Annotated in this window: 129 protein-coding genes, 10 tRNA genes and 1 pseudogene (2 of these 140 only partly in view); 102 read left to right on the top strand and 38 right to left on the bottom strand. The window is 53.5% G+C overall.

What is annotated here, in order from left to right; translation table 11 throughout:
* From JJB07_RS16825 to JJB07_RS24535, 10 genes are all read left to right on the top strand, one after another.
* Positions 1–570: the 3' portion of a 3-oxoacid CoA-transferase subunit A gene (locus tag JJB07_RS16825; RefSeq protein WP_201637329.1), read on the top strand. 123 nt of this gene lie to the left of the window's left edge; 570 of the gene's 693 nt are visible here — the last part of the coding sequence; its start codon lies beyond the left edge, outside the window; its stop codon occupies positions 568–570.
* 32 nt (positions 571–602) lie between these two features.
* Positions 603–1,262, top strand: coding sequence for a CoA transferase subunit B (locus JJB07_RS16820; RefSeq protein ID WP_201637064.1), 660 nt, complete (start codon positions 603–605; stop codon positions 1,260–1,262).
* 174 nt (positions 1,263–1,436) lie between these two features.
* A tRNA-Lys gene (locus tag JJB07_RS16815) sits at positions 1,437–1,512 on the top strand.
* A gap of 15 nt (positions 1,513–1,527) precedes the next feature.
* Positions 1,528–1,602: transfer RNA gene (locus JJB07_RS16810), tRNA-Gly, on the top strand.
* A gap of 9 nt (positions 1,603–1,611) precedes the next feature.
* Positions 1,612–1,696, top strand: a tRNA-Leu gene (locus JJB07_RS16805).
* A gap of 46 nt (positions 1,697–1,742) precedes the next feature.
* A tRNA-Ser gene (locus JJB07_RS16800) sits at positions 1,743–1,831 on the top strand.
* 146 nt (positions 1,832–1,977) lie between these two features.
* Complete coding sequence (locus JJB07_RS16795) at positions 1,978–2,988, top strand: restriction endonuclease (RefSeq protein ID WP_201637062.1); 1,011 nt, start codon at positions 1,978–1,980, stop codon at positions 2,986–2,988.
* Between the two features lie 189 nt (positions 2,989–3,177).
* Positions 3,178–3,843 carry a hypothetical protein gene (locus JJB07_RS16790; RefSeq protein ID WP_201637060.1) on the top strand — a complete coding sequence of 222 codons (666 nt, stop codon included), beginning with the start codon at positions 3,178–3,180 and terminating at the stop codon, positions 3,841–3,843.
* 170 nt (positions 3,844–4,013) lie between these two features.
* Positions 4,014–4,102, top strand: a tRNA-Ser gene (locus JJB07_RS16785).
* 297 nt (positions 4,103–4,399) lie between these two features.
* On the top strand, positions 4,400–4,522 hold the full coding sequence (locus JJB07_RS24535) for an FDLD family class I lanthipeptide (protein WP_430727230.1): 123 nt from the start codon (positions 4,400–4,402) through the stop codon (positions 4,520–4,522).
* A 160-nt stretch (positions 4,523–4,682) separates the two neighbouring features.
* Here JJB07_RS24535 and JJB07_RS16775 read toward each other — a convergent pair whose 3' ends face one another.
* Positions 4,683–4,937, bottom strand: a complete 255-nt coding sequence (locus tag JJB07_RS16775; RefSeq protein WP_201637056.1) for a hypothetical protein — start codon at positions 4,935–4,937, stop codon at positions 4,683–4,685.
* Positions 4,938–5,134: 197 nt separating this feature from the next.
* On the opposite strand from JJB07_RS16775, the gene JJB07_RS16770 reads away from it, so the two are divergent.
* The 4 genes from JJB07_RS16770 to JJB07_RS16755 all read left to right on the top strand — a co-directional run bounded on the left by JJB07_RS16770 (position 5,135) and on the right by JJB07_RS16755 (position 8,208).
* Positions 5,135–5,728 (top strand): YdeI/OmpD-associated family protein, encoded by a 594-nt coding sequence (locus JJB07_RS16770; RefSeq protein WP_201637054.1) that lies wholly within the window; start codon positions 5,135–5,137, stop codon positions 5,726–5,728.
* A 206-nt stretch (positions 5,729–5,934) separates the two neighbouring features.
* Positions 5,935–6,465, top strand: coding sequence for a hypothetical protein (locus JJB07_RS16765; RefSeq protein ID WP_201637052.1), 531 nt, complete (start codon positions 5,935–5,937; stop codon positions 6,463–6,465).
* A gap of 12 nt (positions 6,466–6,477) precedes the next feature.
* On the top strand, positions 6,478–7,422 hold the full coding sequence (locus tag JJB07_RS16760) for a hypothetical protein (protein WP_201637050.1): 945 nt from the start codon (positions 6,478–6,480) through the stop codon (positions 7,420–7,422).
* 147 nt (positions 7,423–7,569) lie between these two features.
* Positions 7,570–8,208 carry an aquaporin gene (locus JJB07_RS16755; RefSeq protein ID WP_201637047.1) on the top strand — a complete coding sequence of 213 codons (639 nt, stop codon included), beginning with the start codon at positions 7,570–7,572 and terminating at the stop codon, positions 8,206–8,208.
* A 29-nt stretch (positions 8,209–8,237) separates the two neighbouring features.
* On the opposite strand, the gene JJB07_RS16750 is transcribed toward JJB07_RS16755, so the two are convergent.
* The 3 genes from JJB07_RS16750 to JJB07_RS16740 form a co-directional block, all read right to left on the bottom strand.
* Entirely contained in the window at positions 8,238–8,918 is a 681-nt protein-coding gene (locus tag JJB07_RS16750; RefSeq protein ID WP_201637045.1) for a DUF2642 domain-containing protein, read from the bottom strand.
* Positions 8,919–8,932: 14 nt separating this feature from the next.
* Positions 8,933–10,258, bottom strand: coding sequence for an arsenic transporter (locus JJB07_RS16745; RefSeq protein ID WP_201637043.1), 1,326 nt, complete (start codon positions 10,256–10,258; stop codon positions 8,933–8,935).
* Positions 10,259–10,458: 200 nt separating this feature from the next.
* A complete protein-coding gene (locus JJB07_RS16740) occupies positions 10,459–11,550 on the bottom strand; it encodes a CotH kinase family protein (RefSeq protein ID WP_201637041.1) in 1,092 nt (363 codons plus the stop codon).
* 258 nt (positions 11,551–11,808) lie between these two features.
* On the opposite strand from JJB07_RS16740, the gene JJB07_RS16735 reads away from it, so the two are divergent.
* Entirely contained in the window at positions 11,809–12,426 is a 618-nt protein-coding gene (locus JJB07_RS16735; protein WP_236588144.1) for a hypothetical protein, read from the top strand.
* A gap of 306 nt (positions 12,427–12,732) precedes the next feature.
* Positions 12,733–13,125, top strand: coding sequence for a hypothetical protein (locus JJB07_RS16730; protein ID WP_201637038.1), 393 nt, complete (start codon positions 12,733–12,735; stop codon positions 13,123–13,125).
* Between the two features lie 50 nt (positions 13,126–13,175).
* Here JJB07_RS16730 and JJB07_RS16725 read toward each other — a convergent pair whose 3' ends face one another.
* On the bottom strand, positions 13,176–13,886 hold the full coding sequence (locus JJB07_RS16725; protein WP_201637036.1) for an RraA family protein: 711 nt from the start codon (positions 13,884–13,886) through the stop codon (positions 13,176–13,178).
* 108 nt (positions 13,887–13,994) lie between these two features.
* Here JJB07_RS16725 and JJB07_RS16720 point away from each other — a divergent pair, with 108 nt between their 5' ends.
* From JJB07_RS16720 to aspD, 15 genes are all read left to right on the top strand, one after another.
* Positions 13,995–14,561 (top strand): GNAT family N-acetyltransferase, encoded by a 567-nt coding sequence (locus JJB07_RS16720; protein ID WP_201637035.1) that lies wholly within the window; start codon positions 13,995–13,997, stop codon positions 14,559–14,561.
* Between the two features lie 242 nt (positions 14,562–14,803).
* Entirely contained in the window at positions 14,804–16,201 is a 1,398-nt protein-coding gene (locus tag JJB07_RS16715) for a radical SAM/SPASM domain-containing protein (RefSeq protein WP_201637034.1), read from the top strand.
* A gap of 101 nt (positions 16,202–16,302) precedes the next feature.
* Positions 16,303–16,425 carry a hypothetical protein gene (locus JJB07_RS24285; RefSeq protein ID WP_283809140.1) on the top strand — a complete coding sequence of 41 codons (123 nt, stop codon included), beginning with the start codon at positions 16,303–16,305 and terminating at the stop codon, positions 16,423–16,425.
* 85 nt (positions 16,426–16,510) lie between these two features.
* The gene (locus JJB07_RS16710) at positions 16,511–17,902 is read left to right on the top strand and encodes a radical SAM/SPASM domain-containing protein (RefSeq protein ID WP_201637033.1); all 1,392 of its coding nucleotides are present in this window, start codon (positions 16,511–16,513) and stop codon (positions 17,900–17,902) included.
* An 11-nt stretch (positions 17,903–17,913) separates the two neighbouring features.
* Positions 17,914–19,548, top strand: coding sequence for a tetratricopeptide repeat protein (locus JJB07_RS16705; RefSeq protein ID WP_201637032.1), 1,635 nt, complete (start codon positions 17,914–17,916; stop codon positions 19,546–19,548).
* Positions 19,505–21,541: a B12-binding domain-containing radical SAM protein gene (locus tag JJB07_RS16700; RefSeq protein ID WP_236588173.1), complete on the top strand. Its 2,037-nt coding sequence runs from the start codon at positions 19,505–19,507 to the stop codon at positions 21,539–21,541. Before JJB07_RS16705 ends, JJB07_RS16700 begins: the two co-directional genes overlap by 44 nt.
* A gap of 6 nt (positions 21,542–21,547) precedes the next feature.
* Complete coding sequence (locus JJB07_RS16695) at positions 21,548–22,255, top strand: CPBP family intramembrane glutamic endopeptidase (RefSeq protein ID WP_201637029.1); 708 nt, start codon at positions 21,548–21,550, stop codon at positions 22,253–22,255.
* 17 nt (positions 22,256–22,272) lie between these two features.
* On the top strand, positions 22,273–23,550 hold the full coding sequence (locus tag JJB07_RS16690; protein WP_201637027.1) for an MFS transporter: 1,278 nt from the start codon (positions 22,273–22,275) through the stop codon (positions 23,548–23,550).
* 129 nt (positions 23,551–23,679) lie between these two features.
* Positions 23,680–24,324, top strand: coding sequence for a matrixin family metalloprotease (locus JJB07_RS16685; protein WP_201637025.1), 645 nt, complete (start codon positions 23,680–23,682; stop codon positions 24,322–24,324).
* Between the two features lie 11 nt (positions 24,325–24,335).
* Positions 24,336–25,052 (top strand): hypothetical protein, encoded by a 717-nt coding sequence (locus JJB07_RS16680; RefSeq protein ID WP_201637023.1) that lies wholly within the window; start codon positions 24,336–24,338, stop codon positions 25,050–25,052.
* 168 nt (positions 25,053–25,220) lie between these two features.
* Positions 25,221–26,078, top strand: coding sequence for a hypothetical protein (locus JJB07_RS16675; RefSeq protein WP_201637021.1), 858 nt, complete (start codon positions 25,221–25,223; stop codon positions 26,076–26,078).
* Positions 26,079–27,033: 955 nt separating this feature from the next.
* Complete coding sequence (locus JJB07_RS16670; RefSeq protein ID WP_201637019.1) at positions 27,034–27,420, top strand: YkvA family protein; 387 nt, start codon at positions 27,034–27,036, stop codon at positions 27,418–27,420.
* 111 nt (positions 27,421–27,531) lie between these two features.
* The gene (locus tag JJB07_RS16665; RefSeq protein WP_201637017.1) at positions 27,532–27,756 is read left to right on the top strand and encodes a hypothetical protein; all 225 of its coding nucleotides are present in this window, start codon (positions 27,532–27,534) and stop codon (positions 27,754–27,756) included.
* 183 nt (positions 27,757–27,939) lie between these two features.
* Entirely contained in the window at positions 27,940–29,616 is a 1,677-nt protein-coding gene (asnB, locus tag JJB07_RS16660) for an asparagine synthase (glutamine-hydrolyzing) (RefSeq protein ID WP_201637015.1), read from the top strand.
* A gap of 127 nt (positions 29,617–29,743) precedes the next feature.
* Complete coding sequence (gene aspD / locus JJB07_RS16655; RefSeq protein ID WP_201637013.1) at positions 29,744–31,372, top strand: aspartate 4-decarboxylase; 1,629 nt, start codon at positions 29,744–29,746, stop codon at positions 31,370–31,372.
* Here aspD and JJB07_RS16650 read toward each other — a convergent pair.
* Complete coding sequence (locus JJB07_RS16650) at positions 31,369–31,893, bottom strand: hypothetical protein (RefSeq protein ID WP_201637011.1); 525 nt, start codon at positions 31,891–31,893, stop codon at positions 31,369–31,371. The two genes, aspD and JJB07_RS16650, sit on opposite strands and share 4 nt — an antisense overlap.
* Entirely contained in the window at positions 31,890–32,375 is a 486-nt protein-coding gene (locus JJB07_RS16645; RefSeq protein ID WP_201637009.1) for a hypothetical protein, read from the bottom strand. The genes JJB07_RS16650 and JJB07_RS16645 overlap by 4 nt, the downstream gene beginning before the upstream one ends.
* Before the next feature lie 305 nt (positions 32,376–32,680).
* Between JJB07_RS16645 and JJB07_RS24280 the strand changes: the two genes are divergently transcribed.
* From JJB07_RS24280 to JJB07_RS16615, 7 genes are all read left to right on the top strand, one after another.
* The gene (locus JJB07_RS24280; protein WP_283809155.1) at positions 32,681–32,809 is read left to right on the top strand and encodes a hypothetical protein; all 129 of its coding nucleotides are present in this window, start codon (positions 32,681–32,683) and stop codon (positions 32,807–32,809) included.
* Between the two features lie 126 nt (positions 32,810–32,935).
* A complete protein-coding gene (locus JJB07_RS16640; protein ID WP_201637007.1) occupies positions 32,936–33,562 on the top strand; it encodes a TetR/AcrR family transcriptional regulator in 627 nt (208 codons plus the stop codon).
* On the top strand, positions 33,559–34,224 hold the full coding sequence (locus JJB07_RS16635; RefSeq protein ID WP_201637006.1) for an MBL fold metallo-hydrolase: 666 nt from the start codon (positions 33,559–33,561) through the stop codon (positions 34,222–34,224). The genes JJB07_RS16640 and JJB07_RS16635 overlap by 4 nt, the downstream gene beginning before the upstream one ends.
* A gap of 265 nt (positions 34,225–34,489) precedes the next feature.
* Positions 34,490–34,690: a cold-shock protein gene (locus JJB07_RS16630; RefSeq protein ID WP_201637005.1), complete on the top strand. Its 201-nt coding sequence runs from the start codon at positions 34,490–34,492 to the stop codon at positions 34,688–34,690.
* Between the two features lie 75 nt (positions 34,691–34,765).
* Positions 34,766–35,011 carry a cold-shock protein gene (locus JJB07_RS16625; RefSeq protein WP_201637004.1) on the top strand — a complete coding sequence of 82 codons (246 nt, stop codon included), beginning with the start codon at positions 34,766–34,768 and terminating at the stop codon, positions 35,009–35,011.
* Between the two features lie 67 nt (positions 35,012–35,078).
* Positions 35,079–35,435, top strand: coding sequence for an MmcQ/YjbR family DNA-binding protein (locus JJB07_RS16620; protein ID WP_201637003.1), 357 nt, complete (start codon positions 35,079–35,081; stop codon positions 35,433–35,435).
* 135 nt (positions 35,436–35,570) lie between these two features.
* Positions 35,571–35,882: a hypothetical protein gene (locus JJB07_RS16615; RefSeq protein WP_201637002.1), complete on the top strand. Its 312-nt coding sequence runs from the start codon at positions 35,571–35,573 to the stop codon at positions 35,880–35,882.
* Between the two features lie 71 nt (positions 35,883–35,953).
* Here JJB07_RS16615 and JJB07_RS16610 read toward each other — a convergent pair whose 3' ends face one another.
* The 4 genes from JJB07_RS16610 to JJB07_RS16595 all read right to left on the bottom strand — a co-directional run bounded on the left by JJB07_RS16610 (position 35,954) and on the right by JJB07_RS16595 (position 40,679).
* Positions 35,954–37,474, bottom strand: coding sequence for an ABC transporter permease (locus JJB07_RS16610; protein WP_201637001.1), 1,521 nt, complete (start codon positions 37,472–37,474; stop codon positions 35,954–35,956).
* Positions 37,475–38,554: an ABC transporter permease subunit gene (locus JJB07_RS16605; RefSeq protein ID WP_201637000.1), complete on the bottom strand. Its 1,080-nt coding sequence runs from the start codon at positions 38,552–38,554 to the stop codon at positions 37,475–37,477.
* Positions 38,555–38,605: 51 nt separating this feature from the next.
* Entirely contained in the window at positions 38,606–39,271 is a 666-nt protein-coding gene (locus tag JJB07_RS16600; RefSeq protein ID WP_201636999.1) for a tetratricopeptide repeat protein, read from the bottom strand.
* 109 nt (positions 39,272–39,380) lie between these two features.
* A complete protein-coding gene (locus JJB07_RS16595) occupies positions 39,381–40,679 on the bottom strand; it encodes an amino acid permease (protein ID WP_201636997.1) in 1,299 nt (432 codons plus the stop codon).
* A 132-nt stretch (positions 40,680–40,811) separates the two neighbouring features.
* Here JJB07_RS16595 and JJB07_RS16590 point away from each other — a divergent pair, with 132 nt between their 5' ends.
* On the top strand, positions 40,812–41,486 hold the full coding sequence (locus JJB07_RS16590; RefSeq protein ID WP_201636995.1) for an MgtC/SapB family protein: 675 nt from the start codon (positions 40,812–40,814) through the stop codon (positions 41,484–41,486).
* Between the two features lie 52 nt (positions 41,487–41,538).
* On the opposite strand, the gene JJB07_RS16585 is transcribed toward JJB07_RS16590, so the two are convergent.
* Positions 41,539–41,703, bottom strand: a complete 165-nt coding sequence (locus tag JJB07_RS16585; RefSeq protein ID WP_201636994.1) for an ATP-binding protein — start codon at positions 41,701–41,703, stop codon at positions 41,539–41,541.
* 66 nt (positions 41,704–41,769) lie between these two features.
* On the opposite strand from JJB07_RS16585, the gene JJB07_RS16580 reads away from it, so the two are divergent.
* The 9 genes from JJB07_RS16580 (at position 41,770) to JJB07_RS16540 (ending at position 49,126) form a co-directional block, all read left to right on the top strand.
* Entirely contained in the window at positions 41,770–42,666 is an 897-nt protein-coding gene (locus JJB07_RS16580) for a DMT family transporter (protein WP_201636993.1), read from the top strand.
* Positions 42,663–43,043, top strand: a complete 381-nt coding sequence (locus tag JJB07_RS16575; protein WP_201636992.1) for a hypothetical protein — start codon at positions 42,663–42,665, stop codon at positions 43,041–43,043. Before JJB07_RS16580 ends, JJB07_RS16575 begins: the two co-directional genes overlap by 4 nt.
* A gap of 344 nt (positions 43,044–43,387) precedes the next feature.
* Positions 43,388–44,683 (top strand): helix-turn-helix domain-containing protein, encoded by a 1,296-nt coding sequence (locus tag JJB07_RS16570; RefSeq protein ID WP_201636991.1) that lies wholly within the window; start codon positions 43,388–43,390, stop codon positions 44,681–44,683.
* Positions 44,680–44,850: a hypothetical protein gene (locus JJB07_RS16565; protein ID WP_201636990.1), complete on the top strand. Its 171-nt coding sequence runs from the start codon at positions 44,680–44,682 to the stop codon at positions 44,848–44,850. The genes JJB07_RS16570 and JJB07_RS16565 overlap by 4 nt, the downstream gene beginning before the upstream one ends.
* A 164-nt stretch (positions 44,851–45,014) precedes the next feature.
* Positions 45,015–46,184 (top strand): tetratricopeptide repeat protein, encoded by a 1,170-nt coding sequence (locus JJB07_RS16560; RefSeq protein ID WP_201636989.1) that lies wholly within the window; start codon positions 45,015–45,017, stop codon positions 46,182–46,184.
* Between the two features lie 108 nt (positions 46,185–46,292).
* On the top strand, positions 46,293–46,496 hold the full coding sequence (locus JJB07_RS16555) for a hypothetical protein (protein WP_201636988.1): 204 nt from the start codon (positions 46,293–46,295) through the stop codon (positions 46,494–46,496).
* Between the two features lie 87 nt (positions 46,497–46,583).
* A complete protein-coding gene (locus JJB07_RS16550) occupies positions 46,584–47,885 on the top strand; it encodes a hypothetical protein (RefSeq protein ID WP_201636986.1) in 1,302 nt (433 codons plus the stop codon).
* Between the two features lie 106 nt (positions 47,886–47,991).
* Positions 47,992–48,336 (top strand): hypothetical protein, encoded by a 345-nt coding sequence (locus JJB07_RS16545; protein ID WP_201636984.1) that lies wholly within the window; start codon positions 47,992–47,994, stop codon positions 48,334–48,336.
* A gap of 7 nt (positions 48,337–48,343) precedes the next feature.
* Complete coding sequence (locus JJB07_RS16540) at positions 48,344–49,126, top strand: hypothetical protein (RefSeq protein WP_201636982.1); 783 nt, start codon at positions 48,344–48,346, stop codon at positions 49,124–49,126.
* A 45-nt stretch (positions 49,127–49,171) separates the two neighbouring features.
* Here the strand turns inward: JJB07_RS16540 and JJB07_RS16535 are convergent, their stop codons facing one another.
* Positions 49,172–49,492, bottom strand: a complete 321-nt coding sequence (locus tag JJB07_RS16535) for a hypothetical protein (protein WP_201636980.1) — start codon at positions 49,490–49,492, stop codon at positions 49,172–49,174.
* Between the two features lie 80 nt (positions 49,493–49,572).
* Complete coding sequence (locus tag JJB07_RS16530) at positions 49,573–51,129, bottom strand: alpha-amylase family glycosyl hydrolase (RefSeq protein WP_201636978.1); 1,557 nt, start codon at positions 51,127–51,129, stop codon at positions 49,573–49,575.
* A gap of 139 nt (positions 51,130–51,268) precedes the next feature.
* Here JJB07_RS16530 and wsfD point away from each other — a divergent pair, with 139 nt between their 5' ends.
* From wsfD to JJB07_RS16515, 3 genes are read left to right on the top strand one after another with little or no spacing between them, the layout of a single operon-like run.
* Entirely contained in the window at positions 51,269–52,663 is a 1,395-nt protein-coding gene (wsfD, locus tag JJB07_RS16525; RefSeq protein ID WP_201636976.1) for a glycan biosynthesis hexose transferase WsfD, read from the top strand.
* Positions 52,650–53,681, top strand: a complete 1,032-nt coding sequence (locus tag JJB07_RS16520) for a glycosyltransferase family 2 protein (RefSeq protein WP_201636974.1) — start codon at positions 52,650–52,652, stop codon at positions 53,679–53,681. The genes wsfD and JJB07_RS16520 overlap by 14 nt, the downstream gene beginning before the upstream one ends.
* A gap of 15 nt (positions 53,682–53,696) precedes the next feature.
* Positions 53,697–54,137, top strand: a complete 441-nt coding sequence (locus JJB07_RS16515) for a GtrA family protein (RefSeq protein WP_201636973.1) — start codon at positions 53,697–53,699, stop codon at positions 54,135–54,137.
* A gap of 28 nt (positions 54,138–54,165) precedes the next feature.
* Here JJB07_RS16515 and JJB07_RS16510 read toward each other — a convergent pair whose 3' ends face one another.
* Genes JJB07_RS16510 through JJB07_RS16500 form a run of 3 tightly spaced genes read right to left on the bottom strand, consistent with a single transcriptional unit; the run spans position 54,166 to position 56,656 of the window.
* Positions 54,166–54,465, bottom strand: a complete 300-nt coding sequence (locus JJB07_RS16510) for a hypothetical protein (RefSeq protein WP_201636971.1) — start codon at positions 54,463–54,465, stop codon at positions 54,166–54,168.
* Positions 54,466–55,896 (bottom strand): radical SAM protein, encoded by a 1,431-nt coding sequence (locus JJB07_RS16505; RefSeq protein ID WP_201636969.1) that lies wholly within the window; start codon positions 55,894–55,896, stop codon positions 54,466–54,468.
* Positions 55,889–56,656: a prolipoprotein diacylglyceryl transferase gene (locus JJB07_RS16500; protein ID WP_201636967.1), complete on the bottom strand. Its 768-nt coding sequence runs from the start codon at positions 56,654–56,656 to the stop codon at positions 55,889–55,891. Before JJB07_RS16500 ends, JJB07_RS16505 begins: the two co-directional genes overlap by 8 nt.
* Positions 56,657–56,819: 163 nt before the next feature.
* Here JJB07_RS16500 and JJB07_RS16495 point away from each other — a divergent pair, with 163 nt between their 5' ends.
* Positions 56,820–57,371 carry a GNAT family N-acetyltransferase gene (locus JJB07_RS16495; RefSeq protein ID WP_201636965.1) on the top strand — a complete coding sequence of 184 codons (552 nt, stop codon included), beginning with the start codon at positions 56,820–56,822 and terminating at the stop codon, positions 57,369–57,371.
* A 71-nt stretch (positions 57,372–57,442) separates the two neighbouring features.
* The gene (locus JJB07_RS16490) at positions 57,443–57,946 is read left to right on the top strand and encodes a DUF4188 domain-containing protein (protein ID WP_201636963.1); all 504 of its coding nucleotides are present in this window, start codon (positions 57,443–57,445) and stop codon (positions 57,944–57,946) included.
* Positions 57,947–57,984: 38 nt separating this feature from the next.
* Here JJB07_RS16490 and JJB07_RS16485 read toward each other — a convergent pair whose 3' ends face one another.
* Together JJB07_RS16485 and JJB07_RS16480 are read right to left on the bottom strand one after the other, a co-directional pair.
* On the bottom strand, positions 57,985–58,509 hold the full coding sequence (locus JJB07_RS16485; RefSeq protein WP_201636961.1) for an NAD(P)H-dependent oxidoreductase: 525 nt from the start codon (positions 58,507–58,509) through the stop codon (positions 57,985–57,987).
* 116 nt (positions 58,510–58,625) lie between these two features.
* Positions 58,626–58,871, bottom strand: coding sequence for a hypothetical protein (locus JJB07_RS16480; protein WP_201636959.1), 246 nt, complete (start codon positions 58,869–58,871; stop codon positions 58,626–58,628).
* Between the two features lie 175 nt (positions 58,872–59,046).
* Between JJB07_RS16480 and JJB07_RS16475 the strand changes: the two genes are divergently transcribed.
* From JJB07_RS16475 to JJB07_RS16450, 7 genes are all read left to right on the top strand, one after another.
* On the top strand, positions 59,047–59,439 hold the full coding sequence (locus JJB07_RS16475) for a FixH family protein (protein ID WP_201636957.1): 393 nt from the start codon (positions 59,047–59,049) through the stop codon (positions 59,437–59,439).
* A gap of 18 nt (positions 59,440–59,457) precedes the next feature.
* Positions 59,458–60,072, top strand: a complete 615-nt coding sequence (locus tag JJB07_RS16470) for an SCO family protein (protein WP_201636955.1) — start codon at positions 59,458–59,460, stop codon at positions 60,070–60,072.
* A 15-nt stretch (positions 60,073–60,087) separates the two neighbouring features.
* On the top strand, positions 60,088–60,420 hold the full coding sequence (locus JJB07_RS16465) for a c-type cytochrome (RefSeq protein ID WP_201636953.1): 333 nt from the start codon (positions 60,088–60,090) through the stop codon (positions 60,418–60,420).
* A 34-nt stretch (positions 60,421–60,454) separates the two neighbouring features.
* Entirely contained in the window at positions 60,455–60,823 is a 369-nt protein-coding gene (gene folB, locus JJB07_RS16460) for a dihydroneopterin aldolase (RefSeq protein ID WP_201636951.1), read from the top strand.
* An 80-nt stretch (positions 60,824–60,903) separates the two neighbouring features.
* A complete protein-coding gene (locus JJB07_RS24275; RefSeq protein WP_283809139.1) occupies positions 60,904–61,029 on the top strand; it encodes a hypothetical protein in 126 nt (41 codons plus the stop codon).
* A 4-nt stretch (positions 61,030–61,033) separates the two neighbouring features.
* The gene (locus tag JJB07_RS16455) at positions 61,034–61,279 is read left to right on the top strand and encodes a hypothetical protein (RefSeq protein WP_201636949.1); all 246 of its coding nucleotides are present in this window, start codon (positions 61,034–61,036) and stop codon (positions 61,277–61,279) included.
* A gap of 163 nt (positions 61,280–61,442) precedes the next feature.
* Positions 61,443–62,009, top strand: coding sequence for a DUF502 domain-containing protein (locus JJB07_RS16450; protein WP_201636947.1), 567 nt, complete (start codon positions 61,443–61,445; stop codon positions 62,007–62,009).
* Between the two features lie 40 nt (positions 62,010–62,049).
* On the opposite strand, the gene JJB07_RS16445 is transcribed toward JJB07_RS16450, so the two are convergent.
* Together JJB07_RS16445 and JJB07_RS16440 are read right to left on the bottom strand one after the other, a co-directional pair.
* Positions 62,050–62,871 carry a stalk domain-containing protein gene (locus JJB07_RS16445; protein WP_201636945.1) on the bottom strand — a complete coding sequence of 274 codons (822 nt, stop codon included), beginning with the start codon at positions 62,869–62,871 and terminating at the stop codon, positions 62,050–62,052.
* 66 nt (positions 62,872–62,937) lie between these two features.
* Complete coding sequence (locus tag JJB07_RS16440; protein ID WP_201636943.1) at positions 62,938–64,638, bottom strand: methyl-accepting chemotaxis protein; 1,701 nt, start codon at positions 64,636–64,638, stop codon at positions 62,938–62,940.
* A gap of 150 nt (positions 64,639–64,788) precedes the next feature.
* On the opposite strand from JJB07_RS16440, the gene JJB07_RS16435 reads away from it, so the two are divergent.
* Positions 64,789–65,283 (top strand): CcdC family protein, encoded by a 495-nt coding sequence (locus JJB07_RS16435; protein WP_201636941.1) that lies wholly within the window; start codon positions 64,789–64,791, stop codon positions 65,281–65,283.
* Between the two features lie 64 nt (positions 65,284–65,347).
* On the opposite strand, the gene JJB07_RS16430 is transcribed toward JJB07_RS16435, so the two are convergent.
* Together JJB07_RS16430 and JJB07_RS16425 are read right to left on the bottom strand one after the other, a co-directional pair.
* Complete coding sequence (locus JJB07_RS16430) at positions 65,348–66,040, bottom strand: M50 family metallopeptidase (RefSeq protein WP_201636939.1); 693 nt, start codon at positions 66,038–66,040, stop codon at positions 65,348–65,350.
* Between the two features lie 193 nt (positions 66,041–66,233).
* The gene (locus JJB07_RS16425; protein ID WP_201636937.1) at positions 66,234–68,408 is read right to left on the bottom strand and encodes an S-layer homology domain-containing protein; all 2,175 of its coding nucleotides are present in this window, start codon (positions 68,406–68,408) and stop codon (positions 66,234–66,236) included.
* Between the two features lie 121 nt (positions 68,409–68,529).
* Here JJB07_RS16425 and JJB07_RS16420 point away from each other — a divergent pair, with 121 nt between their 5' ends.
* The 12 genes from JJB07_RS16420 (at position 68,530) to JJB07_RS16365 (ending at position 76,961) form a co-directional block, all read left to right on the top strand.
* Positions 68,530–69,303 (top strand): alpha/beta hydrolase, encoded by a 774-nt coding sequence (locus JJB07_RS16420; protein ID WP_201636935.1) that lies wholly within the window; start codon positions 68,530–68,532, stop codon positions 69,301–69,303.
* 53 nt (positions 69,304–69,356) lie between these two features.
* Positions 69,357–69,433, top strand: a tRNA-Arg gene (locus tag JJB07_RS16415).
* 118 nt (positions 69,434–69,551) lie between these two features.
* Positions 69,552–70,007, top strand: a complete 456-nt coding sequence (locus JJB07_RS16410) for a L,D-transpeptidase (RefSeq protein WP_201636933.1) — start codon at positions 69,552–69,554, stop codon at positions 70,005–70,007.
* 143 nt (positions 70,008–70,150) lie between these two features.
* A complete protein-coding gene (locus JJB07_RS16405; protein WP_201636931.1) occupies positions 70,151–71,719 on the top strand; it encodes an LCP family protein in 1,569 nt (522 codons plus the stop codon).
* Positions 71,720–71,819: 100 nt separating this feature from the next.
* On the top strand, positions 71,820–72,224 hold the full coding sequence (locus tag JJB07_RS16400; RefSeq protein ID WP_201636929.1) for a hypothetical protein: 405 nt from the start codon (positions 71,820–71,822) through the stop codon (positions 72,222–72,224).
* An 86-nt stretch (positions 72,225–72,310) separates the two neighbouring features.
* Positions 72,311–73,699 (top strand): MurT ligase domain-containing protein, encoded by a 1,389-nt coding sequence (locus tag JJB07_RS16395; protein WP_201636927.1) that lies wholly within the window; start codon positions 72,311–72,313, stop codon positions 73,697–73,699.
* The gene (locus JJB07_RS16390; protein ID WP_236588143.1) at positions 73,668–74,402 is read left to right on the top strand and encodes a type 1 glutamine amidotransferase; all 735 of its coding nucleotides are present in this window, start codon (positions 73,668–73,670) and stop codon (positions 74,400–74,402) included. The genes JJB07_RS16395 and JJB07_RS16390 overlap by 32 nt, the downstream gene beginning before the upstream one ends.
* A gap of 161 nt (positions 74,403–74,563) precedes the next feature.
* Positions 74,564–74,640: transfer RNA gene (locus JJB07_RS16385), tRNA-Met, on the top strand.
* 20 nt (positions 74,641–74,660) lie between these two features.
* A tRNA-Tyr gene (locus tag JJB07_RS16380) sits at positions 74,661–74,744 on the top strand.
* Between the two features lie 3 nt (positions 74,745–74,747).
* Positions 74,748–74,823 (top strand) — tRNA-Thr (locus JJB07_RS16375).
* Positions 74,824–74,843: 20 nt separating this feature from the next.
* Positions 74,844–74,934: transfer RNA gene (locus tag JJB07_RS16370), tRNA-Ser, on the top strand.
* Positions 74,935–75,053: 119 nt separating this feature from the next.
* Positions 75,054–76,961 (top strand): ABC transporter substrate-binding protein, encoded by a 1,908-nt coding sequence (locus JJB07_RS16365; RefSeq protein ID WP_201636925.1) that lies wholly within the window; start codon positions 75,054–75,056, stop codon positions 76,959–76,961.
* A 63-nt stretch (positions 76,962–77,024) separates the two neighbouring features.
* Here JJB07_RS16365 and JJB07_RS16360 read toward each other — a convergent pair whose 3' ends face one another.
* The 5 genes from JJB07_RS16360 to JJB07_RS16340 all read right to left on the bottom strand — a co-directional run bounded on the left by JJB07_RS16360 (position 77,025) and on the right by JJB07_RS16340 (position 79,759).
* Positions 77,025–78,293 (bottom strand): BaiN/RdsA family NAD(P)/FAD-dependent oxidoreductase, encoded by a 1,269-nt coding sequence (locus JJB07_RS16360; protein ID WP_201636923.1) that lies wholly within the window; start codon positions 78,291–78,293, stop codon positions 77,025–77,027.
* Between the two features lie 71 nt (positions 78,294–78,364).
* A complete protein-coding gene (locus JJB07_RS16355) occupies positions 78,365–78,661 on the bottom strand; it encodes a DUF1292 domain-containing protein (protein ID WP_201636921.1) in 297 nt (98 codons plus the stop codon).
* Between the two features lie 116 nt (positions 78,662–78,777).
* A complete protein-coding gene (locus JJB07_RS16350) occupies positions 78,778–79,137 on the bottom strand; it encodes a YlbF/YmcA family competence regulator (RefSeq protein ID WP_201636919.1) in 360 nt (119 codons plus the stop codon).
* Positions 79,138–79,212: 75 nt separating this feature from the next.
* Entirely contained in the window at positions 79,213–79,410 is a 198-nt protein-coding gene (locus JJB07_RS16345; protein WP_201636917.1) for a hypothetical protein, read from the bottom strand.
* A 73-nt stretch (positions 79,411–79,483) separates the two neighbouring features.
* Positions 79,484–79,759, bottom strand: coding sequence for a hypothetical protein (locus JJB07_RS16340; RefSeq protein ID WP_201636915.1), 276 nt, complete (start codon positions 79,757–79,759; stop codon positions 79,484–79,486).
* Positions 79,760–80,080: 321 nt separating this feature from the next.
* On the opposite strand from JJB07_RS16340, the gene JJB07_RS16335 reads away from it, so the two are divergent.
* Positions 80,081–80,533: a DUF1292 domain-containing protein gene (locus JJB07_RS16335; RefSeq protein WP_201636913.1), complete on the top strand. Its 453-nt coding sequence runs from the start codon at positions 80,081–80,083 to the stop codon at positions 80,531–80,533.
* A 49-nt stretch (positions 80,534–80,582) separates the two neighbouring features.
* On the opposite strand, the gene JJB07_RS16330 is transcribed toward JJB07_RS16335, so the two are convergent.
* Positions 80,583–80,849, bottom strand: coding sequence for a DUF3055 domain-containing protein (locus JJB07_RS16330; protein WP_201636911.1), 267 nt, complete (start codon positions 80,847–80,849; stop codon positions 80,583–80,585).
* 79 nt (positions 80,850–80,928) lie between these two features.
* Here JJB07_RS16330 and JJB07_RS16325 point away from each other — a divergent pair, with 79 nt between their 5' ends.
* The 7 genes from JJB07_RS16325 (at position 80,929) to JJB07_RS16295 (ending at position 85,103) form a co-directional block, all read left to right on the top strand.
* A complete protein-coding gene (locus tag JJB07_RS16325) occupies positions 80,929–81,570 on the top strand; it encodes an LON peptidase substrate-binding domain-containing protein (protein ID WP_201636909.1) in 642 nt (213 codons plus the stop codon).
* A 63-nt stretch (positions 81,571–81,633) separates the two neighbouring features.
* A complete protein-coding gene (locus JJB07_RS16320; protein ID WP_201636907.1) occupies positions 81,634–81,894 on the top strand; it encodes a hypothetical protein in 261 nt (86 codons plus the stop codon).
* Between the two features lie 93 nt (positions 81,895–81,987).
* Complete coding sequence (locus JJB07_RS16315) at positions 81,988–82,452, top strand: cysteine hydrolase family protein (RefSeq protein WP_201636905.1); 465 nt, start codon at positions 81,988–81,990, stop codon at positions 82,450–82,452.
* 129 nt (positions 82,453–82,581) lie between these two features.
* Positions 82,582–82,752 carry a hypothetical protein gene (locus JJB07_RS16310; RefSeq protein WP_162835164.1) on the top strand — a complete coding sequence of 57 codons (171 nt, stop codon included), beginning with the start codon at positions 82,582–82,584 and terminating at the stop codon, positions 82,750–82,752.
* A gap of 126 nt (positions 82,753–82,878) precedes the next feature.
* Positions 82,879–83,148, top strand: a complete 270-nt coding sequence (locus JJB07_RS16305; protein WP_201636903.1) for a rhodanese-like domain-containing protein — start codon at positions 82,879–82,881, stop codon at positions 83,146–83,148.
* 127 nt (positions 83,149–83,275) lie between these two features.
* The gene (gene clpP / locus JJB07_RS16300) at positions 83,276–83,869 is read left to right on the top strand and encodes an ATP-dependent Clp endopeptidase proteolytic subunit ClpP (RefSeq protein ID WP_201636901.1); all 594 of its coding nucleotides are present in this window, start codon (positions 83,276–83,278) and stop codon (positions 83,867–83,869) included.
* Positions 83,870–83,942: 73 nt separating this feature from the next.
* Positions 83,943–85,103, top strand: a complete 1,161-nt coding sequence (locus JJB07_RS16295; protein WP_201636900.1) for an SAM-dependent methyltransferase — start codon at positions 83,943–83,945, stop codon at positions 85,101–85,103.
* 167 nt (positions 85,104–85,270) lie between these two features.
* On the opposite strand, the gene JJB07_RS16290 is transcribed toward JJB07_RS16295, so the two are convergent.
* Positions 85,271–86,119 (bottom strand): DegV family protein, encoded by an 849-nt coding sequence (locus tag JJB07_RS16290; protein ID WP_201636898.1) that lies wholly within the window; start codon positions 86,117–86,119, stop codon positions 85,271–85,273.
* A 197-nt stretch (positions 86,120–86,316) separates the two neighbouring features.
* Between JJB07_RS16290 and JJB07_RS16285 the strand changes: the two genes are divergently transcribed.
* The 6 genes from JJB07_RS16285 (at position 86,317) to JJB07_RS16260 (ending at position 92,148) form a co-directional block, all read left to right on the top strand.
* Positions 86,317–87,339: a glyceraldehyde-3-phosphate dehydrogenase gene (locus tag JJB07_RS16285; protein ID WP_201636896.1), complete on the top strand. Its 1,023-nt coding sequence runs from the start codon at positions 86,317–86,319 to the stop codon at positions 87,337–87,339.
* Positions 87,340–87,537: 198 nt separating this feature from the next.
* On the top strand, positions 87,538–88,734 hold the full coding sequence (locus JJB07_RS16280) for an MFS transporter (protein ID WP_201636894.1): 1,197 nt from the start codon (positions 87,538–87,540) through the stop codon (positions 88,732–88,734).
* A gap of 100 nt (positions 88,735–88,834) precedes the next feature.
* Positions 88,835–90,001: a cysteine desulfurase family protein gene (locus JJB07_RS16275; RefSeq protein WP_201636892.1), complete on the top strand. Its 1,167-nt coding sequence runs from the start codon at positions 88,835–88,837 to the stop codon at positions 89,999–90,001.
* A 6-nt stretch (positions 90,002–90,007) separates the two neighbouring features.
* Positions 90,008–91,192 carry a tRNA uracil 4-sulfurtransferase ThiI gene (gene thiI, locus JJB07_RS16270; RefSeq protein ID WP_201636890.1) on the top strand — a complete coding sequence of 395 codons (1,185 nt, stop codon included), beginning with the start codon at positions 90,008–90,010 and terminating at the stop codon, positions 91,190–91,192.
* 81 nt (positions 91,193–91,273) lie between these two features.
* The gene (locus JJB07_RS16265; RefSeq protein WP_201636888.1) at positions 91,274–91,417 is read left to right on the top strand and encodes a hypothetical protein; all 144 of its coding nucleotides are present in this window, start codon (positions 91,274–91,276) and stop codon (positions 91,415–91,417) included.
* Between the two features lie 113 nt (positions 91,418–91,530).
* A complete protein-coding gene (locus JJB07_RS16260; protein WP_201636886.1) occupies positions 91,531–92,148 on the top strand; it encodes an RsfA family transcriptional regulator in 618 nt (205 codons plus the stop codon).
* Positions 92,149–92,193: 45 nt separating this feature from the next.
* On the opposite strand, the gene JJB07_RS16255 is transcribed toward JJB07_RS16260, so the two are convergent.
* From JJB07_RS16255 to JJB07_RS16245, 3 genes are all read right to left on the bottom strand, one after another.
* Positions 92,194–92,388, bottom strand: coding sequence for a DUF896 domain-containing protein (locus tag JJB07_RS16255; RefSeq protein WP_201636884.1), 195 nt, complete (start codon positions 92,386–92,388; stop codon positions 92,194–92,196).
* Between the two features lie 107 nt (positions 92,389–92,495).
* Positions 92,496–92,954, bottom strand: a complete 459-nt coding sequence (locus JJB07_RS16250; protein WP_201636882.1) for an N-acetyltransferase — start codon at positions 92,952–92,954, stop codon at positions 92,496–92,498.
* 123 nt (positions 92,955–93,077) lie between these two features.
* Positions 93,078–93,503, bottom strand: coding sequence for an alpha/beta fold hydrolase (locus JJB07_RS16245; protein WP_201636880.1), 426 nt, complete (start codon positions 93,501–93,503; stop codon positions 93,078–93,080).
* Positions 93,504–93,640: 137 nt separating this feature from the next.
* On the opposite strand from JJB07_RS16245, the gene JJB07_RS16240 reads away from it, so the two are divergent.
* On the top strand, positions 93,641–94,369 hold the full coding sequence (locus JJB07_RS16240; protein WP_201636878.1) for an HAD family hydrolase: 729 nt from the start codon (positions 93,641–93,643) through the stop codon (positions 94,367–94,369).
* On the top strand, positions 94,359–95,720 hold the full coding sequence (gene purB / locus JJB07_RS16235; protein ID WP_201636876.1) for an adenylosuccinate lyase: 1,362 nt from the start codon (positions 94,359–94,361) through the stop codon (positions 95,718–95,720). Before JJB07_RS16240 ends, purB begins: the two co-directional genes overlap by 11 nt.
* 64 nt (positions 95,721–95,784) lie before the next feature.
* On the opposite strand, the gene JJB07_RS16230 is transcribed toward purB, so the two are convergent.
* Entirely contained in the window at positions 95,785–96,576 is a 792-nt protein-coding gene (locus tag JJB07_RS16230) for a L,D-transpeptidase (protein ID WP_236588141.1), read from the bottom strand.
* A gap of 106 nt (positions 96,577–96,682) precedes the next feature.
* The gene (locus JJB07_RS16225) at positions 96,683–96,982 is read right to left on the bottom strand and encodes a hypothetical protein (protein ID WP_201636874.1); all 300 of its coding nucleotides are present in this window, start codon (positions 96,980–96,982) and stop codon (positions 96,683–96,685) included.
* Positions 96,983–97,193: 211 nt separating this feature from the next.
* Here JJB07_RS16225 and JJB07_RS16220 point away from each other — a divergent pair, with 211 nt between their 5' ends.
* Positions 97,194–98,756 (top strand): PASTA domain-containing protein, encoded by a 1,563-nt coding sequence (locus JJB07_RS16220; protein ID WP_201636872.1) that lies wholly within the window; start codon positions 97,194–97,196, stop codon positions 98,754–98,756.
* Positions 98,757–98,815: 59 nt separating this feature from the next.
* Here JJB07_RS16220 and JJB07_RS24270 read toward each other — a convergent pair.
* Positions 98,816–99,010 (bottom strand): annotated as a pseudogene (locus JJB07_RS24270) (SelT/SelW/SelH family protein); the annotation flags it as partial.
* A 203-nt stretch (positions 99,011–99,213) separates the two neighbouring features.
* On the opposite strand from JJB07_RS24270, the gene JJB07_RS16210 reads away from it, so the two are divergent.
* Entirely contained in the window at positions 99,214–99,594 is a 381-nt protein-coding gene (locus JJB07_RS16210) for a hypothetical protein (RefSeq protein ID WP_201636868.1), read from the top strand.
* Between the two features lie 5 nt (positions 99,595–99,599).
* The gene (mutT, locus tag JJB07_RS16205; protein WP_201636866.1) at positions 99,600–99,986 is read left to right on the top strand and encodes an 8-oxo-dGTP diphosphatase MutT; all 387 of its coding nucleotides are present in this window, start codon (positions 99,600–99,602) and stop codon (positions 99,984–99,986) included.
* Between the two features lie 49 nt (positions 99,987–100,035).
* Here mutT and JJB07_RS16200 read toward each other — a convergent pair whose 3' ends face one another.
* Complete coding sequence (locus JJB07_RS16200) at positions 100,036–100,341, bottom strand: hypothetical protein (RefSeq protein WP_201636864.1); 306 nt, start codon at positions 100,339–100,341, stop codon at positions 100,036–100,038.
* A 194-nt stretch (positions 100,342–100,535) separates the two neighbouring features.
* Here JJB07_RS16200 and JJB07_RS16195 point away from each other — a divergent pair, with 194 nt between their 5' ends.
* From JJB07_RS16195 to JJB07_RS16155, 9 genes are all read left to right on the top strand, one after another.
* Positions 100,536–100,907, top strand: coding sequence for a helix-turn-helix domain-containing protein (locus JJB07_RS16195; RefSeq protein WP_201636862.1), 372 nt, complete (start codon positions 100,536–100,538; stop codon positions 100,905–100,907).
* The gene (locus JJB07_RS16190; protein WP_201636860.1) at positions 100,904–101,140 is read left to right on the top strand and encodes a hypothetical protein; all 237 of its coding nucleotides are present in this window, start codon (positions 100,904–100,906) and stop codon (positions 101,138–101,140) included. The genes JJB07_RS16195 and JJB07_RS16190 overlap by 4 nt, the downstream gene beginning before the upstream one ends.
* An 84-nt stretch (positions 101,141–101,224) precedes the next feature.
* Complete coding sequence (locus tag JJB07_RS16185) at positions 101,225–101,962, top strand: methyltransferase domain-containing protein (protein ID WP_201636858.1); 738 nt, start codon at positions 101,225–101,227, stop codon at positions 101,960–101,962.
* Between the two features lie 86 nt (positions 101,963–102,048).
* Positions 102,049–102,777 (top strand): iron-containing redox enzyme family protein, encoded by a 729-nt coding sequence (locus JJB07_RS16180; protein WP_236588140.1) that lies wholly within the window; start codon positions 102,049–102,051, stop codon positions 102,775–102,777.
* Positions 102,778–102,886: 109 nt separating this feature from the next.
* The gene (locus tag JJB07_RS16175) at positions 102,887–103,150 is read left to right on the top strand and encodes a hypothetical protein (RefSeq protein WP_201636856.1); all 264 of its coding nucleotides are present in this window, start codon (positions 102,887–102,889) and stop codon (positions 103,148–103,150) included.
* 94 nt (positions 103,151–103,244) lie between these two features.
* Positions 103,245–103,991, top strand: coding sequence for an HAD family hydrolase (locus JJB07_RS16170; protein WP_201636854.1), 747 nt, complete (start codon positions 103,245–103,247; stop codon positions 103,989–103,991).
* Positions 103,988–104,434, top strand: a complete 447-nt coding sequence (locus JJB07_RS16165) for a YaiI/YqxD family protein (protein ID WP_201636852.1) — start codon at positions 103,988–103,990, stop codon at positions 104,432–104,434. Before JJB07_RS16170 ends, JJB07_RS16165 begins: the two co-directional genes overlap by 4 nt.
* Positions 104,435–104,608: 174 nt before the next feature.
* Entirely contained in the window at positions 104,609–106,948 is a 2,340-nt protein-coding gene (locus JJB07_RS16160) for a diguanylate cyclase (RefSeq protein ID WP_201636850.1), read from the top strand.
* 124 nt (positions 106,949–107,072) lie between these two features.
* Positions 107,073–107,216, top strand: a complete 144-nt coding sequence (locus JJB07_RS16155; protein WP_201636848.1) for a hypothetical protein — start codon at positions 107,073–107,075, stop codon at positions 107,214–107,216.
* Between the two features lie 94 nt (positions 107,217–107,310).
* Here JJB07_RS16155 and JJB07_RS16150 read toward each other — a convergent pair whose 3' ends face one another.
* Positions 107,311–109,230, bottom strand: a complete 1,920-nt coding sequence (locus JJB07_RS16150) for an ABC-F family ATP-binding cassette domain-containing protein (RefSeq protein ID WP_201636846.1) — start codon at positions 109,228–109,230, stop codon at positions 107,311–107,313.
* A 77-nt stretch (positions 109,231–109,307) separates the two neighbouring features.
* Between JJB07_RS16150 and JJB07_RS16145 the strand changes: the two genes are divergently transcribed.
* Positions 109,308–109,309 carry a 2-nt sliver of a DUF2334 domain-containing protein gene (locus JJB07_RS16145; RefSeq protein ID WP_201636844.1) on the top strand. The gene runs 1,873 nt beyond the window's last position, so just 2 of its 1,875 coding nucleotides fall inside the window; its start codon straddles the right edge of the window (only 2 of its three bases are visible, at positions 109,308–109,309); the stop codon falls past the right edge of the window.

Below are 109,309 nucleotides of genomic sequence, written 5' to 3'. Positions count from 1 at the left end.
AAGGGAGTCAAAGACCTCACCGTCATCTCCAACAACTGCGGCGTCGACGATTGGGGACTCGGTCTGCTCTTGCAAAACCGTCAAATCAAAAAAATGATCTCCTCCTACGTGGGCGAGAACAAAGAATTCGAACGTCAATTCCTCTCCGGCGAACTGGAAGTCGAATTGGTTCCGCAAGGCACCCTGGCGGAGCGTTGCCGTGCAGGAGGCGCAGGCATTCCGGCGTTCTTCACCCCGGCGGGCGTTGGCACTCCGGTTGCAGAAGGCAAGGAAACCCGTGTCATCGACGGCAAGGAATACATCCTCGAAATGGCTCTGAAAGCCGATTTCTCGCTGGTCAAAGCGTTCCGTGCCGACGAGATGGGGAACCTCATCTACCGCAAGACCACCCAGAACTTCAACCCGATGATGGCGACAGCGGGTGCGATCACGATCGCAGAAGTCGAAGAGATCGTGCCGGTGGGCACGCTCGACCCGGACTTCATCCACACGCCGAGCGTGTACGTACAGCGCGTGGTTCAAGGTGCGTTTGAGAAGCGCATCGAGCGCCGCACCGTGCGTCAGGCGTAAGAATCGGAGAGAAGAAAGGGGAACTGGACGACATGGCATTGACTCGTGACCAAATCGTGCAACGAGCTGCACAAGAAATTCAAGACGGCTTCTACGTCAACCTTGGCATCGGGATTCCGACCTTGGTGGCGAACCATATTCCGGAGGGCCTCGACGTTGTCCTCCAATCGGAGAACGGACTTCTCGGCATCGGGCCGTACCCGACTGCCGAAGAGCTGGACGCTGACCTGATCAACGCAGGCAAAGAAACGGTCACCGCGATTCCGGGTTCGGTGTACTTCTCCTCGGCGGAATCGTTTGGCATGATCCGCGGCGGGCACATCGACATCGCGATCTTGGGTGCGATGGAAGTGTCGGAGCAAGGCGACCTCGCGAACTGGATGATTCCGGGCAAGATGGTCAAAGGCATGGGCGGCGCGATGGACCTCGTACACGGGGCGAAACGCCTGATCGTGACGATGGAACATACGAACAAGCACGGCGAAGCGAAGATCTTGAACCAGTGCGCGCTGCCGCTGACCGGCAAGAAAGTCGTACACCGCATCATCACCGACTTGGCGGTCCTCGACGTAACCGACGAAGGTCTCGTGCTGCGCGAAGTGGCACCGGGGCATACGGCGGAAGAAATTCAATCCAAGACGGAACCGAAGCTGATCATCCCGGCGGAGGGCGTCAAGGAGATTGCCGTTTAAGATTGGGTTGGAAAAGAGTCCCTGGCCGCGTGGCGGTGCAGGGACTTTTTTTGCAAAAAAGGGTTGCACACTTCGTGCCTTGATGATATATTAGTACATGTCGCCGCGAGATACACGCGGTAGACAGCGGTTAAGTTTCTTTCTCATAGAGCAGTTTCTCATGAAGAGTAGTACGAGCCATTAGCTCAGTTGGTAGAGCACCTGACTTTTAATCAGGGTGTCGAAGGTTCAAGTCCTTCATGGCTCACCAGTTTTATCTTGTTTTGCGGAAGTGGCTCAGGGGTAGAGCATCGCCTTGCCAAGGCGAGGGTCGCGGGTTCGAATCCCGTCTTCCGCTCCATTGTAACATGCGGTCGTGGCGGAATGGCAGACGCGCACGCTTGAGGGGCGTGTGGGGTTTCCCCGTGGAAGTTCGAGTCTTCTCGACCGCACCAACCAAAGACTTGAGCAGCACCAGCCGCTCGAGTCTTTTTTACAAACGGAGAGGTACCGAAGTGGTCATAACGGGGCGGTCTTGAAAACCGTTGGAGTGCAAGCTCACGCAGGTTCGAATCCTGTCCTCTCCGCCAAACAAAAGTACTAGATTAAAAGGAACACCAATTGGTGTTCCTTTTGTTTTTGGAGAAAATTCGCTACAAATTCATGAATTTAATGAACAATTTTTCTTGGGTGAGTTATAATGAATGAGGTGGTTTAAATGTTTGGAGGTTGAGTTATGTCACGAGTAGAATCCACTATTTGGGGAATTCATGCTGGAAGGGCAGCGGATGCAGAGAGCCTTTTTCTAAATAAAAGTGTGATTGCAATTGGTTGGCCACATGTTGGAGACCTGAGTCCTTTAAGCCCTGATCGTGAATCTTTCAAAGAAAAGATCGTTCAAAGTTATCCAGGTATGAAAGCAGGTGCTGTGCCAACCAACGCAGGACAGTTGTACCGATTTGTACATGAGATCAAAATTGGTGACTATGTCGTATATCCATCGAAACGTAGCAGGACAATACATATTGGCCGAATCGTTGGTGAATATCACTATAGCCAATCAAACGAACCGGAATATCCCAACAGACGCAAGGTGGAGTGGCTTGAAAATGTTCCTCGCACTCAATTTAGTCAAGGGGCTTTGTATGAGATCGGTTCGGCCATGAGTTTATTCCAAATAAGGAATTACGCCGACGAGTTTCGCAATGCACTTGAAGGGGAAAGCACCGATCGGGAAGTCGAGAACGACGAAACGGTTGCTGTGATTGCGAAGGAAATTGAAGAAACAACTCGTGATTTTGTGATCAAGAGATTGGCTCAAGAGCTCAAAGGCCATCCATTTGAGGATTTTGTTGCCCATCTGTTGCAATGTATGGGCTATCGTACGCGGGTTGCACCTGAAGGACCGGATGGCGGGGTTGACATTATAGCCCACAAGGACGAGCTGGGGTTTGAACCGCCGATCATTAAGGTTCAAGTCAAAAGTACTCTCGGAAATATCGGAAACGGTGATGTATCCGCACTTTATGGACATGTGGCTCACCAAGAATACGGATTGCTCGTGACTCTAGGTTCGTTCACAGCACAAGCCCGTAACTTTGCAAAAAATAGAACCAACCTTCGATTAATTGATGGAAAAGAAGTAGTCGATCTGATATTTACACATTACCAACAGTTTGACGCAAGTTATAAAGGCCTTATTCCTTTGCGCAGAGTCTACGTGCCTGAAGCTTTAGAAATAGATTAGGTCTCCAGTTGCGGTCTCGAACGTCATCGACAAGTCGGTGGCGTTTTTGTCTCATGGCAATTTTGATTGACTCCTCCGTCACATTGAATCAAATAATCAAATATAGGGGTAGTATTGAGGTGGTTCTCAATTCTAGAGGAGCCAGAGGCGCAATTTCCTTCAGGTTATTAAGACGGGGGGGACAAGTGAATGGAATGGTACGGAAAGGTTGAGGATGTGCCCAATCCGACTGGAATCGTAGGCTCCAAAGACAAGGTGATAACACACCAATTTGTCACGTCGGAGTTTGAACCACAACTTTCGACTGAGGCGCAATTTATCTTGGCAGGACACGTGCTTCAAGGTCCGCGAATGGTTACGAGCTTGCCGATACGTGACGCAGACTCGTTGTCACTGGTAAAGGAGAAGATTGTGCCGCACTTTGAACGGTGCATATTGTTCTACGAGGATGGTGTTCCCGTAAGTTTCACGATCAGCAACATCAAGGATTTGTCCAAGCGACGGTTTGAGGAATATTACAATACAAGGGCATTGCATCCGCTGATTCTTGATCTCTACGGAAAGACGGTCCCGCCGTTAGACCTTTCTGTTTTCAGGGAGAAACCCGTGATTTACGAACTCAATCGTGACTTTTTGACAGGTGAGAGCGTGGAGGAGGATACCTTCGCGTCGTTTCTTCAACAGTCGTGTCTAGCAGCGGAGGGTGACCTGGTAACCGTGCCTATAGGTTGGACTTTCGGTGAACACTTGCAAGGCTCCGTGTACCTCAAATTCCTAAGCTCTTTTTGTAACAAGGTCTACTTGTATGTCTGGTCAAGTGACGGAACAGTTGTCGGTGTGGGAGGGCGCAAGTAAATTCAGCGAAGGAGGGCGACCCCGATTTCGGGATACCTCTTGCCTAGACCGTATGACCGCTGTATATTTTACGGTGGAGTCCGTTGGAGCCCAACACATCCAATTAAGACTTTGAGAATCGCATTCAGCTACAAAGCCAATAACGGCGGGTCCTCGCATCCTTTCCTGACGGAGAGGTACCGAAGTGGTCATAACGGGGCGGTCTTGAAAACCGTTGGAGTGCAAACTCACGCAGGTTCGAATCCTGTCCTCTCCGCCAAAAGTTTCATAAGGTTATCGGGACGTCATAACGGGTGCTATGACGTTTTTTTGCATGAGGGCATTGGGGGCTCTTCCTGATCCACAAGTAGTGTACTGCTGGTTCTGTCTATTCCTCTTTCAAGCAATGATGTTTACCAATTTCAATAAAATACACTTATTTATATTCTTGTATTGAAAAAATAAAGTTAATCATGTTATAGTTTATTTGTGAGGTTCGATTTATCGAATACTCTTGCCAAACGTCACTCACATGACTCCTTAGACATACTTCCTAGTACATTCTAGTGAAAGGAGGATGATTCTAATGGAAAACATGTTCGATCTCGACATTCAAGTGGAAACCGATAAGACTGTTTCTATGGTTGATGTGAGCTTTACTCATACTGTTTATGACTGCCCTACAAAGTTCGACTGCTAAACTTGAATCAGAAAAAGCCATCACCAATTCGATTCAGAATTGATGATGGCTTTTCTTTTTGATGTTTCCTGATTCTTAAAACGTGAAGTCAGAAAAAACGAAACAACCTCAGTCCGGTTGAATCCCGAACCAAGGTTGTGGAGTAACGGTATGGTGTTTTTCAATTGAAATTGCTGTAGTACGTGCCTTCCCACAAACCGCCGGAGACCGTACGCACATTGATAAGGTAGCCGTAGAAGCCGCTGTCATCGCTGTACGTGCTCGGCGGATAATGATCGAAGTAGACCACCAGTACCGTTCCTTCAGGGGAATTGGGTACGACCGTGGAGTGCGTGGTTGCTTGTGCGGGTGTTGCATAAGCGGTTGCGCCAAAAACAGTCAAGGCAGCCATCAGAGCCAAAGCGAGCTTTTTCATAGAAGTTCAACTCCTTCTTGGTTGATGTGTCAATTTTATATTATGTTGTAATTTTTATCAATCAAATAATTTTTCACGAAAGGGGAAGGTGGCAACCCCACGCAGGTTCGAATCCTGTTCTCTCCGCCAAACGAGTATATGTTATGCTTTTGTCAGCAACGGGCAGTATCTCGACAATCGATGAGGGGTGTTCCTTGATGGCAAATGCTCAATTGAATCCTAAGGTTGATGAATTTTTAGCGAAAGCCAAGACGTGGAAGGCAGAATATGAGAAGTTGAGAAGTATCGTTCTGGACTGTGGGCTGGCGGAAGACTTTAAGTGGATGCACCCTTGTTACACAGTTGACAAGAAAAACGTAGTTTTGATACATGGATTCAAAGAATATTGCGCGCTTCTGTTTCACAAAGGGGCCCTGTTACAAGACCCCAATGGAATCCTAATCCAACAAACGGAGAACGTACAGGCGGCGCGCCAGATTCGGTTCACCGATGTTCAAGAGATCGTGGAAATGGAAACCATCTTGAAAGCGTATATTTTGGAAGCCATCGAAGTTGAAAAATCAGGTTTGGAAGTGGAATATAAAAAGAATACAGAATACAGTATTCCTGAAGAGCTTCAAAATAAGTTCGATGCCCTCCCTGCCTTGAAAACGGCATTCGAAGCATTGACACCGGGACGACAAAGAGCGTACCTGCTCCATTTTTCCGAACCCAAACAATCCAAAACCCGAGAGTCAAGGGTTGAAAAGTATATGCAGAAAATTTTCGATGGAAAAGGGTTACATGATTAGGAGACTCGTAGTTCGGTAGAGCACACCATCAGCTGATGCTGATGGTGTTTTTCCTTTTTGAAGCCGATAACCCTCCAAATTTAGACAAACGCCCAACACTGTGCCAACCCCCCGTGACATATGGTGTAGTACTTTCCGCGGACATTCGTCTGAGGAGATCATCCGACGAGTATTTACTTCTACCATACACGGGAGGGATTTTTTTCATGGAATTCGGGTTCTTGAACGACTCGGTAGGCAAACTGATTCAAATCGAACGCGGTGGTCCTGACAAGATCGCGGGTAAGCTGCTCTGCTTGCAAAAAGACCACCTGATTCTGCATACCCAAGAAGGGGCCGTCGTGTACGTGAACACCGGCCACGTCAAAACGATCTCCGAACCGATTATGACGGAAGCGGAAGAAGCGGTCGACCCGAATGCTGTGCAAGTGCCGGCTCCGACGTTCCTCGAAGCAGGAGACTTCCCTAGCCTGATCAACGCCCTGCAGCACAAACTGGTCAAGATCAACCAAAACGGACCGAACTCCCTCGAAGGCGTCCTGCTCACCGTGCGCGATGATTCCGTCACCCTCGTGCACAAAATGAAGGAATACGTCCACTTCCCGCTCTATCACATCAAGACCATTACCTGGATCCAAAACGCGCCGAAACAACAAGAGCAAAAGAAAGATGACAAAAAGGACGGAGAAAACAAAAAAGACGGGGAGAACAAAAAAGAAAACGAAAACAAAAAGTAATGGGGTGAAATCGTGCGAACCCTCCTGCAAGAATGGCTAGGTCACACGGTTCAAATAGACCAGACGGGTGACAAGGAGACGGCCGGATTGCTCGTCAATGTGCAGTCCGACTACGCCACTTTGTTCACGGAGGGCATGCAACTGGTACACTATCCTTTCAAGCTGATGAAGTCGATCAAGACCAATATCGCCGAACTTGCCACGAGCGTGCCCGCGATGGGAGAGCAATACCCCGGAACGTTTCAAGAACTGCTCGAAAACGCCTTGCTCCATCGCATGGTCAAGGTCGAAAACGGCAAGAAATCGTGTATGGGTTTGCTCGCCAGCGTCACTGAAACGCATGCCCAGATCATCATCTCCCATCAAAAAATGATCTACTACCCGATTGAGCAAATCAAGAACATCTCGCCTGTCACCCTGCTCAAGAAGGAAGTGAAGCCGGAAGAAGTTCCGGAAGGCACGCAAGAAACTGCTTCGAACGAGGCGGATCATGCAGTGGAAACGACACCGAACCAGACGATCGCAGTTGCCGCAGAAGCGGTGATCGAAGAAACGGAGGCAGAATCGGCCGAGGACTCCATGAACGAGTCGGAGTCGGCTGAATCTGACGAACCGAACGAAACGGAGTCCACCACTGAGTCCTTCGCTGTTGCAGAGGAGACCCTCGTCGACGAAGTGCACACCTCAAGTGATGTGGAAACTTCTTGGAGTGGCGATGGACCAATCGTAAGCGATGAAACTGATGCAGGGGTCGAAGTTGACGATGTCATGGATGTCGATCGTGAAGACAAAGACGACAAAGATGACAGCTCTGTATTGGCCACTCATAAAAATCCGATCAACATAAGCACGGCAGACTTTACTCCTGACCACTTGTACTCGCAAAATTTCCCGTCGCTGTATCTCTTCAAAAAACGGGAGAAAAAGAAACGCCGCTTCTATCACGTCGATGAGTGACAACCACTGCTTTTCCCTGACTGCCCCTCGCGCACGGCCAACCTCTTCGGTTTGGTCCGTGCGTTTTTTTATGCGCATAGGTGCCCCCTGCATCGAATAGCTTGTAAAGGCATGGCCAATTTTAGGAAAATGTGAGGTTGCCCGCCCATGCGCGACAAACTGTTAGCCGAATTTCTCGGCACCTATTTCCTCGTCTTCGCCTGTACGGGTGCAATCGTCATCGAAACGATCACCCACGCCCTCACATCCCTTGGCACTGCTCTCGTTGCAGGCTTGGTGGTGATGGCGTTGATCTACTCCTTCCATCACATCTCGGGCGCACACTTCAACCCGGCCGTGACTGTGTCTTTTTGGTTGCTGGGCCTGATTTCTGCTCCATCCGCGTTTCTGTATATCGCCTCTCAGATCTTGGGTGCCCTGGCCGCAAGCGGTACGGTGTTGTTTCTCTTCGGTGATGTGGCGCATTTGGGGGCGACACTGCCTGTTTTTTCGTGGCATCAGACATTTTGGTTTGAATTCCTGCTCACCTTTTGGTTGATGATGGTGATTTTCTGGTCCTCCGTACATGAAAAGGCGGCAAAGTCATTTGCCGGATTGGCCGTCGGAGGGATGGTCGCGTTGGCCGCTCTGATCGGCGGCCCGGTGTCCGGTGCTTCGATGAACCCGGCTCGCTCGTTGGCACCGGCGCTTTTATCCGGCGATCTGGATTCGCTGTGGGTCTACTTGGCGGCGACTACGCTCGGCACTGTAGCGGCGACCGCACTGTTCCGCAAATTAAATCCATAAAAAAACAGACAGGCATCTCTACCTGTCTGTCAAGGCAAATGAACCGACTTCAAATGGCGTAGATTCCAATGACACACGTCGCCGCTGGCTGTGACCAGCTCTGCCAAGTTGTTGTCAACGGACCGCAACAGCCCGACCTTCTCTTCTTTGTCACCGAAATCGAAAACGACGAGGTGGCCGGCCAGTTTTTTGACTTGCTCGTCGAAGCCGCGCGAGAGGGGCAGCGTGGTCGGATTCACCGGCAACAGCGACTGGTTCAGCGAGTAGGGCGTCATGTTCGTCGGGTAGGGAATCAGCCATTTCAGATGCTCCAGCGAGATATAAACCGACTTGTAGATCGGCGAGTAAAAGACAAAATAATTGTTCATCACGCTGGTCAGATAGCCATGAATGGAGTCGCGGCCGGACACATACAGCTCTACGAATTGCCCGCGCACATGCAGCAACAGGTTGCGGTACGAAATCTGATCGGCATCGATCTGTACGGGGGACGGGATCTGGTTGGCAAGTGCACTTCCACCGCCATCATCCATCTTCGCCGTTACTTCCTCGATGCTTTGCACATGTACAAAAGGGATGTACATAAACCGTTCGTTCACCGACATCACAAGCAGATCGGACCCGAGGTCCGCCAGAGTGCCAACGACCGTTTTGCCGCCTGACACCTTGATCTCAATCGACTTCCCCAGGTAGGACTTCAGTTTGTTCAACGACACCAACCTCCTTACGAAACGAATAACCACTCCACCCAAACATGCAATCCGAACAGCATGAACAGCACCGTGGGCGGGATGATGAGCAGTGACACCTTCATGTAGTCAACCCAGGACAATTTGATCCGCGCCTGTTTTAACAAATGCATCCAGATCAGGCTTGCCAGCGTCCCGATCGGCAGGAGCAACGAACCGACATCAGAACCGATCACGCTGGCGAGGTAGAGGATCTGCTCCGTAATAGGGTCGAGTGACATGTTCGTCAGCACCAGCGTGCCGATCATCAAGCCGGGATGGTTGTTGAACAGGCTGGACAACGCGGTCACCAAGCCGCCTATGATCAGCGTCGCGTCGAGATGCCCTCGCTGAACGATCGGTTCAACGAAATGGATCAAACCCGCCGTAAACCCAATGTTGTGCAAGGCGAAAATCTGCACATACATTCCGAAGGCAAAAACAAAGATGTGCCATGGCGTTTTTCGAAAAAGATCGGTCGGCGGAATCTTCATTTTCCACCAACGCCAGCCGAGCAACACCAACGAGCCGAACACCGCCATCACGGACACCGGCACCCCGAAAAACGAGCCGATAAACAAGCTCAACCGAACGCCTAACACGAACAAAAACACGTTGTACATCAAGCGTGAGCGCGATTGCTGTTGCTGCGAGGTATTCCGCATGCTGAGATGGGGCGGCACGGAACGCAATTTTTTCGGCAGGTCTTTGTAGAAGACGAGGAACAAGAGCAGAACCATCAGCAACAGGCCGAGCGCCGTCGGAACGAACATCATCGCCGTTTGCTTGTAGAGATCAAGCCCCACGATCTGCAAGGAGATCAGGTTGACGATGTTGCTCACTCCAATCGGTGCAGACGAGGCCGTTGCCACGAGCGCGCCGCTCATCAGGTACGGAATCTGTTGGCGCGCTTTCAACCCGAACTGCTTCAGCAGAATCAGCAGAATCGGTGTTGTGATCAGGATCGAGCCGTCATTGTTGAAAAACAGAGTCATCAGGAAGCAGAGCAGGTTGACGTACCAGAACAATCGATAGCCTGATCCTTTGGCCCATACCATTATTTTCTGGGCGATCCAATTGAAGAACCCGAGACTTTCCAACACATTTGCCATCACGATCGTGGCGATGATCGTCACGGCAGCCCCGCTCACCGTATTTAGGATATGCCCCAGATCTGACAACGGCACCGCGCCGTAGAGCAGCACCAGAACGGCGCCGATGATGGCGGGTACGGCTTCGTTCAGTCTGTTGGGACGCCAGAAAATGAGCAGGGTCATCAACAGAAACGTAAACCAAGTGAGAACCACAACTGAGGTGGACATTCCGACTGACAACTCCTTTTGACCCCTGCGCTCTTGTCCACGGTGGACAGAATGCCAGGAGTTACAACTGTCCCTCCATATGATTTGTACTACAGGGTACGCATGTTCTTAGGGAGATGGACTAGACCAAAGTTTGATTTCAAAAAGAATAAACAGCCGTCCCGATGGGGGACGGCTGTTTGCGCGGCTTCCGTGCAGTTTCAATTGAGGTCAACCAAATGGTCGAAGAGATAGCGGCTGCGTTCGTTGATAAATTTCAAGATCACTTCAAATTCACCGTCAAATCGGCTGATGAACTCCTTGCGGTGGGGATCATCCAACAAGGCAGGGCGCACCGTTTGCAACAAGTTCTCGATCAAAGGGGTCAACCGGTCGGCAGTAAATTCCGTCTCCAACACTTCTTCCATCCTGCGTTTGTACCGAACTCGGAACTTCGGCACCGCCAGCAGTCTTGCGGTCAGTGAATTATATCCGGTGATCGGGATGTAGTCGGCTCGCAAACGTTCGCCTCGCAGATTGCGGCCCCAAGTGCCGTCATAATCCCACGGAATCGGTTGAAAACGCCCCGTGTCACCATTGCGGTAGAGAGCGTAATTTTGGATGAATCCGTCGAAGTTGTGGGTGCAAACCACGCCGGCCAGCCAGTTGAAATACTGCTCGATGTCAACAAGTTGGTCGATCGCGTTGGGGAAGTCGGCTTGTGGAGTCGTGTTGATCACATAGAGCAATTCGCGCAAACTCTCCCAGTCCGCTTCCGTGGAGACTTTTCCTTCGTAGCCTTCTTCCAGTTCATCTTTCAACCGGTTGGAGTTGGAGCGGAGCAGAGAGAAATTGGCGTCGTCGTTGATGGCGTAGAAGATCGCGCCCGGGGGCAAGTTGCGTTTTTTTAGATACAGGTCGTCGACCGATTCCAATTGCAGATACAGGCCGGCCGATCCCCCGTTGAGGAGCAATTTTACAAAGTGCGCATGAGGTGCAAGTGCGCCGATGCGCTGGAAGAAGTCGAACGACAACTTGTTGCGGATCATCGAAGGGTCTGCGTATTCGGCGTTCAAGTGCAATTCTCGTGCTGCTTGAAAGGAGTTTGGGGAGAGGAATTGCACGGAAAAAGACTTTTTCGGGTAGCGGCGGATGTAGGCACCGCGCAAGGCGATCATGATGCGGTACGCTTGCCGTCCGACTTTCAATCTTCCCTGGAACGCCTCCTCCTGCTCGGGGTCGCGGAGCATCCCGCGCAGATCGTTCGGGTGTACAAACAGCGAGTACACAGGCAATTCCGAGTGGTCGCCCATTGCCATCCCCCTCTGTAACGTCACTTCGCATACATATCCTATGCCGACTAAAAATAAGTTGTTCGTCTACAGCAAACGACGAGATTTGACCATAGGATGAGATCATGACGATATCCTATGAGGTGATGGCGTTGAGAAAACTGTACAAAATGGAAATGTCCGATATTTTGCTCGCCGCTTCTGAACTCGACGGAAACGAACGCTTTTTGCAAAACAACCCGATCGACCATGACATCGTACTCGCGTCCCAAGAAGTGAATGGATCAGGATCAAAAGGCAACGGCTCGAAAGGCAACGGCTCGAAAGGCCAAGGATCAAAAGGGCACGGCTCAAAAGGCCAAGGCTCAAAAGGCCAAGGCTCGAAAGGGCAAGGCTCAAAAGGCCAAGGCTCGAAAGGGCAAGGCTCAAAAGGCCAAGGCTCGAAAGGACACGGCTCAAAAGGCCACGGCTCAAAAGGCCACGGCTCAAAAGGCCAAGGTTCGAATGGCCAAGGCTCAAAAGGACACGGCTCGAAAGGGCAAGGCTCAAAAGGGCACGGCTCAAAAGGCCAAGGCTCAAAAGGCCAAGGCTCAAAAGGCCAAGGTTCGAAAGGCCACGGCTCGAAAGGTCACGGCTCAAAAGGGCACGGCTCAAAAGGCCAAGGCTCAAAAGGCCACGGCTCGAAAGGCCACGGCTCGAAAGGCCACGGCTCAAAAGGAAAAGGGCCGAAAGGGCAAGGTTCGAAAGGAAAAGGACCGAAAGGAAAGGGACCAAAAGGAAAAGGACCTAAAGGCTCTGAAAAAAATGGCAATGCTTCCGATGGCAAAAGCTCTAATGACAGCGGTAAGAAATCGGACGACTAACTCATCGCTTGCAACTGCCAGCCGGTTTTCTTAGGCGCCGCCGCTCTCCAGCTTTGCGGGGCGATGATGACGGTGGGCAGTTGCTGGACAAAGACAAACGAAGTTCGAACAAGAAAAGGCTACCCTCCTAAAGTAAAGGAGGGTAGCCTTTTCTCTTTTTTCGTACCCTCGGAGTTTGAGTAAAAGCATGAAAACAATATAATCAATCTAATTTCTGTCCGTGACTAAAGTATTATTCACGAGATAGTTTTAAAGGTAGATTGTACTGTTTACGAACTAGAAAAATCTAGCTATATTGGATACAGAAGTAATACATTTACTAGAAGGGTAGGTTTTTATAATGAAAAAAGGTTTGTTGTCTGCTCTGACCCTCGCTGCAGCGTTCGCACTGGTTGCGGCACCGGCTACCATCGTTCCGACCTCTGCGTATGCAGCTGACGGCACTTGGAACCAGATTCCTACCAGTTCCTCTTACATCACCACTTCCTACACCACCTACAGAGCGTTTGTAACCGACGGCGGCGACGTCAAAGTTTCGCTGGTCTCGAACAGCACGGGCGGCAGCGTCTACGCTCGCCTCGTGAACCAAAGCGGCACGGTCATCGGCGGTGCAGCTCCGATCAGCGGCGCTTCCTCCATGGTATGGACCGGCATGAAGGCAGGCTCCACCGTCATCGTGGAATTGAAAACGACGGGCTCCGCCGGCTACGTCCTCGCAAATATCTGGGACTAAACTGAACTGCAATGAAAAACACCCACTAGAACTCGCTAGTGGGTGTTTTTTCATTCCTCAATCGAACCGCCAATACTCTGAAGATGCGCTCGGAACGAATACTCCGGATCTCCAGCCCGCTTTTCCAAATACTCCGTAAAACGAAGCTGTTCCCGCAAGGTCTTGCCGGAACGGATCAAGTCCGCCTGTTTGCGTTCGTTCCGGGAGATCGTTTGTGCAATCTGCAAAAGCTGCTCCAGATCGACCTGACCGGAAAGAAACAGCACCCCGTCGTCATCGGCAAACACCAGATCCTCAGAAGTCAGCGTAGAGGAGCCAAAACACGCGCTCTCCAACGCAGCAGCTTCTCTCACATCCAACCTCTGCGGACCGCTCGGACTCGATCCATAGCTAAACACAGGGAACCCAATCTCCCGCAATTCGGACGTATCACGATGCAGTCCCCAAACGACCATCCCCGCCAAACCGCTGGCTTGCGCTTCCAAGACGGTCAAATCCCCGATGCACGCTTCATCCGTTCGACCTTGGTTGTCAATCACCAACACATCCCCGGCTTCTGCCTCATGCATCGCTTCCAAAAAAATATCCACACTCCCATAATGCCGCACCGGACAAACACGACCCGCCAAACGAGTGCCTTCCACAACCGGGCGAATACCGGCAGGAGCTACTCGGTAGGGAACTTTCATCCGCAAGCAGGCATCAGCAAGCAACGGAGTAGAGAGTGTTTGAAACGCATTTTGCAACTGATTAAGATTCAAATTCTTCAACCTCCATCTCGTTTTACTGCTTTCAATATCATACCATTCGCAACAGGAACTTGACGACCGGGGTCGAAGAAAGGCTACAAAGAGAAACGAGGTGCAGCTATGGGAAACATAACAATTGAAGTTGTGAAGGATGGAAACATCGAGCAGTGCCGAGAGTTGTGCAACGAACTCATGGCCTTTCAAAAATCTATGGCCACGCTCTCACCCGAGACATTCGACACCATGAACTTTGACACACGAATGAAAAAAAGCTATGAAAACGCCTTAGCAAGTCAAGTGATCGTGGTGAAGGACAACGGGGTTCCCGTCGGATACGTTTTTTCTACCGTGGACAACATTGCAAACAGCAAGAACTCGATTCCGGATTGGGCACCCGTCGTAGATCCAGAAAACAACAAGGGTTTTTATCCGGATTGGGATCATCTCCCCGACAAGATTGGGTGCCTGAACAACTTATACATACGTGATGGATATCGCGACATGAAACTCGGTTCCAAATTGTTTACCCTGTCGATGGAGTGGCTGGAGAGCTTTCCGGATGTGGAGGTCGTCTTTATTTTCGTATCGAATGGCAACGAGGCAGCGCTCAATTTTTACCTCAGTCGTGGGTTCACGTATAGTCACGATGTATTCGGCGGATTTATCAAGGCTGTCTATAAGTCATAGTTTGAGCAGGATACACCATCGGTTTTTGCTGATGGTGTATTTTTTTTGAAGGCACTTGGATACTTTGAATTAAAAAAAAAATCTCCGGTCAATATCAATTTTTTAATATTAGAAATTCTTGTTGACGAATTGTTATCACGTGATTTATAGTTAAAACACAAGAAGTTTTCGAATAGTCAGACGATGCTTCTTGTTGAAAAATCGGTAGGAGCCAAGAGGGTGAGAAAGGGAGGGCAAGTCGGATGTTGTATGCCACGCAATACATCTATGACTACAAGTTGGAAGATGAAACGCATGTAATCCTCAACACGCTGACCGGTGCGCTCGATGTCGTGTCGGAGCGGACGACCAAGCTTTTGAAAAGCAAGGGACCGCTCGATCCGGCGTTGTTTGACGCGGACGAATTGGAGGTCTTGACGGAGCGAGGGTATCTGTTGCCTCACGATGAAGAACGGGCACAGGTAGCCACTTGGTTCTCCGACTACGCCGAGAGGATGAAAGCTTTTCACTTCATCGTCTGCCCGACCTTCACATGCAACTTGCGCTGTCCTTACTGTTTTGAAGACTTGGAGATTCGTCAATCGAAAACACGCATGTCTGACGAACAAGTCGAGAAGATGTACGAAGCGATGGACCGCTTGATTGAAATGCGTGGTGCGGAATATGCGCACCTCCAACTCTACGGAGGCGAACCGTTCCTGCGAGCGAACCGCGATCTCGTCTCTTCGATCATTGAACGCGCGGTCTCCAAAGGATGGGGCGTTTCGGGGATCACCAACGGCACGCAAATCGACGCCTACTTCGATCTCTTCGAACGACTCCCGGCGGGAACGATCGAACAGATCCAGATCACGATGGACGGCCCGGAAGAGATGCACAACCAACTGCGCATCTACGCCGACGGTCGAGGGAGCTACGAGGAGATTAAACGCAATGTCACCCGTTTGCTGGAGTTGGAAGTCCCCGTCCTGTTGCGGGTTAACACCGGCATCGACAATGTGTCGGAACTCCCGCGCTTGGTCCAAAGCTTTGAGGACAACGGCTGGACGCAGCATCCGCACTTCCAATGCCAAATCGCCCCGATCACCGACCATGGATGCACCGGTTGCGTCCCGAACTACCAGCCGGAGTTCAAGTTGATGCGCCAGTTGCACGAGTTGTTTGAAAACTGGGAAGAGGCGCGGGAACGCTACCACCTCATGCTCGGTTACGATCTGGAGCGTCGCACGAGCTTGTTGCGCCGAGCGCTGTACGGTACCTCGTCGGAACTCGCAGAAGCGATCGACCTCTCAGGTTGCAGCGCTTCGAGACAGCACTATGTGGTGTTCGGAGCAGAAGGACTTCTGTATGCGTGCCCGGAGACGGTCGGCATGACGGAGATCGCCATCGGTCGTTATGCGCCCGAGTATGAACTCGACACGAAGTCGTGGAACAAATGGGCGGTGAACATTTCGAACACTTCGAAATGTGCGAGCTGTAACATCGCACCTGTCTGCGGCGGCGCTTGTCCGTTACAAGGTTTTAACTCCAGTAGCTTCGATGCGTATGAGCCGCACTGCAACTTTGCGCAGCAGAGCATCAAATCCTATCTGGATCTTAATAAATCGCGTGTGCTCGAATTGCTGGAAATGGTGCCGTAAGTACACCCACTTCGTTTTCAACTTTCCACCGACATTTGTTCATACATATGCTTGGTGGAGAAACATACAGATTTTTAAAACCCAAAAGGAGAGTGAATGTAATGAAATCTTTGAACAACACGAAATCCCTGTGGAGCAACCTGTCTGTGAAGGAACTGTCCAACACGAACTTCGTAGCAGCTTGCTGCGCGAACGTTAAGATCGACGCTCAAGCTAAGAAGTAAGAAATGCGGATGCCTGACAGCACACGCTGTCAGGCACCCTTTCTATTTAGGCAGGTAGAAGCTCAGGAGAAGAGGGGATAGCAGGATGGTGGTCACTCGTTTTGTCTACATTCATCCCATTCAGGATGCGAAATATGTCTTGGTGAACTCTCTATCTGGTGCGGTGGACTTGGTGGAAAAGGACGTCGTTGATGCCTTCCACGCCATTCGAAGCGGTGAGGACCCCGCAATGTCTCTCGAAATGGAGAGCGATCTGCGCGAACGCGGTTATCTGTTCGATTCGCGAGCGGCGGAAGATGAAGTGGTGGAGCGTCTCGTAGCCCATGGGCAAAAGGAGCGCGCAGCCACACACCCGCTTGCGTTTATGATGATCCCGACGATGTCGTGCAATTTGCGATGCCCGTACTGTTTTGAACCGCACAAACTGCATGAGACCTCGCAGGTTATGTCGGTGGAGCAGGTGGAACTTGCGTTTAAAGCAATCGATGAAATTCGCGACATGCGAACCGACATGCCGTTGGCAAGCGTACATCTCTTTGGCGGTGAACCGTTGCTTCCGATCACGGAGAGCGTGGTGGAGTTGATCTTGCAACGAACGGCGGAACGCGACTTGGATATGACGATCACGACCAACGGCACGCATACGGCGCGCTTTTTGGACATGATGCGTCCGCATCGCGAGCGGTTGTTTTTCCAGATCACGATGGACGGTATCAAAGAGATTCACGATACGCGTCGCATCACCGCCGGAGGTACAGGCACGTTTGACCAGATCACCAAAAACATCGGGTTGCTCGTCCGTGAAGGGTTCACGGTGGAAGTTCGGATGAACCTCAACGAGGACAACGTCGATGCAGTCCCGGAATTCTTGGAATTCGTGAAGTCGGAGAACTGGCACAACTATGACAACTTCCAAATGGGTTTGTCGCCGGTCACGAACTACACGGGTCTTGGCGGAGACGGGTTGCTCGCTCCTTATCAAGTGGAAGAGCGTGTTCGAAATGTCGTGCCGGAGCCGCTCTTCAAAGAAGTGCGGGTCGCGTTGAACGGGGACTTCTCCCGCTTGAACAAACCGGTCGCCGATGTGCTCGGAGAAAGTTTGATCGAAGGTCGGTTCATTCCGAGCCTGTACTATTGTGAAGCAGCAGGTGCCTTGTTCTATTGCTTCACGCCGGACGGGTTGGTGTACCCGTGCAACCAAATCCTCGGGGATTCCAAATGGGCGATCGGCTCATACGACCCGGAGTTGAAGCTCGACCCGGAGATGGTGGAACTGTGGCAAGGACGCAATGTGACGAACATGACAGGTTGCATGGAATGCTCCATCGCCTTCTTGTGCTCAGGCGGTTGCCCGGTGCGCGCGTCGATCACGTCCGGTTCTCCGATGGATTCGTACTGCGGCACTTCGAAAAAAGAATTGACCGAGTACTTGGATTCGGTCGCACCGAAATTGATTCAAATGGAAGAGATGGCGTAGGAGGCGAGCCAATGAGCAACGAAGCGATGGCTTCCGCATTCGTGGTGTACGCAAAACCGCGCGACTCGCTCTGGTTGCCAACACCTGTGCTGCATCGCGTCGTCGACGCGGTGCTGCGGGCTTGTTCTCCAACCGTGCGCGCCGCGTTGCCATTTGACTCGTATATGATGCCGCTCCTGCCGGCATGGGTACGACGCGAGGTCTGGTGTGAGGAGCCGTTGCAATTGCGCGGGGAGAATACCAACCAACCTGATGCTTCGTATGGAGATGCTGTGTTGATGGGCCTGGCGGAGTTGGTGCTCACGGCACTTCGAGCCCAAGAGTGGCGACTCGTGGTGGAGGTGCCGACTCCGCTGTTCATCGGGCAAGGCGACCGACGCTTTTTGCATCTGCTCAGCACTTCAAAAGCAGGGCAAGAAATCGGCGTGGAAGTGCGGCGGGTTCCCGTCACCGACCAGTCAGCCGTGGGGAGAAGCAAAAGTCGTGTTCCACTGACGTTGCGCGCCCTGCGTCGAAACTGCGCCCAACGGGTGTTGGTGGCCGCTTTACGCGGAATCGACCATGCCTTGCTGGCCGGGCTGTATCGAGAAGCGGCTGTCAAATTGGTGTTTGCATCACGACTGTTTCGAGACCATGAGACGATTCGTCGTGTGTTTGTGGATCGGATGAGTTTTGCTTATACGATGCTTGGACAACATGAACGGTCGCTGGCTTGTCGCAAATGGCAGGTAGCTCATGGGGATCAGCAGGCGGACGTGTGCTCTGCGTACATCGATTCGGCGATACAGCGGTTGCTTGCGGGCGTCACCGAAGAATCGATGCGCGAGAGTCGCCGTGAATTCGCTCAAGCGTTGGCGTTGCGACCCGTTGTGGAAGCCGCGCAAGACCGCACATTGATTGCCTCCATGTGGTGCAATTCATTTGCTTTGTGGCTGTATCGTGCGGGGAATTTACAAGCAGCAAGCCGTGCATGTGCACGAGCGTACCAGGCGTTGGAGGAGCAGGAACTTTTGCAGACGCATCTGGGACAACTCGGCATCATCTGCACCAATGCGGTGCGTGTGGCATTGGCTCGAGGTCAGCAAGAACACGCTTCCCTCTGGGCCGACCGGTTGGCAGCTGTGGCGACCGACCATCCACAAGTGTTGGAACAATGCGGAAAACTCTATGCGCGACTCGGTCATTATGAAGCGGCAGCCGCGTGGACAGAGCGAGCCGTGCACGCGGGACCTCCCATGCCTCGTCTGCTGAAAAATCTCGCACTCTACCGCTATCATACGGGCGAGTATGCGGCGGCACTGTCTGCCATCGAGTGGGTGTTGAGCTGGCAGGAGGGAGAGACACAGGCGTTTATGTTGCACGGCGCAATCCTTGAAGCGCTGGAAGATGTCGTACAGGCGGAAAAAGCCTATCGCCAAGCACTCGAAAAATCACCTGAGCAGGCCACCGTGTGGGCTGACTTGGGACGTGTGCTCTGGGAGCAGAATCGTTTCGATGAAGCGTTGCAGGCGTTGGAGCAAGGCGTCCGGTGTGCGCCGGAACGCGCCGATTTACAGGAGTTGTTGACGATGTTGACACAGGAGCGAAATGCGCTTGATTCTCATGGAGGTGAGTCCCCTGATCCACTTAATCCGTCCTCCCTATAGTACCGATTCCATCTGTCCACCGATCAATTTGCTGGCCTTGGCCGCGTACGTCGAACCGTATCATCCCGTATCGATCTCCGATTTTGTCATCTCTTACGTGCGCAAGGAACTGACGATGGATGCGGCCGGCATGGAGCAGGCAGCGAGACAGATTCTCCAGCATGACGCACAGGTGTTGGCCTTCACGTCGATGTGCAGTTCCTATGCGGCTGCGTTGCGCATTGCCGAAGCATGCAAACGGCTCGATCCGAGTCGGTTCATCTTGTTTGGCGGCCCACATGCAGGTTTTGTGGCACGCGAGACATTGGAAGCGTTCGACTTTGTCGATGCGATTGTGCTGGGAGAAGGCGAAGAAACGTTGTTGGATCTCTTGAATGCGTTGCGTGACAAGCAGACGCTTCACGGCATTCCATCTCTTGTGTTTCGCGATGGAGGGGAGATCATCGAGACGGATCGTCGCAAAGTGCTGGACGATCTGGGCGACCTCCCGTTCCCGGCGTTTCACCTGATTCAAAATGTTGACTCTTACTATGAACCCGGAGTGGATCGCTTCATTGAAATCGAAGCGGGTCGCGGATGTCCGTTTAACTGCAAATTCTGCTCCACATCGCTGTTCTTCTCGCGCCGTTATCGTCTGAAAACGCCGAAACAGATCGTAGATGAGATGATGTGGCTGAAACAGAACTGGAACATCACCGGCTTCGGACTGATTCATGACAATCTGACGGTGCGCAAAGACATGGTGCGTGAGCTGTGCGAGTACATCAACGATACGGGTGTGCCGTTCCAATGGTACTGCTCGTCCCGCACCGATACGATCGACCGTGAAATGATGGAGTTTATGAAGGAAGCCGGTTGCCAAGGCATTTTCTTCGGCGTGGAGACAGGCAGCCAGAGCATGCAGAAAACGGTGGGCAAACGGTTGAAATTAGACCGTTCGCGCGAGACGTTCCGCGACTTGGCCGAAGTGGGCATCGACGCCACCGCTTCTTTTATCATCGGATTCCCGGACGAGACGCTGGACGATCTGGAGGATACGTTGTCGATGGCGTTGGAAGTGCGGTTGTACGGCACTCGCGATGTGCAGTTGCATCCGATCACCGCTCTGCCCGGCACGGAAATTCTAAATGAACACGAAGATCGCTTGGTGTTCCATGAGCATGTGCTTACGTTCCACGACATCACGTCGGTCATCGAAATCTCCGACGTGGAGATGGAGTGGATTCGCAATCATCGTCGTCCTTTCAGCAATTTCTACGCCGTGCCTCCTCTGCACTACCCGATGGAGTTGGTGTATCAGATTCGCGGATGCTACTTCCACCTCATGCATGAGCGTGGCTACACGCTGTACTCGTTGCAAAAAGCGAGCGGCATGCGACACGTGGAGATCGTCGAACAGTTGGTGCAACTCCTGCCCGATTCCTATCGAGAATGGACACCCGAACGGTTGACCCATGCGCTGGAATCGTATGTGGCCGAATTCCCCGGTGAAGTCGGTGCGTTCGTGCGCGATGTGTTGCTCTATGAGCAGACGATGCGAAAAACGGCAGAATTCACAGATGGTGCCAACGGTTGGATTCGTTACAAAGGGGCGATGCCGGAGGTGTATGCGGCAGACAACCGAGAAGTTTCGCTTAAGCCTTTGCAGGTATTGGAGTTGTCCTATGACGTTCCGACGTTGATGAAACAGATGTTGGTGGAACCGACTCTCACACGCGAAATCCGGGAGTATCATCTCGCAATTGTCTTTGAGTGGGAAGCTCACAATGTACGCACGATGGAGGTCGATCCGTTGACGGCGGAGATCATGAACCGTGTACAAGGGGGCAGCACGCTTGGCGCCTGCCTACAGGAACTGTCTGATGAGCATCCGTTCCTGACGAGCGATGAAGAGCGTCAAACTTGGCGCGACGAAGTGATGACTCATTTGGATGCGGCGAACTTGTTGGTTCATCCGGCTTCCTCCTCGAAACATCTCGTCGAGGGGTTGTGACCTTCTATGTGGATGCACTCGCTGGCAGGGGTCGCTGCGGTGTTGTTTCTCCTGCCGCTTCTCTACGGGCTGAGGATGAGTTATGCCCACGAACTGTGGTGGGGTTGGTATCGCATTGAACTCACCCCGTTTCCCTCGCCACTTGCCACTCGTTCGCCGATCGGCGGTTGGATGGGAGCCGGTCTGATCGTTTCTGGCATCGCACTCGTTCAGGCGTTTCAACACGGCACGATGCCTCTGCTCGCCGGAATTTTTGTGGCGGTGGAGGCGGCGTATGCGCTGCTTTTCTATCGAATGGGGCGGCCTCAAGCGCCCGATCCTGAATCGTTTCCCGTGTTGACATTTGGCCTCTGGCACAACGGATTGTTGGAAGAGGTCTGGTTCCGTGGGCTGTGGTTGCTCGTATTTCGAGGGTTGGGTTGGACGAGTGCGTTTTCGATGTGGTGCTTCATCCTCTCCACGGCTCTTTTATTTGGACTGTACCATCTCTGGCGGGTGAGGCCGATCCGAGCGCTGGATACGACAGGATTCGGCGTGGTGCTCGGGTATGTCGCTTGGCAATACGGACTGCCGGCCGCTGTGTTGCTGCATCTTGCGCACAATGCGTTAGCGGTACCGTTGTATCGTCAGCAGGAGAGAGCTTCCCTGTGGTGGCGCAATCGGAGGCTGCTTTTGGTCGGGCTGGCGGTCATATCTCTCACAGCTTGGCTGTAAGCAAGGAGGAGACGCCCGTGTGGACTGCAATCTCCAATCGATCCTTTCGCGCACTTTGGCTGAGCCAACTCATGTCAAAGGGGGGCGACCAACTGCGAAGTTGGTCGATCGTGTATTGGATTTTTACCACCAGTGGACAGTCGCCTTGGATGCAAGCGATGCTCCTGTTGGCTGATTTCGGACCGGCCGCGTTGCTTGGGCCGTTCGCCGGTGTGTTTGTGGATCGGTGGTCGCATTTGCGCGTGATGCGATATGCTCACTTGATCCGCGCTGTGTTTTCATTTGCCCTGATTCCTGCTTTTGCTTCCGGGAGCATCGGGTGGGTGTTGCTGTGTGTGACGTTGTCCTCGGTGGTTGCACAGTTTTTCGAACCGGCCAGCAATGCGCTCGTGCCCGCCTTGATCGAAAAAGATCAGTTGATGGCGGCGAACAGCGTAACCCGTGCGAGCAACACACTGTGGTTGTTGCTGGGGCCGGTTTTGGCTACGACGTTGTATCATACCTACGGACCGACGACGACATTTGCACTGGATGGGATTAGTTTTGTGTTGGCGTTTGGTGCGCTTCTTTTTATCAAAGGGCCGCAAGCCAAGCAGGTGCAGGAAGAAGGCTCGCGCGACCAAGAGGTCGAGGCGAAAAGGGAACGGGGAGGATTTTGGAAAGAACTGGGCGATGGATTGCGATTTAGTTTCAGCAACGGAACGGTGCGGGCGATTTTGTTGCTGCTCGTCATGCTGAGTTTTGGCATTGGCGTAATCAATCTGCTCGGCCTCTTTTTGGTCAAACAAGTCCTCGGACTTCCCGACCTGTACGTCGCATGGGCAAGCACGTCGCAAGGGGTCGGTATGTTGTTGACAGCCACACTCCTTGGCTTGATCTCCAAGCGAATTCGTTCTCATCGCACGATGACGGTCGTCTCGGTCGTAATTCTCGGGATTGGCGTGGTGCTGTTTGCCTGCTCACAAAACGAGTTCCAGTTGATCTGCTCTCGCTTCCTGATCGGCGGGGGAGTAACCGCGATGAACGTGGCGATTACCACGTTGTTCATGCGGGAAGTGCCGGAACATCTCATGGGCCGTGTCGGTTCCGTCGTGGAAACGGCGCCTACTTATGCCATGTTGCTTTCCATGTTGCTCGGCAGCACGTTGGCGGCCTGGTTCTCGATTCGAGGGCTGTTTATGGGTGTTGGCGGTCTGTTTTTACTGACGGCGCTGGTGGCGATGCGCGAATTAGGCGTTGGGTTGTTTGGTAAGCGAAGAAAGCAAGAGGAGGGCAAAAAAAACCTTGCCTCCTGACGGGACCCCCTGTGTGGGGTCTTTTTTCGTTCCAGGTCCGATTGAGTTGCAAAACACTTCACATAATTTACCATATATGGTACAGTTAATTCCGTAGTTTCTAAATATTGGTATCGGAGGTATCATGGAATGAAAGGTCCTTTCTTTAAAACCGTTGCATGCTCACTACTCGCTTTACTTTCGGTAACGTATGCGACGGAGGCTCATGCATATAAACTTTATGGAGGAAAATACACGCAGAGCCCGTATTCTCAAAAGTATTATAATGATGCAACAACCTATTCTACCTCCAGCCTTATGAACCATTATCTGGCTTTTGACAGTGCTGTATCATCTTGGAGTAACACATCGCACACGTATATCTGGTGGGTGAAAACAACGACTCAGAGTGATTCGATCCTTGATGTAACCTCTCTTTCGGATAATGATACAACCTTATTCGGACGAACGGAGCATTACGTTGGAAACACCGTCATCACGGATGTGAAGAACAACTATTGGTACTGGGCGAGATGTTGGACAAATACCAATGCGACTTGGGACAATTCTATGGCAACGTATAAGACGAAAGGTCTAACGCTCCAAGAGGTGTCAGCGCATGAAGTCGGTCATGCCCTTGGGCTTGATCACACGGGCAACAGCATGTTTGATTATGCGAGTTACGGAGGCACGCTCATGTTCTACAGCCCCGATCCTTACTGGGGGCATGGTATTTACGGACCTACATCCGATGAAGTATCCGGCGTACAGAAAATGTACGGGACGAGACCTTAGGGGGTTATGAAATGAAAAAAATGATCGTTGGGGCTTCCGTTTTCGTCGTTTTGTGTGGAGCGTTTGCAGGTGTGCTTCTCATGAGCAACGGGGAGACCATTCAGCAAAAAGTCGAAAATGTGTTCAGTCCGGCTGCTAGCAATTTCAAATTCGTGAACGAATCCCAGTATCCGATTGTATCGGGCGATGCAAGCATGATGACGTTTTCGAGTCTTCAGGAAGTAAATGATCATTCCACTTTGATTGCGGAAGTATCAATCAAAGATCAAAGCACAAAGTACCTCTCGGAGAATCCGCCGACAGTTGAAACATGGTCCGAAGCCGAAGTGAAACAAGTTATAAAAGGAGACCCAAGCCTCAAATCGATCACCATATCGGAAACCGGCGGGGTGATCGATATGTCGAAATCCAAAGGAAACGAGGCGCGTGGTGGCAACCTCGCTCAAAAAAGTGTTCCTTTCATTGAAGATGCGGTAGAAGGCAGCACAGTCATGAAAAAAGGAAATACCTATATCGTATTTTTGAAACCGGGTGCCATTCCGAACAGCTACACGATAACAGGCACGGTGCAAGGGAAGATTCGCATGGATGACGCAACCGATCAAAGTGTAGTGACCGTTGATCCGGAACACTTCTCCCAGAACAAGGATCTGTTCTGGTTGCAACGTAAATTTGCAGGTAAATCCAAAAATGAAATTCTCGCAGAAACAAAAGCAAATCTGAAATAGCCTAGAGCAGAATGGATTTTTATGCTGAATGCATCGAACAAGCAGAAGGGGATTGGTCCTTTCTGCTTGTTCTTTTTTGGTGATAAATTTTTATTCTTAGATTGTGTTACTATTGTATTTAAGATACGATCAGCCATTTCGATGAAAGAATTGCAAGGAGGTGTTTTGATGACGATCCTTTCAGCCCTCTACATTCGCGATGGGGAGCGAATTGAAATCACTCCCAAAGACATACAGGTTCATTTGTATGAAGCAAAGTACAAAGGGAACTTGTTCTGTGCCTCCACAGGCTGCGATGCACAAATTGAATACGTACACACGACAGGGTCTACGAGGTATTTTCGAACGTGGAAACACAACAACCACATTGATAGTTGTATACACAAGTTTATTCGTGAGTCGGGGAAGGTCGGAGTCAAGACCGACCAAATTCTTCATGTGGAAGCATCCCGAAGTAAAAAAGCGAAAGTGCTGGATGAGGCGTTCGCGATTGCGAAGCTGAACGAGCAAGAACGCGAGGCAATCAGAACGAACCGTCGACCGAAGAGAAGTTCTTCCACAACTCGTACCGTAGAAGGTACCCAAATAAAACTCGTTTTGTTCGATGGTCTTGACGAAGGGACGATCATTCGTGAGGGTTTTCGATCTCCTCCGATCTTGAAGCGAGAGGCCGCGGCACTCAAACCATCCGACGTAGGAAAAATAAGACTGGTATTCGGTGATATGCTAGACGTAGAATCAGAAGTCTCACGTGCGCTGTTTCGCCTCGACGGTGGCAATAAATCGGTTCATATTCGATTTGAAGAAGCATTTTTCGCGGGCAATCCGACGTATCAAGGATTGTTCCATCACGCAACCAGATATTGTTCTGACTATCAAAATGTGAAATTCGCCGGCATTGGGGAAGTTCGACTCGGCGCAACGGGAGAGTATGAACTGTTCGTCTTCCAAGGTCAAGATTTTCAACTGCAAAATATCTCACTTCCATCACTGGCAGCCTTCTACACAAGTGGTTTGATGGATTGAGGAGGATCTCACTTCATTGTGGTACTCGTGAAATTCGGCCAGCATAAACGCCTCCATACCATTGAATAACTCGGACATTTCGACATGATTGGCATTCGCTTCAAGCCGGGGGAGTCGATCCGTTTTTACAATTTCCGGTGTCGGAATTGTGGAGGAGATTCGAGAGTATTTACCTACTTGGGAGGGTTTCTGCTTGTGCGTTTGACGCATTCACAAGTACCAAAAACCGCTTCACGAGATGGACAGGCAGACTCCGGTTCAGTGGGGGGACATCATCGAGATGTCGAGTGTTAAATGAAAGGGCTTCCGCGAGGAGGTCCTTTTTTTAGTGGGTGCACGATCAAATTGCTTTTGATCCGACATAAGTGTGATGTCGTATATGCGTCAAGCATGGAAACCTTTGGTCAACGTATTCGACAACTGCGAATGAAAAAAGGGCTTACTCAATCGCAATTGGCAGAAGGCATCATCACGCCGTCCAGATCAAGCAGAGGACGCGTGCCAAGCAGTTCGTAATCTGTTGCCTACTATCCATCCCTATCAAGCATGGGGAGCCAGAATTCAGGCAGGTATTGCTCAGGCTCGTCATCAACATGCTGTAGCGGTTACGTATATGAAACAAGCGGCAGAGTGCTTTAAGCTCACGGAGTGTCTTGCGGAATACGAAGAGACGATGCCCGTTTGTATGAGTCGCATAACGACTGCCAAAGTGCGCTACGTGTGATGCACGAGATGTGGTCATTCAATTGTCAAGCGAGAGAGAGTAGGGGGATGGTACGATGAGCCGGAACTCTCTCACTAAACAATTCAAATCTATGGTTCGGAATTTTTCTGTCCGATGCAAGACGGTTTATAGCTAAAGTAGGATAAAGTTTGGACATTTATATACAAAAGAGGAAAATGTAATATTTTATCGAATTGTTTAGAGGTAAGATTCTTTAGAGGGGGTACTACAATGGAAGATTACTCAAAATATCAAAGTGAATTCTCAGATGATTCTTTCTGGGAGAAGGTGAAAAAAGTTGCCAAAAAAGTTGGTGCAAAGGGGATCTACGCAGCACTTTTGCTCTACTTTGCCATGCTGAGCCCAAACACTCCCATGAAAGCGAAAGCCGTAATAGCAGGAGCGCTTGGCTATTTTATTTTTCCTATAGATCTAATTCCTGACATAATTCCCGCCGTAGGATATACGGATGACTTTGGAGCTCTCATGTCCGCACTTGCACTTGTAGCTATGTATATCGACGCGGATTGCAAGAGCAAAGCGCGCGAAAAACTTCGCAATTGGTTTGGCAATGATATTGATGCTGAATTGGATGATGTTGATAACAAGGTTGCCTAGTAGTAGGCATTTCCCACAAATGTCCACAGACACACCTCCATTAGGTATTTGTCCGTTTCAATCCCGCTGTCCGAAACATGTATTGTAGCAACAACAGTGGAGGTGTTTGGCATGGGAAAATCAAAAAAGAAATCGAAACATCAACATCAGCAAAACGAAGTCATTTGCCCGCCGCAATATGTGTATCATGATTACTGCACCCAACGCGTCGTCAAGCATGTGCATCCAATCGTGAACGTCTACCGGGAAAACATCGTGTACGTCCCTCAGCATGTCTACAAACAAAGTTCGAGAAAAGAAGTCGTGGACCCCGGGTATCGCCCGAATTGCTGTTAAGGAACGAAACGCACGCAGGTTCAAACCCTGCCCATGTCATCAAACGTAGCTGGAACAAGCAGAGGGGTCCTCGACCTTCTCTGCTTGTTTTTTAGTGTTGAAAGTTAATTATATAGTTTACTTTGTAATTATTATGTTTTATAGTGGAGGTGGACATACGTATCTTACCGGGAGGCTGACTCAATGAATGGGATCGCGGGATTTCTCGATTGGAAGCGGGATGGGAGTGAGCAGCAGTTTTCAGGGTCGTCTACATGCAGTCGAGATCATGTCACAGTGGCGGTCGAGGGCTATTTATACAATCAAAAAGAGATCCGAGAGGCATTGACCGGCGCCGGTCATCGCTTGCAGAGCGGCCAGATCGCGGAACTTTTCCAACTTGCCTATCTACACTGGGGCGATGCATTCGTGGAACGATTGGCCGGCGCGTTTGCCTTCGTGATCTGGGATTCCCGTGAGCGTCGCATGATCTTAGGTCGTGACCAACTCGGCATGAAGAATTTGTACTATTCTGACAAGGGTGAAGTTGTGCCGTTTGGCACGGAGATCAAAAAGGTCTTGGACCACCCGTCCGTCACGCGCAACGTAGCGGGAGACGGGGTCGTCGAACTGCTGATGAAAGGGCCGTACTTCTCGCCGGGCCATGCGGTTTTCCAAGATGTGCAGGAAGTAAAACCGGGCCATCTCGTGATCTGCACGCCCGCCGGAACGAAAAGCATCTGCTACTGGGACCTGCAAAGTCACCTCCACGAAGATTCTCTGGAGCAGACGGTTGGCACGATCGACTCCCTGCTGAACGCGCATGTCTCCCAATGGAGTGAAGATCAGACTCCTCCGACCGTGATCTTGTCCGGCGGTCTGGATTCCAGTGGACTGACCGGGATGATGCACCGCTTTTTTGAAAAAGCGGACGGGTGGAAGTCGTTTTCCGGGAACACGAAGGAAACGTATGAGGCCGAAGACCTGGAAGACATGGACTTTGTCTGGGTCAATCGGGTCGCCGAGCATCTCGGGATGACAAACGTTGAGGTTTTATTCGACCTCAACGCACTCTGGGAACTCAACACCATCCCCCGTCGGGCGCATGACCTCCCCACGCAAGCGAAGTACGAAGCCTCGTCCTACCAAATCTACAAAGAAATTCAGAAGCAAAACGACAGGATCGTCATCGGGGAGGGGGCGGATGAACTGTTCGCCTCGAACTATTGGTTTTACCGCGAGCGTCAACGAGGAGAGGCGAGCCTCCCGTGGTTGCCTGACAAAGCTTGGTTCTACGCTTCTCCCGACCTGCTCGAATCCCTTCGAGCAGAGGAGTACGTGAAGCAAGGCGCTTTGGACCAACTTCGCCAACTCTCGATCCTGTCGAGCGACGACGACACCCATGTACGAATGCGCGAGCTCTCGTACCTCACGATAAAAGAATACCTGCCCTACATCTTGCGCCACAACGAGCGCATGGCAACGGCCGCAGGGGTAGAACTTCGCATGCCGTTCGTAGACCCGCGCTTGGCTCAATATGTATGGAACATCCCTTGGGAGATGAAAAACTACCGAGACCAACCCAAGGGCGTCTTGCGCCAAGTCTTCCGTTCCTACCTGCCCGATTTCATCATCGACCGCAAGAAAAGCAACGTGCCGATGGTGTTCAAAAGCAACTATTCCCAACCCCTTCGCGAAGACACGGAACGATTGCTCCAAGACCGCAACTCGCCCCTGTACGACTTGGTGGACCGAGAGCAAATCCGCAAATCTTTGGATGAAAAAGTGATCGAGCAAGACATGTACATGAGATGGCGACTCGATTACTACCTGCAGATCGACCATTGGATGCGAGAATACCAAGTACAACTCAAACTCTAATTGAAACAACCCGTCAAAAAACGCCACAGGCATCTACTTGTGGCGTTTTTTGTATGTCTCCCGCCCGCCATGCAAACAATAGAACTCGACTGCTACCAGAATCCTCTCTCAGGAGGTCCTTGCCAACATGGACTATACCAAAGAACAACGTCGCGAAATGGAGCGATCCTTTTCCGCGATCTCTCCGTTTGAATTCAAAAACAAACTGATCTCGCTGGCAGAAGGCCGCAAAAAAGGCACGCGGGTCTTGCTCGATGCAGGTCGGGGGAATCCCAACTGGATCGCCGCGACTCCTCGGGAGGCTTTTTTCACGCTGGGGCAATTTGCGGTGCAAGAAAGCCGTCGCGTCTGGAACGACAATGATCTCGCCGGTATGCCGCAGCGGGAGGGAATTGCCGCGCGTTTTCAAGCGTACGCACAGGGAAATCAATCGGCGCCCGGCATGAAGCTTCTGCAAGGAATCATCGACTACGGCATCCGCAACAAAGGGTTTGAAGCAGACCTCTGGGTGTACGAACTCGTCGACGGCATCATCGGCGACAACTACCCGTTCCCGGACCGAATGCTTCTCCACGTCGAAAAAGTCGTGCATGACTTCGTGTTCCAAGAACTGTGTGGCAACGACCCGTCGGCGGGCTCCTTCAACCTGTTCGCCGTGGAAGGCGCAACGGCGGCGATGTGCTATCTGTTTGACACGCTGGCAGAAAATTACCTGCTCACACGCGGGGACAAAATCGCGATCATGGTCCCGATCTTCCCGCCGTATGTGGAGATTCCCGAATTGGAGCGCTACCGCTTCGAAGTCGTGGAGATCAAAGCAAGCGGCGTCGACGAGCAAGGGCGGCACACTTGGCAATACCCGCCGGAAGAGATCGAAAAGCTGGCAGACCCTTCAATAAAAGCGCTGTTCCTCGTCAACCCGAGCAACCCGCCCTCTGTCGCGATTCAAGCGGAGACGGTTCAGCAGATGGTGAACATCGTCAAGGAACGCAATCCGAACTTGATGATCATCACAGATGACGTGTACAGCACATTCGTAGACAATTTCCGCTCGCTCATGGTCGATCTGCCGTACAATGCGATCGGCGTGTACTCGTTTTCCAAGTACTTTGGCGTGACCGGCTGGCGATTGGGCATCGTGGCTCTTCATGAAGACAACGTGTTCGATAAATTGCTTCGAGAGTTGCCGGAGGACAAAAAGAAAATCTTGCACAAACGATACTCTTCGATGTCCCAAACGCCTGACGAGATTCCGTTTCTCGACCGAATGGTGGCAGACAGCCGCTCCGTGGCGATGAACCACACCGCGGGACTCTCGACGCCGCAGCAGGTGCAGATGGCGATTTTCTGCGCGTTTGCGCTGTTGGATGAAGAGAATCGCTACAAGCAACTGACCAAGGACATCTGTCACCGTCGCATGAACCTGCTGTACGAAGGATTGGGTCTGCCTAAACCGAATCTCCCTCAAGACGCCGATTACTACACGGAGTTTGATTTGGAGGAATGGTCGGCGAAACACTACGGCAACCTCTTCACGGAGTTCTTGAAAAAAAACTACGAGCCGGTCGACATCCTGTTCCGACTGGCGGAGAATTCGTCGATCGTGTTGCTCAACGGCGGTGGATTCCACGGACCTACGTGGTCGATCCGCGTCTCCCTCGCCAACCTGAACGACGAGCAATACACTCAGATCGGCCAAGAACTGCACAAAACGCTCGATCAATACGTTGCCGAATGGAAAAAAAACACCCACTAGCCGAGGCTGGTGGGTGTTTTTTTCAGTTCCTCCAACAGGCTTCGCATCTTGCGTACAAACAACAGATTCAGCACGAACACCACGATGTACACGAAGAACGACCACCACAATTTCCAGCCGGAATAGTGGAACACGCCGAATTTCACGGCCAACCATTCGTACAACACCGACAGCAACGACCAGAAGACTACATACACGGCGATCTGCAAATCGTGCGGCTCCCACTTCTGATACAGATACACAAACAGAAACCCGATCGTGGGATAGATGAACAAATGCGTGAAGAAATCGCTCCATTCGAACTTCGGACTGTCCATGATGTCGTACAAATTCAGCGGCGGCACCGCGATGACCATGTCGGCCAGTTGGACGAGAAAGTAGTTAAACACCCAGATCAACACGATGAGCGGCACCGGCATTTTTTTGATGAGAAACGCCTGCATCAGAATCAGGACGATCGAAGACACCAAAACGAAATTTTCGTTGGCATCCCACGACTCGCCGGAAGCAAAAATCGTCACAGAAACTCCTCCCGCCGCAACAAGTATTGGTAGAACTTGTAGAATCCCAAGGTGACGAGTAGTTTGACCGTCCATTCGGGAATGGACCAATACCACTCCCAGTGGAGATAGCGCAGGAGATCAAGCCAAACAAACAGGTAGCCCACTCCGATAAAGAGGAGCAGCCACTTGCCGAAGACCCGCAACTTCGGGAGAAGCCCCAACCTCCCGGCGTAGTCGTTGACGAACAGGGTGCCCATCAACGGGAGTACCACAACTCGGTTCATCAGGTTCAACGCCAGAGGTATCGGGCCTTGTATGCCGTGTTTCCAGAATTGATTGTTCATCGACATGATGATGATAAAGTCTGAGGTCATCGACCCGAACATCAGAAAGATCGCGACCCTCTCGGCCTTTGATATGTATTTCTTCGTACGCCAAGACGCGATGCACACCACAGCGAGCAGAAGCAACTCCACAAGCGTGACCCAGAACAGTTTCATCGATCCGACTCCATCCTTCATTCGAAAAAATTCCAGTTCCAACAATTATGCCCAGAAAGGAAACCTGTCAGCCACGCAGAAAATTGGGTATCATCTGAAAGTCTTTCCATGAGGAGGATTCGGGATCAACGGCCATGACTTGATCGGCGAGACCTGGGAGTTGACCCTGTAAGGTCAACGTTCAAAACAAGCTTCCTGGTCATTCACCCATTTGTAGGACATCTAGGTACTCGCCGTGTCTCGACCCCCTCTTTCGCCATACGATGTGGTGTAAGTTCGAACAGAGAACAGAGGGGGTTAAAATGATGGACGGATACGGCGTATTTGGTGGTTACACTCGTTGGGCTGTGGTGTTCTTGATCATCTTCGTGCTGTTCTTCTTGCTGGTTCCGATTTGCTACCCGGTCACGACGACCACGACGCACTGCAACTAAGCAGGCTCGAAAAAAGCCGCCGATCACCTTCGGGTGTACGGCGGCTTTTTTTGTGCTTGACGACTTCACTAACCAGTGGTTATATTTTAGGTAACCACTGGTTAGTGAAGAGGGTGAACGCAAACCATGCGCTCGGATGAAACCAAACGAAGAATCTTGGAAATGGCAGCCCACCTGTTTGCAGAGCGTGGCTTTGAGAAAGTCACGATGCGCGAAATCGCCAAGGCGGCGGGTTGCTCGCACACGACGATCTACATCTATTACAAGGACAAAGAAGCCCTCCTGCACCGGCTCTCCATGCCGCCGATGCAAGACCTGCGGGATCAGTTTTCGACGATCTTACAAGATCAGGCGATGACGCCCGTTGCACGTGTGAAGTCGATTTCGCGGACGTTCCTCGATTTCTGCTTTGCGAATCGCAATCTGTACACGGTTTTTTTCATGACCCGTGCCTCGCGTGTCGATGAGGTAGACCCCGAAGCTCTTAGGATTCAAAAACTGCGTCTGGAGCTGTTCGGTCAGCTTCGGCAGGGGATTCGTGATTGTTTGCCGCCGGGGCAGAGCGAAGATTCGGTGCTGGCGTATACGCGCGTGTACTTTTTTACCTTGCACGGCATCATGGGGACGTACCAGACTTCGGAGGAGCCGCTCGACGCACTCTTTGCGCGACTGGCCCCCACGTTTGACCTCGCCGTCGATGTCATGCTTGCCGGGTTTCAACAAATCGTCGTCAAGGGAGAGATGCACCGATGAAAATTGAGCAAATCTCGGAACATATCTGGAGTTTGAAGTCTTGGATGTTGATTCCCTGCACCGTTTGGGTGGTTGCAGAGGAGGACGGGTTGACGCTGGTCGATGCCGGGATGCCGTTTATGGCGAAGGGAATTCTCAAGTTCTTGGAGCAGATGAAAGCAACCGGAACTTTACAACGAATTCTCCTCACCCACGGCCACGGCGATCACGTGGGCTCGGTCAAAGCCATTCTCGAGCGGTACACCGTCCCCGTCTACGCGCATGCGACGGAGATTCCCTACATGGACGGCGACCAAATCTACCCGCGTCGCAAGAAACCGGAACACAACATCCCGCGCAAAATCACAACACCGCTTGGGGAAGGGGAGAACTCCCTGCAACGTGTGGGGAGCTTGCTGCCCGTCTTCACCCCCGGACACTCGCCGGGACATGTCGTGTATTACCATGAACAGGACGGCGTCTTGCTTTCCGGAGACCTTTTTACTTCCAAAAACGGACGTCTCCGTCGCCCGATGCGGATGTTCACCGCCGACATGGCTCAGGCGGTGCAGAGTGCAGCTTGCCTGCGCGACCTCAAGCCGAAGCGCGTGGAGATCTGCCACGGCAAGCCGGTTTTCCAGCCGTCCGAACAAGTGGAAGAGTATCTCAAAGCCCATTCCTAAGGAGAAAAGGACGTGTCCAAGGGCATGTCCTTTTTTGTTCAAATAAACTGTCTGTTTCGTGAATGATTTCTAGATCCTTCAAGGCTTGCGTTCTGGTTCCAGACATGGTAAGATGAGATCAATTACAAAGACGACAACCTGAATTCACTTGTTGCAAAGGGTTATCAACTTTGTACTTGCTAACTTTTCGCAATGTGTGAATTTTATTTTGGTTAACGGAATAAAAAGAGCATGTTACATCCCAAATTTCTGGAGGTTTTCTCAAATGCAAACTGGTAACGTAAAATGGTTCAACGCTGAAAAAGGTTTTGGCTTCATCGAAGTTGAAGGCGGTTCCGACGTCTTCGTACACTTCTCCGCTATCCAAGGCGACGGCTTCAAAACTCTTGACGAAGGTCAACGCGTGCAATTCAACGTTGTCCAAGGCAACCGTGGCCCGCAAGCTGAGAACGTTGTAAAGCTGTAAGCCTCAGCTCATAACCAAAAAACTGCCCTTAACTTGTGTTAGGGGCAGTTTTTCTTTGCAAAAGGGGGTTCTGTCATGTATAAACGAGGAAAAGCGGTCGAGGAAGTCCCGGAAGAGAACACTGCGATCTGGTCGTGCACGCAGGAGAGCTGCAAGGGGTGGATGCGAGACAACTTTGCTTTTGAACACGTACCCACTTGCCCTCTGTGTCAGCACCCGATGGAAAGCGGGATGAGAGTGTTGCCCCTGTTGGCGAACTCGAACACCGATATGAAGTCGATGAAAAAGGGCGTCCAAATCCAGTCGCCAAAAAACCACTGAGTCATAGGACTCGGTGGTTTTTTTTGGTACGATGGACAGTGTGGAACTTATAGAGGGAGGTCCCCCCATGAAATCTCAAAAAGGTCTGGAACTGCTCGCCAAAGTGCGCGAGATCTCCATGAAACTCCCCGAGGTCACAGAAGCTGTGGACTCTTTTGGTCATACATCGTTTCGCGTCACGGACAAGCCGTTCGTCATGATGGGCGAAAACGCCCCGATCGCGACCTTGGCGATCAAAACCCTGCCGACCACGCAAGACTTGCTCTTGCAAAAAGCCGGCTATTCCAAAACCCCCTACATAGGACGTCACGGTTGGGTCTCTCTCGACACCAACGAAACGATTGATTGGCAAGAAGTTCAAGAGTTGATTCTCGAAGGCTACCTTCGCAGCGCGCCGAAACGTCTCGCGAAATTGGTTCTGTAGCGTTGTTTTGTGGTACAATCTGTGAAGGATTGCTTTCACAAGAATTGGCACTGCAACCCTCAAGACGCGGATAGAGTTTGCCCTTGATGGGGAAGATGCAGGGAGAAGCTTAACATCTCGGAGGAGGAATTTTGCATGCAAATTAACAACCGGATTTTCGACTTGGAGATCCAGCGACATAAACTTGGTGAATCGGACGAGTCGTTCATCGACTTCTTGATCGGCGGATCTTCCGGTTTTGAAGGATACAACCGCCAATATCGCCTGCTGTTGACCGGCGGCGCCGACACGCTCCAACCGCTGAAAGTTCTGCATGGCAGTTCCTTGCCGTGCTTCATGTGCGCAGGCGGCTACTCCTGCCCGTCCTTGACCAAGCGCAAGGACGAAGTCTACAGCGAACTGCTGGCACAAATGGAAGAAGCCAACTTGGTCAACGCCGGCGAATAGTCTTCGTCTCAGCCCGAGGCCGAGGCAACGAAAAAAGCCCAACTTCTGTTGGGCTTTTTTTCATGCCTTTTTTATTCGGTCAAAGGCTTTCCTCCGACCACGAGACCCCTGTAATTGCGCGTGTTGTTATCCAGATACAGGTACCAGACTTCTTCTTTCCCGCTGTCCGCATCGTGGAGGTAGACTTCGACTTGCTTGGTGCGGAATTCCCCGCCCCAGCCGAGGGTGATCGTCGGGCCGTCTGAAATCTTGCCGATGTTGCTGTACGTGAGCTTGCGGGACTTCAGAGCTTGCATCCATTGGTCAAAAGGCGCAATCGGCTCTTTGGGGGCTACGTACTTGCGTGTGGGGTTGTACGGCGCTTCCGGCATCTCAAGGACTGCGGTGTCCCATTTGGTTTGGAGCGCTTCCATAAAATTCATCGCTGCAGTCTGGTAGTTCATCCGCAAGATGTCGTCCTCCGAAGGCAAACTTGCAGCGCTCGTAGAGAGCGCGGGTATCGCCGAACCTTTTGAAGCCGATGTCTCTTGGGGCTTTTTTTGATTCGGAGCATGGTTTGGCAACAGGAACACAGTTGCCAGACACACCGCGACGACGCCCCCGATCGTCGCTTGTAAGGCACGGTTTTGGCGCAAGGGTTTGGCTTGATGACGTGCCGCAGTTGAACCCAAATATCGTTGCAATTCATGGGAGAAAAACTGCAAGATCAACACCGCTCCGGCAAAAAAGGCACCCGACCCGGCGACGATCCACCAATAGCTCCGGATGTACTTGGCTCCATAGGCGATCAGAGAGCCCCATTCCCCGTTCAAAGACAGGTAGACGAGGACCGCCGGAGGACCGTCATCCACGAGAAACGACTCGCCCCCGCCGAGGAAAATCGAGAGGATCGAGAGCTGCCCGATCAGGAACAACACGCCCGCAAAGTCGGACAAGAAGGCAAACAACAACTCCGACCGCATATGCGGCAAGATGTGCCGTCCGATGATGCGCGGGGTCGAGGCACCCATCGTCCGAGCGGCTTCGATGTACAACCGCCCCGCGTAAAAAGCAGAGCGCTCTGCAAACTGGTTGGAAATCTGCGGAACGCCGATGACGACGATCATCGCAAACAACAGAACTCCCGTCTGGTCCGGCGACAAAAAAGCGTACATCCCGAACAACGTCGGGAAGATGAACACCAAGGGCGGCACGGCCGAGACCACGACATTGAAAAAAGCGATCACACTCCGCCCGCGCCCTGTTGCCCCGGAGTACAACCCGAACGGCAAAGCGAGCAAAAAACGCAAGACCGTTGCAAAAAAAGCAAAGCCCAGCGTGTATTTCGCACCGTTGAGCAACAACGAAAGCAAATCAAATCCTCGATGGTCCGTCCCCAACCAATGTTGCCAAGAGGGAGCAAACGGCGGTGCGACCGGTTTTTTGTGCCCGGTGACAGGGTCCAGCAATTGAAGATAGGGGATTTTGTCCGCTTTGTCGATGCCATAGGGCATGAGATGGTGCCCGAACACCACGACGAAGAGCAGCAGGAGCAAAAGCCCCCAAGCCAGACGGTACCGCCGTGGCGAGTCGTCCACATGCAACGATTTCATCTACGCGCCCTCCTTCGTGTTGACGATCAGCATCTTCTGCAAGAGGAACAGGATGCCGTGTGCGAGGAGCGCAAAGCAGGCGAGAATCCCGCAAGTGGTCGGCAGCGACGTCACGAGCACGAGTTTTTCATTCAACGCATACCCGCCGAGACCGAAGATTCCGCACATCACTTCCGACATGACGAGCGCCGTAATGGAAACGGTGACGGCACGAGGCAGGACGGCGAGCACGTCCGCCGTGGTGTTGCGCAAGATATGGTAGAGCAGGGTAGCGGTGGAAGTCAGACCCTTGGAATAGGCCGTTTTGATATAATCGGCCTGCCATTCGCGTTCCACTGCGATGCGCAACGTTCCGTACAAGAGCAGCGCCGGCATGATGGAGACGGTCAGCAAGGGGATCAACAACGGAATATCGCCCGCAAACTGCATGATCAAGACCACGTTGTGACCGGCGAGTTTTGCCAGCAAGATGGCGACAAATTGGAACAGCACGAGTAGCAAAAAGTCGGGCAAGGCGAGCAACAGCGCATGGAGGCGATCCATGACCCGACCGACTCGCGGCTTCCACGCGGCGGTCAGCGCCAATCCGTAGCCAAGCACGAGAGAAAGCAAGAAGCCGGGAATCAAGTAGGACAGCGAGCGCACGACCATATCCGGCAGCAGATTGGAGACGGGATACGCACGAGAAGGATTGGACTTGTACGTAATCGTCCCGATGTCGCCCGATGCAAATTGGTTGATTTGTTGCTTCAACCCGTAGACATACGCTTTGAAAGCAAAAGTCGGCGGCTCCATCGCGACCGGCTTCGCGTCCATGACATACTCGTTGCTCTTGAGTTTTTGCACATACTCGGCGACTTGTCCGAACGGGACGGTCACGAGATTCGAATCCGCCACGTGTGTGTCGGGGACCGAATCTGTAACGGTTTGGAGCGTGACGCCGTCGAGAGCCGCTTTGTGAGTCAGTTCGACGTTGACTTTGTCCAGTTCTTGGTGCTGGACGCCTTTGTCCACGTTGGCCACGAGGAAAATCCCGATAAAAATAAAAAGGCAGATCAAAAGCCCTTTGATCAAACGCATGCCGCAGCCTCCTTGTTCAGTATTCTAGAAAAAAAACCTCCGATGCGGAGGTTATTTCTTGAACCAACAGCGCAGCGCCCACTTGCGTTCGGACCGTTTCTTGTACTTGGGCAGGGAGCGGTACACGTCGACGCCTTCGTGGAACGCCCGCTTGGATTCGGTGGCACGACCGAGTTGGTGATACAACGTCCCCAGCCGGTAGTACGCTTCACACGACGACGAGTGAATTTCTTGGAAGCTCGCCAGATAGCGCAGGGCTTTGTCCTGATCGACAGACGTATACGCCTCAGCCAATTTCAGATACGGCTCCCCGTACTTCGCGCGGGGATTGAGCGCGAGGCCTTCCAAGATCCGCGCTTCCCCATCCGCCACGCGACCGAGTTTCAACAGGGCAAAGCCGGACTCGCACAAGACATCTGCCGAATCGCGCATCACCAAGTGCGCTTCTTCCAGCCAATTGTTGGCTTCTTCGTAGCGTTTCTTGTTGAGCAAGAGACGCGCCAGCTCGACTTTGGCCTGCGTGTCGTTCGGGTTCATCCGCAAGTCGTTGCGCAACTGCGAGATTCTCCGCGACCGGCGCAGCGGTTCCAGCAAACTCGGGAAGATCCCGACAAAGCGGCGGTCTGCTACATAAATGATCACGAGCAACACCAAGATGGCGAGAATCGGGCTTCTCGTCAGGTACAGCAAGATCGTGAACAGGAAAAATTTACTCACTTTACGTCAGCCTCCGTTGTATCCAAACTCCAAACTTTCATGCTTTTCATTCTATCAGAAAAAAGCCCGATCCAGTGTGTTTGGATCGGGCTTTTTTCCAGAAACTTGCTTATTTGGTTGTCAGCTTGTACGAGGCGGCGATCAGCACCAACGCCAGAGCGACGACGAGGGTCCCCGCCCAGGCAGACGTTGCCAGAACGGCGATGAAGATGAGAAGCAACGCAAGCAGCGCCACCGCAGAGACCACCGGGACTTTTCCCTGACTGCGGCTCTTGAGATGCGCTGCCAAGAGCAGCATCCAGACGATCATCGCCGAGTAGCTCGGGATGACCATGAGGTAGTCAAACGTATGCCCCTTCGCGAAAAAGGCGATGAACACGCCGATGTACAGAAACGAAGTCGAGGCCAGCAACGCGCGGACCGGGACTTTTTTGGTAGACAGCTTGGCGAAAAAGCGCGGGGCTTGCCCGTCGCCCGCTTGCGTGTAGAGCATGCGCGAGGCGGCGTACATGCCGGTGTTGGCGGCAGACAGCACGGCGGTCAGCATGACGAAGTTCATGATGTCCCCCGCATACGGAATGCCGATCGCCGAGAACACCGTCACGAACGGCGAGTTCTCGTCAAGTTGATTCCACGGAACCAGCGACATAATCACGATCATCGGCAACACGTAGAACACCAAGATGCGGTAGATCACACCTCGTGCGGCGCGAGGCACGACTTTTGCCGCGTCCTCCGTCTCGCCAAGGGTCATCCCGATCATTTCCGTCCCGCCAAACGAGAACATCACGACCAGCATCGACTGCGCCAAACCGGACAGACCGTTCGGGAAAAAACCTCCGGAGTCGGTCAAGTGGCGGAACCCCGTCGCCGGATGGTCTCCAAACCCGGTGAACAGCAGCACGCCCCCGATGACGATAAACAGAAGCAGCGTGAGAATTTTCACACCCGTCAGCCAGAATTCCGTCTCCCCGAACACGTTCACTTGGAACAGATTCAACAGTGTGATGCCAATCGACACGATCAACGACAAGAGCCAAAGCGGAACGGACGGGAACCAATGGTTCAAGAACACGCCCGCCGTCGCGACTTCGGCCGCCATGACGAGCACCCAAGTCAGCCAGTACATCCACCCGGCGAAGTACCCGGTGAAACGCCCGAGTATCGGTTCCAACAACTCGCGGAACGTGGCGGCTTGGGTATTGCGGACGGCCATGTCTGCCAAGCCTTGCATGACGAACAACAAAATGATGCCGCCCAGCAAGTAGGCGAGTACGACACTGGGTCCGGCCATCGCAATCGAGGTGGAACTGCCCTTGAACATCCCAGCCCCGATCGCCCCGCCCAGTGCGATCATCATGATATGTCGCGCTTTCAGACTGCGTGCTAACTCTTGGTCTCTGCTCATACTCCTGATCTCATCCCTTCTCTACTCTCTCAACTAGACTTAATTATAGGTTATAGCATAAGGCTATCTTTTCGACAAGGTGATACAATAAAGAGATGAATGAACTTGGAGATCGGAGGCTGCCTACTTCTTATGATCGATCATACTCATCTCGTCTTCTTGCTGCGCTTGGTGCTAAGTGTCGTGTTGGGCGCCCTCATGGGGTTGGAACGCGAGCGGAAGAACAAGTCGGCCGGGCTCAAAACCCACATCTTGGTCGCCGTATCCGGTTGCCTGCTCATGTGGCTCTCGACGCACGGATTTGCCGAATTTCAGAACGACCCCCGTGTCAGCTTCGACCCGGCTCGGTTGGCGGCCCAAGTCGGCGGCGGGATCGGCGGGTTCTTGGCTGCAGGGATTTTCTTGCGAAGCGATCGCTTTGCGATCAGCGGCTACTCCACGGCGGGGATGTTGTTGTTGGCGTTGATCATCGGATTTGCCGTGGGCGGCGGTCAATACTTCGTCGCGATCGTATCCGTGTTGGTCGTCGTCGCTTGCATGGTCTGGCTCGACCCGTTGCAAAACCGCTTGCACCGCACCCGTCACAAACAATTGACGTATACGTCCTTCGACCGACCGGCTCTGCTGGCCGACATCGCGACGATCCTTGGCAAACACCGCATCAACATCGTCGATGTCTCGATCCAAGAGGAGGAGGGTTCCGCTGTCACCGAGATGGAGGTGACGTTTCCGCCGAACTTGGATTGGGAGAAAGTCTTGCAGGAGATCTCGTCTGTGGAGAGCGTGACGTCCGTCAACTTGCAGTGATCGTAAAAAGCAGACCGGTTCGTCCCGGTCTGCTTTTTTGTGTGTACTTCCGTTAGCCGACGTTGACCGGCAAGGAGATCCTGAACGTCGATCCTTGGATGTCGCCGGAGAAGTAGTCGAGCAATTTCTTGACCATGAACAGGCCGATGCCTTGACCGCTTTCTTCGTGGTTCATTTGATCGGTGGACATGCCATTGATCTGCGTCGTACGCTCCAAGGTTTTGATCTCTTGCTTTTCGTCATCGGTCCTATATAATCGTCATTATGTAGGGAGGCGAAATATTTGGACAAATACAAAGCGTGGCTGATACTGGTGTTGTGCAATCTGTTCTGGGCCGGCAATTATATATTCGGCAAATACGTCGTAGCCGAAATGACGCCGTTATGGATGACCACGGCTCGCTGGCTGGGAGCTTTGGTGTTGTTGGTACCGTTGGCGCAGATTTTCGAACGTCCTCAGTGGAAGCAGGTTTTTCGTCACTGGTTCCTCTTGCTGTGCATGGGGTTGCTCGGGTCTGTGATGTATAATTTCACTTTATATGAAGCGTTACAATTCACCTCTTCGACTTCTGCGGCGTTCGTCCAAGCGCTCAATCCGGCCGTGTTGGTCGTGTTCGCGATGATCTTCCTGCGCGAAAGGCTGCAAGGCAAGCAATGGGCCGGGCTGTTGGTTTCTCTGGTGGGAGTCGTCGTATTGCTTTGCAAAGGGGATTGGAATGTCCTCTTGCAAGCAGAGTATAACCGCGGCGACCTGCTGATGGTCGTGGCCGTGGTCGTCTGGTCGGTCTATACGTTATTATCGAAGAAGGCATCGGGCATCCCCCCGATTGCGGCGACGGCGGTCTCGACTTTTTTCAGCGTGGTCGTGATGTTGCCGTTTGCGTTGGCGCAGGGGTTTGATGCCTCGAAGTTGACATCGGTCGGGATGATGGGCATGGCGTACATCGTGTTGTTTCCTTCGGTGGGTTCCTATATCCTGTGGAGTGTCGGAGTTCGGGCGATCGGCCCAAGCCAAGCCGGGGTGTTTTTGAATTTCATCCCGTTGTTCACGGCGTTGATCTCGCTGTTGCTCGGTCAGTCGATCACGTTCTCTCAGGTACTCGGGGGTGGATTGATTCTCCTCGGGGTGTACTTCACGAGCAGACGTCAGGAGAAAATCAGGGAGGAATTCAACCAATGACGGTTTCGTACCCCTTTGACGCAAACGCCCTCGTCGATGAAGTGACGGCGGGCATCTATGAGGAGTTTCCGGAGCTTTTGGAACGCTACGGCGAACGCGGCAAAGTGAAATGTCGCGAAGATGTGTTTTATCATCTGGAGCACTTGCAGATCGCATTCAATATGAAGCAAGACAAATTGTTCGTGGACTATGCGATCTGGTTGGACGGTCTCCTGCGTTCCCGCGGGATGACGACGGCTCATGTGGTGGACAGTTTCTCACGCATCGAGCGCGCGATGGCGGGCAAGTTGCCGGGCGACCTCCAAGCAGGTTTCGCGCATCTCTTGCAGCTCGCGGTCAAGACGCTTTTGGAAAAAGCTGAAAAAACGGGCGAGTAGACGGGACAGACGTCCACGACAAGGACAGAGCTTTTCCATAGAATGTAGTATCTTCTCTGGAAAGGCGGAATGAGACATGTACGGTGCATTTGGCGGTTACACCCAGTGGGCGGTCGTCTTTCTGATCATTTTCGTATTGTTTATCCTGTTGGTTCCGTGGTGCTAGTCTGACGCGTTTTTTTCTGACAAAAAACACCCGTTCTGCCTGTGTGGCGGAGCGGGTGTTTTTTTATTAGCGTGAGGGGCTATCAATAAATATCTTTTTGTGTTAAATTTACTGTACTAATTTTCACGGCACTGTTATTATAATTGTTGGAATCTATGAACTAATGGGCGGTGGCACGATGATAGTTGATCAAGAGATGACGATCGGACAACGGTTTAAGAAATACAGAAAGGCACAAGGTCTCTCGCAACAGCAGTTGTCAGAGGGGATTTGCTCCTATTCGACAGTCAGTCAGATTGAATGTGATCGTGCCCTGCCGTCGGTGGGTACCTTGGAGAAGTTAGCGGAGCGTTTGTGTGTTCCGCTACGTGAAATTCTGGGCGAGCAAGAGCGTACGCAGGACATTTCGTTCCAACTGGATGTCATCCGTGTGTCGGTGTCCAAGCGTGACTACGCGTATGCGCTTGAGTTGATTCAAGAGTTGGAGGGGCAGGAACTGCTGGAGCACCAGAGGCAGGTACTGTTCCTTAATCATATGGAATGCATGACGCGGACCGGTTACCCTCATGATGCGGCTCGTCGGGTGTTGGAGTTTGTTCAGGCACAGGAGAAGCAGCAGACGGTCAGCGATGAGACGCTGTGCGATGCGTATAACAAGTTGGGCAATGCCTACTATTTCCAACGCGATTATGAAAAAGCGTACTCCGCGTATGAGCACGGCTATCACGTCTCGTTGCGTCAAGAGGTCATGACGAGACCGGCGGCGGCCATCACGCTGAATTTGGGGATCGTCTGCAACGAATTGGGATTCAAGGAAGATGCGCAACTCTTCTTGGACAAGGCCCGAGACTATTACTCGGACAAAACGGATCTCATGAATTTGGCGCGTTCCCTGTTCTCTTTGGCGATTGCCACGAAAAGCAAAGAATATATTGTCCAAGCTCTGAGTTTGTACAATTCCTTGAACGACCTTCGAAATGCGTATGTCGCCCGTCAACATTATCTCTATTATTATGAAGCAAAAGACAACTACAAGGGTGCCGTCAAGGAGCTCCAAGACCTCGCATTTAAGTTCGAAAATGATCTCGAAGACCCGGAAATGTCCGTGTATTTGTACGGTCGAGCCTTTATGGTCTGCTTCAAGAGCGGTGACCAGGAATTAGCGGATGTAAATATGTCTCAAGCTGAAAAAATTTCTACTGAAGTGAAAGATGAGCAGTCGTCAGGTATTGCTTATCTCCATAGGTGTAAGGCTCTTAATGAAATGTCGAAGAAAAATTTTGAAAATGCCATTATACACTCGTTAAAATCTAGCGAATTATATGGTAAGATGAAGATGTACACGCAAAGTGCTGAATCGTTACAAGTTTCCGCAGACATCTATTCGCAAATGGGTAAATTCCAGGAAGCTTACGAGGTACTTACGCGAGTGAATAAACTTCTTAGAAGAGACGGAAGGGAGTCATACGAATGAAGAAATTGTTTGCGCTTGTCATGATCTCGATGTTGGTGACGGGCTTTGCTTCGAGTTCGATTGCAGAAGATAGAGGCCCTGATGTTACCCCCGGCTTTGTCAAGATGGCACAAGATATGGGTCCGGACGTAACCCCCTCGATCGTGATTTCGATTAAATTGACCTAATCCCATTGTTTTCAGAAACCGTCCGATCGTTTGGGCGGTTTTTTACTTTTTGAAGTTTGGTAGTAAGGTTGGTAGGAACTACTAACAAAACTACAGATTTTTTACTGCGCAAAGTTTCGATACAATCTCTCGTATAAATACTAATCGAGAGAGGGGCAGCGTGTATGACTCTAGGCGTGGGAATTCGTGAAGTGCGGGTCGGCAAAGGTGTAACGCAGATGAAGTCGACGGAGGGGCGTGCAACAAACGTCCTTAGCGCAATTGCGGATCAGCTGGAGGTGACGCTGGACAATTTGACCGTGGAGACGGACCGTCGTGCGGAAGCTCTGAGCCTGTACCAAGAGGCGTTGGAGAGAAAACGGTCGATGGACTACGCGGGGGCATTGGATCGATTGGAAGAGTTGCTGAAGCAACCTTTTTTTGGCGTTGAGGCCGTAGATTTGATGTGTCATCTGGCGGAGTGTTACCTTCGTGTTGGAGATTTACCGGAGTCGTTTCATTGGTATCACTTTGCACTCGAAGAAGCGTGTGTAGAGCAAAACCAAAAAGCGATGATTGAGATCTATCGAGGACTTGGGAATCTCGAGTTCTCCCAAGCCCGTTATGAATATGCATTGCGGCACTACGACCGCGCACTGGCGATCTCGGAGAGACTGCCGAACCAGGACGGCGCGATGACGACGCACTTGTACGTTCTGCTTGGCACGTGTCAGAAGCGGATGCGACGTGTCAAAGAAGCGATGCAATGCTTCCGGCTCGCCGTCTCTTGCTGTGAAGGCACGGTGAACCGCCGCTCGGTCGTCTGGCTGTTGCTGATGATCTCGCCTTTCTTCCGCGAGATGTCGTTTGAGTGGGAAGCCAATGCTTATACGGAGCGTGCAGCGACGATTCTGCGCGAAGAGGGTGTTCTGGACCTCGCCGCCGAACTTCCGAACCACTATACCGTTTTGCTTGGGATCAAAGGCGACTTGTCCGAAGTCTGCACGGTGTTGCAAGACTCTCTGTCGCTGCTCGACGAGTCGGGTTATGACGTGGAGGCCGGCATCGGGTATGTAGAATTGGCGAAGATCGCCATGGAAGTCGATCCCAACCAAGCGGAGGCAGCCTGCCGGATGGCGTTGCAGCGTTTCCCGGAGGAGCCGGAGCATCGGACGTCTGTGTTTGCCTTGCTCGGGGAGATCTCGTGCCGACAAGAAGCATACGAAGAAGCGTCGCACCACTTCCAGAAAGCGGCCGACGGGTACAAGCAATTGAAGCAAGCGAAGCAATGGGCCGGCGTCATGCAAACGCTATCATGGATTTACCGTAAGTTGGAAGGGGCAAGAATCTCCTAACTACTGTCACAGGATGGCTACATCTGGCTATTTAATATCCACAACATTTCGCATAAAATAGGGGTAGGCCCATCGCGGACCGGTAAAAACGTGAGGAGCGATACCCGTATGTGGGAGAAACAACTGGAGTGGTTATCGGCGACGACACCGTGGGACTGGACGTGGCACATCATCGCCGCTGTGCTGTGTGTCTATTTCAGCGTACCGCAATTGTGCTGGCCGATGATTAAGCGAGTCATCAACTTGTACAAAAAGATTCGTGGCACAGAACCGAACTCGAAAAATGGGGACGTTGTTGACAACCGCCCCTGACGCTAGAAATACGTGAAAAAGCAGATGGGAGACTCTCCCATCTGCTTTTCTTTTTGGTATACTGGTTTTGGATAGGAGTGAGAAGAATTGAAGCAACCTGCAAATACTTTTTTACTTCGCAACGGGGCTTCTCGTTTTGGGTCGGCTGTGCATGATGTGCAGCGGTTGAGTTCGCGAGTGGAACAGGCAGCCGAGACGGATCAATGGAAAGGCCAAGCCGCGACAGACTTTCGATCGTTGGCGGGAAAAGTCCGTGAAGACTTGCGAACGGCGGGTTTGGCGTTTGACCACATCTCGCAGTCGCTGAACCAACTTGCGGGCCACTTGGACAACGTGAACCACCTGCGGCAACAGGCGCAGGGGATGGAAGGACAAATTCACGCTCTGCAGTCTCAACTTCACAATGGAGAGCCGGAGGAACGCTATTCGTTGCAGATGGAGTTGAATTATTTGCAAGGGCGTTATCATTCATTGCAGCAAGAGGCTGACAGTCTGGAAGCGCAAGCCAACCAGACGGCATCTGCCCAGTTTTACGACATCGAAGGGCTCGTCGGACGGATGAATGCGGTACGAGGCGGGCTGCAGATCAAGGCGGGGACTCAACAGAAATCAGAGGACGAGGACATCACCAGTGCGTCTGACTTTTTGGCACCGGGCGCAGTGACTGCGTTGATTTTGTCCGGCTCCATCCGTTTTGAGCAAGACCCGCAAGACCCCAGATCGTATTTCATTAAAACAGCCGGGTGGGTGAAGGGGGAGTCGAGGTTTTCGAAGTGGAATTCGATTGTCAGTTGGTCCAACCAAAACGTATTCGAGAAATTTAGCCAACCGAATATCACAGAGAAATCGCTTGGGAATCAGTTGAAGGACTTCGCTGGCATGGAAGGCAGTGCGGCCAAGATCGGTTTTAAAACGATGCCCTTGCATTTGGCAAAACGTGCAGTGGGCCCGCTTGGAATCGCGATGACCGTTTGGGACGAGAAGGATAAGTTGACGGAATCCTGGGACAAAAACACCCAACCCGGCGTCACCCAGCAGGAATTCTATCATAACTTTTCCGGAGACGTCGCCAGTTCGCTGAACACCGTCGTATTCAAGTCTGTCGGTACCATCGTAGGCACAGCGATCGGTGGCGCAATCGGCGGGGCATTCATAGGGCCGGCAGGTGCTGTGATAGGTGGGGCATTTGGTGGTATGGCGGGAGAATGGTTAGGAGCGTGGGTTGCCGAAAAAACAGATGGCGTGGCTCGGGACCTTGGACAAAAAATAGGTGACGGAATCGCCAATCAACTGGACAAAGCAAACACTACGTCGAAAACGAGTGTTGCCAAGTACGACAATACTTTGAAAGCTGGTATACCTGGAGTCTTTATGAAACCGATCATGTAAAAGGAGGGAGAACGTGCATTCTAAACAATTGATTCTTTACAGCAGTCGATTCGTAGCGTTCGTACGTTGGCTTGGGTGTCTACTTTTTGTGTCGGGGGCATTGTTCATGATCTTCAAGATCTACCCCGAAGAATGGAAGCTTCGATTTCTGATAACGGGTGCCGTTACATTAGTATTTTTCGGGTTCTTTTTTCTCCTCTGCAGTTACTATATTCTCGTCTCCAAACCATTCTTTGTTTTTGATGAACAGGGAGTCCAATCTGCAGACGGCAAGCTTTCTGTAAAGTATGAAGACGTGGACTTTTTCTTTTTCAGTTGGGCGACGATGTGGTACATAATGGCAGCGTACACCAAAGAAGGTAAAGTCATTAAATTCAATACTCGAAACGTAATCCGTGCCAAAGTAGCCAAGCAATATTTGAGAGAAATCGGTTTCGTAGTAAAGGAGTAGGAACCTCATGAGCATTCAGCGTTTTTCCCTCTCGGTAGAAGAAATGATCCTCTCCCTTTCCGTCATGGGACGGCAAGAGACGGCAGCGGGCTTGCTGGGCATGACCATCGGACCGCTGTCCGATGAAGAGTTGGAAGTACGGATGTTGACGGCCGGACATTCGCTGGCAGCCCGTGAGTGGCTGCAGGTGCTTGAAAATGGACAAACCCACACCCTTGACCCCGACCTCCAAGAAGCCATCCGCCCCATCGCAGACGCCGAACATTCGATCCGCCTCAGCAAATGGGAGAATGGCCAAGAACTCACCCTCGGCTTGCACGTCGCGCAGGGAACGCTTACGACGCATGAGATTCGGCAGGGCGTCATCCACCGGGTACAACGGCTGGAGAATCTGGACGACGTGGTGGAAACGGTCGAATCGTTTCTGTCGATTCAGTACGAGGCGGCAGAATCTCAAGAGCCTCTGCTGTGGAATCGGTTTGCCGACAGCGTCGCAGAGCGGGAGAACGGCCTCGATTTGCACCCGACCCTACTAGACTCCGGTCTCCCGGAAGAAATCTCCGACATGATCGCTCGCGACCTGCAACAAACAGAGGGATTTTGGTCGATCTTGCGCATCGAGTACACGGAAGACAATCGGGACCCGTACTCGACGGGCGGAATCCTGCTGCTGCCCGGCTCTGCGCATACGTGGATGATCAGCGAAGTGGAGGGCAGCCACGGCGAACAGGCGAAACTGAGACCGTGTTCGCGTGACGAATTGAAACGGGAATTGCAAAACTTGCTCTAAAAAAAGAACCCTGTACGCACAAGTTGCGCACAGGGTTCCTTTTTCCTACCAGTAGTACGGACGTGTCGCCAAAGCGCCGGCGGCAAAGCCTACGGTCAAACCGGCCAGTGCAGCAAAGGGGACGAACAGGGCTCCGAAGAAGATCGGAGTCGCGTCGGTGTCAAGTTGACCACTGTCGGCCGTGTGGAGATGGAGGGAGGGATTGGCAGCAGAGATCATCCCGGCATGGCCGTACGGTGTAACGTACACGCCCTCCGGAGTGACATGTCGAAGAGTCCCATGGAGGCGTCGGCCATCGTGGTGATGCAACGTGACTTGCTTGTTCACCATCTTGCAACAACGTTTGTACATCGGGTGATGCGCCATCTGAGTTCCTCCTTTCTGCACGGATACCAAATTGTATGTGGACATGTGTCAGGGTGTCACGGCAGAAGCGGAGAGGAGGCTCAAGGTTGCAGGATAAGCGTGGAATAGGGCGGCAACGCGATCTTGCCGCTTTTTACTTGGGCATCGGAAGTTGTGGTGAAGTACGTGGTTTTGTACGACTTCAAGTCTGGGTCGAGCGTCACGTTTTGCGCTTTGCCCGAGAGATTGTGGACGACGAGCAGCGATTTGTCGCCGAGAGTGCGCTTGAACGCGAGCAGGCCGTCTGCGTGGAGCGACGGAACTTCTGCGAGATCGCCTTGGATTAGGACGTCACTGCTGCGGCGGGCATGGATCAGCGCTTTGTAGTGGGCGTAGAGCGATGTCTGGCTGCTTTGCTCGGCCTCCAGAGATTTTTGCTCGTTGTCGCTGTTGTACTTGGAAACTTCCCAATGCGTTTGCTCGGGGGCGTTGCTGTCTTTTTTCCAAAGGAAGGGTTCGCGAATCGCTTCGTCCGGTTTCTTGCCTTCCATGCCGATCTCTTCGCCGTAGTAGACGAACGGATCGCCCGGCAACGTCATCAACAGCGAAGCCGCCATCTTGGCGTGGTCCATGTTGCCGTCCAACTGGCTCATGACGCGGTCCATGTCGTGGTTGGTGAGGAACGTGGAGTCGATGTACGTCTTGCCCGCTTCTTCCTCATAGAGCTGGCGAGTCGAGACCAACTGCGAGACCAGATCTTGGTCGCTTTCGTTCTGGGCGGCGGAGACCAAGACTTTGGAGAGGTCGAAGTTGAACGTGGAGTTCAAGCCTTTGAGATAGGGCGCGACGACATACGGGGAATCCCACACTTCGCCGACGAGAAACACATCGGGTTTGACTTCCTCCATGCTTTTGCGGAACTCTTGCCACCACTGAACATTGCGGGTCGGCTCCGGATCGGCGTAGATGTGCTTGGCGGCGTCGAGACGGAACCCGTCGATGCCGATGTCCTTCAGCCAATATTGTCCGGCTTGGGTGATTTCTTGACGGACTTTCGGGTTGTCGAAATTCAGATCGGGCATGCCTTCGTAGAAATACGCGTAATACTCGTTGCCCGGACTTCCGTGCCAGAGCTCTTGCCCGGTGTCGCCGCGCTGTTTCGTGTTCGTGGTGGAATTCGCCCAGATGTAATAATCGCGATAGGGGCTCGTCGGCGAGGATTCGGCTTGTTGGAACCAAGGATGTTGGTTCGAGGTGTGGTTGACCACGAAGTCGAGCAGGATGGACATGTGACGTTTGTGTGCTTCGGCGACCAATTGCTTGAGGTCGTCTGCCGTGCCGTAGTCGGGATTGACGCCCTTGTAATCGGTCACGTCATAGCCGTGGTAGCTCGGGGACGAGTTGATCGGCATCAACCACAGCCCTTCGATCCCGAGGTCTTGCAAGTAGTCGAGTTTGGCGGTCAGGCCTTTGAGATCCCCGACGCCGTCGCCGTTCGAATCGGCAAACGAGCGCACAAACACTTCGTAGTAGACACCGTGAGGCGGTTGGTGGAGAAGCTGCGAGTCTTTTTTCGTCGTCGATGGGCCCGTACACCCGGTGAGCAGGACGCCGCATGTGAGGGCGGCGGAGGTTAGCCAGAGCGTTTTCTGTTTCATATGTGGAGGAAACTCCTTTTTTTCTCATATTATCTCACAACTCGTTCACAATTTGGGAATTGCGAGATCGGGAAACTTCGACTACTCTAGATGAAGTACATCAAGGAAAGTATTAGGTGATGACGAAGTGTTTAAAAAAATGAGCGTACCAGAATGGATCGCATTGCTCTTCATCGGCGTGGTGTTGATCGGGCAGTTGCTGCTCACTCCCGTTGTCGGTCTTGCGAACAATGGAGATTTTGAGCGGATCATGGTCTGGGCGGGGTTGAAAGTTCCGAACGGCGTCACGGGTGACGCGCAGTATTTCGGGTTTTTCAACCGAGTCTATGAGATCGGCGATATCCACCTCAGTGGATATGTGTCGTCCACCATCTTGTTTCTGAAAGTCGCGGTGTGGATCAACAAAGCGTTCCACAGCGCGCACGAGTTTGACATCCGTTTCCTTGGCGCGTTGCACATCTTGACGCTTTTGGCGGGCGCGTTTCTGGTCATCTCGGGCGTTCGTCGCCGCAATGCGGGGCTTGCGTGGCTGACCGCCGTGCTGGTTGCGTGGGTCTCCACCGACAAGGGGTTCTCCCTCTACTTCAACTCGATGTTCTCCGAAGCGACGACTTTTCTCCTGTTGCTCGCTCTGATCGGGTTCGCGTTGCATCTGACAGTCGAATCTCAACAACCGCAGAAGTGGGCGCTCGTCGGAGCGGCGGTCGCAAGCGTCCTGTTCGTGACGGCGAAGGTGCAGAACGCGCTGCTAGGATTCCTGATCGTGCTCTGGCTTTTGCGGCTCCTGAAACTGCATGGAGAACGCGCGTGGAAAAAAGCCGTGCTGATCTCGACCGCAGTTGTGCTTGTGTTCACAGCCGGTTTGTCGTTCTACAATTCGTTTGAGAAGATCAACATCTACCAGACGGTCTTCTACGGCGTGTTAAAAGACTCGCCCGACCCGGCGGCCGATTTGCGAGAGTTGGGCTTGTCGGAAGAGTATGTGGTGCTGGCGAACACCGACTATTTTGTCCCGCACAAAATCGACGTGACGTCTCCGGAATTTAAAGCAGGCTATTACGACAAGATCTCGCGTGGCAAAGTGTTGAAGTTTTACGCGAAGCATCCGGGCCGTTTTTTTGACAAACTGAAAGTGTGTGCCGCAAGTTCTTTCAACTTGCATTATTACCTGGGCAATTACGAAAATGACGGCATCCACAAAAAATTGGAGCAGAGCAAATCGTGGACGTCGTTTTCTTATTTTGCGTACAACATCTTGCCGAAGTCAATTTGGTTCCTCTTGCTGTTTTCGATGGCGTTTGCCGTCGGGACGGTCTGGGAGTGGCGTCGGGCGGTGACTGTAAGCGGGAAGTTGCTTGCGGAGTTTTTCCTCGCCATTGAATTGATGGCGATGGCGCAATTCGTGTTGCCGATCTTGGGTGACGGAGAAGCGGACTTGGCGAAGCATCTGTTCCTGTTCGATTTACTAGGAAGTGTCATGCTGGTGACGTCTGTCATCTGGCTTGCGAGGAGGATTCTCGATGGAAGAAAATAATCATCTGCCCGCGTTGCCCGTTCTGAGCATCGTGGTGCCCTGTTACAACGAAGAAGAAGTGTTGCCGGAGACGACGAAGCGCCTGATTGAGGTGCTGGAAGATATGATCACAGACGAGTTGATCGACGATTCCAGCGTTATTCTGTACGTCGACGACGGCTCCCGGGATCGGACGTGGGAGTTGATTGAGAAATTCAATCGGGAGTCTCGCTACATCACAGGCTTGAAATTGGCGCGCAACGCAGGGCATCAGAATGCACTGCTCTCCGGTTTGATGAAAGCCAAGAAAAACTGCGACATCGCCGTGTCGATCGACGCAGACTTGCAAGACGATCTGGCGGCGATTCGAGCGATGGTGGAGAAGTACCACGAAGGCTTCGAAGTCGTCTACGGCGTGCGCGAGAGCCGCACGACCGATACGTTTTTCAAACGATTCACGGCGGAAGGCTTCTACAAGGTGATGCGCGGACTGGGCGCGAACATCGTGTTCAACCATGCCGACTTCCGCCTGATGAGCAAGCGGGCGTTGCAGAATCTGGGACGCTTTGAAGAGTCGAACTTGTTCTTGCGCGGGATCGTGCCGATGGTCGGGTTCCGCTCGACGAACGTGTACTACGCCAGAGCGGAGCGGTTCGCGGGCGAATCCAAGTACCCGTTGAAAAAAATGCTCGCCTTCGCGTTCGACGGAATCACTTCGCTGAGCGTGACGCCGATTCGCTTCGTGACGGTGATCGGGTTCGTGATGTTCTTGCTCTCCATCATCGCCGGAGTCTGGGCTTTGATCGCGAAGATCGCCGGTGTGACGGTCAGCGGCTGGGCGTCGATCATGGTGTCGCTCTGGTTGATTGGCGGCGTGCAGATCATGTGCTTGGGCTTGATTGGCGAGTACATCGGCAAAATCTACAAAGAAACGAAGCGCCGTCCGAAGTACATCCTCGACATCGAACTCGACCCCAACGGAGATGCCAAATATCTGGCGGGTGAGACCCACGACCGTGAAGAAGTCGGCGCTCGCTGACAGGGGGCTTGTGCGATGAACGCTCTCCTCTTGAAAGTCTGGAACCACAGCCTCGTGCGGTTCATGCTGATCGGTGTGATCAATACGATTGTGGGCTTGTCCACGACGTATCTCTTGTTGAATTTGTTCGGAATTTCCTATTGGATCTCCACGTTTGCCGGGAACTGCACCGGGGGCGTGACGAGCTACTTTTTGAACCGAAGCTTTACGTTTCGCAATACGCAGAGCGTCGGCTCGAGCTGGTGGAAGTTCATCTTGGTGTTGCTTGCGAGCTATGCAATTTCGTACTCGATCGGTCTGCAGATAACGCGGTGGGTTTTGGCGCTGTTCACCGACGACACGTCGTGGATTGAGAATGTCGCCGTGTTGGTCGGGTCGGTGCTGTATACGCTGACCAGTTATGCGGGGCACAAGTTGTTCACATTTCGGGATCAAAAAAGACACCTGGGCGAGTGAGCCGAGGTGTCTTTTTTTGTCGAGGAGTTTACAAGCTGAACAGTCCGGACGCCATCATGCCGCAACCGATGATGTTGAGAAGAAACGTAACACCGGCCAGCATCCACATGCCGGTGAGAATGCCTTTGCCGTACTTGGGGATGAACAGGCTGAGCAGGGAGAGCGGCGCGATGTAGGCCACTTGGATCACGCCGATCAGCATGATGGCGATGCCGCCCCCTTGCTCAGAGTTCACACCTGCGTAGATCAAGGCGATGATGTTACAAAGCAGGGCAACGCCGAGGCCATACCAGAGTCCTGTCTTGAAGTGAGTCGGATCTGCCGCCACTTACAGCACCTCCAGTTCGTGTTCGTACAGCGGGGTGTACTTTTTACGGAGTTCCTCCAGTTGTGCTTCTTTGTCGCCGCGGTAGAAGATGTTGTACGTGTCGAACGGGATGATCCGACCGTCCGGGTGGACGATGTGGACACAGGACTTTTTCACCGAGCGTACGTCGAAGTTGTGCGGGTCGAGGAATTGCATGATCAGCACGCGGAACACGTTGTCATAGCTCAGGGCGTTCGGAACCGAAACCATCGGGAGACAGCAGAGCAAGTTTTTCAGAGACAGGGTTTGCGACTCCGGCGAATGGTTGGTGGAGAACAGTTCGAACACGCGGGATTTCAGCGTCTCGTCCTGCTCGAACACGATGGTGTTGCGTCCGCCCTGCAGCAGAACTTGCGGATCGATCAGGCCGGTCAACGGCAACACTTCGCCGCCGATCTTGAGCGCATAGCCCATCGCGAGACAGTCCGGGTGGCAAGGAACCGGGATCATGTCTTGCGGGGTGAACACCTCCGATTGGTCGATGATCATCTGACGGACTTCGGAGAGCGTCAGACGGTCGGTCGCCGGGTCGAATTCTTCCAAACGTCCGGCCGCTTGAATCGGTTGGAACGTGACGCCGCGCACGCAGCGTTGTTGCAGACCGTATTGGATGATGTCGCCGACTTCGTGGTCGTTGAGGCCTTTTTTCAGCGTGACAACGAGGGTGGTGGAGATGTTGAATTCGTTGAGGTGTTCAATCGCTTTGCGACGAATCTCGCGCAGGTCGGCACCGCGAAGTTCGCGCAGGGCGTCCACTTCAAACGAGTCGAATTGCAGATAGAGCTCAAATCCCGGCATATAGGTGGCGAGTCGTTCGACGAATTCGCGGTCTTGCGCGATGCGAACGCCGTTGGTGTTCACCATGAGATGCTTGATCGGTTTGGACTTGGCGAGGTCGAGAATTTCAAAAAATTGCGGGTGAATCGTCGGTTCACCGCCGGAAATCTGCACGATGTCCGGCTCGCCTTCGTTGCGCACGACGGCGTCGAGCATCGCTTCGACTTCCTCGAGGGAGCGAATTTTCTCTTGTTGCGGGGACGACTCGGCGTAGCAGATCGGGCAGGCGAGGTTGCATTTCTCAATGATCTCGACGAGCGTCAGGCAACTGTGTTGTTCATGATCCGGGCAGAGGCCGCAATCGTAGGGACAGCCGTACTTTATCGGGGTGTTCCACACTTGCGGCATCTCCGACGGTTTGAGGTATTCACGGCAGAGTTTGTAATAGTCGGCGTCGGTGGAGATCAGGACTTTCTCCGGACCGTGGGTGAAGCAGTGCTTGTGGAGGTAGACGTGGTTGTCTTGGATGATCACTTTCGCTTCGACTTTGGACAGGCACGTCGAGCAGATCGAGTTGGTGAGTTCGTAGAAAATGTAGGGCCGATTTTTAGGCATGAAGGGGCTCCTTTTTGAACGAGAGTGAGTTTCGAGGCCATTGGCGCAGGAGTCTGTAGTAATGGATCAGTCCGAGCATCGCGGCGAGTTGAATGTTGGAGAAAATCCAATAGACGTGCGGAACCGGTTTTATGAATTCAACGCCGAGGCGGAACAGCAAGTAGCTGAACATGAAGAGTTGGAACAGGCCGCCGTTGGGCAGGTTTGCGCGTTTTTTCAAGAACAGAAGCAGAGCGGCCAACGCCCAGAGGAACGCGATCTCATAGAGCTGCGTCGGGTGGCGGGGGATGCCGTCGCCAAAGTCAAAGCCAGTGATCCACGTCGTGGGAATTCCGCAAGTCTCATCGGCAAGCCCGGTGAGGAAGCAACCGATGCGCCCGATGGAGAGGCCGACGATCAGCGGCAGGGTGTAGTCGTCACCTGTGCGCGATGTCCAGCCCAGCAGTTTCTTGGCGATCTCCACGCAGATCAACCCCCCGAGCAGTCCGCCGACGATGGTCTTGCCCTGCATGAGAAAGACGGGGTCTGTGCGATGCTCCCACGTTAAGAGCGGTTCTTGAAACCAATACAAAACTTTCGATCCAAAAGCGGCGCCCAAGATCATGCCAAGCAGCAAGAGCGTGGAGACTTGAAACGGAAGTCGCTCCTTGTTCCGCGTCCAAAGGTACACGCGAAATCCGATGAAGTACGACAATGACTCAAACAAAATATGTGGATGGATGCTCCACGAGCCGATGTGAATGTAAACAGGAAAGGTCATGATTCACCACCTCGGAAGTTTCTGGATGTTCAGACTAAGTATAGCAAAAAATCCAACATCTCGTCGTCTGAGGTTTTCTCGTGAGTTACAAATGGAGATTTCGTGTTACAATAAAGGAAATTGTTGTAAGAGAGCAGTGTTGGGGAAGGGGATGCAGTACGAAATGAAGCTCATGGGGGAGCAAGTATACCTACGAACCTTTACAGAGAACGACGCAGACACGTTATTGGGGTATTTGGAGAGAAACCACGAGTTTTTCGCTCAGTTTGAACCGTCGCGTCCGGATCGCACGTATAGTTTGGAATTGGTCCATCAACAACTGGAAAACGGGCAGCGCGCTTGGGATCGTGATGAAGCGTACTCCTTGGGCGTGTTCCTGCGGGACTCGGACAAGCTGGTAGGTCGTATCGCGCTGAACTTCGTCGCTCGCGGGCCGCTTCAAAGCGCCATGATCGGCTACACGATGGATCGATCACAAAACGGCAAAGGACTGGGGTCGGAAGCCGTTCGTCTCTGCACCGCGTTTGGGTTTGAACACCTGAAGCTCCATCGCATTGAAGCGGGGATCATGCCGAGCAATTTCGGCTCGAAGCGCGTGGTGGAGAAGGCCGGCTATACGTTTGAAGGCATTCATCGAAAAAGTCTGCTGGTCCAAGGCGCTTGGGTCGATCTTGAGTTTTGGGCGATTCTCGAAGAGGAATGGTCGGCACGTTAAGCAAATGACGCCGTTGGGGATTCCCCAGCGGCGTTTTTCTTATATAATGAAAAGTAAAAAGGGTGAGCGGTATGAAAGAGATATTTAAGGGGCGCTATACGGTTCAATCTGATGAACCGTTTGTGTTGTTTCTCATCGGGTTGCGAGTGAACAAACTCTGGGCCGTACATAAATGGCTTCCGGTCGCACGGGCGATGTTCCCGATGATGACGGAGTTGTACACCAACGAAGAGATCGGATTTCTCGACAGTGAAGTCATCATGTACTGGCGGGGTCTGGGTGTGGTGCAATACTGGAAGTCGTTCGAGCATCTGGAACGCTATGCCCACATGGAGAAGCATCTAAAGGCTTGGCAAGACTTCCACCGCAAAGTGGGGCTGAACTCCGACGTCGTCGGGATCTGGCACGAAACCTACTTGATTGAACCGGGCAAGTTCGAAGCCCTCTACGGCAACATGCCGCACTTCGGCCTCGGCAAAGCGTTGAAAGACCAGCACATGCCGACCTCAGGATCCCGTCACGAAACGGCCTACTCCCGCGTACATGGACAGGGCAAGGAGCCCAAGGAGCAATAAAAAACCACCAAGGGCCTCGACCCTTGGTGGTTTCATTTCTACCACTCGCGCGTGATGTGAGCCGCGTATGCGGTGGCGCCTGCTTCGACTTGTTCGTCGGACAGTTGGAACGACGAGGAGACGGAGTAGATCGGCAGGTAACGCGCCCCGATCAGGTTGGCGGTTTGTTGGAACGGACGCAGGAGCTCGGAGAGCGTGAAGTTGTTGTAGCCGCCTGCTTGGTACGCTTCGTTCGGACCGCCGGTGGAGATGGCGACGAGCAATTCCTTGCCATGCAGTTTGGTGCCGTCGGAACCGTATGCGAAGCCGTAGGCCAGAACTTCGTCTTGCCACTTTTTCAAGAGGGACGGAGAGCTGTACCAGTACAACGGGAATTGCAAGACGATGCGGTCATGGTCGAGCAGCAATTGTTGCTCGCGAGCGACGTCGATTTTCTCATCCGGGTAGACTTCATAGAGGTTGTGGATGGTGACGTTTTCGATCGATTGCAGTTCTTTGGCGAAACGTTGGTTGATGCGGGAGCCCTCCAAGTTCGGATGAGCGACGAGTACGAGAATTTTCAAGTGAGTCACGACCTTTCACGAGTTGTCCTTCTACAGAGGAGTATAAGGGGGAAACGTCGTTTCAGGAAGTATCCACTAATTAGTTTGTAAGTACCCAAAAGGAAACTATCAGGCTCCTACTGCTGCCGCGACTTGAAAACGAGAAAGCGCACGAAGTGACCGATCATGTACGTAACCGTCGCAAGCGAGAGAATGAACCCGATGAACGCAATCAAGAGGAACAGCACTTTGGAGAAAAATTGCGCGATAAACAGTGTGATGCCGCACGCGATGACGATCGCCAGCAATTTAATCAATTGACGGCCGGACCAGTAGAGTTCTTCGGCGGCACGGGTTGAGAAAGTCGGTTTTTCTTTTGCCATGAATTGAGCACTCCTCATTCCTAGTTCTCCGCCTATTCTACCATAGGGACGAACACGATGATGCGAAGGAGATGACAAATTCGTGAATGCGGCGCTCAGGTATAGGAGTGTAGCGAGAGACAGAGTATGATGATAAGTAGAAGTGGCTTGGCATCTGAGGAGGACTGGTCTGTATATGAAACGCAACTTATGGCTGGTTCCGGCGTTGGCGCTCACCTTGACCGGGTGTAGTGCCTCCCAGAAAACGGAACCGATTCCCGCCAAACCGGCTGTTCCGGTGATTGTCTTCAACACCAACCCCGCTCCGCTTCACGTCAATCAGGAGGGGAATTTGATTGCTACGGTGACGGTGAACAACGATCCGGTGAAGAAAGCGACTGTCGAATTCGAAATTTGGGGAGACAGCGACACCGCCCAACATGAAAAAATCCCGGCGACGGGCGACGACCAAGGGCATTATTCGCTCAAAAAATCGTTCGCCAAAGCTGACACCTATCATGTCACGATCCATACGACAACGGCTGAACTTCACACGATGCCGACGATGGACTTTCAAGTGACACAGTAAGCAGGAGGACTCTACGCAATGGAACCAGCAAGACGCAGACGCATCACGGTATTTGGCACGCTACTTCTCGTCATCCTCGCGTTGGCGGGCGGATCGTGGTGGTATTGGCATTCGGAGAACCAAAAGCTCCCGACGGTGATGCCCGCCCCGAACTTCACGCTGCAGAACATCGACGGCGGGACGACGAACTTGTACGGAGAGCAAGGCAAAGTGCGGTTGGTCGAGTTCTTTTTTGCCAACTGTCCGGATATTTGCCCGCTTACGACCGCGAACATGGCGAAGATCCAAGATCAATTGAAGCAAAAAGACGTGTTCGGCCAAGACGTGGAGTTTCTCTCGATCTCGTTCGACCCCGAGCGCGATACGAACGACGTATTGAAGCAGTACGCCGACCGCATGAAAATGGACCGCGCGGGGTGGAAAGTCTTGCGCGGGACGCAGGACGAGACGGCGCAAGTGGCCGATTCGTTCGGCGTGTACTTGGAGAAGCAGGCGGACGGTTCGTTCGTCCATTCCACGCGATCCTTGTACTTGATCGACCGCAACAACCAGATTCGCAAAGTGTATTCGATGGGCAACGACATGCCGTCCGACGAGGTTTATAACGACATTCTTAAATTGGTGCGCGAGTAGAGAGGGATGAGGGAGATGCGGAAGGGGAGAAGTTTTGCGGCGTTGTTGGCGATCGGGTGTGCGGTTGTCCTCAGCGGATGTTCGCTTGCAGACCTGTGCAAGCCGGACCCGCAGGTCAGCATGACGGACGTACACACAATTTACAAACAAAACTGCGCCGGTTGCCACGGCGAACAACTTCAAGGCGTCTCCGGCCCCGACTTGAAAACCGTTGGAGCGAAGTACGACAACGACCAATTGAAACAACTCATTCTCAAAGGCAGCCCAAACGGCATGCCCGCTTTCCAAGACAAGCTCAACGACGCCCAAGTGGTTCGGCTGGTCAACATGTTGGCGAATGAGAAGTGAGGAGTCTGACACATCCTATCTCGGGGGTGCAGACATGGACAAAATTTTTCTCAACGGCATGGCGTTTTACGGCTACCACGGCGTGTTCCCCGAAGAGACGAAATTGGGTCAGCGGTTCTATGCGGATGTGGTCATGGAAACGTCGCTTGAAGCAGCCGGGCGGACGGATGATTTGGAGATGACCACGAATTACGGGAGCGTCTATGCACAAATTGCCAAGATTATGACGGGCGAGCCTGTGAAGTTGATCGAAACCCTCGCCGAGCGCATCGCCTCGACGATCCTCACCCACTTCCCGCTCATCGACGCCGTGCAAGTCCGCATCACCAAGCCCAGCGCCCCGATCCCCGGTGAGTTGCAAGCCGCAGCCATCGAGATCTACCGCAAGCGCGATGGAAAGTAAAAAAAGGACGCCTCCCGATGAAGGGAAGCGTCCTTTTTTTGGCGAATTGGAAAAAATAGTCATTTTTTTGGGGTTGTATTTTGAAAAAACGAGTCTCACTCGCACTGGCAGGTCTCTTGGCAGGATCGGTTCTGCCGGGAGTGGCTTCTGCTTCGAGATTGTATCCGATACTCGGAATTCACGTCTACGTACTGGAAGAACCGTGACGAGTTGCAAGCGGTCTATAACAAAATGATCGCCATCCAGGTGCCGGACAACTCGTTTACGCAACCCTATTCCGAACGGACCAAAGCGTTCATGTCACATATGTTCGACATGTTGGACATTCGAGGCTCAATTTTCCATGAAGACGGTTCTCCCGACGTGGAAAAAGCCAAGGGGCTGATCACCCTGATGGATGAGTTTACGGCGGACGGAGAAGCGTACAGCCAAGAGTTTACTTCAACGGCCAACTAAGAGGAGTTATGAGAGATCAGGAGTGAAGGAGTGGGCCGTCATCTTGAATACGATCTGGCTTGCCAGCTTGGCATCCGAGTTGTGCTCCTGTAGTAAGAAAAGAGGCTCTGGTGTACCCTAAGGGACATCAGAGCCTTTTTTTTCTAGGTTGGAGGTGGAGAAGTTGAAAGGGTTGTGGAAGTTGATTCAAAATGGCGTGCTGATCGTCGCCCCTGTGGTCATGACGATTTATGCCGCTTACTATATCGCGGCCATCGTAAACAGCATCGGCAAGAACTTGATCTCCCGCACGCCGTTCGCCAACTGGCGAGGGGCGGGTTTTGCAGCCATGTTCTTGCTCGTCGTGCTGGTCGGCTGTCTCTGGCAATGGCCGCCCATCCGACGCGGGATCGGCGTTCTCGAACGCAAGATGATGCGCGCGCCTGCGATTTCTTCGTTTTACCGCATCGTCAAGGAAATCACCCGCTCCGTCATCGGCAAAAAACAACCGTTCACCCAAGTTGTGCTCGTCCAAGAAGCAGGCGGCGGCAAGCGTATCGGGCTGTTAACCGCTGATAATCTGGAAGCTGTCCAACTCCCAAAACAACTGGTCGCCGTCTACATTCCGTTTGCCACACAGTTGGGCGGTGATCTCTTGCTGTTGCCTCCGGAATCCTTGGAGCCTGTGGACATGACCGTCGAAGCTGCGCTGCGCCTCTGCATCACCGGCGGAGTCTCCGTGAAGTACTAAAAAGGCACCTGACCGTCGACGGACGGCAGGTGCCTTTTTCTCATTGGGATTGCAAAAGGTCGATCAGGGGTTGGTTTTTGAACTGACGGGCGAGGTCGAGGGCGGTGCCTTCCTTGGACTTCAAACTCGGGTCGGCCCCGTGGTCGAGCAAGAGCTTTGTCATGTCGAGGTCCTGTTTGGAGACCGCCATGATCAAGGCGCTGTACCCGTCGTTGTCTTGTGCGTTGATGTTGGCTCCGTTTGCCAGCAGAAGCTCGACGACATGCAAGCGCATCAGCAGGGCGGAACCGATCAGCGGCGTGTCGCCGTTGTCCAACTTGGTATAGTTCGGGTCGGCTCCAAGTTCAAGTTCCTTGGTCACGAGATCAACGTTGCCGCGAATCGCGGAGAGGAACAGTTGGTAGTTGAGCGAATACACTTCGATGCTGTGATCTTGCTCATCCCAAATCACGGCGGCGCGCAGAGACTCGCTGACGAGACGCAAGGGAACCATCGTGTAATTCCCGAACATCGTCGGCGCTTGATCGAGTTCGATCGGCGTGTCGTTGACGAACGCGATCGGATTGCCGACTTGCAGTTTGAGTTTGATCTGACCCTTCCGGGTATCGCTCTGTGCCGTGATGGTTTGCGTCGCATCGTCCCACTCGACGGTGGAACCGAGTTTTTCAAATAGGGCGCGCATGGGAACCATCGTTCGGCCGTTTTGCAGCACCGGTGACGGGTCATACACTTGCTCTTGGTCGTCGACCTTCACAGAGATCGCAGGAGCCACGTCGTCAACAGCGTGTGCGGCTTGGGGAGCGACGGGGAACGGGGCGAGCAACAGGGTGGCAACAAGGGCGAAAGAACCAAGACGTTTCAATAAATTTACCTCCCGTGTCAATACCAGACTTTATACCTCAAGTATAATGAGATTTTTAATAAACGTCTAGACACGGAACTTGCCGAGCAATTGCTGCAATTCTTCTGCCATCTTGGCCAATTCATGGGAAGACGAGGTGATTTCTTCCATGGAGGCCAGTTGCTCCTCGGTCGCGGCGGAGACGTTCTGTGTTCCGACGGAGTTGGCTTCAGCCAGGGCGGCGATTTGGTCGATGGAGTGTACCATCTCGCTGGTGCTCGCCGAAATTTGTTGCGAGGAGGCGGAGACTTCTTGGACTTGCTGGGTCACTTCATGAATCGAAGCCTCGATTTGGACGAACGCATGACCCGCCGCGTTGACCACATCGAGACCGGAGACCACTTCCTGCTTGCCTACGAGCATGGAGGAAATCGCGTGTTGGGTCTCGTCTTGAATCGTGGCAATCAGGTCGGATATTTGTTGTGCGGAAGTTGTGGATTGCTCCGCCAATTTGCGAACTTCGTCCGCGACGACCGCAAATCCGCGACCGTGTTCGCCTGCACGTGCCGCTTCAATCGCGGCGTTGAGCGCCAGCAAATTCGTCTGGGCTGAGATGTCGGTGATCACTTGGAGAATCTGCCCGATTTCCTGCGAGCGTTCGCCAAGCGACGAGACCACATCGGCCATCGATGTGACGGTGTCATGGATGGCGTTCATCTGCGAGACCGCTTGCTTGACGGCAAGAGCTCCGTCGGTCGCACGCTCGGAAGCGAGGAACGAAGTGTGGGAAACGCCGTTGGCGTTGAGCGCAATCTGGTGGATGCCGGAGGTCATCTCGTGGACGAAGCGGGTGCCTTCTTCGGCACTTTGTGCTTGTTCGTCGGAGGAAGCGGCAATTTGTTGGACCGTCGCGGCAATCTGATCGGTTGCTTTGGACGTCTGTTCGGCGCTTGCTGTCAGTTGTTCGGAGGAAGCGGCGACCAAAAGCGACGTGTCGCGCACTTGAATGAGCGTCGAACGCAATTCACAGACCATCGAGTTGACCGCATGCACCAGTTGGCCAAGTTCGTCGCGGTTCTTGATCTTCAAGGGTTGAACGGTGAAGTTGCCGTCTGCAATCTGCTCCACCGTTTCGGTGAGCGCTTTTAGCGGAGTGGCGATGATCACAGTCAGACGCCACGTGAGCAGCAAGATGAGGACCAGCGCTACGAGCGTAATCGCGAGGATCAGCGTGCGTCCGGAGTTGAGCAACGAAACGGAGGTCGAGGTCGCGTTATTCGCCCCGGTTATGCCAAAGTCGTTGGTGGCATCCATGGCGTTGTCCGCAAGACTGTACGTTGCTTGCGCTTGTTTGAGCAGTTCACTGCCTTTGGCAAGATTGTGGGTGCGGGCAACGGCGAGGATCGACGGGATCTGGCCTTGGTATTGGTCCCAATATTTTGAGAAGGCTGTGTACTGGGCAAGTTCTTCGTCGCTGTGGGCCATTTTTTCATATTGGTCACGCAAGGTTTTGATCTGTTCGAGGTTTGCGTTCAGGTCTTTCTCGATCTTGTCCATTTCGGACGGGTTGCTTTCCAAGATATCGTGTACCAGCGCCGCATCTACTTTGGCGATGCCATTGTTGATTTCCGTCAACTGAATCACGCTTGGCAGCCATCTGGAGTCGATGTCTGCCGCTTGTGTTCCCATTTGCGTCATTCTCAGGACCGCGGTAGCACCAAGTGCGGCAAGCAAAGCGAAGACGACGAGGAAGCTGAGCAGTATCTTTGTACGGATTTTAAAGCTCATTAACAGGGACCCCCTTACCCAATATGTCGTTCACTTAATTCCAGATAGGTGATTTAATTCGACGAATTATGACGAATTCCTTTGTGAAACTTTTGTGCCAATGCTTCGTACTAGTGTATAGTACCTCGTAGAAAAGGGAGTTGTAGGAGAATGAGCAATTCTAGTTCCAGTTTAATCGGATTGGGTTTCTTCGTACTATTTTTCGGATTGATGATGTGGAGACGGACGGCTGCGATGCGACGTCCGATCAAAGGCAAGGGTTATGGCATGATCTGGCCGCTGGCGATCCTGCTGCTGCCGGGTGTGATGATTTTTGCGAATCCGGTACAGCCGTTCCAAGGGAGTTGGTGGGAGATTTTAGCGGCGGTTGGACTCGGGGGAATCTTGTCGATTCCGATGATCTTGACCACCCAGTACGAAAAACGGGATGACGGTCTGATCTACGCCAAGCAAAGCAAGGCATTTCTCTTCGCGATCTTCGGCGTCGTCCTGATTCGTCTGGCGCTGAAGGAGTATATCACGGGGCTTGATCCGATGACGCTCAACGGTCTGTTCTTCCTCACGGCGTTCGTCTACCTCTTGCTGTGGCGCATCACGTCCTTCATGAAATTCCGCCGCATCTGGCGGGAGAACCAAGGAAGTTAATCCTCGTGTTGCGAAAAAAAGACCGTACCCGCCTCGAGGCGGGTACGGTCTCTTTTTCATACGGTCAACGAAGCCACATGCGCACCGACTGCCAGCCGAAGAACAACGACTGGAGGAAGAACACCAGACCCCAGACGAACGTGGGGAGGATGGCGTAGTGGGAAAGATTGGTGGCGTCTCCTGCCGCATAGGGGTACATCAGCGAGAGTTCCAGCACTTGCAGAGCCGACCAGATCGAATCGACCAGCACGATCCCGCAGATGAACAGCATGCCGTACCGCACGAACCATGAGCTCTTGGCACGCAAGAGCGCAATCAGCAGGGCTCCAAACGTCAGAAGCCAGATGATGCCGTAGAGATTGCGCACCCACAGGAGCAAATCTCCCGCGATAAAGCCGAGCAGGATGTAGCAGACGAGGTGATGACGGCCCTGTTTCAAGGGCCAGAAAAACAGGTACGCCGCCACGGAGGAGAACACGTAGCCTGCGAGCGAGGTCAGAATCTGACCGAAGCGGGAGGCGCTGGCAATCCAAGTGACTCCCTCAGTATTCAGAAACAGGGACATCGACACGACTTTTCCGTTGGACAGCAAGGCCATCAGCGCATGTCCGCTTTCGTGAATCATCGTGTTCACGATGAGCAGGTAGGTGCCGAGGATCGGCAAGCGCATCAGGACGAAGGCGACGAGCAAGATTCCCGCGAGGCTCCAGACTCCATTTTTGCGAGAAGCGGGTTGTTTTTGCATGGGAGTTTCCATAGAAGACCTCGCTTTACTGTCTCTCCGGTTTATCCATAAGTTTACGGACTTGGTCTTTGGGGTTCCAGCAGTTGAATTTGTATGTCGGCTTCGTCTCGTACCCGAGTCGCTCGCAGTGTGTCACGATTCCGGATGGAGTTTTGCGAATGAGATAATGTTGACAGGTCGCACAGCAATGGAATCGACTCATGAATTAATTGGTGAAGTTCAGCGTCTTCAGCAGTTGGTAGAGCATATCGGCTGCCATGGCGCGGTCAGCCGGGACGGTCGGCGAGAACGAGTTTACGGTCATCGTCGAGAGGATGTTTTTGTTCACACACAGCGCAACGGCCGGAGACGCGTAGGAGGCCAATTCGTAGCGGCGTTCGATCTTGCTGAGCGCTGCGGTCTGCTGGGTGTCGCTGAGCGAGGAGACGTTCGGGTCGGCGAACTTGAGCGCACGGGCCACCATGACGGCCATATCTTGGGCTGTGATTTTGTCTTCCGGAGCGAAACGACTATCGCCGACACCGCTGATCAAATTGGAACGGTAGGCGGACTCGACGTAGCTGTTGTACCAACTGTCTTGGTTAACGTCGGTGAACGTGCGGGGCTCGCCCGTTTGGGTCTTGTCCGGCAGGCCGAGCGTTTTGACGAGCATCGTGGCAAACTGGGCACGGGTGACCGTTTCGTTTGGACGGAACGTGCCGTCTTCGAAACCGTTGATCACCATCTTGGACGCCAGTGCTTCAATGGAGTTTTTTGCATAGTGCGTGGCGAGGACGTCCGGGAAGTGCAGTTCTTTTTTCATCACACCAAACGTACCGGTACCTCGGAATTGGAAGGTGACGCTGGTTGATTTGTCGATGTTGCTCGTAAACGTCGCCGGGATCGGAGAGTAGGTGTTGGAATCTGTCACTCGAACGCCTGCGAGCGTACGCAAATCCACATACGGATCGGTGGTGAACGGAGCGGTCAATCCGATGTAGCCGGTCGAATCGGTCAGTTTTGCAACTTCTTGGTTCGACTTGTCCAAGAGACGCACGTTGAATGTAACCGGGGTCATATTCAGCCCGCCGGCATTCGAGAGGGTTGACTGGCCGATTTCGACTTGCGCTGTCAGCTCCGTCAAGCTCAGATTGGATTTCTTCGCCAAGTTTACGACTTCAGACAGCGGCAAGTTGACGTTGCCAAGGGGTGTCTGCAAGCGCAGGGTCGAGAGTGCAATGGCACGGGATGCGACTTTGTCGACCACGGTGCCCGGCAGGTTCAAATGAAGCAAGCCTTGGTTGGATTGGAGCTTCACCAACAAATTGTACGCAGTCGGCTTGCGGCTGAGGTCGTTTACGATATCTGAGCCGGTCATGTCGTACGTCGTCGTGGGGACATTGCCCATGGTCGAAACGGTCGAGAACAGTTTCTCCGGTTTGACGAAATAAACGTCGCCCGCCAGGTAGTAAATCTGTCTCGTCGAAGGTGCAGAGTCGGGTGAAGTGTTCGAGCCGTTGCCAAGGGCAGAAACTCGAATGTAGTACGTGCCGTCCGAGAGAATCACTTTGCTCAAATCAAAGGTTTGCGAATCTTTGGGTGCTTGTGCGAAACCGACGATTTGATCGTTGTCTGCGTTGTAGACGGTGATGCGGTAGCCGTTGTTGTTCGGGACGTGCGACCAAGACGCCACTCGGTCATCAGACAGCGAGGGTGTTGCCGGTGTGGACAGTTGAACCATAGAGAGCGTCAACGGTACGGACGAACCCGATTCGGTGGAGTTCATCATCTGGCTACCATCGCCAAGCGACATCACTTTCACGTAATATTGGGCGGTCCCCGGAATCAGCGAGGTCACATCAAACGCCGTGGTGTCTTTGGGCAAAACACGGGAGCCGACCAGCGTATTGCTCGGGTAGTGATAGACATTCAATTGGTAGCCGTTGTTCAAGACATTGCTCCACTGCACCACGCCGTTTGGCAACAATGTGGGCGGATTGGGCGGAGAAAGTGTGACTTGGGTCGAGATGCTCAACTGGTTCGACGGAGAAGACGCTGTCGAGTCTGACGTGGTCACTCCGTTGCCGCGCGTGACGATTTTTACATAATAAGTCGTGCGCAACGAGAGCAGAGAGGTCAGCGAATACGAGCTCGAGTTGAGGGTGGACGTCAGAGTTTTGAGCAAGGTATTGTTCGACGCATCGTACAAATAGATGGTATAGCCGTTGTTATTGTTCACCGGCATCCAAAGCACAGTGCCGTCCGGGTTCAGTTGGACGTTGGTCGGGGGAGTCAGCTGGGTGGCGGCGGCGTAGGCCGGTACGGGCACAGCCAGCGGGACGACGGTGCTGCCAAGCAGAACCGATGCAGTTACGAGAGCGAGAAAAGTAGGTCTGTTCATGGGTAGCAATTCCTCCAAATCCTTTTTGACCCACTTCGACAAGACTAGACAGAAATCCTCTGCGCGAGATGTTATAATGAGGGGACTGAGGTTTGATCTGGAAACAGGAGGTCGTTCACCCATGCAAGAAGCCATTCATTTGTCGTTCAACGGCATGACATTGCGCGGGATGGAACATGTCCCCCCACACGCACCGGGTGAGAAACTTCCCGCTGTGATCTTGTTCCACGGCTTCACCAGCAACAAATTGGAGCAACACCGTTTGTTCTGGAAGCTTTCCCGCGAACTCGAAGAAGCGGGAGTGGCGGCGTTTCGGTACGATTTTCTCGGCAGTGGAGAAAGCGACGGCCATTTCGAAGACATGACCGTCAGCGGCGAAATTGCTGAAGCGCATGCGATTCTGGACTCGGTTCGCCAAGACCTGCGCATCGACCCGACGCGGATCGTCCTGCTTGGCATGAGCATGGGCGGGCTCGTGGCTTCCGTCGTCGCAGGGGACCGTCCGCAAGACCTGCGCGACTTGGTTCTGCTCTGCCCGGCGGGCAACATGTACGACATCGTCAAGCCGGTCGTTGACATGCACCTCGCCAATCCGGAGCTCAAAGTTCTCGATTACGGCGGCAATTTGATCGGCCGCGCGTTTGGCGAAGACGTCCGCGTCATGAACGTCTATGATCGCGCCAAGAACTACACGGGCGAAGTTCTGCTCGTCCACGGCACACGAGATTCAACCGTCCCGTTCACCGTTTCCCAGCGGTACATCGAGACGTGCTACGGAGATCGTGCCGAACTTCATCCTATCGAAGGCGCGGACCACACCTACAACAAGCACGAGTGGGAGCGCGAAGTACTCGACACGGTCGTGGCTCGGGTGAAGAAAATCAAGCAAGCCTGAAGTTGAGGGCTTGCTTTTTTCTTACCTGATTGTTATACTAATTCTCGTTGCTTGTGCCCTTAGCTCAGCCGGATAGAGCGTTTGACTACGAATCAAAAGGCCGGGAGTTCGAATCTCTCAGGGCACGCCATATGAGTTTAGTATGAAGAGCTGTCTCTCTCCGGAGAGGCGGCTCTTTTTTGTAACAGATGACCGGGGATAGAAAAAGCGGCGGTGTGGAACGCTTTGCGCAAGAGGTGATCCCACTCATGCGACTGAAAAGCGGTTTCTTGGCGGGGCTCTTGACGCTGGCAACTCTCGCGTCGTTCCCTACATTGAGTGACACGTATCTCGTGGTCGACAAGTCGGAAAATTCCTTGACGTACTACACGCACAATGTCAAAGTGAAGACTTTCTCCGTTGCGACGGGTCGGACGAATGAAGATACGCCCAATGGCGTGTTTCCTGTGGTGATGTTGGTGAAAAATCCTTGGTATCTCAAAAAAAACATCCCGGGCGGTACTCCGGAGAATCCGCTTGGCGTTCGCTGGATCGGGTTGGAAGTTCCGGGAACGGACGGGTCGATCTACGGCATCCACGGCACCAACCAACCGGATTCCATCGGCAAGCACGCTTCAAGCGGTTGTGTGCGGATGAAAAATGAGGACGTCACATGGCTGTATGAGCATGTTCACGTCGGGACGGTCGTGGAGATTGTGGACTGAGTGCTCCGGATGTGGCGGAGCACTTTTTTTCTCGGGGGTAATTGTTCCAGATTTGTAACACGTTCAACATCAAAATTGTGTTATAATCGCTACAGTTTTTCTATGAAACTTGTGAATCAGCCTACGAGGAAAGAGATGATAGAATGGATAGCCGTAAGGACCGCCACAACCGGGTCAAGAAACCCCCGGTAGGCCCCACGGGACCCGGCGTGAAAAAGCTGCGGTTCTGGAAGACCAAGAAATTTAAGTGGATCATGATCTCCCTACTGGCCGTTCTGTTGGTCATCGTCGGCTTCTACGCATATGCGATCGGGCACTTCATGACGAAGATCCAAGAGCCCAAGGACAAAAACCAAACCCCTGTGCAAGCGGAGCAGTGGACGGGGACGGAGCCTGTCAACATCGTTCTGATGGGGGTGGACAACCGAAACAACGATCCCAATCCGCGCGCAGACTCGATTCTCGTGATCTCGGTTGACCCGCAGACCAAGAAAGCCAAGGTCATGTCGGTCATGCGCGATACGTGGTACAACATCCCGGGTCATGACTTTGAGAAGATCAACGCCGCCAACGCGATCGGCGGACCGGACTTGCAGTTGAAAACGCTGCGGGACTTCCTGCAGATTCCGTTGCACTATTACGTGAAAACCGACTTCCAAGGCTTCATGAAAATCGTCGACGCTCTCGGCGGCGTGGACATCGATGTCGAGAAAGACCTGAATTACAACGACGACGGCATTTACGACATTCATTTGAAAAAAGGGTACCAGCATCTCGACGGCAACCATGCGTTGCAGTATGTGCGTTTCCGCTACGACGAGTTGGGCGACTACAACCGCACGATGCGTCAGCGCAAGTTCCTGCAAGCGGTCGCAGATCAAATGATCTCGACTTCGGGGATTGTGAAGCTGCCGTCGGTGCTTTCTGCGGTTGAACCGTACATCGAGACCAACATGACCACGTCCGACATGTTGAAACTCGGTCAGTTGATGCTGAAAGTCGACAAATCGGACATCCAGCAGATGCAGGTACCGCCCCGCGAAACGTCCAAGGACGGATGGGCAGGCGGCGGGCAGGCTGTCATCTTGCCGGATGTGTACGAAACGCAGAAGAAAGTCTACGAATTCCTCGGCCTCGACGATTCGAAGTTGAAGCAAAACACAACGTCTCAACCGAAGGAATACTACGATCCGACTCCTGTTGTGCCGAACAACCCCAATGTCGAGCCGGATACGCCGGACCCGACGCCACCTCCGAATACGGGAACCAAGACCCCGGACACCGGAACGGGCAAAACGCCTGATACGGGAACCGGAGGCAAGACTCCGGGCACCGGTACGGGCGGTGGTACAACGCCGGGAACTGGGGGCTCGACGGGCGGCACAGGTGGAACGACACCGGGCACCGGAGGCACAACTCCTGGTACGGGCGGTGGTACAACGCCGGGAACAGGGGGATCAACCGGCGGTGGAACGACACCGGGAACGGGAGGCACGACACCGGGCGGCACAGGTGGAGGCACGACGCCGGGTACCGGGGGTACGACAGGCGGAGAAACGGGTGGGGGAACCACACCGGGAACGGGAGGCACGACGCCGGGCACTGGTGGAGGAACCACGCCTGGAACGGGTGGAACGACTCCCAGCACTGGAGGTACTACGCCGGGTACGGGCGGCGGCGGGACAACCCCTGCACCTGTCACCACGCCGTAAGCAAAAAAAGAGGAGGAGCCTGCCGCTCACTCCTCTTTTTTTATTGGCATATGGGGCAAGCGGGGCGACATAACCCTACGACATAAGGGGGAATTGTGACATGGATGATCTGCTCATGTTTTTGGGTGTTATGTCCGCACTGTCCGCATCCGCCGAAACGATGACCACACAGATGCGCCGCCGCTTCAAACTTTTCATGAACGAGCACCAAAAAGAGTTCGAGGAGTTGGAAGAAGAACTCAAAAAGCACAAGGTCGGCAAAATTCACTGCAACGTCCACTTGCTTTGCGGGGTGAACGGGGCGATGCTGGCGGCGTTTGCCAACGTGCATCCGCTCTCTCTGCTGAAGTTGGAACCCTTGTGGATGAGTTTGCAACCTTGGCTTGCCAATCTCATTGATTTTGGCGTGGCCGGGGTGTTGGTGGCGTATGGGGGACCGTGGTTTCATGAATTTTTGGGAATCTTACGTGAATACAAAAAAAGTTTGCGAGGGGCGACTTCCTAGTCCCTTCGCTTCTTTTATTTTCGGGAGACTAGGTGTATCATGGGTGGAAAGGTTTCAGAAGATAAGACAGCTAGGAGGAATCGCGATTGTCTAGTTGGCGGTTTCGCGCAGCCGTCTTGGCTGCGAGAACGATCAAACGCATACTGACACTCACCGGACGCAAAGGCACCACCTTGCCGGGCAAGGTAGCCCTCAACATCTGCCCCGACTTGCTCGCTTCTTATGGAGACATGCTCGGCGAGCGGATCGTATTTGTCACGGGGACGAACGGCAAAACCACGACGAGCAACTTGCTCGTCCACTTCCTGCGCCAAGACGGACGTGAAGTGATTTCCAATTCTCTCGGTGCCAACCTCATCGCAGGCATCGCGACGACGCTGATTGAGGGCGTCGTACCCCGTCGTGCACACAGCCAAGCGGCCGTGCTCGAAGTGGACGAAGCAACCATCGGCAAAGTCATCGTGCCGCTGCGACCGAAAGCGGTCGTGGTCACCAACTTTTTCCGCGACCAGATGGACCGCTACGGGGAACTCGACACCGTCGTGGAGATGGTCGGCAGCGCGTTGAAGAAGACGCCAGCCGATACGACCGTCCTGCTCAATGCGGACGACCCGCTGGTCACCTCGATTGCACCGGCGGACAAAAATGTCGTCTACTTCGGCATCGAGTCCAGCCAATTCGACGCACAGAGCCATTCGGAAGTGCGCGACGGCAAATTCTGCCGCAAGTGTGGCAACAGTTTGCACTACTCGCTCTACCATTATGGCCAACTGGGCTTTTACAAATGTCCGTCCTGCGACTTCGCTCGTCCTGAGCCGGGGATTGCAGCAGAGCGTGTGCGCTTGCACGAAGAGGGCATCGCCTTCCAAGTCGGCAAAGTGACCGGCTTCATCAACTCGCCGGCCGTGTACAACGTCTACAACGCACTTGCCGCCATCACCGCTTCGACCGTGTTCGGGGTGCAAGATCAAGTGTTGGTGCGCGAGATGAGCTATATGAAGACACAGCTGGGCCGCATGGAGCGCCTGATCTCGGGCAGCGGTCGCGAGTTGATGCTTACCCTCGTCAAAAACCCGACGGGCTTCAACGAAGTGCTCAAAGTCGTCGAGCATGAGCGTCGCCCCGTCGAATTGGTGATCATCCTCAACGACCGCTATGCGGACGGCACAGACGTGTCGTGGATCTGGGACACCAACATCGAGCGTTTGCAGGAGTTCGCCGATCTGCGCCGCATCTACTGTGCGGGTACGCGGGCCGAGGACTTCGCCATCCGGTTGAAGTATGCCGACCTCGGAGACATCACCGAACTGGTGGACGGCGACATCGCGTGTATAGACACGGCGGTGCGTCAATTGCCGCCGGGTCATATGCTCTACATCCTCTCGACGTACACCTCGTTGTACGCCGTGCGAGATCATCTCTTGGACCAAGGGGGGAGCGAAGTTGCAGCTCAAAATCGGGCATCTGTATCCTGATCTCCTCGACCTCTACAGCGATCGAGGCAACGTGATCATTTTGGAAAAACGCGCTCATTGGCGCGGGCTTCAAGTGACTGTAGACCAGATCAGCGTCGGCCACGAACCGCGTCTCGCCGATTATGACATCCTCGTCATGGGCGGTGGCATGGACCGTGAGCAAGGCATTGTGGCGGAAGACCTCCAACAACGCCGTGAGAACCTCCAAGAGGCTGTGGACGCCGGCACGGTGATCGTCGCGATTTGCGGCGGCTATCAACTGCTCGGCCACTATTTCGAGACTTCGACGGGCCAGCGGATTCCGGGTCTAGGCATTCTCGACATTGTAACGGTTGGCGCGAAAGTGCGCATGGTCGGCAATGTTGTAGGCGAAATGGACATCGCGGGCGTGAAGCACAACATCATCGGGTACGAGAACCATTCGGGCAAGACGATGCTCGGTCCGAACGCCACGCCGATGATGCGTGTGATCAAGGGCTACGGCAACAGTGGGGAAGACAAGTTCGAAGGCGTGCGTCAAGGCAATATTTTCGGCACGTATTTGCACGGGCCGTTGCTGGCGAAGAACCCGATTCTCGCCGACCACATGATCGAACTGGCTCTGCGTCGTCGCGATCTGTCGGTACACTTGGACATCCTCAACGATGACCTTGAGCACCGGACGAACGCAAAGCTCTACAAGCGGTTGGTGGAAGCGAAATAACCGCGAAAACGTGAAAAAACAGAAGCAAGAACCAGCGAGATACAGGCTGGTTCTTTTTTTGTGATATTTTCCGTGGAAAAGGGGTTGCAAACATGGGGAGGGGATGATATTATAAGTTCTGTCGTCAGCGGTACACAACAACAACGAGATGACAACAACGTGGCGGTGTAGCTCAGCTGGCTAGAGCATTCGGTTCATACCCGGAGGGTCGGGGGTTCGAATCCCTCCGCCGCTACCACAATTTTATATTTCGAATATGGAGAGGTACCAAAGTGGCCAAATGGGGCGGACTGTAAATCCGTTGCGTAAGCTTCGAAGGTTCGAATCCTTCTCTCTCCACCAATTGCCGCTTTAGCTCAGTCGGTAGAGCGATTCACTCGTAATGAATAGGTCATCGGTTCGATTCCGGTAAGCGGCACCAGTTTTACTTTTTGATATGTTGGAGTGGTGGCCGAGCTGGCCGAAGGCGCTCCCCTGCTAAGGGAGTATACTGGTAACAGTATCGAGGGTTCGAATCCCTCCCCCTCCGCCAAATGGAAAAGGCAAGTCTCAATCTGAGACTTGCCTTTTTTGCGTGCTCAAAAGCAGGAATTGGGCTTTCTTCCAAGAATTAGGTAGATATGAAAAAGAGAAACGAAAGGTCGTGGAGGCATGAAATCTTGGATGAAACATACGGTGACGGCGTTTGGGGCGATCTCGCTCTTGACAATTCCGGGGCTGGCGTCTGCCGCTCCGCACGTCACGTTGAACGGGACGGCGCAAGTCTACGACACCGACCCCTACCAAAAAAACGGACGGACGCTCGTCCCGATGCGTGCGATTTTTGAAGCGCTCGGGGCATCGATTCAATGGGATGAAGAGACCAAGCAGGTAACGGGGACGAAGGGAACCACGACCGTCGTCTTGCAGGTCGGCTCCACAAAAGCAACTGTGAACGGGCAAGAAGTGACGTTGAACCAAGCAGCGGAGCAAACAAACGACCGCGTGATGGTGCCGATCCGTTTCATCAGCGAAGCGTTGGGGGCGGACGTAAAGTGGGACGAAGCCACGGAAACGGTGCGCATCTATTCGAAAGACATGGCGGACAAAGTGATTCACCTCGGGCTCTCTGAGGAGATCAATTCCCTCGACCCGGCGGTTTCCTACAGCAACAACGACCAAACTGTGATCCAACAAGTCACCGAAGGCCTGATTCGCCTCGATCGAAGCGGGAATCTCCAACCGGGTGTGGCGAAGGCTTGGGATGTGTCCGCAGATGGTCTGCACTATACGTTCCACCTGCGCGGCAACGCCAAGTGGTCGGACGGTTCTGCGGTGACGGCGCATGACTTCGAATACGCGTGGAAGCGTGCGTTGAATTCGGAGACCCTCTCGCAATGGGCATTTCAGTTCTTTGGTATCGAAAACGCACAGAAGTACACGGAAAGAAAAGGAGCCGTCGAAGATGTGGGCATCCACGCCAAGGACGATTTGACTTTGGAAGTTACCCTTGCCGCTTCGCAATCCCATTTCATGCGATTGGTCACCCTGCCGATGTTCGCCCCGGTGAAGGAATCCAACCCGACTCTCAACAACGGCCCGTACAAACTGCAATCCTTGGACAACGCCCATGGCGCTTTGCTGGTCAAAAACGACGCGTATTGGAACCGCGACCAAGTCCGCTTGGAGCAAATCGACTTCCAAGTGGAAAAAGACATCGAAGCGGCAGGACGCGCCTACGAAAGCGGCTGGCTCGATTCCTACACCGCAGTTCCTTCCAAAGCCCCGCAACGCGACGTGCAAAGCGTGCCGCAAGCCGCGGCCTACTACCTGCAGTACAACGAGAACGTCGAAGCTCTCCAAAGCCCCAAAGTCCGCCGTGCCCTGACCTACGCCGTGGACAACCAAGCATTCGCCGACTCCCTGCTCGGCGCAGGGGCACAAGGCGCCGACGGATTCGTACCCACCGGGGTGAGCGATGGCTTCTCAGGTTCCTTCCGTCAGAAAGCGGGCGACCAGCTCCACCAAGCAGAGAACGCCAAGCAGGCGAATCTCCTGCTCCAAGAAGGGCTCAAAGAACTCGGGCTCTCCGGGCTGCCGAAATTCAAAATGCTGCTCAGCGACACGGACGCATCGAGAAAAAGCGGCGAGTTACTCAAACAAGCTTGGCATGACAACTTGGGTCTCGACGTCGAAGTCGACTACCAGCCGTACAAATTGGTCCTGCAAGCGCAATACGCCAAAAACTACGACATCGCCCTCGGGGCTTGGCAAGCCGATTACGACGACCCGACGACGTTCCTCGACCTGTGGGTGTCGAGCGGGGACTTCAACAACGTGAACTACAGAAACCAGAAGTACGACGAGTTGATGACGCAAATTCACAAGGAAGTGGATTTCACCAAACGCACGGAGTTGATGATACAAGCGGAGAAACTCCTCCTTGACGACATGGTGATCGGCCCGGTCTATTTCAAGAACCGTCTCGTCGTCTCCAAACCCTATGTCAAAGGTGTGCAATTCTCTCCGATCTACGCGCAATACGACCTCAAGGACGCCTACATCGAAGGCAAGAACTAACTCGCGAAAAAAAGACCCGCACTCCCCGGAGGGCGGGTCTTCTTTTTCCAAAAAAACGCTTCGCTACACGCTCACGAGGCTCTCGGCCGCGCTCTTGCCTGCCACATAGCCTGTGGAGAAAGCAACGGTGATGTTAAAACCGCCGGTGTACCCGTGCAGGTCGAGCACTTCGCCTGCGAAGTAGAGGCCGGGCATAAGCTTGGATTCCATCGTGGACGGTGTGACTTCCTTGAGATGAACACCGCCGCCGGTGATGAACGCTTCCTCCAACGAGAGCGTGCCTGTCGCACGGATCGGGAAGGACTTCAGCAACTCCGCGAGGGCTTGGACGTTTTTCTTGGGCAGGTTGGTGAACGTCACGTCCTCGCGCAACTCGGAGCGCTCCAAGAGCAAAGGTATCATCCGCTCCGGCACGTAGCCTTTGATCACGTTCTTGAACGCTTTCTTGGGCTCTGCTTCGGCAAGTTTCCAGATGTCCTGTTGCACTTCGTCCCGTGATTTGTCGGGGAACATATCGAGTTGCATCTGGACATCCGGGCCTCCGCTTTTTTTCAATTCCTTGACCACGAATTGGGAACAACGGAGCACGGCGGGGCCGGAGAGACCGATGTGGGTGAAGATCATATCGCCTTCGTGCTCGACGAGTTTCTTGCCCTTGGCATTCCAAACGGAGAGCACGATGTTGCGAAGCGACAGCCCTTGCAACGAGCGGTCGCGAATAAAAGGTTCCTTGGACGTAATCGGCACTTCGGTCGGGTAGAGTTCGGTGATCGTATGACCCGCCTCTTGCGCCCACGCATAGCCGTCTCCGGTGGAGCCGGTCTTGGGCACAGACTTGCCTCCGACCGCGATGATCACAGCCTGTGCGTCGATGACTTGACCTGATTTCAGTTTCACGCCGGCGACTTGCCCGTTTTCATAGCGGACATGAGCGACCGGGGTCTGGGTGCGCAATTCGATGTCGTGCTGTTCGATCTTGCGCAGGAGGGCGTCGAGCACAGACTTGGCTTTGTCGGTGACAGGGAACATGCGGCCGCGGTCTTCCTCCTTCAAGCGGATGCCGAGACCTTCGAAGAAATCGATGATGTCGCGGTTGTTGAAGATCGAGAACGGGCCGTACATGAAGCGACCGTTGCCGGGGATGTGCTTGATCAACTCGTCGATCTCTTTGGCGTTCGTGACGTTGCACCGCCCGCCGCCGGAGATGAGCAGTTTGCGGCCTAACTTGTCGCCCTTCTCCACGAGCAACACCTTGGCACCGCGCATCCCCGCCGAGATCGCCGCCATCAGCCCCGACGGACCGCCGCCGATCACAATGACGTCATATCGCATGGTCAGTTCCTCCAGGCTTCAAAAAAGCCACGGAGTTCGCGTGCGAACCCGTGGCCGTTTGTTTGCAATCCTTACGCTTCGTCGGTGAGCTTTTCGTAAGCAGCGACGACTTTTTTCCATTCTTCGTCGTCTTCGATGTCGACGAGGTACTCGCCGTTCTCATCTTGGCCGATCTTCATGATCACGCCGTCTTCGTCTTCGCCGTCAGCCGGCACGAGGATGGCATAGCGGTCGTTCTCTACGTTCATCTCTTCTACGATGATGAATTCACGCTCGACGCCTTCAGCATCGGTGAGCGTTACGACTTCCTCGTGATCGTGATCACAGTTCTCGTCGTGGATATGTACGTCGTTGTTGTTCTCGGACATGGGAATGATCCCTCGCTTCCTAGTTCTGGTTGAAATCTTTGTCAATCATAGCATGGCACGATTCCGCGCGTCAAATGCAGGAAATTCACGGAAGGGGAACAAAAAAACGGCGGAAATTACTCCGCCGCTTTCTCCGTAATCGTGGAAGCGATCAGGTCGGTCACCGACTTCAACAGCTCGTCCACCTGCGTCATCGCGACTTTGTAGGCTTGTACTTCCGGGTAGGAATCGAGGTCCTTCGCCAACGCTTCGATGTCTTGGCGCAGACCGTTCAAGTGCGGGCCGGTGCCGTGCTCGGCGAGTTTGTCGTACTGCCATTGCATCTCACGGAACTTCGTGGTCTTGGAAGCGATCTCCGCGTTGCTTTGCATGGCGCTCTCCGCTGCTTTATAAGTGAGGACTTCAGGCGATTCCAGGATCAATTGCCCCAGTTCAAACGCCTGTGCCCAGATCTCGTTACGATCGAGTGTGGTCATCTACAGACCCTCCTCTGCAAAATTCTCCAATTCAGTATAACACAAAATCCACACCGTCGAGGTGTGGATTCAGAATTAGTGCTTGTATTGGTGCTTCGCGTTGTAGTGCTTGAACTTCTCGTCGCGTTTGTTATCGAAGAGTTCCGTGATGAACCCGATCGCGATGCCTGCTACAATCGAGCATCCGAACAGGAGGTACGACTTCGTGATGACGCTGGCGACGACAAGTGCGAAGACGATCGTGTAGAAGAAATAGCGGTTTTGTTTCGACATCGAACTTCCCCCTTCCGTCTATGTGCCTCCATTATAGCGCGGAATTCGGAATTCGACCAGTCGTTCGAATTTCTTAAATCGGGTAATACGGATAGTCTTGGGGCGTCGGGTCGACGTTGTTGGAGAAGCCCCACGATTCCACGGCGGCGGTCTCGGCGGTGGTTGTCGGGTGGTACAACCCTATCAGAACAGACTTCGCCGTCTCCAAGCAACGGCGGGCGTTGCCGATCGAATCGGGGAGCGACGGGTCGTCGAGATAGTAGAGGGCGGAGTTGATCAGGGAGCGGGCGGCCTGCTCGACTTCGCCGGCTTTTTGTTGGTAGTTGTGCAGATGGACGTGAGGTTGCATCGGGATTCCTCCTCTGTTAAACTCTCCCTTAGTGTCTGCAAGCTTGTTCATAAGATATTCACTTGACGTGAAGGGCTCATGAATTTTATGCTAAGTGGGAACTAGTATGTAGGAAGGGGGCGTGGATTCTCTATGATCGGAATGCTCGCGACTATTGCTGGTATGTTCGGCCTCCTGTTCATGTGTGCTTCTATTACCAAGGAAAACACGGAAAAGGCGGTTGCCAAGCACCACGAATCCTGGGAATAATCAATCCCATAGTGACAGAACGCAGCAGGGCGATTCGTCCTGCTGCTTCTGTATAGAGAGGGGCTGGAAATTTTGTCCAACCACAAGTTTCGCTTTGGAAAAGGCAAGGAGTACGCGTTTTTCAACGAGCATGTTCATCTGCTCTTGATCGACTTTGAACGCGACAACAAAAAGGAACTGTATCTGATCGCCGACCAAGAAACGGACGGCACCTACATATTGGAGTATCCGGGTGAGTTGTTCACCGAACAGCTGATGGAACTGACAGGATCGATCTTCTTCGTGCAGGTGCAAGAGGAGGGTCGTGAAGGCAAGTACGCGCTGGGCGCGTTTTTCACGATCATCCGTCAGACGTACGGCCTGTACTATGACCGCGAGAATCCGGACAACGGCGAGTTGGTGTTCTTCCGCGCCAACGCGACGGGGACGGGGGCGTACGATTTGGAGAACGTCACCGACCAAGAGGAGTACCAGATGGTCGTCGAGCACGTCATGGAGCACTACGCCAAGCATCTGCAAGGGTAGCAAAAAAGCATGTCAGACTCCCGGAGGAGTTGACATGCTTTTTTTCTGCCTACAGATTCGTCAGCAGGAAGTTGCGCAGCTCGACCGTTTGGTCTTCGTCTTCGAGCGCGAACATGTTGGCGAGCAGGTGAAGCTTGTCGTCTTCGAGATCGTCATTGCCTACGATGCCGACGCGGCCGCTTTGGATGTTCGCGACGAGCGATTTGCCGTAAAAATGGTTGGTCTTCGTGATCGCCAGGTCCCAGCGATGATCGCCAACAAACCCCACGTAGCGGGTCTGGGTAGTTTCGTGTTCATCGTACATGTTAATCAACATTAGGTATCATCCTCCACACATCATCTTACACCATGATACAATGAGAGGAAAGGCAAGGCAAAGAGAGGAGGGAGATACGGTGTCGAGATTCTCCTTGCAACTGTTTCCGTTGCAGACGGTGCTCTACCCGTACTGTGTGCTCCCGCTGCACATTTTTGAACCGCGGTACCGCACGATGATTCGGATGTGCGTGGAACATCGTGTGCCGTTTGGCATCGTGCAAGTCACCGGCGGATTGGCTCTCATCGACGGCCACAGCGCCCCGCGCAACTATGACGTCGGCACGGTGGCGGAGATTACAAACGTCGTGGAATTCCAGGACGGCCGTCTGTTTATCACGACGCAGGGCCACCAGCGCTTCAAGATCTTGGAGAGCAATTATGACGAGGATGTGCTGACGGCGATCGTCGAAGTCTATGAGGACGAGCCGATGACCGGACAAAGTTATCGCGAACTGTCCGAAGAAGTTCGACACAACTTTGAGCGGTATTGGAAGCTCTTGGAGTGTGTGATGAACCGCGACCTCGGGGAGCTGGACCTGCCCGACGATCCGAATGTGCTGTCGTGGTTGATTCCGTCCGTGCTCCATGTACAACCGGAACTTAAACAAGCGATTTTGCAAAAAAGAAGCACCCGCGAACGCATGGAAGTGCTTCAGGACGTGTTGATCGAAGAAGTGGACAAGCTGCGCGACGCCATGAAGGACGGGCGTGAGAAGTAGCATTGTGCTATAATAGTGCGGGACAATCCGGGAAACGCTACTAGTAGGAGGGACTTTTTCCATATGGCAGATCACGCGAAGCTTGAGAAATTGATTGAGACGCTGGACGAATACATCGCCCAAGCCAAAGCGGGCATGAACAAAAACCACAAGCAGATCGAAGACATGCGCGCCGAGTTGACGGAGCGCGGGTTTGGCGAAGCGCTCGAAGAAGTGGAAGGTGTCGTGGAGATCACCGGGCACCACGGACAAGCGCTGGGCCGTCTGACGATGGCCGGTATGGTGCGCGGCGAACTTTTGAAACTTCTGGAACAGACAAAATAACGTCAAAGTTCCATTTCGTTGAGCAATTTACAACACGTTGCGACTCTGTTAGGATAAACAGTGAACTTATACGTTGGAAAGGTGCGATCCGACATGAAAAAAGCCCTGATCATTACCGATATACAGTCTGACTTCCTTGGCAACATGGATTACATATATCCGCTCTGCCAGAAGTATCTGGACAACCATGCGAAGGAATACGATCTCGTGATCTTGACCCACTGGAAACACGTGGAGAACGAAAACGAGAACACCCTGCTCCTCAAGAGCGACGGAGCGAAAGTCATCGAGAAGCGCGGCTATTCCGCTCTGACCGATGAAGTGAAACAACTCTTGCAGGAGAACAACATCGAGCTCGTCCACCTCGGCGGCATCGACTCCGACATGGCGGTCATCGCGACGATGTACAACCTGCTCGACGCAGGCTACAAAGTGCAGATGCTCGAAGGTTTGCTTGCTTCCTACTCCACGCGTAACTGGGAGTCGACCACGATCATGCGTTTCGTCCTCGGGGACGAGAACGTGCTGAACGTCGGCGGCGGCCGCGTTTGGATGTAATTTTTTTGTGCGAAAAAGAAACCTGGCCAACCCTCGTGGTGAGCCAGGTTTTTTCTGTTAGGAGTAGGCGAGAGGGAGCTCGGAGACAATACACCCAAGACTCTTTGGAGAAGGGTGAGGTGAAGATACTTGTCAACACCGTCGTGGGTCTATTGGGCCGGTTTGTATGACAGCAAGTTCGAAGCGTATTGCGCTGTGATGTGGGTGGAGGGCGACAAGCGGATCTACGGCAAGACGCCGCCGCAGGAAGTCGAACTCTATCGCACCAACCGGGGGAAGTTTGGGGTTCGTTTTAAATAGCAATCGTTCTGGACATCCTTATATAGTCGTTCAAAAGCCGCTTGTTACCTCGACAAGGGGCTTTTGTTTGGGGTAAAGTAAAAGGGAATACATAACAGTTTTTTTTCGCGGGTGAGGTGGACGTATATGTTGCAAGATGCCAAAGTTGTGATCGACATCCGGGACGAAGCGGAATTTCTGGAAGGACACATCCCCGGCGCCGTGCATTGTCCGTTGCAGGAGCTGACCTATGCGGTGTCTGACGCAGACTTTGAGGACTTGATCGTCGTCGTGTGTCGGACCGGCAAGCGAGCGCAGCAGGTCAAGGCGTTATTGGAGCACGAGGGCTATCATAAGATAGAAGTGCTCCCCGGTGGTATGACCGCGTATCAGGGCGAGATTGTCAAAGGTGAGTAGTTCAGAAAGTGTGGGGAGACTCACAGTTGCTGAATTTTGACTTTGACTGTCTTTGACCCTTTGACGTTGTCTGAGTATACTGAGAGTACGAATTCAAAACCGAATGGAAGTAAGGGAGGTAGTTTTCATGAATCTGGTACCGATGGTCGTAGAACAAACATCTCGCGGAGAGCGTTCGTATGATATCTACTCGCGTTTGCTGAAGGATCGCATTATTTTCCTCGGCAGCGAGATCGACGACAATGTCGCGAACTCGATTGTGGCACAACTCCTGTTCCTGGCGGCGGAAGACCCGGACAAGGACATTCATCTCTACATCAACTCGCCGGGCGGCTCGATCACGGCCGGGATGGCGATTTACGACACGATGCAATGGATCAAGCCTGACGTTTCGACGATTTGCATCGGCATGGCGGCGTCGATGGGCGCGTTCCTGCTGACGTCGGGTGCTTCGGGCAAGCGTTATGCATTGCCGAACGCAGAAGTGATGATCCACCAACCGCTTGGTGGCGCACGCGGGCAAGCGTCCGACATCGAGATCCAAGCGCGCCGCATCCTCAAGATGCGCGACAACCTCAACAAGATCATCTCCGAGCGCACCGGCCAACCGCTGGAAGTCATTGAGCGCGACACCGACCGCGACAACTTCATGGAAGCGGAAGATGCGAAGAACTACGGCCTGATTGACAAAGTCATTCAGAACGTTTCGGAAGTGAAGTAAGTCGTTTGGAGTGAGAAAAAGAGAGGCGACGGGGAACTGTCGCCTCCTTTTTTGCGTGAAAGGGAGTATGGACGTGAGAGAGTGGTTTGAGCAACAAGGTCGGGTGACGTTTGCGAAGTTTATGGAGTGGGCGTTGTATCATCCGGAGTGGGGGTATTACACGTCCGACCGCAAGAAGATCGGGAAGGAAGGGGATTTTTACACCGCCCCGAGTGTGAACCCGGTGTTTGCGGAAGTGCTTGCGGACGAAGTGGTCAAGATCGGCAGCGGGCCTGCGGTGATTGAGTTCGGTGCGGGGGAGGGTCGATTGGCACGGGATATGCTGAGCCGCTTTGCCAGTGAGCATCCCGAGTTTTATCAGAGCCTGGATTATTTCATCGTCGAGATTTCTCCCTCGTTGCGGGAGGTGCAGCAATTGATGGTCGGGGAGCACGCCTCGAAGGTTCGCTGGGTGTCGGAGGACGAACTGCAGGCGGGCAGTCCTTATGAGGGCGTGATTCTCACCAACGAGTTGGTCGATGCGTATCCTGTGCATCGAGTAACTCGGACCCCCGAAGGTCTGAGAGAAGTCTACGTGGAACTTGACGGCACAAGCGTTGAGGAATCTCAACGTTTCTCTGAGGGAACTGACCGTCCTGTTTCCATAGAGCAATCTGAACTCCGTTTCGTGGAATCGTTGAGACCGCTCAGCGACCCGGCCTTGGCAACCTATGTGGACAAGTACGCTCCGGAGATGATCGTGGGGCAGACGATTGAGGTGGGCTTGGCAGGTTTGGCCTGGTACCAGCGAGCGTTGTCGTTGCTCTCATCGGGTCATATCGTGACAATCGACTACGGATACGAAGCGGACATGCTCCACCATTCGTCCCGTCGAACGGGAACTTTGCGCGGTTTCTACCGTCACACGTTGACCACCGACCCGTACCAACACATCGGCGTGCAAGACCTCACCGCCGACGTCAACTTCTCCGCCCTGCGCGACACGGGCGAAGAGCGGGGCTGGAGCACCGACTTTTTCGGCTCCCAAGCCCAATATCTGCTCCAAGCCGGCATCCTCACCCGCCTCACCAACGCCTGGAGCTCCGACCCCTTCCGCGACCCCGACATGAAACGCAACCGCGCCATCAAGTCGTTGATCTTGCCGGGCGGGCTCGGGGAGCACTTCAAAGTGCTGGTACAGAGCAAACCCAAACGGTATAATGAGGCTCAGGTACCACCGCAAACAAAGGAGTGACCCCGCCGTATGTTCCTCAGACGTTTATCGATCGTACTGTTCATCCTCTGTGTCCTGTTCTTGGGCCTTGGCCTCTGGTTTTGGCAGAGCGGGAAAGTGGGATAAGCGCATACAGCAAAAAGAGGCCGTGATACTCGAGCGAGTGTCACGGCCTTTTTCTACTGGAATTACGCTTTCGAGAAGTAAATGATCCCGTTCGCGCCCTTGCCGACGTGCGTCCCGATTACACCGGAGAGCTCGAAGTCGAGGATGTTGGACACCTTCACGCCGAGTTCCACCAGCAAGTCTTTCCAGACTTGCACGGTGCTCGGGTCAACAGTGTGCCCGATCGCCACCGGATACTCCGTGTCAATCGCGCGCTCGGTGAGGAAGCGCTTGACGGCGAGGATGGCGTTTTTCTTGCCGCGCACGCGGTCGAAAGCTTGAACCACACCGTCATAGTCGAGATGCAAGATCGGTTTGATGTTCAAAAGCGACCCGAACAGGAACGAGAGGTTGTTGATGCGCCCGCCCTTGCGCAGGTTTTCCAACGTGTCGACGGAGAACACCAACTCTTGACGCTTGCGCATCTCCGTCAACTTCGCAGAGATCGCCTCTGCCGTCGCGCCCTCGGCGGCCATTTTCACCGCCATCATCGCCAGCATCCCTTCGGCATAGGTCGCCGAGAGGGTGTCGTGGATCGTCACGCGCTCCGGCGTGTCGACGAGGTCGCGCGCAATTCGCGCCGCTTGCAGCGTACCGGACAGGGTGGACGCAAGACCTACGTAGAACACATCGTCGCCCGCATCGAGAATCTTCTGAAACACATCGCGAAACATCGCCGGACTCGGTTGCGAAGTTGTCGGCAACTGCTTGGAATGTGCCATCTTTTCATAAAAATCGGCACGGCTTAATTCGATACCATCTGCATATGTCTGACCGTCGATGATGACATTCAACGGGATGACTGTCAACTGGTGTTCTTCAAGAAGAGTTTTCGGCAAATCACAAGTGGAATCGGTCACGATACGGATCATCAGCGGCATACCGCCTTTCACATAGAAAGAAGTCTGTTTATTATACCACAAAAGCCTCATTTATGGAGAGTTGTCACAACGTGGTCAAATGTGACATACTTTTTCTGTATAGAAGGAAAATTAGTATGGATTATTCACGGCATCTTGTGTACAATAGGGCTGTAACAACTTGACTGGGCTAGGAGGAACTTTCTAACATGGCTATTCGAATTGCGATTAACGGTTTTGGGCGCATCGGGCGCATGGTATTCCGCGCAGCAGCGGTGAACCCGGATATTGAGATTGTGGCAATTAACGCAACCCACGATGTGAAAGCACTCGCACATCTGTTGAAATATGATTCCGTTCAAGGGCGTTTCCAAGCGGACGTTCAAACCACCGAGTCTTCCATCATCGTCAACGGCCGCGAGACGAAGATCGTCGGCGACCGCAACCCGCTGAACCTGCCGTGGAAGGAACTGGGCGTCGATATCGTCATCGAAGCAACCGGCAAATTCCGCTCCAAGGAAACGGCAGGCCAACACATCCAAGCCGGTGCCAAGAAAGTCATCATCACCGCACCGGGCAAGGACGAGGACATCACCATCGTCATGGGCGTCAACGACCAGCTCTATGATCATGAGAAGCACGATGTGATTTCGAACGCATCCTGCACCACCAACTGCCTGGCGCCGGTGGCAAAAGTCCTGCACGAGAAGTTTGGCATCCAATCCGGCATGGTGACCACCGTCCATTCCTACACGAACGACCAGAACAACCTCGACAACCCGCACAAAGACCTGCGCCGTGCGCGTGCTTGTGCCTTGTCGATCTTGCCGTCCACGACAGGCGCTGCGAAAGCCGTCGCTTTGGTCATCCCGGAACTCAAAGGCAAGTTCAACGGTGTCGCTCTGCGCGTCCCGACCCCGAACGTCTCCATCGTCGACCTCGTCGCAACCTTGGACAAAAACGTCTCGGCAGACGAAATCAACGCAGCTCTGAAGGAAGCGGCGGAAGGCCCGATGAAGGGCATCCTCGGCTACAACGACGAGCCGCTCGTTTCGATCGACTATGTCGGCGATCCGCACTCTTCGATCGTCGATGGCCTCTCCACGATGGTTGTGGCAGAAAACACCGTGAAGATCTTTGCTTGGTACGACAACGAGTGGGGCTACTCCATGCGTTGTGTTGATCTCGCGCTGATGGTGGGAAAGCTCTTGAAGGAAAAAGTGACCGTCTAAATTGAACTTTCAAAAAAGGCTGACGTGCTTCGTGACGTCAGCCTTTTTTCGCTTTATAATGGAAGTAACTTCAAAATTTCAGGAGGAACAAATACATGAAAATTCCGGTGGCAGCCCTGTAATCGAAACAGTGGGCGAACCTGCCTTCTGTTTCGGAGTCGTGCATGACTTCAGACGAAGCAGGAGGGTTTTTGAATTATGAGTTTACAACCAGGTACTTTGGCGCACCACAATGTGCGTTTGTTTTTCTGGGCGACGCTGTTTGGCTCGATCAATTTTTTGGAGCCGGTCATGTCGCTGTTCTATTTGGGACACGGACTTTCGACAGCCGGCATCTATTACGCGACGCTGTGTTGGTGTGTGACGGTAGCGCTTTCAGAAGTGCCGACGGGCACGTTTGCGGATCGTTTTGGTCCGAAAGCTTCGTTTTTCGTCGGATGTGTCGTCAATGTATGCAGCAAGGTCTGTCTGTTGCTCCTGTTGCTTACGGACGGCAGCATCTGGTGGTTCTATGCGTACAATGTTTTGAACGGCCTGTCCGCGACGTTTTTCTCCGGGGCGGATGAAGCGCTGATCTACGACTCGCTCAAGGAAAGCGGCGAAGAGGACAAAATGGACATCGCCATGGGCAAGATCTATTCGTCGACTATGTACGTCTCGATGGCTGCGAGCCTCGTCGGTGCGTTTGTCGTGCGCGACCTCGCCGATTGGCAATTTGCGATCATCGTGGGTGGGGGAGTGCTGGCAACGCTTCTTCAACTGGTGTTCCTCGGCGGGATCAAGAACCCGTCCGTCGTCGAGAAGTTCCGTGAGAATCCGTACGTCCATGTGCGTAACGGTCTGGAAAACTTGCGCAGGTCGCCCCGCCTCGTGCGGTTGTTCGTGAACACCACTGTGGTGTTCGTTCCAACTTTTGTGGTGTTTGGCAAATTGGAGCAACCGTACCTGACCGGGAACGGCTTGCCGATCTCGTGGCTTGGCGTCGTCTATGCTTCCGTCGCGCTCGGGGGTCTGTTGGTGACGCGGAACATCGGGCGAATCACGGCGAAGTTTTCGCGGGTGGGCATTCTCTATGTGAGCGGCGTCCTCATGGCGGCGATGCTGTTTGCGTCGGCGTCGTTCCCGGAGACTCCGGTGCTGGCGTTTGCAACGTTCTACGTGTTGCGATTCTTGAAGACGATTCGTATGCCGATTTCTTCGCATCTGCACAACGAACTGATCCCGTCCGGCTCCCGGGCGACCACGCTGTCGCTCCTCTCGATTGCCGATTCGATGTTCGATGTGCTGTTCCTGACGACATTCGCCGGACTTGCAGGACTCGGATATACGGCGGTGTTCATCGGGTGCGGGTTCGCCGCTTTGGTCGGAACCCTGATTCCCATTCACAAAAAATAGCGAAAAAGTGCCGGGTGCGGGTGCGCATCCGGCACTTTTTCGCTATAATGAGGAACGGTACATTGGGAGAGAATAATTGGGTATACGGGGAGGGAGATCATTGAAACCCGACATCTACTTAGACAACAGCGCGACCACTCAGCCCTACTCGGACGTCATCGAGGCGATGGTCGAGATGTTGCAAACCCACTATGGCAACCCTTCTTCCTTACATAGAAAAGGCCTGCAAGCGGAAAAGGAAATCGACAAAGCCCGCGAACGCATCGCCAAAGCGCTTGGCGGTGTGAAAAAAACGGAACTGCTGTTCACGTCGGGAGGCACCGAAGCGAACAACCTCGCGCTGTTCGGCGCGGCACAGAAGTACCAAACGCGCGGAAAGCATATCATCACCACGCAAGTCGAGCACGCCTGCGTGTTCGAAGCGGCGGAGGAGTTGCAGAATCGCGGGTATGACGTGACGTTTTTGCCTGTTGATGAGAACGGCGTGGTGCGAGTCGAAGATGTGAAGCGGGCGTGGCGTGATGACACGATTCTGGTCAGCGTCATGTATGTGAACAACGAAACGGGAGCGATCCAACCGATTGAGAAAATCGGCGCGTTTCTGAAGGACAAGCGCAAGACGTTGTTCCACGTCGACGCGGTCCAAGCGTTCGGCAAATTCCCTCTCAAAATCAAAGAGTCCGGCATCGACCTGCTTACCATCTCGTCGCACAAAATTCACGGACCCAAGGGCGTAGGTGCCCTCTACATCCGCGACGGCGTGCATCTTGCCCCGCTTTTCTACGGCGGCGGCCAAGAGCGCAACATCCGATCGGGTACAGAGAATGTGCCGGGTATCGTGGGATTCGGCGCGGCGGCGCAACGTTCGGCGCTTGAGATGAAGGAAGCGTCCGTCAAAATGGCAGGGCTTCGCGACAAGTTGATTTCCGGCTTGCAAGGAAGCATCGAACGAATTCGCATCAACACGCCGACCACACCGGGGCTTGCGGCCCCGCACATCGTGAACGCCTCGTTCCCGGGCGTGCGAGGGGAAGTGCTGGTGCATGCGTTGGAGACCGAAGGGGTCTACGTGTCCACCGGCTCGGCATGTTCGTCGAAGGACAAGATTTACAGCCGCGTGCTGAAAGTGACAGGCTTGCCGGAACCGGAGCTCGAAGGAGCGATCCGTTTCTCCCTGTCTGCAGCGACGACGGAACAGGAGATCGAGACGGCGATTTCGTTGGTGCAACGGACCGTCGCCGATCTCAGATTGTTGTCTCGGAGGTAATGACCTATGTACAGTACGCTGATTGCCCGCCTGGGCGGAGAGATCGCGATCAAGGGCAAAAACCGCTCTCATTTTGAAAAAATGCTCATGGAAAACATGCGCGGCGTCGTCAAAAGTCTCGGCGTCAAAGTGGCTCGCGAAGGCGGCCGCATCGAAGTGCGTCTCAACGGAGCAGATATGGACGAAACCATCTCCCGTTTGAAAAACGTCTTCGGCATCAACTCGCTGTCTCCGGTTGCCGAAGTGGAACTCGACATCGAGAAAATCAAAGAGTCCGCTCTGCTCGTCGTGCAAGACGCCTTGTCAAAACGCACGACGCCGGTCACGTTCAAAGTCGAAGCACGCCGTGCAAACAAGCGCTTCCCGATGGAGTCGCCGGAAATCGCGCAAGAGGTGGGACGCTACGTGCTCTCCCGCACCGAAGGCGCGCTGAAAGTCGATGTCCACAAACCGGAACTGCGCCTCATGGTCGAAGTCCGCGAATCGAAAGCGTATCTGACCTGTGATGTCATCCCCGGACCGGGCGGACTTCCGGTCGGCACGTCGGGCCGCGTCCTGTTGCTGCTCTCCGGCGGCATCGACTCTCCGGTTGCAGGCTACCTCACGCTGAAGCGCGGGGCGATTTTGGAAGCAATTCACTTCCACAGCTTCCCGTTCACCAGCGAACGAGCACAGGAGAAAGTCAACGACCTTGCGAAGATGCTCGCTCAGCACGGCGGCCGCATTCGCCTGCACAACGTGTACTTCACGGAGATTCAACGCCAGATTCGCATGCATTGCCCGGAAGAGTACAGCGTGACGATTATGCGCCGCATCATGATGCGCATCGCCGACCGTCTGGCACACGAGCGCAAATGTTTGGCGCTGGTCACCGGCGAATCGCTCGGCCAAGTTGCGTCCCAAACGCTTGAGAGCATGTACACGATCAACAACGTGACCAACATCCCGATTCTGCGTCCGCTGGTGGCGATGGACAAAGTCGACATCATGGACATTGCCCGCCGCATCGGCACGTACGAGACTTCGATCTTGCCGTTCGAAGACTGCTGCACGATCTTCCTGCCCAAGAACCCGAAGACCCGTCCGAAGCTGCACGAAGCGCAACGCGCAGAGGAGAAGTTGGACATCGAAGCTTTGATCACCGAAGCGCTTGAGAAGACAGAAACCCTTTTGTTTACAAGAGAATCCTAACCTGAACACCCACATAGTGACGAGTTTGGCGGGACACACTACTTTCACGAGCTTGATTCTCTTGGAGGAGTGTGAACAGCCATGCTGACGACGATCTCCCGCGCCGCGCGCCTGTTGGCGGTGGCGGCCACGCTGTACGGCGGGGCCAAGCAGTTGCGCTCGATGTACGTGAGCCGCAAGCACGTCTGGCAGATCCTGCGCCGCCTCGTCCGCCAACTTGGGTAACGCTGTGGACCACCTCGCGACGAGCAAGGTGGTCTTTTTGCCCTTCTGAATGGCTATACATACTGATACACGGAATATTCAGACGGAAGAAAACGCAGAGGAGTGACGAACGCATGAAAACGGTGCGGCAAGATGCGTGGACCCCTGAGGACGACGGTGTACTGGTAGAGGTCATCTTGCGGCACATTCGCACCTCGAGCACGCAGTTGGCCGCTTTTGAAGAAGCAGGTCAAACGCTCGGACGCACCCGCGCCGCGTGCGGCTTCCGCTGGAACGCCGTGTTGCGCAAAGAATACGCCGCGCAGTTGGAGATTGCCAAAGCCGAACGGCGGGCGAACCGCGAAACGGTCGTACAGTCTGAGGGGGTGCAGGAGCGACAGGTTGCGCCGGTGGAACTCGGCACCATCGGTGAACGCGAGGTGGAGTCTGACTCTGTAGACCTGACGTGGTGTCGCGTGATCAAATTCTTGAAAGCACGTCGCGACGACGATGAGAAGTTGCGCAAACGGGTGAAGCAGGTGGACACCCTGCAACGAGAGAATCGTGCCTTGCAGGAGGAGAACTTGCGCCTGCACAGCGAGCTCTCCGTGATCCGTGGCGATTACCTCGCCTTGGTGAAGATCATGGAGCGAGCCCGCAAGGAAGTCATGCCCTCCTCCGAACCCATACCGGAGCGTCCGACTCAACTGTTCAAGATGGATGAGAACGGCAACCTGGAGCGCATGGAGTGAAAAAAAAGCCGTCCTACCGTGTGAAACGGTCGGGCGGCTTTTTGCTTAGTGCTTGACTTCGTTGCCATCCTCATCGACAAACTTGATCGAATCAAGTTGCGAACGGAAATCTTTGCGGAAAGCTTCGAGGTATTCCGTGCGGAGAGCTTGCTGTTCAGCCGCTTCCTCCGGGGTGAGGGTACCGGCTTTTTTCTTGCGGGACAGGACGTTGATGCGGTCGATTTTATCTGAACTCAACATAGGGAAGTCTCCTCTCTACGAGTACTGAGTTTGAGTATTTTCACCAGTCTATAAGTTTATACAAAAAACGACCAGGTGTCAAAGGCGTGTACACCCGGTCGTCTCGATTAGTCGGCTTGGTTTGGCAACCAGATGTACGGGTTCTCCCCGCGGTCGCGAATCGGATCATACTTCACCGGCTGGAAGCCGAGCTTCAAGAAAAAGTCCTGCGCCCCGAGGCGCACGTTGGTTTTGACCGGCAAGTTGAGAGTCTTGGCAAACTCGATGAGCGACGTGCCGTAGCCCTTGCCTTTGTAACCCGGCAGAACTTCAAGCTTCATCAATTCGTAATAGTCGGTGGGCACCTCGGTGTACTGGTTGTACTTGGCCCCGATCTTGTACAGGCTGATGCGAGCTACCAACTTGCCGTCCTCATAGATGCCGTAAAACGGAGAGACGGTGTTGTCCTCAATCATGTTCGCGCGCAGGTCTTCAAGCATCGAGAGCTCTTCAAGGCCATTCTCACGGAATTTCTTGAATTCTTCCAAAGTCTGATAGTTAATCTGCAAAGATTGAACGTGTGGCATGCGGGTTTTCCCTCCCGTTCCCTGTTTCTATTAGTATACAGGAAAAGCTTGCTAGATGGCAGTGGAAGTTGGACTGTGAAGTAATGTATGGTGAACGGCACGTCTACTATGACTGCTGCTCTGTTATCGCAGTCGGAGTGTGCAGAACGCATGAAACACTTCGGGCAGCAACTCCGTTTTTTCCAACACGAACGGGTCTTGGCGGTCGGAATTGGCGGTGGTGACATGGAGGAACGGCGAGTGGTGGCCGGACAGATGTACGTCGTCGGGCGCATCGACCAGAAACAGCGCCGAGATGCGTTTGGGTGCCAAAGCGGCCAAATCGCGAAGCAGGCGGCAGTCGTCTCCGTGCGCGACCAAGATCGCATCCGACCATTGCATTTCCGCCATGATCTGTACAACCGTCTCGGCGTCTTCTTGCGGCGGGCAGTCGATGCCTTGGCGATTGATGAAGACCAGGCGATACTCCTGCTCAAATTCCTCCGTCAACCCTTTCCAGAGTTGTGTGCTGTCCGATTGCTTTTGGAAGACAAGGACACGACGCGGCATATAAGATTCCTCCCTCTGAGGCTAGTAGTCTACTTCATAGATATGCGGAGGAAGGGAGAAATAAAACACGAACATTGTATGAGAGATACTTTTCATCGTTCGTATTTATGCTATACTAGGTCGTGGGAGGTGTGAAGATGAAAGCGGTCTTGTTGGATTTGGATGAGACGTTGTTCGATCATCGGTTTTCATGTGAGGCAGGGATTGAGGCGGTACGCGAGCGGTATCCGGAGCTGCAGCAGAAAAGCTTGGCGCAATTGGAAGAGGAATTCTACCATTTGCTCAACGACATGCACAAAATGGTGCTGCAGGGCCGGATGACGCTCGAAGAGGCGAGGTTGGAACGCTTTCGCCTGATGTTTCTCGGCTGTGGTCATGTGCTTGACCCGGGCGAGTTACAGAAAATCGCCGATCTCTACTCGCACGTGTACAGCACCTCTCGCCGCCCGGTTCCCGGAGCGTTGGAACTGCTTCATGCACTCCGCGCCCAAGGAATCCAAGTGGTTGTGCTGACCAACCACATGACTCATGTACAGGTGGACAAACTGGAAGCGTGTGGACTCACCGCGCTGGTGGACCATTTGGTCACGTCCGAAGACGTTGGCGTGCAGAAGCCCGATCCGCGAATTTTCCATCACGCCCTGGCACTTTGCGGGGTTGAACCGCACGAGGCGATGATGGTCGGGGATTCGTGGTCGGCCGACATCCTGGGCGCACAAGCGTCCGGCATTCGCTCCGTCTGGTTGAACCGCCGCCGCACCCCGATCCCGGATGCAGAAGTTGCACCGGAAATTTTTGAGTTGCAGGAACTCGCTTCCACATTGAATCTCTCGCTGGAAAGAAGGTACTCACAACATGTCGATTAAAGCGATTTCTCCGCTCGACGGCCGTTACGCCGAACAGATGAACGGGTTGAATGAATGTTTCTCCGAATGGGCGCTGCTCAAATTTCGCGTTCATGTTGAAATTGAATGGCTGATCAAAATGGCGCAAATTCAAGGACTGGACGAAGTCCGTTCGTTTACCGCTGAAGAAGTGAACACCCTGCGTGCCATCGCGGCGAACTTCGATGAAGCATCGTCTGCACGCATCAAGGAAATCGAGCGCACCACCAAGCACGACGTCAAAGCGGTCGAATATTTCATCAAGGAACAACTCAAGGACTCCACGCTCGTCGACGTGCTGGAATTCGTTCACTTCTCTTGCACCTCCGAGGATATCAACAACCTCTCCCACGCGCTGATGCTCAAGACGGCGATCCACGATGTCTGGCTCCCGTTGGCGGAGAAGTTCGTGCAGGGAGTTGCGGACCTTGCAGAGAACACCAAGGACGTCTCGATGCTCGCCCGCACGCACGGCCAAACGGCATCTCCGACCACCGTCGGCAAAGAGATTGCGGTGTTCGTCTATCGTTGGCAACGTCAATTGCGCCAGTTCGGACACCTCGAATTCTTGGGCAAGTTCAACGGCGCCGTCGGCAACTTCAACGCCCACACCTCGGCGTACCCGCACTTGAATTGGGAAGAGATCGCGTCGTCGTTCGTCGAGGGCCTCGGACTTACCTACAACCCGCTGACGACGCAGATCGAGTCGCACGATTACATGGCCGAGTGCTTCCACGCCATGATGCGCTTCAACAACATTCTGCTCGACTTCGACCGTGACATCTGGCAATACATTTCACTTGGCTACTTCAAGCAACGAGTCGTCGCCGGCGAAGTCGGTTCCTCCACGATGCCGCACAAAGTCAACCCGATCAACTTCGAGAACTCCGAAGCCAACGTCGGCCTCTCCAATGCAGTTCTCGATCATCTCGCGAACAAACTGCCGATCTCCCGTCTGCAACGCGATCTCACCGACTCGTCGGCGATCCGCAACATGGGTGTCGGCGTGGCGCACTCCTTCCTCGCCCTGCAATCGGCTCTGCGCGGCCTGAACCAACTGAACATCAATTTGGATGCACTGGCGCAAGACTTGAACGACGCATGGGAAGTTCTCGCCGAACCGATCCAGACCGTCATGCGCAAAGCGGGTCATGACAACCCGTATGAAAAACTCAAGGAACTCACCCGCGGTGCCGCGATGACCGAAGAAACAATGCGCGCGTTTGTAGAGGGATTGGACCTGGAACCCCAAGACAAGCAACGTCTGCTGGACATGACCCCGTCGTCGTACATCGGGATCGCTCCGCAACTTGTGAAGCACATCCAGAAGTAAGTGATTGTGAAAAAAAGCCCTGTCCCTTACCATAGTAAGGACAGGGCTTCTTTTCATTCCGGCGCTAGTCGTGAATGGAGACTTTCGTTCCGGTTTTGACATGGTCGTAGATCCACTTCGCATCTTGAAGCGGGAGTCTGAAACAGCCGTGCGATGCTTTGGTGCCGAGTTTCTGGGCTTCGGCTTCGATAACCTGTTGGTTTTTGTCCATGACGACGCTGTGGAACAGGAACACGCCATGGCCTTTGAAGGAAACCCAGTATTTCGCCCCTTCGCTGTAGTTGTTGGTGTAAAACCAAGTGCCGCGCTCCGGCTCGACTTGGAATTCACCGCGCGGGGTGGAGTTGTCGGGGATCGTGTCCAAGCCGGAGGACGTGATCATCGTGCGAACGACTTGCCCGTCCATTTTTGCGTACACACGCTGGTCGGAGAGGTCGCAGTCGAGTGTCACTTTGCTGAAATCGATCTGTTCGAGCGGCCAATTCTCTTGACTCTCCGTTGAAGTCGGCTGTGGGGCCGGAGCAGGAGTCGCAGATTGTGCCGGTTGCGGGGCGGGTTTGGGGGCAGGCTGCGGTGCAGGTGCAGGCTTGGCAGGCTGGGTCTGCGGTTGAGCCGCCGGCTGACTTTGAGGATTCGGTTGAAGTTGCGCTTGCTCTTGAGCAGGTGGTGCCTGCACCGACTCAGGTTTGACCTCGGGAGCCGGGGTTGGTGCCGGGGCGGGATCGGAAGGTTTGACAGCAGCTGGCTGAGGCGCGGCAGATTGCGTCTCGTGAGCCGATTGGTTGTGCAGGGTCGTGGACGAACAGCCCGCGAGCATCCACACAGTCAGCGCAGCCGGAAGCAATAGTTTCTTCATCAGTAGACCTCCCCATCTCATAATTGTATTTTTATTTTATCAAATCAGAACGCGTAATAAAAGAGACAAAAAAAGAACCGGTCACTAATAGGGACCGGTTCTCCTTTTATGATGGAAACGACAGCCCGTCTTCTCCAAGCATGGAGAGCACTTTGGCTGCGTCAAAGTCGTTGAGATGGACGAGCGTATGATTCAACAGAGTGGCCATCGACAGAGCGCAGTCGATGTTGTAGCGAGCCAACTCTTCGGTCGTCATCTGCGCGAGTTCTTTGTCAGGGGCTTTCGCTTCGTATGTAAACGTCAGTCCCTTGTTCAGTTCAAGGCGTTCCAATGCGTACGATAACGCCAAGCCGATTTTTTTTGCGATCATGAAGGAATGGGTAAACAGGGCGTGGTCTTGAGTCATGTTGTCATCCGTCCTTTTTTCAAGTCGTACTCGTACCTCAGTCTAGTGCTTTCACTTGAGGAAATCAATCATATTCGAAACATTTAGAAAGAAGGACGGGGTTTCGGGAGTGGAGAAGTCTTACGAAAGCGACCCGCATAAAATCCTCGCGCCATACGTAATACGTATATGATGACCCGTATAGGTTGTCCAAAATGATAGGGGGATGGACATGAACGAGCGAATCTTGGCCGGCAGATACCGTTTCTTAGAAGCGGTCGGCGGCCGAAGTGATCTGTTTCACGCGCAGGATGAATCGCTGGATCGAAAAGTGGCGGTGATGCGCCTCGCGGAAAACGTGACGCCGGAGACTCGTCCCACCTGGGAACAAGAGATCGCCAAAGCGGCTGGTTTACATGAACCGCACTTGTTGTCGATATATGATGTGGTGGTGGAGGAACCGAATCTCTACCTGATCACCGAAGACTTAGATGGCCTGATCTTGGCACGCTGGATGCGCGATCGCGCTCCGCTGGCTCCGGAACTGGCCGTTGATCTCCTGAATCAACTCCTCGGCGCAGTTGTCGCAGCGGAACGTGCGGGAATTCAAGAGATCACCATCGCACCGACCAGCGTGTTGATTACCAAGGATGGATTTCTCAAAATGATCGGCTATGGTCCGTTGCTTGGCGGTCAAGAGCGCGGACGCACGCACGCTGAACTGCTTCATGCCAGTGGTGTGTTGCTTTACGAGATGTTGACGGGAGACCCGTACTCCGACTTCCTGCCTACGACGCAGGTGCTAGCCGACGTGCGCAACTTCCTGGGTCGCAACCATGCAGGGCCGAATCTCTGGTTGCCGGAGCATCTGTTGACGATCATCGAGCGCATCCTGGCCAAATCAACGCGTGGACCCTACACGTCCGTCCAAGAGCTCTACAAGGAGATCAAGGGCATCCACCAAGCGATGAGCACGCCTGTACTCTCGCGCATGGAGAGCCGTCAGCCGACGAAGCACAAGTCGGAGCAGGAACCCTCTGCTTCAACTTCCTCCGGAGTCGGCAGCACGCAAGCGCTCGGGCGTGTGAAGGATTCCGTCAAATCGGTGAAAGACATGGCGCAAGGCTCCTTGCAAAAAGTCGCGCAACTGAAAAAAGCGGAAGCCGCCAAAAAAATGGCGGAGGAAACGATGAAGCCCAAACGCCGACCGATGATGGTTCTCGCAGGGATCTTGGCTGTTTTGGTCATCACCGTCGGAATCTGGTGGACGCTTGGCAGTGATACTTCGACCGCTACGACCGCAACAGGTCAAGCGGAGCAGGGCCGTTCGATCAAGATGCCGAATCTCATGAACAAAACGGAGGAACAGGCCATCCAAATCCTCGGCGAGAACGGCTACCCGACCGATCGCATCCAATGGGTGTATCGTTCAGCGGACGACCCGGTGACCAAGGGCAAAGTCTACCGTCAATCGGCAGACCCGAACACCGAAGTGAACACGGGCGATATGCTGGTGCTCACGGTCAACTCCGACCAAAGTACGACACCGGGCGGTCCGGGGGCAGGTACCGTCCAACCGAACCAACCGTCGACCCAAACAGCGGCAGGTACCGTACCTGACCTCACCAACCTGACACAAGCCGCCGCCGAGCAGACGTTGCTCCAACTCGGCTATCGCTACTCGTTCCAAATCGAGGGCACCGGCACACCGTCCGGCACCGTATCCAAGCAAACTCCGGCCGCGGGAACGCAGTTGGAGAAGGGCGGGCGTATCACCTTCACGATCAGCCAGTAGTCGTTTTGATAAAAAAGGAACCCGACCACACGCGTGGCCGGGTTCCTTTTTTGATGAGATTATGAAAAAATCTTCTGGCGCAGGATCTCCAACACTTCGCCGTCTTCGGGGAAACGGCCGAGGGACTTTTTCGAGTAGATCAGTTCTCCGTTGCAGGTAATCTCATAAACTCCGCCCTTGGAGGGGAGGAGGGTGAATTCTCCGACCTTGGGTCCGAAATACTTGAGAATTTCGTCCGTCAAACTGACGGCGCGGGGTAAGTAGTTTCACATGTTGCAGTATTCAAGGGTGATCTTCGGGGCTTCCATGTTCATCGCTCCTTCGGTTAGAAATGGTATTCACATGGTACCATATGCCTGAAACGCTTCGCAATCCACAAGGTGATTTGGCTTGCCTACCGCGGGTCTCATGCGTATGGTACAATAACCCACGATGTAGTTGGAGGAGGATGGCAAGCATGGAAGACCTCGAAATGTATGAGCCGGTCAGCGGCTTGGAAGATTTGATTGGAATCTTGGAGAGTTTGTTCTCGGAAGCCCCGGTGTGGGTGCGTCTGGAGATGCAAGAAGAGCGCGGCGAGATCGTGCATGAACACCTGTTGGCACAATTCGCGTCAACGTTTGATCTCTGCGATCTCGTGCAATCGGAGGCGGGGGAAGACGTGGCCATGGAGTTCCTGTTCCGCGAGACGGAGGAGGAAGCGGGCGGTGAACCGCAATCGGTGACCTTCCCGATCGACCCCCAAGACATTGAAGTCGATCTGTCTCCGGAAGAAGTGACGCTCACGAGCCGTAACTTCTCGTTGACGTTGCAGCGACTGTCGACCTTGAAGAGGTAGGCGGAATGAAACAATTGGTCGTAACAGCGGCGGTGATCGAGAAGGACGGACGAATTCTGCTCGCCCAACGAAAACCTGACACGCATATGGGACTCAAGTGGGAGTTCCCCGGCGGCAAGTTGGAGTGGGGAGAAGACCCGCGTGCGGGACTGGCACGAGAAATTCGCGAAGAGCTTGGCATCGACATTGAAGTCGGCGACGTGCTGGAAGTCGTTTCTCACACGTACGAAGACCGTCACGTCGTGCTGATGGGCTATCAGTGTCGGTATGTATGCGGTGAATTGCAACTGCTCGATGTGCAGGATGTCCACTGGGTACGTCTCCACGAGTTGAAGTCCTACGACTTGGCCCCCGCAGATGTGCCGATCGTGGACCGACTGTTGCGCACCTGAATACAAGCAGTGAAAAAGCCCTCCACAGGTGCCGGAGGGCTTTTTCCTATCAGCAAACGGCTTCTGTCGGATGGTACTCGCTGTGGGTGTACTTGCGTGCAAACTCGAGGAGGGTCAATTGATTGAGGTCGTGGAAAATCTCCGGGAGGTCGTCGCCAACGTAAAACAGCGGGTTGGAGGCGAAGTGCAGATCGAACTCGTGGGGATGATCGGTCGGTGTGACCAAGTGAACTTCGAGGTGGCAATCGAAAATCGCCAGTGCGGTGTTGGGGTTGACGAGGCAACCGGGGACTTTGAAGTACCCGCCGGTATCCTCGTTCGGCCAGCGGATCAGAATTGCTTGAGCAGTCATCATGGGGAAGCCCTCCTGTCAGTGGGAGTTCTATGATAGAATGGATGTTGTTGCTTCTGATTATAGTTCGAAACTATAGTTTCGTACAAGGCTTTGAGAGCTGAAAATTCGCGACAAGGTCGCTGAAGCTCGCGTGATCTCCTGAGATTGCGCGGATACGAACATTTGTTCTGAGGTGGCGTATGGTGGATTTGGGGATGTTGATTCGGGAGGCTCGTACCCAGAGCGGGCTTACGGTCGCGCAGTTGGCCGAAGCTGTCGGCGTGACGGCGACCTACCTACGGGAATTGGAGCGCGGGGTCAAGAAAAACCCTTCCATGCAAGTGGTGGCGGGGATGGCGGACGTGCTCGGCAAGCCGGTGAGTTACTTTTTCGGCAAGCAAGAAGAGGCCGGGACGCTGATCTCGGCGCTTCCGGCAGATGTGAGCGGCTATGTGCGCGAGAAAATTCTCGAACCCTTCGGCACTTCGCAGGAGTCGGTGGAGACGTGGAGCGACACCCAAGTGATGGAAGCGTTTGTCCACTACTTGCGCACGCTGAAAAAACGGACGGAGAGTGAAGAGAAGTGAGCAAACGCATCTCGCTGTTGCTCGCGCTGGTCGCAGAGCTTGGGTTGCTCGGCTGGTTGTACAGCCGCTACCACCAAATTGAGCAGGACATTCTCATGGTGCAGGGTCAATTCCAAGATCGGTATGCGGACTTGCACAGCCAATGGTTGAAACTGGCGGGCGGAATCATGTTGGTCGCTTTTGCGGCGCTGGTGACCGCGTATGTCCTTGTCAGGAACTGGCGAAGAGCGTAGCTTTTTTCCCTGTTGCGATCATACATATGATACGGGCACAATTCTGGATCGCGGTTGGATCGCAATCAGGGGAGCGGAGTGAGCGTGAGAGAACTGACGTATCATGATTTTCTGGCGACGTTCGGGATCGGCGGCGCCCATCCGGGCGGATTGGCGTTGACCCGGGACGTCGTGGCGAAGGAAAGATTGACTCCTGTTTCGCAAGTGCTCGATGCCGGATGCGGCACCGGACAGACCGCCGCCTATCTTGCGAAGACATACGGCGCACAGGTGACGGCGCTCGACCAACACCCGCTGATGTTGCAGAAGGCCGGGCGGCGCTTTCAACGGGAAGGAGTGCGTGTGCAGCTCTTGCAAGGAGATGTACACCGGCTTCCGTTTCCAGACAAGTCGTTTGATTTGGTGCTCGTTGAGTCGGTGACGATCTTCACGCGCATCAACACGGCTCTTGGCGAGTATGCCCGCGTGCTGAAACCGGGCGGTGTCCTGCTCGATTTGGAAATGACGGCGGAGCGTCCGCTTTCGGCAAAGGAACTGGAGGAATTGAGCAGCGTGTACAACACGCGTCAGGTTCCGACAGAGACCGAATGGACGGGGCGTTTGCAGGGGATCGGGTTTGAGTCGATTTCTGTGGTGCGAGGCGGCACGGTGGCTTCGGCGATTCCCAATGAGCAGACTCCCGAGCAGGAGTTGCCGGAATTTGAGGCATCGCAAGACGTGGACCCGAGGCTGTATGACATCTGGAGCGCCCACCAGGCCTTAACCGAGAAGTTTTCACGGCGGCTTGGGTACCGTGTGTACCGAGCTGTCCGCAAGAAGTAAGGAAAAAGGGGACGGAGCGAAGAGCGCCTCCGTCCTTTTTTCCATGTACAAACAGACAGACATCAAGTGGGGAGAGACAAGAGATCATGCAAGAAACCATGCTGGAACTTCAAACGTACCAAGACGTAGAACGCGCCGTGATGGAACAGGTGAAAGAGAAGATCGTCAAAGGCCGTTTCCTGACGGCGCTTGGAAACGGTGAATTCACTACGGCACAAATTCGCGAGTTTGCCTTGCAATACAGCTATTACAGCCGCAATTTCCCGCGTGTGCTGGGGGCTGCGATTGCGGCGGTGGAACCCTTGGACCGCTGGTGGGTGCCGTTGGTGGACAACCTCTGGGATGAGGCCGGACGCGGCAATCCCAAGGGATACCACTCCCGGATGTATCGCACGTTCTTGGAGTCGGTGGCTCCCGATGTGACGGTCAACGACGAACATGTGCCGGACTATCCGGTGGGAGCGGCGACCCAAAAGGCGGTAGACTCCTTTTTGAATTTCTTGCGCGGGGCGACCACTTTGGAAGCGATGGCGGCGGTCGGGCTTGGGTCCGAATTGTTTGCAGGTCTCGTCATGGGCTTGATCGGCGAAGGATTGCGTCACCCGAACTACAATAGGGAGCGCAAAGTCAACGCAGCGTTCTGGATGGCGCATGCCGACACGCACGAACCGCGTCATTACGAACTCTGTCGCGATGTATTGGTCGACTTCCCGGAGCCTGCGCAACTGCAAACGATCTACCGCGCAGGTGTAGAAATTGCGCTGTCAGAAGCTCGTTTCTATGACGAATTGTATGACGAAATGAAACGCAAATAATTTTGAGTACCACAAGACCATCCTCGCGACCCGAGGATGGCCTTTTTACGTTGGGAATGAAAATGGGCGTTTTGCAAACGCTAGAGAACAGAAGGAGGGTGAGATGCGCATGAACCATGAAGATCAAAAACTTCAGGAACGAAAACAGTTCGATGACAAATTCGAAGAGAAGATGCACAAACAGTATACAGACATCGAGGAAGAGTACCACGCGGCGTACCCGAACACGCCGGCCCCGTGGACGATGGGCTTCTTGCGGGCGATCTTCAGCCGTGATGGGAAAGGCGTTCTGCTGTGGGCATTGGTCGGCATTGCCGTCGCCGTAGCGCTGTGGATCGCGTACTTGGCACTCTACCCAAACGGCAACTTCTAAAGCGACGACCCGGCGAACGATGGTTCGTCGGCTTTTTTTGTCATGGGGATGTGATATATAATGGGAAGATACGTGCGAGAGGAGGGACCAGGGTATGAAGCAACATCTTTTATTTGATCTGGACGACACCCTGATTCATTGCAACCGATTTTTCAACGAAGCCCGCTCGGAGTTTATCGCGGCGATGCTTTCGTTTTTCCAAGGCTACCCGATTGAGGCGAAACTGATTGATGATACACAACAACATATCGATCTCTCCGGCATCGAGCAGCACGGGCTTGGCAAGCACCGTTTCCCGGAATCATTGGTCGCCACCTACCGTCTGATGTGTGAGAAGTACGGCAAGACGCCGTCGAAGCATGAGGAGCAGGAAATCGAAGCGGTCGGGTACGGAGTGTACACGAAGCCGATCGAGTTGTACCCGCATGCGCATGATACGCTTGAATTGTTGCGCTCGGAGGGGCATGAACTGTACCTCTACACCGGGGGCGATCACGAGATTCAGACCGCGAAAGTGTTGAAGGCGGGCCTTGGCGACATTTTCCCGGAGGATCGCCGCTTTATCAGCGAACACAAGAACCGTTCTGTGTTGTCCAAGATCATGCAGGAACGAGGTTTGGAGCATCTGTCTACCTGGATGGTCGGCAACTCGGCTCGCAATGACATCAGACCGGCGCTTGAAGAAGGCATTCACGCCATTCATTTGCCGGACAAAGGCGGTTGGTCGTTCGACCAAGCCGATTTGAACGTGCCGGTGATCGGACGTTTCTTCACGCTGGAGACGATCAAGGGTGTTCCGGATATCATTCGCGATCATCTCAACGATGTGGGCAAGAAATGATGCCGAAGATCTGGATTGACGGCGATGGATGCCCGCGTGGAGCTGTGCAGTTCACTCTCGAAGAGGGGGAACGGCGCGCTCTCGACGTGTGGCTGGTCACGAACGTCCACCATGAACAGCAAGCCAAAAACCGCTTGGTCGTAGATGGCCACGCCCAAGCGGTGGACCTTGCCATTTTGAACCGTTTGCAGGCGGGGGACGTCGTGATCACGCAAGATATCGGCTTGGCTGCGATGGTGCTCGGGAGAAGAGGCTATGCCTTGAACCCGAACGGTACAGAGTATGACAGCGCCACGATGCCACTGCTTTTGGAGATGCGGGAGTCCGCAGCCAAACACCGACGGGGCGGCGGTAGAACGCGCGGTCCAAAGAAACGCACAAATGATGATCAAGAGAAATTTCAATCTCATTTAGTCGAGCTACTCAACAAAATCAGCGGATAAAGTAAAGTATGCGGCTCTTACGCATGCTTTTTTTGTTATCCTGCTGAAATAGCCTATTTAAATAGAATCCCTTTAATTATTGCGTGAATATATACTTTGTTCTATCATAAAGGTACAACATTAAAAATTCGACCCAAGTAGAAAGCTAACTTTTTATAAAGGAGGTGATATTCATTGAAGACGTCGCTTCGACTCTATGTCTACACGATCAATATCATCGGACTGGCGCTGTTGGCTTTTACGTTGACCATGTTTCCACATGGGGTGTTGTTTGACGCATTGGTGTTTCTCGTGTTGGCAGGTGTGGTTCAACTGATGCCTGTTGCACTCGCGAAGCAGTCGTGGGTATCGGTGTCGTTCTCAATCGCGTATGCGGCCGTGCTGTTGCTGGGTCCGGAGGTCGGGGCTCTGACCTCGATGGTCATCGGGTTGGTGGCTTCGTTCTATCCGAAACGCTTGAAACCGCACAAGTTGATTTTCAACGTGGCGGGGTTGGCGATTCCGGCTTACATCTCCGGGCAGATCTTGCAGATGGCACAAGGGATGAGCTACTTCTGGTTGTTGGAGTTTATTTTCGTACCGCTGTTGTTCTATACGATCAACTCCGCCCTGATCACGTTCGCCATCGCGCTGACCGCCAACGAATCTCCGTTTCGGATCTGGAATGAGAACTATCGCTGGCCGATGCTCAACTACTTGTTCTTGGCTTGGATCGGCATCGGGCTGTACAAAGCCTATGCGGTGTTGAACGTGCTCGGGTTGATGATCTTCGTCTTGCCGCTGATCATGGCGCGGTACAGTTTCAAACTGTATATCGACCAGACCAACAAGGTTCAGCAGCATCTGGATTCCTTGCAGACGGCAAACGACATGCTCAACCGCAAAGTTGACGAGGTGGCAGCTCTGCAGAAACACGCGTTGCTGATGGGCACATCGCTCAACTTCGAATCGACGCTTCTCACCGTGTTTGCCCGCGTATCGGACGAGGTTCCGTACCAAGCGTTGTACATCGTTTGGAAGAACCCCGACCGTGAAAGCTACGAGCAGTATCAAATCAAGGAGCGAACCGGAATCGAGTCGGTCACGCTGACCGAGTTGGATGTAAGCATCGATCGCGTGTTCCAACAAGGCAAGCGCATCGTGCTGTCGGCTCGCGAGAGCACGCACGTCAAACTCTTGTGCCCGATGATTGCACAGGGCAATGTACAAGGGGTGATGACGCTTTTGTGCCCGCGCGATTTGTTGGAAGAGATCGACTCGTCTCTGGACGTGTACGTGTCTCACGGCGCGGCTGCACTTTCGAATGCGTACTTGTACCAGCGCATGGAACGGGTGGCCAACACGGACAACTTGACCAAGTTGTACAATCGTCACTACTTCGCCCGCAAACTTTCTGATATGACGAAAGCTCCTCATGTTGCGAATACGGTCATCATCATGGATTTTGACAACTTTAAGGACATCAACAACACCTACGGCCACCATATCGGCGACCTTGCGCTGCACTATGTCGCGAGTTTGATCCGCTCGGAATCGAGGGACGAGGACATTCCGGTGCGTTACGGCGGGGACGAATTCGCTCTGCTGATGCCAAACGCGACCGAAGAAATCGGACTAATCGTTGCGGCCCGTCTATTAGAGCAGATTCGCTTGCCGGTGACGCTGGAGGGACACACGCTGTCCATCTCGCTGAGTTTCGGCGTTGCGACTTGCTTGGAAGGGGACGGCAACATCCAAGAGACCGTCAAACAAGCGGACAAGGCTGCCTATTTCTCAAAGGCCAGCGGCAAGGGTTGTATTACGTTGTACTCGCAGATTCAAGGCGAGGGCCACCCAGTCTATCAGGGCAACTCGGAACAGATCGTGCCAAGCGCAGAAGAGATCGAATCAAGGCGCTCGATCACCAAGGGATTGCTGCATGCATTAAAAGCGCGCGACGTCGTGACCTACAACCACAGTCTGCAGGTCGCCACATACTCCGTCTGGCTGGCACAACGTCTACATTTGCCCCCGGACGAGATTGAACGAGTGCGTTTTGGCGCTCTCTTGCACGATATCGGGAAGCTCGGCATCCCGGATCAAGTATTGAAAAAAAGCGCGGTGTTAAACAAAGCTGAGCATAGCAATATGCGAACGCACCCGGTCGTCGGGCATGATATTTTAAGACACTTCGGAACCGTCTACGATTCCATTCTGCCGATTCTCTTGTCGCATCATGAACGGATGGACGGGCAAGGGTATCCGCACGGAATTGAGGCGTCCACGTTGGATCAGGCGGTGCGCATCGTAACCATCGCCGACGCATTCGATTCCATGACGCGAGACAGTTGCTACCGAGACAAAATGCCGATGCACTGGGCTGTCGAAGAGCTTCGTCGCTGTAAAGGGACGCAATTCGACTCTGAGTTAGTGGATCAGTTTCTCGAAGTAGTGCGGCAACATTTTCCTGACCGTTGGTCGGATTCTGGGGAGAATCCGGACAGTTCGGTCGTGAGGGAGGCCTCGCTCCAATGATACGGAAATGGATCGATGACTTGTTGAAACGCATTCTGCGCGCGCTGTAGGGGTACAGCCGCAGAGTTGTTGGGGCTTGGGATCGTAAGGGATACCAAAAATAGGGTAAAAGGGGAAATGAGAGATGAAAAAAGTGGTACTGGCTGGCGTATTGGTTGCTGTAGCTTTGTTTTTGACGGTAGCAGCAGGTGTTGGCACTGCACAAAAAACAGCAGGCTCGCTCATCCCGATTCCGTGTGATCCTAACGTTTTCACCTGGGGTGACTGATTGACCGGTACTACAGAGATCAAGATCCGAAGTGTCACATAAAAGGAGAGAACTTTTCGACGAAAAGTTTCTCTCCTTTTTGCGTTGTATGGAGTTAGTTTTTGTTGCGGGCGATTTCTTCGGCGAGTTCGTTGAGCTCGGCCCAACGCTCAACAGCAGACTCTAACTCTGCGGTGAGGCGAGTTTCCTCATCTGTTAGTTTCTGCAGGTGCGTGTAGTCGCTGCCGCCCTTCGCAAGTTCGGCTTGCACGTCGGCGAGTTCCGTTTCAAGACCTGCAATGCGGTTGTCGATCGATTCGTATTCGCGCTGCTCGTTGTAAGTCATGCGGCGGGCACGCGGTTTTTCGGAGCGGGAGGCTTGCGTTTTCGGCTTGTCTTCGCTGGTTGCTGTAGCGGGCAAGTCAGATGCAGTCAGCCTTTTTTCTCGTTGAGCTTGGTAGACGGAGTACATGTCGAGCGTCTCGTAGATGCCGTGCTCTCCTTCGAAGGCGATCAGGCGATCCACCACGCGATCGAGGAAGTAGCGGTCATGGGAGACGGTGATGACGGTGCCGTCAAAATGGTCCAGATAATCTTCGAGAATCGTCAGCGTTTGCACGTCGAGGTCGTTGGTCGGTTCGTCCAGCAAGAGAACGTTTGGCTCGCTCATCAAGATCCGCAACAAGTAGAGACGGCGTTTTTCACCGCCGGAGAGCTTTGAGATCGGTGTCCATTGTTGATGCGGCGGGAACAGGAAGCGTTCGAGCATCTGTCCGGCAGAGATCGTTTCACCGTCGGTGGTTTTGATGTAAGACGCGACGTCGCGGATATACTCGATGACGCGCATCTCTTCGTTCATGTCGATGCTTTCTTGCGTGTAGTACGCCATCTTCACGGTGGAGCCGACATCTACCGTGCCGCTGTCCGGTTGGAGACGGCCGGCGATCAAGTTGAGCAGGGTTGATTTGCCGCTGCCGTTGGGACCGACGATCCCGATGCGTTCACCGGGTCCAACCAGCAGGTTGTAGTCACGAAGCGGAGTACGGTCACCGAACGACTTGGTGACGTCGGTGAGTTCGAGAACTTTTTTTCCGAGTCGTTGAGAGCCGATGGCGATGTCCAGTTGTGCGCTTGCTTTTTCAACTTTCTGATCGCGCAGAGCGGTGGCGAATTCGACGCGGGCTTTCTGTTTGGTGGTGCGTGCTTTGGCTCCACGGTGCAGCCACTCCAGTTCGCGACGCAGGAGATTCTGGCGCTTGTCTTCGCTGGCAGCCGTCGACTCTTCGCGTTGGGCTTTGCCGATGAGGAAGGTCTCGTAGTTGCCGCTGTACGAGTAGAGGTTGCCTTTGTCCAATTCTAAAATGCGGTTGGTAACACGGTCGAGGAAGTAGCGGTCATGCGTGATCATAAGCAGGGCCGCTTTGCTTTTTGCCAAGTAGGTTTCCAGCCAATCGACAGTTTCGTTGTCGATGTGGTTGGTCGGCTCATCGAGGATCAAGAGATCAGCCGGACGAATCAGGGCACGCGCCATGGCGACACGTTTGCGTTGGCCGCCGGAAAGTGTGCCGACGATCGCTTCGTACTCCGTGATGCCAAGACGGTTGAGGATGTTCTTGGCGTTGGCTTCCATCTCCCACGCGTTGTTCTGGTCGATTTCTTGGGTGAGGCGCAAGAGACGGGTTTGCAACTTCTCATCTTCCGGATGGAGGGAGAGTTGGCTCAGGGTCTGCTCATAGTCGTAGAGCAGGCGCAGGACGGGCGAGTCGCCTTGGAAGACCGATTGCAGGACGGTCAGGTGCTCGTCGAATTGCGGGTTTTGCGGAAGGAATTCCACGCGGATGTTCGTGCCGCGCACGACTTGACCTGAGTCGGCGAGCTCCGTTCCGGCAATCGTCCGCAGGAGCGTGGACTTGCCGGTTCCGTTGACACCGATCAGGCCGATGCGTTCGCCGCTGTCGATGCCGAAGTTGAGGTCTTGAAACAGCGTTTTCTCGCCGTGGGTTTTCGTGAGGTTGAGAGCAGAGAGTAAGTTCATGGTTTCTACCTTCTTTTCGGTATGCTACTCACCAGTGTAGCATACTTTTATACGTGATCGAAGAGGAGGGACGGACGGT

This window comes from Tumebacillus amylolyticus (assembly GCF_016722965.1).
Taxonomy (GTDB): domain Bacteria; phylum Bacillota; class Bacilli; order Tumebacillales; family Tumebacillaceae; genus Tumebacillus; species Tumebacillus amylolyticus.
Note: the sequence above shows the minus strand (reverse complement) of the source record. Positions and strands in the feature narration are given on the sequence as shown.

Excerpts from the sequence above, each read along its gene's own strand:
- JJB07_RS16820 (WP_201637064.1), top strand. The coding sequence starts at position 603 with ATGGCATTGACTCGTGACCAAATCGTGCAACGAGCTGCACAAGAAATT.
- JJB07_RS16795 (WP_201637062.1), top strand. The coding sequence starts at position 1,978 with ATGTCACGAGTAGAATCCACTATTTGGGGAATTCATGCTGGAAGGGCA.
- JJB07_RS16790 (WP_201637060.1), top strand. The coding sequence starts at position 3,178 with ATGGAATGGTACGGAAAGGTTGAGGATGTGCCCAATCCGACTGGAATC.
- JJB07_RS24535 (WP_430727230.1), top strand. The coding sequence starts at position 4,400 with ATGATTCTAATGGAAAACATGTTCGATCTCGACATTCAAGTGGAAACC.
- JJB07_RS16775 (WP_201637056.1), bottom strand. The coding sequence starts at position 4,937 with ATGAAAAAGCTCGCTTTGGCTCTGATGGCTGCCTTGACTGTTTTTGGC.
- JJB07_RS16770 (WP_201637054.1), top strand. The coding sequence starts at position 5,135 with ATGGCAAATGCTCAATTGAATCCTAAGGTTGATGAATTTTTAGCGAAA.
- JJB07_RS16765 (WP_201637052.1), top strand. The coding sequence starts at position 5,935 with ATGGAATTCGGGTTCTTGAACGACTCGGTAGGCAAACTGATTCAAATC.
- JJB07_RS16755 (WP_201637047.1), top strand. The coding sequence starts at position 7,570 with ATGCGCGACAAACTGTTAGCCGAATTTCTCGGCACCTATTTCCTCGTC.
- JJB07_RS16745 (WP_201637043.1), bottom strand. The coding sequence starts at position 10,258 with ATGTCCACCTCAGTTGTGGTTCTCACTTGGTTTACGTTTCTGTTGATG.
- JJB07_RS16740 (WP_201637041.1), bottom strand. The coding sequence starts at position 11,550 with ATGGGCGACCACTCGGAATTGCCTGTGTACTCGCTGTTTGTACACCCG.
- JJB07_RS16735 (WP_236588144.1), top strand. The coding sequence starts at position 11,809 with ATGGATCAGGATCAAAAGGCAACGGCTCGAAAGGCAACGGCTCGAAAG.
- JJB07_RS16730 (WP_201637038.1), top strand. The coding sequence starts at position 12,733 with ATGAAAAAAGGTTTGTTGTCTGCTCTGACCCTCGCTGCAGCGTTCGCA.
- JJB07_RS16720 (WP_201637035.1), top strand. The coding sequence starts at position 13,995 with ATGGGAAACATAACAATTGAAGTTGTGAAGGATGGAAACATCGAGCAG.
- JJB07_RS16715 (WP_201637034.1), top strand. The coding sequence starts at position 14,804 with ATGTTGTATGCCACGCAATACATCTATGACTACAAGTTGGAAGATGAA.
- JJB07_RS24285 (WP_283809140.1), top strand. The coding sequence starts at position 16,303 with ATGAAATCTTTGAACAACACGAAATCCCTGTGGAGCAACCTGTCTGTG.
- JJB07_RS16710 (WP_201637033.1), top strand. The coding sequence starts at position 16,511 with ATGGTGGTCACTCGTTTTGTCTACATTCATCCCATTCAGGATGCGAAA.
- JJB07_RS16705 (WP_201637032.1), top strand. The coding sequence starts at position 17,914 with ATGAGCAACGAAGCGATGGCTTCCGCATTCGTGGTGTACGCAAAACCG.
- JJB07_RS16700 (WP_236588173.1), top strand. The coding sequence starts at position 19,505 with ATGGAGGTGAGTCCCCTGATCCACTTAATCCGTCCTCCCTATAGTACC.
- JJB07_RS16695 (WP_201637029.1), top strand. The coding sequence starts at position 21,548 with ATGTGGATGCACTCGCTGGCAGGGGTCGCTGCGGTGTTGTTTCTCCTG.
- JJB07_RS16685 (WP_201637025.1), top strand. The coding sequence starts at position 23,680 with ATGAAAGGTCCTTTCTTTAAAACCGTTGCATGCTCACTACTCGCTTTA.
- JJB07_RS16680 (WP_201637023.1), top strand. The coding sequence starts at position 24,336 with ATGAAAAAAATGATCGTTGGGGCTTCCGTTTTCGTCGTTTTGTGTGGA.
- JJB07_RS16675 (WP_201637021.1), top strand. The coding sequence starts at position 25,221 with ATGACGATCCTTTCAGCCCTCTACATTCGCGATGGGGAGCGAATTGAA.
- JJB07_RS16670 (WP_201637019.1), top strand. The coding sequence starts at position 27,034 with ATGGAAGATTACTCAAAATATCAAAGTGAATTCTCAGATGATTCTTTC.
- JJB07_RS16665 (WP_201637017.1), top strand. The coding sequence starts at position 27,532 with ATGGGAAAATCAAAAAAGAAATCGAAACATCAACATCAGCAAAACGAA.
- asnB (WP_201637015.1), top strand. The coding sequence starts at position 27,940 with ATGAATGGGATCGCGGGATTTCTCGATTGGAAGCGGGATGGGAGTGAG.
- aspD (WP_201637013.1), top strand. The coding sequence starts at position 29,744 with ATGGACTATACCAAAGAACAACGTCGCGAAATGGAGCGATCCTTTTCC.
- JJB07_RS16645 (WP_201637009.1), bottom strand. The coding sequence starts at position 32,375 with ATGAAACTGTTCTGGGTCACGCTTGTGGAGTTGCTTCTGCTCGCTGTG.
- JJB07_RS24280 (WP_283809155.1), top strand. The coding sequence starts at position 32,681 with ATGGACGGATACGGCGTATTTGGTGGTTACACTCGTTGGGCTGTGGTG.
- JJB07_RS16640 (WP_201637007.1), top strand. The coding sequence starts at position 32,936 with ATGCGCTCGGATGAAACCAAACGAAGAATCTTGGAAATGGCAGCCCAC.
- JJB07_RS16635 (WP_201637006.1), top strand. The coding sequence starts at position 33,559 with ATGAAAATTGAGCAAATCTCGGAACATATCTGGAGTTTGAAGTCTTGG.
- JJB07_RS16630 (WP_201637005.1), top strand. The coding sequence starts at position 34,490 with ATGCAAACTGGTAACGTAAAATGGTTCAACGCTGAAAAAGGTTTTGGC.
- JJB07_RS16625 (WP_201637004.1), top strand. The coding sequence starts at position 34,766 with ATGTATAAACGAGGAAAAGCGGTCGAGGAAGTCCCGGAAGAGAACACT.
- JJB07_RS16620 (WP_201637003.1), top strand. The coding sequence starts at position 35,079 with ATGAAATCTCAAAAAGGTCTGGAACTGCTCGCCAAAGTGCGCGAGATC.
- JJB07_RS16615 (WP_201637002.1), top strand. The coding sequence starts at position 35,571 with ATGCAAATTAACAACCGGATTTTCGACTTGGAGATCCAGCGACATAAA.
- JJB07_RS16610 (WP_201637001.1), bottom strand. The coding sequence starts at position 37,474 with ATGAAATCGTTGCATGTGGACGACTCGCCACGGCGGTACCGTCTGGCT.
- JJB07_RS16605 (WP_201637000.1), bottom strand. The coding sequence starts at position 38,554 with ATGCGTTTGATCAAAGGGCTTTTGATCTGCCTTTTTATTTTTATCGGG.
- JJB07_RS16595 (WP_201636997.1), bottom strand. The coding sequence starts at position 40,679 with ATGAGCAGAGACCAAGAGTTAGCACGCAGTCTGAAAGCGCGACATATC.
- JJB07_RS16590 (WP_201636995.1), top strand. The coding sequence starts at position 40,812 with ATGATCGATCATACTCATCTCGTCTTCTTGCTGCGCTTGGTGCTAAGT.
- JJB07_RS16575 (WP_201636992.1), top strand. The coding sequence starts at position 42,663 with ATGACGGTTTCGTACCCCTTTGACGCAAACGCCCTCGTCGATGAAGTG.
- JJB07_RS16570 (WP_201636991.1), top strand. The coding sequence starts at position 43,388 with ATGATAGTTGATCAAGAGATGACGATCGGACAACGGTTTAAGAAATAC.
- JJB07_RS16565 (WP_201636990.1), top strand. The coding sequence starts at position 44,680 with ATGAAGAAATTGTTTGCGCTTGTCATGATCTCGATGTTGGTGACGGGC.
- JJB07_RS16560 (WP_201636989.1), top strand. The coding sequence starts at position 45,015 with ATGACTCTAGGCGTGGGAATTCGTGAAGTGCGGGTCGGCAAAGGTGTA.
- JJB07_RS16555 (WP_201636988.1), top strand. The coding sequence starts at position 46,293 with ATGTGGGAGAAACAACTGGAGTGGTTATCGGCGACGACACCGTGGGAC.
- JJB07_RS16545 (WP_201636984.1), top strand. The coding sequence starts at position 47,992 with ATGATCTTCAAGATCTACCCCGAAGAATGGAAGCTTCGATTTCTGATA.
- JJB07_RS16540 (WP_201636982.1), top strand. The coding sequence starts at position 48,344 with ATGAGCATTCAGCGTTTTTCCCTCTCGGTAGAAGAAATGATCCTCTCC.
- JJB07_RS16535 (WP_201636980.1), bottom strand. The coding sequence starts at position 49,492 with ATGGCGCATCACCCGATGTACAAACGTTGTTGCAAGATGGTGAACAAG.
- JJB07_RS16530 (WP_201636978.1), bottom strand. The coding sequence starts at position 51,129 with ATGAAACAGAAAACGCTCTGGCTAACCTCCGCCGCCCTCACATGCGGC.
- wsfD (WP_201636976.1), top strand. The coding sequence starts at position 51,269 with ATGAGCGTACCAGAATGGATCGCATTGCTCTTCATCGGCGTGGTGTTG.
- JJB07_RS16520 (WP_201636974.1), top strand. The coding sequence starts at position 52,650 with ATGGAAGAAAATAATCATCTGCCCGCGTTGCCCGTTCTGAGCATCGTG.
- JJB07_RS16515 (WP_201636973.1), top strand. The coding sequence starts at position 53,697 with ATGAACGCTCTCCTCTTGAAAGTCTGGAACCACAGCCTCGTGCGGTTC.
- JJB07_RS16505 (WP_201636969.1), bottom strand. The coding sequence starts at position 55,896 with ATGCCTAAAAATCGGCCCTACATTTTCTACGAACTCACCAACTCGATC.
- JJB07_RS16500 (WP_201636967.1), bottom strand. The coding sequence starts at position 56,656 with ATGACCTTTCCTGTTTACATTCACATCGGCTCGTGGAGCATCCATCCA.
- JJB07_RS16495 (WP_201636965.1), top strand. The coding sequence starts at position 56,820 with ATGAAGCTCATGGGGGAGCAAGTATACCTACGAACCTTTACAGAGAAC.
- JJB07_RS16490 (WP_201636963.1), top strand. The coding sequence starts at position 57,443 with ATGAAAGAGATATTTAAGGGGCGCTATACGGTTCAATCTGATGAACCG.
- JJB07_RS16480 (WP_201636959.1), bottom strand. The coding sequence starts at position 58,871 with ATGGCAAAAGAAAAACCGACTTTCTCAACCCGTGCCGCCGAAGAACTC.
- JJB07_RS16475 (WP_201636957.1), top strand. The coding sequence starts at position 59,047 with ATGAAACGCAACTTATGGCTGGTTCCGGCGTTGGCGCTCACCTTGACC.
- JJB07_RS16470 (WP_201636955.1), top strand. The coding sequence starts at position 59,458 with ATGGAACCAGCAAGACGCAGACGCATCACGGTATTTGGCACGCTACTT.
- JJB07_RS16465 (WP_201636953.1), top strand. The coding sequence starts at position 60,088 with ATGCGGAAGGGGAGAAGTTTTGCGGCGTTGTTGGCGATCGGGTGTGCG.
- folB (WP_201636951.1), top strand. The coding sequence starts at position 60,455 with ATGGACAAAATTTTTCTCAACGGCATGGCGTTTTACGGCTACCACGGC.
- JJB07_RS16440 (WP_201636943.1), bottom strand. The coding sequence starts at position 64,638 with ATGAGCTTTAAAATCCGTACAAAGATACTGCTCAGCTTCCTCGTCGTC.
- JJB07_RS16435 (WP_201636941.1), top strand. The coding sequence starts at position 64,789 with ATGAGCAATTCTAGTTCCAGTTTAATCGGATTGGGTTTCTTCGTACTA.
- JJB07_RS16430 (WP_201636939.1), bottom strand. The coding sequence starts at position 66,040 with ATGGAAACTCCCATGCAAAAACAACCCGCTTCTCGCAAAAATGGAGTC.
- JJB07_RS16425 (WP_201636937.1), bottom strand. The coding sequence starts at position 68,408 with ATGAACAGACCTACTTTTCTCGCTCTCGTAACTGCATCGGTTCTGCTT.
- JJB07_RS16420 (WP_201636935.1), top strand. The coding sequence starts at position 68,530 with ATGCAAGAAGCCATTCATTTGTCGTTCAACGGCATGACATTGCGCGGG.
- JJB07_RS16410 (WP_201636933.1), top strand. The coding sequence starts at position 69,552 with ATGCGACTGAAAAGCGGTTTCTTGGCGGGGCTCTTGACGCTGGCAACT.
- JJB07_RS16405 (WP_201636931.1), top strand. The coding sequence starts at position 70,151 with ATGGATAGCCGTAAGGACCGCCACAACCGGGTCAAGAAACCCCCGGTA.
- JJB07_RS16400 (WP_201636929.1), top strand. The coding sequence starts at position 71,820 with ATGGATGATCTGCTCATGTTTTTGGGTGTTATGTCCGCACTGTCCGCA.
- JJB07_RS16365 (WP_201636925.1), top strand. The coding sequence starts at position 75,054 with ATGAAATCTTGGATGAAACATACGGTGACGGCGTTTGGGGCGATCTCG.
- JJB07_RS16360 (WP_201636923.1), bottom strand. The coding sequence starts at position 78,293 with ATGCGATATGACGTCATTGTGATCGGCGGCGGTCCGTCGGGGCTGATG.
- JJB07_RS16355 (WP_201636921.1), bottom strand. The coding sequence starts at position 78,661 with ATGTCCGAGAACAACAACGACGTACATATCCACGACGAGAACTGTGAT.
- JJB07_RS16350 (WP_201636919.1), bottom strand. The coding sequence starts at position 79,137 with ATGACCACACTCGATCGTAACGAGATCTGGGCACAGGCGTTTGAACTG.
- JJB07_RS16345 (WP_201636917.1), bottom strand. The coding sequence starts at position 79,410 with ATGTCGAAACAAAACCGCTATTTCTTCTACACGATCGTCTTCGCACTT.
- JJB07_RS16340 (WP_201636915.1), bottom strand. The coding sequence starts at position 79,759 with ATGCAACCTCACGTCCATCTGCACAACTACCAACAAAAAGCCGGCGAA.
- JJB07_RS16330 (WP_201636911.1), bottom strand. The coding sequence starts at position 80,849 with ATGTTGATTAACATGTACGATGAACACGAAACTACCCAGACCCGCTAC.
- JJB07_RS16320 (WP_201636907.1), top strand. The coding sequence starts at position 81,634 with ATGGCAGATCACGCGAAGCTTGAGAAATTGATTGAGACGCTGGACGAA.
- JJB07_RS16315 (WP_201636905.1), top strand. The coding sequence starts at position 81,988 with ATGAAAAAAGCCCTGATCATTACCGATATACAGTCTGACTTCCTTGGC.
- JJB07_RS16305 (WP_201636903.1), top strand. The coding sequence starts at position 82,879 with ATGTTGCAAGATGCCAAAGTTGTGATCGACATCCGGGACGAAGCGGAA.
- clpP (WP_201636901.1), top strand. The coding sequence starts at position 83,276 with ATGAATCTGGTACCGATGGTCGTAGAACAAACATCTCGCGGAGAGCGT.
- JJB07_RS16290 (WP_201636898.1), bottom strand. The coding sequence starts at position 86,119 with ATGATCCGTATCGTGACCGATTCCACTTGTGATTTGCCGAAAACTCTT.
- JJB07_RS16285 (WP_201636896.1), top strand. The coding sequence starts at position 86,317 with ATGGCTATTCGAATTGCGATTAACGGTTTTGGGCGCATCGGGCGCATG.
- JJB07_RS16280 (WP_201636894.1), top strand. The coding sequence starts at position 87,538 with ATGAGTTTACAACCAGGTACTTTGGCGCACCACAATGTGCGTTTGTTT.
- thiI (WP_201636890.1), top strand. The coding sequence starts at position 90,008 with ATGTACAGTACGCTGATTGCCCGCCTGGGCGGAGAGATCGCGATCAAG.
- JJB07_RS16265 (WP_201636888.1), top strand. The coding sequence starts at position 91,274 with ATGCTGACGACGATCTCCCGCGCCGCGCGCCTGTTGGCGGTGGCGGCC.
- JJB07_RS16260 (WP_201636886.1), top strand. The coding sequence starts at position 91,531 with ATGAAAACGGTGCGGCAAGATGCGTGGACCCCTGAGGACGACGGTGTA.
- JJB07_RS16255 (WP_201636884.1), bottom strand. The coding sequence starts at position 92,388 with ATGTTGAGTTCAGATAAAATCGACCGCATCAACGTCCTGTCCCGCAAG.
- JJB07_RS16250 (WP_201636882.1), bottom strand. The coding sequence starts at position 92,954 with ATGCCACACGTTCAATCTTTGCAGATTAACTATCAGACTTTGGAAGAA.
- JJB07_RS16245 (WP_201636880.1), bottom strand. The coding sequence starts at position 93,503 with ATGCCGCGTCGTGTCCTTGTCTTCCAAAAGCAATCGGACAGCACACAA.
- JJB07_RS16240 (WP_201636878.1), top strand. The coding sequence starts at position 93,641 with ATGAAAGCGGTCTTGTTGGATTTGGATGAGACGTTGTTCGATCATCGG.
- purB (WP_201636876.1), top strand. The coding sequence starts at position 94,359 with ATGTCGATTAAAGCGATTTCTCCGCTCGACGGCCGTTACGCCGAACAG.
- JJB07_RS16230 (WP_236588141.1), bottom strand. The coding sequence starts at position 96,576 with ATGAAGAAACTATTGCTTCCGGCTGCGCTGACTGTGTGGATGCTCGCG.
- JJB07_RS16225 (WP_201636874.1), bottom strand. The coding sequence starts at position 96,982 with ATGACTCAAGACCACGCCCTGTTTACCCATTCCTTCATGATCGCAAAA.
- JJB07_RS16220 (WP_201636872.1), top strand. The coding sequence starts at position 97,194 with ATGAACGAGCGAATCTTGGCCGGCAGATACCGTTTCTTAGAAGCGGTC.
- JJB07_RS16210 (WP_201636868.1), top strand. The coding sequence starts at position 99,214 with ATGGAAGACCTCGAAATGTATGAGCCGGTCAGCGGCTTGGAAGATTTG.
- mutT (WP_201636866.1), top strand. The coding sequence starts at position 99,600 with ATGAAACAATTGGTCGTAACAGCGGCGGTGATCGAGAAGGACGGACGA.
- JJB07_RS16200 (WP_201636864.1), bottom strand. The coding sequence starts at position 100,341 with ATGATGACTGCTCAAGCAATTCTGATCCGCTGGCCGAACGAGGATACC.
- JJB07_RS16195 (WP_201636862.1), top strand. The coding sequence starts at position 100,536 with ATGTTGATTCGGGAGGCTCGTACCCAGAGCGGGCTTACGGTCGCGCAG.
- JJB07_RS16180 (WP_236588140.1), top strand. The coding sequence starts at position 102,049 with ATGCAAGAAACCATGCTGGAACTTCAAACGTACCAAGACGTAGAACGC.
- JJB07_RS16175 (WP_201636856.1), top strand. The coding sequence starts at position 102,887 with ATGAACCATGAAGATCAAAAACTTCAGGAACGAAAACAGTTCGATGAC.
- JJB07_RS16170 (WP_201636854.1), top strand. The coding sequence starts at position 103,245 with ATGAAGCAACATCTTTTATTTGATCTGGACGACACCCTGATTCATTGC.
- JJB07_RS16165 (WP_201636852.1), top strand. The coding sequence starts at position 103,988 with ATGATGCCGAAGATCTGGATTGACGGCGATGGATGCCCGCGTGGAGCT.
- JJB07_RS16155 (WP_201636848.1), top strand. The coding sequence starts at position 107,073 with ATGAAAAAAGTGGTACTGGCTGGCGTATTGGTTGCTGTAGCTTTGTTT.
- JJB07_RS16150 (WP_201636846.1), bottom strand. The coding sequence starts at position 109,230 with ATGAACTTACTCTCTGCTCTCAACCTCACGAAAACCCACGGCGAGAAA.